At 67.0% G+C, this 95,281-nt stretch carries 90 protein-coding genes; 48 read left to right on the top strand and 42 right to left on the bottom strand.

Features of this window, described 5'->3' with window-relative positions; genetic code table 11:
- Positions 1-167: 167 nt before the first annotated feature.
- Together otsB and kstR are read right to left on the bottom strand one after the other, a co-directional pair.
- Complete coding sequence (gene otsB / locus ACFXKN_RS26600; RefSeq protein WP_378970937.1) at positions 168-2,738, bottom strand: trehalose-phosphatase; 2,571 nt, start codon at positions 2,736-2,738, stop codon at positions 168-170.
- Positions 2,739-3,081: 343 nt separating this feature from the next.
- Positions 3,082-3,696, bottom strand: a complete 615-nt coding sequence (kstR, locus tag ACFXKN_RS26595) for a cholesterol catabolism transcriptional regulator KstR (RefSeq protein WP_379434021.1) — start codon at positions 3,694-3,696, stop codon at positions 3,082-3,084.
- A gap of 147 nt (positions 3,697-3,843) precedes the next feature.
- Here kstR and ACFXKN_RS26590 point away from each other — a divergent pair, with 147 nt between their 5' ends.
- From ACFXKN_RS26590 to ACFXKN_RS26560, 7 genes are all read left to right on the top strand, one after another.
- Entirely contained in the window at positions 3,844-5,970 is a 2,127-nt protein-coding gene (locus ACFXKN_RS26590; RefSeq protein WP_378970910.1) for an acyl-CoA dehydrogenase family protein, read from the top strand.
- A gap of 4 nt (positions 5,971-5,974) precedes the next feature.
- A complete protein-coding gene (locus ACFXKN_RS26585) occupies positions 5,975-7,054 on the top strand; it encodes an acyl-CoA dehydrogenase family protein (RefSeq protein ID WP_378970898.1) in 1,080 nt (359 codons plus the stop codon).
- Complete coding sequence (locus tag ACFXKN_RS26580; RefSeq protein ID WP_378970891.1) at positions 7,039-8,202, top strand: acyl-CoA dehydrogenase family protein; 1,164 nt, start codon at positions 7,039-7,041, stop codon at positions 8,200-8,202. The genes ACFXKN_RS26585 and ACFXKN_RS26580 overlap by 16 nt, the downstream gene beginning before the upstream one ends.
- Positions 8,203-8,216: 14 nt before the next feature.
- Complete coding sequence (locus ACFXKN_RS26575) at positions 8,217-9,170, top strand: bifunctional MaoC family dehydratase N-terminal/OB-fold nucleic acid binding domain-containing protein (RefSeq protein ID WP_378970882.1); 954 nt, start codon at positions 8,217-8,219, stop codon at positions 9,168-9,170.
- 88 nt (positions 9,171-9,258) lie between these two features.
- Complete coding sequence (locus ACFXKN_RS26570) at positions 9,259-9,681, top strand: MaoC family dehydratase (protein WP_378970866.1); 423 nt, start codon at positions 9,259-9,261, stop codon at positions 9,679-9,681.
- Positions 9,678-10,859 (top strand): lipid-transfer protein, encoded by a 1,182-nt coding sequence (locus tag ACFXKN_RS26565; protein WP_378970862.1) that lies wholly within the window; start codon positions 9,678-9,680, stop codon positions 10,857-10,859. Before ACFXKN_RS26570 ends, ACFXKN_RS26565 begins: the two co-directional genes overlap by 4 nt.
- Before the next feature lie 42 nt (positions 10,860-10,901).
- The gene (locus ACFXKN_RS26560; protein ID WP_378970852.1) at positions 10,902-11,339 is read left to right on the top strand and encodes an NUDIX domain-containing protein; all 438 of its coding nucleotides are present in this window, start codon (positions 10,902-10,904) and stop codon (positions 11,337-11,339) included.
- Here the strand turns inward: ACFXKN_RS26560 and ACFXKN_RS26555 are convergent.
- The gene (locus ACFXKN_RS26555; protein WP_378970847.1) at positions 11,312-11,917 is read right to left on the bottom strand and encodes a TetR/AcrR family transcriptional regulator; all 606 of its coding nucleotides are present in this window, start codon (positions 11,915-11,917) and stop codon (positions 11,312-11,314) included. The genes ACFXKN_RS26560 and ACFXKN_RS26555 overlap by 28 nt on opposite strands.
- A gap of 65 nt (positions 11,918-11,982) precedes the next feature.
- On the opposite strand from ACFXKN_RS26555, the gene zapE reads away from it, so the two are divergent.
- From zapE to ACFXKN_RS26525, 6 genes are all read left to right on the top strand, one after another.
- Entirely contained in the window at positions 11,983-13,161 is a 1,179-nt protein-coding gene (gene zapE / locus ACFXKN_RS26550) for a cell division protein ZapE (RefSeq protein ID WP_378970842.1), read from the top strand.
- Positions 13,162-13,307: 146 nt separating this feature from the next.
- On the top strand, positions 13,308-14,246 hold the full coding sequence (locus ACFXKN_RS26545) for a DUF4129 domain-containing protein (protein ID WP_378970833.1): 939 nt from the start codon (positions 13,308-13,310) through the stop codon (positions 14,244-14,246).
- A complete protein-coding gene (locus ACFXKN_RS26540) occupies positions 14,243-14,737 on the top strand; it encodes a hypothetical protein (RefSeq protein ID WP_379434020.1) in 495 nt (164 codons plus the stop codon). Before ACFXKN_RS26545 ends, ACFXKN_RS26540 begins: the two co-directional genes overlap by 4 nt.
- 17 nt (positions 14,738-14,754) lie before the next feature.
- A complete protein-coding gene (locus tag ACFXKN_RS26535) occupies positions 14,755-15,717 on the top strand; it encodes an AAA family ATPase (RefSeq protein ID WP_378970823.1) in 963 nt (320 codons plus the stop codon).
- Positions 15,714-16,988, top strand: a complete 1,275-nt coding sequence (locus ACFXKN_RS26530; protein ID WP_379434019.1) for a DUF58 domain-containing protein — start codon at positions 15,714-15,716, stop codon at positions 16,986-16,988. Before ACFXKN_RS26535 ends, ACFXKN_RS26530 begins: the two co-directional genes overlap by 4 nt.
- On the top strand, positions 16,985-17,440 hold the full coding sequence (locus ACFXKN_RS26525; protein ID WP_379434018.1) for a hypothetical protein: 456 nt from the start codon (positions 16,985-16,987) through the stop codon (positions 17,438-17,440). The genes ACFXKN_RS26530 and ACFXKN_RS26525 overlap by 4 nt, the downstream gene beginning before the upstream one ends.
- On the opposite strand, the gene ACFXKN_RS26520 is transcribed toward ACFXKN_RS26525, so the two are convergent.
- Positions 17,437-18,354: an SDR family NAD(P)-dependent oxidoreductase gene (locus tag ACFXKN_RS26520; protein ID WP_379434017.1), complete on the bottom strand. Its 918-nt coding sequence runs from the start codon at positions 18,352-18,354 to the stop codon at positions 17,437-17,439. The two genes, ACFXKN_RS26525 and ACFXKN_RS26520, sit on opposite strands and share 4 nt — an antisense overlap.
- Positions 18,355-18,457: 103 nt before the next feature.
- Between ACFXKN_RS26520 and ACFXKN_RS26515 the strand changes: the two genes are divergently transcribed.
- Positions 18,458-19,123 (top strand): TetR family transcriptional regulator, encoded by a 666-nt coding sequence (locus tag ACFXKN_RS26515; protein ID WP_378970806.1) that lies wholly within the window; start codon positions 18,458-18,460, stop codon positions 19,121-19,123.
- On the opposite strand, the gene ACFXKN_RS26510 is transcribed toward ACFXKN_RS26515, so the two are convergent.
- A complete protein-coding gene (locus ACFXKN_RS26510; protein WP_378970801.1) occupies positions 19,124-19,471 on the bottom strand; it encodes a winged helix-turn-helix transcriptional regulator in 348 nt (115 codons plus the stop codon).
- A gap of 71 nt (positions 19,472-19,542) precedes the next feature.
- On the opposite strand from ACFXKN_RS26510, the gene ACFXKN_RS26505 reads away from it, so the two are divergent.
- Entirely contained in the window at positions 19,543-20,301 is a 759-nt protein-coding gene (locus ACFXKN_RS26505; RefSeq protein WP_378970796.1) for an SDR family oxidoreductase, read from the top strand.
- Between the two features lie 67 nt (positions 20,302-20,368).
- Here ACFXKN_RS26505 and dmpG read toward each other — a convergent pair whose 3' ends face one another.
- Genes dmpG through ACFXKN_RS26490 form a run of 3 tightly spaced genes read right to left on the bottom strand, consistent with a single transcriptional unit; the run spans position 20,369 to position 23,152 of the window.
- Entirely contained in the window at positions 20,369-21,424 is a 1,056-nt protein-coding gene (gene dmpG, locus ACFXKN_RS26500; RefSeq protein WP_379434016.1) for a 4-hydroxy-2-oxovalerate aldolase, read from the bottom strand.
- Between the two features lie 12 nt (positions 21,425-21,436).
- Complete coding sequence (locus ACFXKN_RS26495; RefSeq protein ID WP_378970781.1) at positions 21,437-22,342, bottom strand: acetaldehyde dehydrogenase (acetylating); 906 nt, start codon at positions 22,340-22,342, stop codon at positions 21,437-21,439.
- 24 nt (positions 22,343-22,366) lie between these two features.
- Positions 22,367-23,152: a 2-keto-4-pentenoate hydratase gene (locus tag ACFXKN_RS26490; RefSeq protein WP_378970776.1), complete on the bottom strand. Its 786-nt coding sequence runs from the start codon at positions 23,150-23,152 to the stop codon at positions 22,367-22,369.
- A 224-nt stretch (positions 23,153-23,376) separates the two neighbouring features.
- Here ACFXKN_RS26490 and kstD point away from each other — a divergent pair, with 224 nt between their 5' ends.
- Complete coding sequence (kstD, locus tag ACFXKN_RS26485; protein ID WP_378970770.1) at positions 23,377-25,071, top strand: 3-oxosteroid 1-dehydrogenase; 1,695 nt, start codon at positions 23,377-23,379, stop codon at positions 25,069-25,071.
- A gap of 153 nt (positions 25,072-25,224) precedes the next feature.
- Positions 25,225-26,085 (top strand): MaoC/PaaZ C-terminal domain-containing protein, encoded by an 861-nt coding sequence (locus ACFXKN_RS26480; protein WP_378970758.1) that lies wholly within the window; start codon positions 25,225-25,227, stop codon positions 26,083-26,085.
- A gap of 24 nt (positions 26,086-26,109) precedes the next feature.
- On the opposite strand, the gene ACFXKN_RS26475 is transcribed toward ACFXKN_RS26480, so the two are convergent.
- From ACFXKN_RS26475 to hsaA, 5 genes are all read right to left on the bottom strand, one after another.
- Positions 26,110-26,532 (bottom strand): YdeI family protein, encoded by a 423-nt coding sequence (locus ACFXKN_RS26475; protein ID WP_378970751.1) that lies wholly within the window; start codon positions 26,530-26,532, stop codon positions 26,110-26,112.
- A gap of 98 nt (positions 26,533-26,630) precedes the next feature.
- Positions 26,631-27,206 carry a 3-hydroxy-9,10-secoandrosta-1,3,5(10)-triene-9,17-dione monooxygenase reductase subunit gene (gene hsaB / locus ACFXKN_RS26470; protein ID WP_378970748.1) on the bottom strand — a complete coding sequence of 192 codons (576 nt, stop codon included), beginning with the start codon at positions 27,204-27,206 and terminating at the stop codon, positions 26,631-26,633.
- 16 nt (positions 27,207-27,222) lie between these two features.
- Positions 27,223-28,128 carry an iron-dependent extradiol dioxygenase HsaC gene (gene hsaC / locus ACFXKN_RS26465; protein ID WP_378970740.1) on the bottom strand — a complete coding sequence of 302 codons (906 nt, stop codon included), beginning with the start codon at positions 28,126-28,128 and terminating at the stop codon, positions 27,223-27,225.
- Complete coding sequence (gene hsaD, locus ACFXKN_RS26460; RefSeq protein WP_379434015.1) at positions 28,125-28,994, bottom strand: 4,5:9,10-diseco-3-hydroxy-5,9,17-trioxoandrosta-1(10),2-diene-4-oate hydrolase; 870 nt, start codon at positions 28,992-28,994, stop codon at positions 28,125-28,127. The genes hsaC and hsaD overlap by 4 nt, the downstream gene beginning before the upstream one ends.
- A 3-nt stretch (positions 28,995-28,997) precedes the next feature.
- Positions 28,998-30,161 (bottom strand): 3-hydroxy-9,10-secoandrosta-1,3,5(10)-triene-9,17-dione monooxygenase oxygenase subunit, encoded by a 1,164-nt coding sequence (hsaA, locus tag ACFXKN_RS26455; protein WP_378970708.1) that lies wholly within the window; start codon positions 30,159-30,161, stop codon positions 28,998-29,000.
- Between the two features lie 195 nt (positions 30,162-30,356).
- Here hsaA and ACFXKN_RS26450 point away from each other — a divergent pair, with 195 nt between their 5' ends.
- Positions 30,357-31,532 (top strand): Rieske 2Fe-2S domain-containing protein, encoded by a 1,176-nt coding sequence (locus ACFXKN_RS26450; RefSeq protein ID WP_379434014.1) that lies wholly within the window; start codon positions 30,357-30,359, stop codon positions 31,530-31,532.
- A 200-nt stretch (positions 31,533-31,732) separates the two neighbouring features.
- Positions 31,733-32,020: a hypothetical protein gene (locus ACFXKN_RS26445; protein WP_379434013.1), complete on the top strand. Its 288-nt coding sequence runs from the start codon at positions 31,733-31,735 to the stop codon at positions 32,018-32,020.
- Here the strand turns inward: ACFXKN_RS26445 and ACFXKN_RS26440 are convergent, their stop codons facing one another.
- The 8 genes from ACFXKN_RS26440 to ACFXKN_RS26405 form a co-directional block, all read right to left on the bottom strand.
- Complete coding sequence (locus ACFXKN_RS26440; RefSeq protein WP_379434012.1) at positions 32,021-32,770, bottom strand: DUF427 domain-containing protein; 750 nt, start codon at positions 32,768-32,770, stop codon at positions 32,021-32,023. It abuts the gene before it with no gap.
- 192 nt (positions 32,771-32,962) lie between these two features.
- Entirely contained in the window at positions 32,963-34,183 is a 1,221-nt protein-coding gene (locus tag ACFXKN_RS26435) for an MFS transporter (RefSeq protein WP_379434011.1), read from the bottom strand.
- Positions 34,184-34,202: 19 nt separating this feature from the next.
- On the bottom strand, positions 34,203-34,655 hold the full coding sequence (locus ACFXKN_RS26430) for a MarR family winged helix-turn-helix transcriptional regulator (protein WP_378970675.1): 453 nt from the start codon (positions 34,653-34,655) through the stop codon (positions 34,203-34,205).
- A gap of 130 nt (positions 34,656-34,785) precedes the next feature.
- On the bottom strand, positions 34,786-35,835 hold the full coding sequence (locus tag ACFXKN_RS26425) for an acyl-CoA dehydrogenase family protein (protein WP_378970667.1): 1,050 nt from the start codon (positions 35,833-35,835) through the stop codon (positions 34,786-34,788).
- A gap of 10 nt (positions 35,836-35,845) precedes the next feature.
- Positions 35,846-36,850 carry an acyl-CoA dehydrogenase family protein gene (locus tag ACFXKN_RS26420; RefSeq protein ID WP_379434010.1) on the bottom strand — a complete coding sequence of 335 codons (1,005 nt, stop codon included), beginning with the start codon at positions 36,848-36,850 and terminating at the stop codon, positions 35,846-35,848.
- Between the two features lie 91 nt (positions 36,851-36,941).
- Positions 36,942-38,084, bottom strand: coding sequence for an acyl-CoA dehydrogenase family protein (locus ACFXKN_RS26415; RefSeq protein ID WP_378970637.1), 1,143 nt, complete (start codon positions 38,082-38,084; stop codon positions 36,942-36,944).
- Positions 38,085-38,960 (bottom strand): enoyl-CoA hydratase, encoded by an 876-nt coding sequence (locus ACFXKN_RS26410; RefSeq protein WP_378970627.1) that lies wholly within the window; start codon positions 38,958-38,960, stop codon positions 38,085-38,087. It lies immediately after the preceding gene.
- Positions 38,957-40,510 carry a FadD3 family acyl-CoA ligase gene (locus tag ACFXKN_RS26405; RefSeq protein WP_378970621.1) on the bottom strand — a complete coding sequence of 518 codons (1,554 nt, stop codon included), beginning with the start codon at positions 40,508-40,510 and terminating at the stop codon, positions 38,957-38,959. Before ACFXKN_RS26405 ends, ACFXKN_RS26410 begins: the two co-directional genes overlap by 4 nt.
- Before the next feature lie 79 nt (positions 40,511-40,589).
- Between ACFXKN_RS26405 and ACFXKN_RS26400 the strand changes: the two genes are divergently transcribed.
- The 6 genes from ACFXKN_RS26400 (at position 40,590) to ACFXKN_RS26375 (ending at position 47,350) form a co-directional block, all read left to right on the top strand.
- Positions 40,590-41,777: an acyl-CoA dehydrogenase family protein gene (locus ACFXKN_RS26400; RefSeq protein WP_378970613.1), complete on the top strand. Its 1,188-nt coding sequence runs from the start codon at positions 40,590-40,592 to the stop codon at positions 41,775-41,777.
- Positions 41,774-42,595, top strand: a complete 822-nt coding sequence (locus ACFXKN_RS26395; protein ID WP_378970602.1) for an SDR family oxidoreductase — start codon at positions 41,774-41,776, stop codon at positions 42,593-42,595. The genes ACFXKN_RS26400 and ACFXKN_RS26395 overlap by 4 nt, the downstream gene beginning before the upstream one ends.
- A 46-nt stretch (positions 42,596-42,641) precedes the next feature.
- A complete protein-coding gene (locus ACFXKN_RS26390) occupies positions 42,642-43,262 on the top strand; it encodes a TetR/AcrR family transcriptional regulator (RefSeq protein ID WP_378970595.1) in 621 nt (206 codons plus the stop codon).
- A gap of 45 nt (positions 43,263-43,307) precedes the next feature.
- A complete protein-coding gene (locus ACFXKN_RS26385) occupies positions 43,308-44,468 on the top strand; it encodes an acetyl-CoA C-acetyltransferase (RefSeq protein ID WP_378970971.1) in 1,161 nt (386 codons plus the stop codon).
- A gap of 287 nt (positions 44,469-44,755) precedes the next feature.
- On the top strand, positions 44,756-45,340 hold the full coding sequence (locus tag ACFXKN_RS26380) for a hypothetical protein (RefSeq protein ID WP_378970591.1): 585 nt from the start codon (positions 44,756-44,758) through the stop codon (positions 45,338-45,340).
- A 48-nt stretch (positions 45,341-45,388) separates the two neighbouring features.
- Positions 45,389-47,350: a molybdopterin-dependent oxidoreductase gene (locus ACFXKN_RS26375; protein WP_378970586.1), complete on the top strand. Its 1,962-nt coding sequence runs from the start codon at positions 45,389-45,391 to the stop codon at positions 47,348-47,350.
- Positions 47,351-47,479: 129 nt separating this feature from the next.
- On the opposite strand, the gene ACFXKN_RS26370 is transcribed toward ACFXKN_RS26375, so the two are convergent.
- From ACFXKN_RS26370 to ACFXKN_RS26355, 4 genes are read right to left on the bottom strand one after another with little or no spacing between them, the layout of a single operon-like run.
- On the bottom strand, positions 47,480-48,565 hold the full coding sequence (locus tag ACFXKN_RS26370; RefSeq protein WP_379434009.1) for an NAD(P)H-dependent flavin oxidoreductase: 1,086 nt from the start codon (positions 48,563-48,565) through the stop codon (positions 47,480-47,482).
- Positions 48,562-49,329, bottom strand: coding sequence for a CoA-transferase subunit beta (locus ACFXKN_RS26365; RefSeq protein ID WP_378970572.1), 768 nt, complete (start codon positions 49,327-49,329; stop codon positions 48,562-48,564). The genes ACFXKN_RS26370 and ACFXKN_RS26365 overlap by 4 nt, the downstream gene beginning before the upstream one ends.
- Entirely contained in the window at positions 49,326-50,216 is an 891-nt protein-coding gene (locus ACFXKN_RS26360; protein ID WP_378970966.1) for a CoA transferase subunit A, read from the bottom strand. Before ACFXKN_RS26360 ends, ACFXKN_RS26365 begins: the two co-directional genes overlap by 4 nt.
- Positions 50,213-50,977, bottom strand: coding sequence for an enoyl-CoA hydratase family protein (locus ACFXKN_RS26355; protein WP_378913807.1), 765 nt, complete (start codon positions 50,975-50,977; stop codon positions 50,213-50,215). The genes ACFXKN_RS26360 and ACFXKN_RS26355 overlap by 4 nt, the downstream gene beginning before the upstream one ends.
- 70 nt (positions 50,978-51,047) lie before the next feature.
- Between ACFXKN_RS26355 and ACFXKN_RS26350 the strand changes: the two genes are divergently transcribed.
- From ACFXKN_RS26350 to ACFXKN_RS26330, 5 genes are all read left to right on the top strand, one after another.
- The gene (locus tag ACFXKN_RS26350) at positions 51,048-51,827 is read left to right on the top strand and encodes an SDR family oxidoreductase (protein ID WP_378970555.1); all 780 of its coding nucleotides are present in this window, start codon (positions 51,048-51,050) and stop codon (positions 51,825-51,827) included.
- A 53-nt stretch (positions 51,828-51,880) separates the two neighbouring features.
- Positions 51,881-52,792 carry an SDR family oxidoreductase gene (locus tag ACFXKN_RS26345; protein WP_378970548.1) on the top strand — a complete coding sequence of 304 codons (912 nt, stop codon included), beginning with the start codon at positions 51,881-51,883 and terminating at the stop codon, positions 52,790-52,792.
- 202 nt (positions 52,793-52,994) lie between these two features.
- The gene (locus ACFXKN_RS26340; RefSeq protein ID WP_378970541.1) at positions 52,995-54,212 is read left to right on the top strand and encodes a hypothetical protein; all 1,218 of its coding nucleotides are present in this window, start codon (positions 52,995-52,997) and stop codon (positions 54,210-54,212) included.
- An 11-nt stretch (positions 54,213-54,223) separates the two neighbouring features.
- Complete coding sequence (locus ACFXKN_RS26335; RefSeq protein WP_378970537.1) at positions 54,224-54,739, top strand: ImmA/IrrE family metallo-endopeptidase; 516 nt, start codon at positions 54,224-54,226, stop codon at positions 54,737-54,739.
- On the top strand, positions 54,736-55,770 hold the full coding sequence (locus ACFXKN_RS26330; protein ID WP_378970524.1) for a hypothetical protein: 1,035 nt from the start codon (positions 54,736-54,738) through the stop codon (positions 55,768-55,770). The genes ACFXKN_RS26335 and ACFXKN_RS26330 overlap by 4 nt, the downstream gene beginning before the upstream one ends.
- A 137-nt stretch (positions 55,771-55,907) precedes the next feature.
- Here ACFXKN_RS26330 and ACFXKN_RS26325 read toward each other — a convergent pair whose 3' ends face one another.
- Entirely contained in the window at positions 55,908-56,324 is a 417-nt protein-coding gene (locus ACFXKN_RS26325) for a helix-turn-helix domain-containing protein (protein WP_019044759.1), read from the bottom strand.
- A 365-nt stretch (positions 56,325-56,689) separates the two neighbouring features.
- Positions 56,690-57,853 carry a steroid 3-ketoacyl-CoA thiolase gene (locus ACFXKN_RS26320; protein WP_378970517.1) on the bottom strand — a complete coding sequence of 388 codons (1,164 nt, stop codon included), beginning with the start codon at positions 57,851-57,853 and terminating at the stop codon, positions 56,690-56,692.
- A 165-nt stretch (positions 57,854-58,018) separates the two neighbouring features.
- Here ACFXKN_RS26320 and ACFXKN_RS26315 point away from each other — a divergent pair, with 165 nt between their 5' ends.
- Positions 58,019-59,278: a cytochrome P450 gene (locus ACFXKN_RS26315; RefSeq protein ID WP_378970961.1), complete on the top strand. Its 1,260-nt coding sequence runs from the start codon at positions 58,019-58,021 to the stop codon at positions 59,276-59,278.
- 60 nt (positions 59,279-59,338) lie between these two features.
- Here ACFXKN_RS26315 and ACFXKN_RS26310 read toward each other — a convergent pair whose 3' ends face one another.
- From ACFXKN_RS26310 to ACFXKN_RS26290, 5 genes are read right to left on the bottom strand one after another with little or no spacing between them, the layout of a single operon-like run.
- A complete protein-coding gene (locus ACFXKN_RS26310) occupies positions 59,339-59,758 on the bottom strand; it encodes a nuclear transport factor 2 family protein (RefSeq protein ID WP_378970510.1) in 420 nt (139 codons plus the stop codon).
- Complete coding sequence (locus ACFXKN_RS26305; RefSeq protein ID WP_378970507.1) at positions 59,755-60,645, bottom strand: TIGR03619 family F420-dependent LLM class oxidoreductase; 891 nt, start codon at positions 60,643-60,645, stop codon at positions 59,755-59,757. Before ACFXKN_RS26305 ends, ACFXKN_RS26310 begins: the two co-directional genes overlap by 4 nt.
- Positions 60,642-61,811, bottom strand: coding sequence for a thiolase domain-containing protein (locus tag ACFXKN_RS26300; RefSeq protein WP_378970501.1), 1,170 nt, complete (start codon positions 61,809-61,811; stop codon positions 60,642-60,644). The genes ACFXKN_RS26305 and ACFXKN_RS26300 overlap by 4 nt, the downstream gene beginning before the upstream one ends.
- Positions 61,808-62,803 (bottom strand): thiolase domain-containing protein, encoded by a 996-nt coding sequence (locus ACFXKN_RS26295; RefSeq protein WP_378970949.1) that lies wholly within the window; start codon positions 62,801-62,803, stop codon positions 61,808-61,810. The genes ACFXKN_RS26300 and ACFXKN_RS26295 overlap by 4 nt, the downstream gene beginning before the upstream one ends.
- A 46-nt stretch (positions 62,804-62,849) precedes the next feature.
- A complete protein-coding gene (locus tag ACFXKN_RS26290; protein ID WP_378970496.1) occupies positions 62,850-63,815 on the bottom strand; it encodes a Zn-ribbon domain-containing OB-fold protein in 966 nt (321 codons plus the stop codon).
- A gap of 60 nt (positions 63,816-63,875) precedes the next feature.
- Here ACFXKN_RS26290 and ACFXKN_RS26285 point away from each other — a divergent pair, with 60 nt between their 5' ends.
- Both ACFXKN_RS26285 and ACFXKN_RS26280 read left to right on the top strand, forming a co-directional pair.
- The gene (locus tag ACFXKN_RS26285; protein WP_379434008.1) at positions 63,876-64,913 is read left to right on the top strand and encodes an LLM class F420-dependent oxidoreductase; all 1,038 of its coding nucleotides are present in this window, start codon (positions 63,876-63,878) and stop codon (positions 64,911-64,913) included.
- A 21-nt stretch (positions 64,914-64,934) separates the two neighbouring features.
- The gene (locus tag ACFXKN_RS26280; RefSeq protein WP_378970485.1) at positions 64,935-66,470 is read left to right on the top strand and encodes an acyl-CoA synthetase; all 1,536 of its coding nucleotides are present in this window, start codon (positions 64,935-64,937) and stop codon (positions 66,468-66,470) included.
- Positions 66,471-66,483: 13 nt separating this feature from the next.
- Here the strand turns inward: ACFXKN_RS26280 and ACFXKN_RS26275 are convergent, their stop codons facing one another.
- Complete coding sequence (locus ACFXKN_RS26275) at positions 66,484-67,482, bottom strand: sigma-70 family RNA polymerase sigma factor (protein ID WP_378970482.1); 999 nt, start codon at positions 67,480-67,482, stop codon at positions 66,484-66,486.
- Between the two features lie 149 nt (positions 67,483-67,631).
- Between ACFXKN_RS26275 and ACFXKN_RS26270 the strand changes: the two genes are divergently transcribed.
- Complete coding sequence (locus tag ACFXKN_RS26270) at positions 67,632-68,048, top strand: VOC family protein (protein WP_378970476.1); 417 nt, start codon at positions 67,632-67,634, stop codon at positions 68,046-68,048.
- 51 nt (positions 68,049-68,099) lie between these two features.
- On the opposite strand, the gene ACFXKN_RS26265 is transcribed toward ACFXKN_RS26270, so the two are convergent.
- Complete coding sequence (locus ACFXKN_RS26265; protein WP_379434007.1) at positions 68,100-68,882, bottom strand: crotonase/enoyl-CoA hydratase family protein; 783 nt, start codon at positions 68,880-68,882, stop codon at positions 68,100-68,102.
- Positions 68,883-68,943: 61 nt separating this feature from the next.
- On the opposite strand from ACFXKN_RS26265, the gene ACFXKN_RS26260 reads away from it, so the two are divergent.
- Complete coding sequence (locus ACFXKN_RS26260; RefSeq protein ID WP_378970468.1) at positions 68,944-70,587, top strand: acyl-CoA synthetase; 1,644 nt, start codon at positions 68,944-68,946, stop codon at positions 70,585-70,587.
- Positions 70,588-70,676: 89 nt separating this feature from the next.
- On the opposite strand, the gene ACFXKN_RS26255 is transcribed toward ACFXKN_RS26260, so the two are convergent.
- A complete protein-coding gene (locus tag ACFXKN_RS26255; RefSeq protein ID WP_378970463.1) occupies positions 70,677-71,855 on the bottom strand; it encodes an FAD-dependent oxidoreductase in 1,179 nt (392 codons plus the stop codon).
- Positions 71,856-71,954: 99 nt separating this feature from the next.
- Here ACFXKN_RS26255 and ACFXKN_RS26250 point away from each other — a divergent pair, with 99 nt between their 5' ends.
- Positions 71,955-72,551 (top strand): TetR family transcriptional regulator, encoded by a 597-nt coding sequence (locus ACFXKN_RS26250; protein ID WP_378970458.1) that lies wholly within the window; start codon positions 71,955-71,957, stop codon positions 72,549-72,551.
- Between the two features lie 123 nt (positions 72,552-72,674).
- On the opposite strand, the gene ACFXKN_RS26245 is transcribed toward ACFXKN_RS26250, so the two are convergent.
- On the bottom strand, positions 72,675-73,772 hold the full coding sequence (locus tag ACFXKN_RS26245) for an acyl-CoA dehydrogenase family protein (protein ID WP_378970453.1): 1,098 nt from the start codon (positions 73,770-73,772) through the stop codon (positions 72,675-72,677).
- A gap of 22 nt (positions 73,773-73,794) precedes the next feature.
- The gene (locus ACFXKN_RS26240) at positions 73,795-74,988 is read right to left on the bottom strand and encodes an acyl-CoA dehydrogenase family protein (protein WP_378970449.1); all 1,194 of its coding nucleotides are present in this window, start codon (positions 74,986-74,988) and stop codon (positions 73,795-73,797) included.
- Between the two features lie 174 nt (positions 74,989-75,162).
- Here ACFXKN_RS26240 and ACFXKN_RS26235 point away from each other — a divergent pair, with 174 nt between their 5' ends.
- The 12 genes from ACFXKN_RS26235 (at position 75,163) to ACFXKN_RS26180 (ending at position 86,642) form a co-directional block, all read left to right on the top strand.
- On the top strand, positions 75,163-75,351 hold the full coding sequence (locus ACFXKN_RS26235; protein WP_378970945.1) for a ferredoxin: 189 nt from the start codon (positions 75,163-75,165) through the stop codon (positions 75,349-75,351).
- A 43-nt stretch (positions 75,352-75,394) separates the two neighbouring features.
- On the top strand, positions 75,395-76,297 hold the full coding sequence (locus ACFXKN_RS26230) for a 3-oxoacyl-ACP reductase (RefSeq protein ID WP_378970441.1): 903 nt from the start codon (positions 75,395-75,397) through the stop codon (positions 76,295-76,297).
- 324 nt (positions 76,298-76,621) lie between these two features.
- Positions 76,622-77,386 (top strand): MlaE family ABC transporter permease, encoded by a 765-nt coding sequence (locus ACFXKN_RS26225; RefSeq protein ID WP_378970434.1) that lies wholly within the window; start codon positions 76,622-76,624, stop codon positions 77,384-77,386.
- 5 nt (positions 77,387-77,391) lie between these two features.
- Positions 77,392-78,243 carry an MlaE family ABC transporter permease gene (locus ACFXKN_RS26220; RefSeq protein WP_378970424.1) on the top strand — a complete coding sequence of 284 codons (852 nt, stop codon included), beginning with the start codon at positions 77,392-77,394 and terminating at the stop codon, positions 78,241-78,243.
- Between the two features lie 4 nt (positions 78,244-78,247).
- Positions 78,248-79,450, top strand: a complete 1,203-nt coding sequence (locus tag ACFXKN_RS26215) for an MCE family protein (RefSeq protein ID WP_378970420.1) — start codon at positions 78,248-78,250, stop codon at positions 79,448-79,450.
- Between the two features lie 14 nt (positions 79,451-79,464).
- Positions 79,465-80,475 carry an MCE family protein gene (locus ACFXKN_RS26210; protein ID WP_378970417.1) on the top strand — a complete coding sequence of 337 codons (1,011 nt, stop codon included), beginning with the start codon at positions 79,465-79,467 and terminating at the stop codon, positions 80,473-80,475.
- Positions 80,468-81,535, top strand: a complete 1,068-nt coding sequence (locus ACFXKN_RS26205) for an MCE family protein (protein WP_379434006.1) — start codon at positions 80,468-80,470, stop codon at positions 81,533-81,535. Before ACFXKN_RS26210 ends, ACFXKN_RS26205 begins: the two co-directional genes overlap by 8 nt.
- Entirely contained in the window at positions 81,532-82,797 is a 1,266-nt protein-coding gene (locus ACFXKN_RS26200) for an MCE family protein (RefSeq protein ID WP_378970409.1), read from the top strand. Before ACFXKN_RS26205 ends, ACFXKN_RS26200 begins: the two co-directional genes overlap by 4 nt.
- Complete coding sequence (locus ACFXKN_RS26195; protein ID WP_379434005.1) at positions 82,794-84,020, top strand: MCE family protein; 1,227 nt, start codon at positions 82,794-82,796, stop codon at positions 84,018-84,020. The genes ACFXKN_RS26200 and ACFXKN_RS26195 overlap by 4 nt, the downstream gene beginning before the upstream one ends.
- The gene (locus tag ACFXKN_RS26190) at positions 84,017-85,420 is read left to right on the top strand and encodes an MCE family protein (RefSeq protein WP_378970400.1); all 1,404 of its coding nucleotides are present in this window, start codon (positions 84,017-84,019) and stop codon (positions 85,418-85,420) included. Before ACFXKN_RS26195 ends, ACFXKN_RS26190 begins: the two co-directional genes overlap by 4 nt.
- Positions 85,417-86,160, top strand: a complete 744-nt coding sequence (locus ACFXKN_RS26185) for a hypothetical protein (RefSeq protein WP_378970395.1) — start codon at positions 85,417-85,419, stop codon at positions 86,158-86,160. The genes ACFXKN_RS26190 and ACFXKN_RS26185 overlap by 4 nt, the downstream gene beginning before the upstream one ends.
- Positions 86,157-86,642, top strand: a complete 486-nt coding sequence (locus ACFXKN_RS26180; protein WP_379434004.1) for a h domain protein — start codon at positions 86,157-86,159, stop codon at positions 86,640-86,642. Before ACFXKN_RS26185 ends, ACFXKN_RS26180 begins: the two co-directional genes overlap by 4 nt.
- 401 nt (positions 86,643-87,043) lie before the next feature.
- Here ACFXKN_RS26180 and ACFXKN_RS26175 read toward each other — a convergent pair whose 3' ends face one another.
- The 5 genes from ACFXKN_RS26175 to ACFXKN_RS26155 form a co-directional block, all read right to left on the bottom strand.
- Positions 87,044-87,967, bottom strand: a complete 924-nt coding sequence (locus ACFXKN_RS26175) for a hypothetical protein (RefSeq protein ID WP_379434003.1) — start codon at positions 87,965-87,967, stop codon at positions 87,044-87,046.
- The gene (locus tag ACFXKN_RS26170) at positions 87,964-88,821 is read right to left on the bottom strand and encodes an aspartyl/asparaginyl beta-hydroxylase domain-containing protein (protein ID WP_379434002.1); all 858 of its coding nucleotides are present in this window, start codon (positions 88,819-88,821) and stop codon (positions 87,964-87,966) included. Before ACFXKN_RS26170 ends, ACFXKN_RS26175 begins: the two co-directional genes overlap by 4 nt.
- 12 nt (positions 88,822-88,833) lie before the next feature.
- Positions 88,834-90,477, bottom strand: coding sequence for a PfaD family polyunsaturated fatty acid/polyketide biosynthesis protein (locus ACFXKN_RS26165; RefSeq protein ID WP_379434001.1), 1,644 nt, complete (start codon positions 90,475-90,477; stop codon positions 88,834-88,836).
- Positions 90,474-92,498, bottom strand: coding sequence for a beta-ketoacyl synthase (locus ACFXKN_RS26160; RefSeq protein ID WP_379434000.1), 2,025 nt, complete (start codon positions 92,496-92,498; stop codon positions 90,474-90,476). Before ACFXKN_RS26160 ends, ACFXKN_RS26165 begins: the two co-directional genes overlap by 4 nt.
- Positions 92,495-95,281 (bottom strand): KR domain-containing protein (locus ACFXKN_RS26155; RefSeq protein ID WP_379433999.1); only part of this gene is annotated, 2,787 nt, incomplete at its 5' end. The genes ACFXKN_RS26160 and ACFXKN_RS26155, both read right to left, overlap by 4 nt.

The following is a 95,281-nucleotide window of genomic DNA, read 5'->3' as shown; positions in this document are numbered from 1 at the left end:
CGGCGACCCGGCCGCGGACCGGCCACTTCGTGGCCGCCGCTCCCCAGGGGTCGCGGGTGCGGGGTTGGGAGTGCGGTCATGGCGGTCTTGGGGTGCGCGGTGGGGTGGTAGTGCCATGGCGGATTTGGGGTGTGCGGTGTGGATGGTGGTGAGTGCTGGTTGGTCGGTTACACGAGGGCGTTGACCGGCTGGCTCAGTAGCTGAGCGCAGCGCAGCAGGCCCAGGTGGCTGTAAGCCTGGGGGTGATTACCGAGGGAACGCTCGGCGACGGGGTCGTATTCCTCGCTGAGCAGGCCGGTGGGGCCCGCCGCCGCTACGAGCTGGGCGAAGAGTGCCTCGGCATCGGAGCGCCTGCCGATCAGCAGGTAGGCCTCCACCAGCCAGGCGGCACACAGGTGGAAGCCACCTTCGCCGCCGGGCAGGCCGTCGTCGTGGTGGTAGCGGTACACCGTCGCACCACTGCGCAGCTCGGCCTCGGTGGCCACCACCGTCGCGGCGAAGCGGGGGTCGGCGGGGTCGATCAGGCCGCTCAGGCCGATGTGCAGGGTGGCCGCGTCCAGATCGGTGCCGTCGTAGGCGGCGGTGTAGGACTGGACCTCGTCGTTCCAGCCCTTCGCCTTCACCTCGTCGGCGATCGTGTCGCGCAGCGTCACCCAGTCGGGGTCGGCGGGGCGATCGAAGCGCTCGGCCAGGGTCAGTGCGCGGTCGATGGTGAGCCAGCCCATCACCTTCGAGTACACGTGGTGGCGCGGATTGCCGCGGATCTCCCAGATGCCGTGGTCGGGTTCGGTCCAGCGCCGCTGCACCGCCGACACCATCGCGGACACCAGTTCCCAGTCGGCGTCCGGCAGGGCCTTGGCCGGGGAGGTGATGCCCTGACGCTCGCGTTCGTGTGACATCGAGGTGATCAGGTCGACGATCGGCCCGAACACGTCGAGTTGCACCTGCATATTGGCCGCGTTGCCCACCCGCACCGGCCGCGACCCGGCATAGCCGGGCAGCGCGTCGATCACGGCTTCGGGCGGCAGGGTCTCGCCGTAGATCGTGTACAGCGGGTGCAGGCGCTCGGGCCCCGGCAGGGTGTCGAGCACCTTGTGTACCCAGCCGAGGAATTCGTCGGCCTCGGTGAGCGAGCCGAGGGTCACCAGCGCCTGCGCGGTCAGCGACGCGTCACGCAGCCAGCAGTAGCGGTAGTCCCAGTTGCGTACGCCGCCGATGTCCTCGGGCAGCGAGGTGGTGGCCGCGGCCAGGATCGACCCGGACGGGCGATGCACCAGACCGCGCAGCGTCAGCGCCGACCGCTTCATCAGATCCGGCTTGAGCGGCGGCAACTGCAACCCGGCCGCCCACTGTGACCAGTACTGCTCGGCGAGCTGTCGGCGTTGCGGCTCCGGCGTCATCGAGGGTGCGAGATCGGCCGTCCCGCATCGCAATTCGAGCACGACCGGCCCGAGCGACGGATCGACCACCGCGCGCGCCTGCTCGTTGGTGCCGTCGGACCGGATCTCCCACACCACACCGGGGGAGCGCAGCACCATCGGATCGTTGGTGCCGCTGACCTGAATCCCGTTGCGCACGGCCTCCATTCGCACCGGCACCTGACCGAACTCCGGCTGCGGCGCGAAGGTGACGACGGCCTTCGCGGTGCCGGTGATCACCCTGGTCAGATCGGTGCGATCGGGGGCGACGTCGTGCGGCAGGTAGTCGGCCACTTGCAAACTGGCCCACCGTGTTTCGACCGTCATCGTGCCGTCTACGTACCGCTGCGACAGCGGCAGGCTCTGGCGTTCGGGTGCCACTGTGAAGTGCCCGGCCGCCGCGCCGCCGAGCAGGTGCGCGAACACCGCCGCCGAATCCGGCTCGGGGTGGCAGAACCAGGTGACCGTCGCGTCAGGGGTGAGCAGTGCGACCGAGCGCGGGCTGGCGAGCATGCTCAGCCGCTCGATCCGCGGTGCGCTCGCCCCGGCCAGCCAGGTGCGCCGCTCCTCGACCAGGAACGCCAGCGCGCGCGCCACGTCTTCGGTGGAGTCCACGTGCAGCTTGGCGATGGTCTCGCCCTCGCCGACCTTGATGCCCACATCGGGTCCCGACAGCACCCGGAACGCCTTCTCGTCGGTGACGTCGTCGCCGAAGAACACTGCGGCGGAAGCGCTTTCCTGATGACGAATGGTGTCGAGCGCGGTGCCCTTGTCGGTCGGGATCACCGCGAGCTCGATCACCGCCTTGCCCTCGGTCACCTGCACGCCCACCCAGCAAGCCGGGCCCTGGCGCACGGAAGTCAGTGCGCGCCTGCCGATTTCAGGGCTGGCGTTACGCACGTGCAGCGCGGCGCTGGCCGGCTTCATCTCGACGGTTACGCCCGGGTTCTCGGCGGCGATCTTGGAGAACGCTGAATTGATCTCCGTCAGTAGCTGTTTGGCGTCATTGTCGATCGCGTGCACGAAGCCGACGTCGAATTCCGAGCCGTGACTTCCGATCAGCTGCACCTCGACCGGCAGGCGCGACAGCGCGGCCAGATCGCGTAGCGCTCTGCCGGAAATCACCGCCGCGGTAGTGTTCGACAACCCCGCCAGCGCGCGTAACGCGCTCACCGATTCCCGTTGGGGAAACGCTTTCGACGGGTCGGACACGATCGGGGCGATTGTCCCGTCGTAGTCCGAGGCAACCAAGAGCCGTGGCACGCGCGCAACCGACGCCAGTGCACGGCGGACATCCAAGGGCAGTTCCTGTGCGCTCACGCATCCAACCTAGTGATGGGAGGAGTTGATCAGGGGGCGCGAAAAACAATACTGCGTCAATTTTGCCGCGCGAGCGGCGCGGCGGGTTGTGCGCACGATCCCCGTTCGTTTGCTCGCGACCTTACGGCAAATTCCGGACCGGCGGCCTGCCGTCGCCCGCCGGATCTGTCGAGCTCACCGGGCGTATGGCGGCCCGGCGAGGCGCGCGGGGCCGGTAGATGCGCTGTTTCGCATATGCGACGTCGGCTATGCATCTTCCTACTGGAAGACGCACAGCCGACGTGTGTCAACAGCTATGGGTGATTTGTGATGATGCGGCAGTACGAATTGCCGGGTTGCTGAGTTATCCGCGATTGCCCAGCAACAGGTCGACGGTGAGCTCGAGCCGTTCCGTTACATCGGTCGCGGAGGCTCGCCGAGTGAGCCAGGCCACCAGGTTCGACAGCCACACATCGGAGATGACGCGGGCGATCGCGAGCTGACGTTCGTCGGGTTCGCCGTCGCTCATCGCGCGGGCGAAGACCCGGTCCATCACCTTGCCGACCCGATCGACCTCCGCGGCGGCCGAGGCGTCGGCGAACATGAACGCGCGCGTCATGGCCTCGGTGAGTAGGGGGTCGCGCTGCATCATCCGGGTGATCTGGGTGAGCAGGGTGTGCATCCGCTCGGAGGGGCCGTCGCCGGGTAGTGGCTTGCGCTTGCCCTCGAACATCTCGAATTCCCTGGCCAGCGCCGAGACGAGTAGGTGCACCTTGGACGGGAAGTAGCGGTACAGGGTGCCGACGGCGACATCGGCGCGTTCGGCGACCGCGCGCATCTGCACGGCGTCGTAGCCGCCCTTGGAGGCCAGCGCGAGGGTGGCGTCGAGGATGCGCTTGCGCCGGTCGCGTTGCGCGCCGGAGCTGAGCTCTTCCTCGGACAGCGTTGTCACGGTGGGCGTTGGTGCAGGCCTGTCCATCGTGGAAACCCTTTCGCTTCGGTGAAATTTCGTCGGCCGCGCCGAGCGAAAAACGTGGAGCGAGTGTAGCGCTCTTGACTTATGCCCGGCCTAGATATTAGAACATGTTCTAGGAGTGGTAACCACGCCGGAAAGGCGGATCTTCTTGTGACCATCGCCACCACTGACGAGCACAAAGCCGTCGCGGCGTCGCTGCGGGGCTGGGCGAGTTCGGTCGCGCCGATTGAAACAATGCGGGCAGGCGGTTCGGGCGCCTGGCGCGACTACTGGCCCGCGCTCGGCGAGTTCGGGCTGTTCGAAGTCGCCCTGTCCGAGGACAATGGCGGGCTCGGCGGCACGGTCGCGGACCTCGCTGTCATGCTCGAGCAGACCGGCGACGACTTGGTCGGCGGTCCGGTACTGGCGACCGCGCTGGCCGGACTGATCACCAAGGGCGCGCTCGCCGAGGGTGCCCCGTGCGCGGTCGCGGTGCCCGGCGACGAGCAGGCGGCGAAGGCGGCTCCCACCGATGCCGGCTGGAGTGTCACCGGCACGTGGGATGTCGTCTACGGCGCCGATGCCGATACGCAGGTCCTGGTGCCCGCCGACACCGTCGACGGCACCCGCTGGCTGCTGATTCCGGCTGCGGCGGTGACGATTACGCTGCTGTCGCAGGGCGACCACACCGTGCCGCTGGCGCGGGTGAGCGCCACCGAGGTGGCGGTTCCCGCTGAGCACGGCTTCGCGCCCACCGCCGATGTCACCGATCTGTTCGTGGCACTCGCGGTGTCGGAACTGGCGGGCGTGGCCGGCTGGTGCTTGCGCACAGCCGTCGAATATGCCCGTGTCCGTGAACAATTCGGCAAACCCATCGGCAGCTTCCAAGCGATCAAGCACCTGTGTGCCTGGATGCTGTGCCGCACCGAACTGATCCGCGCGGTCGCCGCCGACGCCGCTGCCGCAATCGATGAAGGTGGCGACGAACTCCCGATCGCCGCCGCTGTCGCCGCGTCGGTGGCCTTGGACGCCGCGGTCGACAACGCCAAGGACGCCATCCAGGTGCTCGGCGGTATCGGCTTCACCTGGGAGCATGACGCGCACTTCTACCTGCGCCGGGCGAGCTCGCTGCGCCAGCTGCTCGGTGGCTCGGCACGCTGGCGGGCCAGGGTCACCGAGCTCACCAGGGCCGGTCAGCGGCGCACCACCGGTGCCGAGCGGGTCCTCGGCGACGCGACGGGCGACTCCGCGCTGACCGCCGAGATCGCCGCCATCGCCGCGCTCACGCCCGAACAGCAGCAGCGCGCCCTGGTCGAGGGCGGTTTCGTGATGCCGCATTGGCCGAAACCATATGGGCGCGAAGCGGATCCGATGACTTGCCTGCAGATCGGCGAGCAGCTGCGCCAGGCCGATCTGCAGACCCCCGACCTGGCGATCGCGGGCTGGGCGGTGCCGACCCTGCTGCGTTTCGGCACGCCCGAGCAGATCGAGCGCTATGTCTGGCCGTCGCTGCACGGCGAGGTGACCTGGTGCCAGCTGTTCAGCGAACCGGGCGCCGGCTCGGACCTCGCCGCCCTGCGGACCACCGCCGAGAAGGTCGACGGTGGCTGGGTGCTGCGCGGCCAGAAGGTGTGGACGTCGCTGGGAACTATCGCGAACTGGGGCATCTGCCTGGCCCGCACCGATCCCACCGCCGCCAAGCACCGCGGGATCAGCTACTTCCTGGTCGACATGCGCGCCGCGGGCGTGCAGGTGCGCCCGCTGGTCACGATCACCGGTGAGGAACGCTTCAGCGAGGTTTTCCTCGACGACGTGTTCGTGCCCGACGAAGGCCTGGTCGGCGCGCTGAACAACGGCTGGAAGATCGCGCGCACCACCCTGACGGCCGAACGGGTCGCCATGGGCGGCGGTGGTATCGGCGGCGCGCTGGAAGCGCTGCTCGACAGCTTCCCGGCCGGCGGTGGCTGGGGATCTGAACTGCGTGAGGACCGCTTCGGTGCCCTGATCACCTCCTCGGTCGCCGGTTCCCTGCTGGAACAGCGGATCGCGGTGGCGACCATGGCCGGCGTGGACGCGGGCCCGCAGGCCAGCGTCCGCAAGCTCGTCGGCGTCCGGCACCGGCAGGACCTGGCCGAGTTCGAGCTGGAACTCAACGGCCGTGACGGTGCCATGGAGAACATCGCCCTGCAAGAATTCCTGCTCACACGCTGCCTCTCCATCGCGGGTGGTACCGAGCAGATCCTGTTGACCGTGGCCGCCGAGCGGATCCTCGGTCTGCCGCGCGACGCGGACAGTTAGCTCGATGAGAGAGGACGCCGTGGACTTCAACCGCGACGAAAGCGCCGACGCTGTAGCCGAGGTGGTCGTGAGCCTGCTCGAACGTGAGCAGGCCCGCGATATGCAATTGTGGCCGAGCCTGATCGACTCCGGTCTGCTCGCGGTCGCCGTACCCGAGCGGTTCGGTGGCGACGGCATGGGCCTGCTGGAGGTATCGGCGCTGCTCATGGAGCTGGCAACGGATGCTGTCGCGGTGCCCGCGCTGCCGACCTTCGGGTTCGGCGTGCTGCCGCTGCTGTCGCAGCTGTCCGACGAGCTCGCCGAGCGGGTGCTCGCCGAGGTCGGCAAGGGCACCGTGCTCACCGCGGCGCTCAATGAACCGGGCGCGCCGTTCACCACCGCGCCGAGCACCACCGCGGTGCGCGCGGGTGACACGGTGCGGATCACCGGCCGCAAGGTCGGTGTGATCTACGCCGAACAGGCACGCTGGATCCTGGTCCCCACCGATTCCGGTGTGGCCCTTGTCGAGTCGGTGGCACCGGGGATCGAGATCCTGCCGATCGCCGGCTCGGCGGGTATCCCGGAGGCGACGCTCGTGCTCGACGACGTCGAGATCCCGGCCGCCCAGCTGCTGCCCGACGCGCTGCCCACGCTGCACCGCTACGCCCTGGCGAGCGTCGGCGCGGTCGCCGACGGCCTGCTCGCAGGCGCGTTGAAGCTGACCGCCGAACACGTGCGCACCCGCCACCAGTTCGGTCGGCCGCTGGCCGAGTTCCAGGCGGTGGCCCAGCAGATCGCGGATCTGTACGTGGTCTCGCGCACCCTGCATGTCGCCGCCGAGTCGGCGTGCTGGGCACTGGCACAGGATGATTCGTCGCCGGAGCGTCAGCGCCGGATCGACGAGGACCTCGACGTGCTCGCCTACTGGGCGGCGGCCGAAGTGCCGCGCGCGATGCAGAAATGTCATCACCTGCACGGTGGCCTCGGGGCCGACATCACCCACCCGATGCACCGCTACTTCTCACAGGCCAAAGACCTCGTCCGCCTGCTCGGTGGCGCCGGTCTGCGCCTCGACCTTCTGGGGGCAAGATGTTCATCGATCTGACCGCCGAGCAACAGCGACTGCGCGACGAATTGCGTTCCTATTTCGCCGATCTGGTGAGCCCGGCGGAAGCGGCCGCGATGGCCACCGACCGGCACGGCGACGCTTACCGCGAAGTGGTGTGCCGGATGGGCCGTGACGGCTGGCTCGGTGTCGGCTGGCCAAAGGAGTTCGGCGGCCAGGGCTTCGGTCCGATGGAACAGCAGATCTTCTTCAACGAGGCGGTCCGCGCCGATGTGCCGCTGCCGCTGGTGACGCTGCTGACGGTCGGCCCGACTTTGCAGAAGTACGGCACCGATCTGCAGAAGAAGAAGTTCCTGCCCGGAATCCTTTCCGGTGACATCCATTTCGCGATCGGTTACTCCGAACCGGATGCCGGAACCGACCTGGCCTCACTGCGGACGTCCGCCGTGCGCGACAGCAACGGCGACTGGATCATCAACGGGCAGAAGACCTTCACCACCGGCGCGCACGAAGCCGACTATGTGTGGGTGGCCTGCCGGACCGGTTCGGTCGAGTCGCGCCACCGGGGGATCACGATCCTGATCGTGGATACCAAGGATCCCGGCTACTCGTGGACGCCGATCATCACCGCCGACGGCGCCCACCACACCAACGCCACCTACTTCGACGACGTGCGGGTGCCCGCGGAGATGCTGGTCGGCGAGGAGAACAAGGGCTGGCGGTTGATCACCACCCAGCTCAACCACGAGCGGGTCAGTCTCGGTCCGTCGGGCAAGATCGAGCAACTCTACGATCGCCTGCACGACTGGTCGGCTGAGCACGGCTTGCTCGGCGAGCCGGAGGTTCGCCGCGCGCTCGGCCGGGTACGCACCATGGTGCGGCTCAACGAGCTGCTGAACTGGCAGGTCGCCGCCGCCGACAGCACCGCCGCGCAGAACGCGGTGATCGCCGACGCCTCGGCCACCAAGGTCTTCTCCACCGAGTCGTTGCAGGAGGCCGGTCGGCTGGTCGAGGAGATCATCGGCCGCTTCGGTGATCTGGCCGAGCCGGATACGGCGGCGTTGATGGGGTGGCTGGACCGGCGCACCAAACAGAACGTCGTCGTCACCTTCGGCGGCGGCGTGAACGAGATCATGCGCGAACTGGTGGCCACGGCCGGCCTCGAACTGCCGCGCGTCCCCCGATGAGCAAGGAGTCGCGCGTGCCGGAAGGTATTGCCCCCGAAGATGTTCCCGAGGCGCTGGCGAAGCTGTCGGCCGCGGGCGAATCGGCGCCACGGGCCGGACGTGATCCGGTGAACCGGCCGATGATCAACAACTGGGTCGAGGCGATCGGCGACACCAACCCGATCTACGTCGACGAGGCCGCCGCCAAGGCTGCCGGTCATCCGGGCATCGTCGCCCCGCCTGCCATGGCGCAGGTGTGGACGATGAACGGTCTGCGCGGTGTGCGCACCGCCGACGATCCGCTCGGCCTGGCGACGCAGTTGCTCGACGACGCGGGCTACACCTCGGTCGTCGGCACCAACTGCGAGCAGACCTATCACCGTTACCTCCAGCCGGGCGAGGAGGTGACTGTCACCAGCAGGCTCTCGGAATTCAAGGGGCCCAAGCGAACCGGGCTCGGTGACGGCTGGTTCCTGACCTTCGCCACTACCTGGTCGGTCGGCGACGAGGTGGTCACCGAAATGCTGTTCCGCATCCTGAAATTCGCGCCCGCCGCGAAAGACGATGTGGCCGCAGGCGATATCGCCCTCGCGCCCGAGGGTCGGGTCGGACCGGTCATCTCCAAGGACACCGAATTCTTCTGGGCCGGAACCGAAATCGGCGAGCTGCGGATCCAGCGCAGGCCCGACGGCACCCTGCAGCATCCGCCGGTGCCCGCCCTCTGGCAGGACAAGGCCGAGACCACCGACTATGTGGTGTCCGCCGGTACCGGCACGGTGTTCAGCTTCGTCGTGCACCACGCGCCGAAGGTGCCAGGACGCGAGCTGCCCTTCGTTGTCGCGCTGGTCGAACTCGACGAGGGTGTGCGGATGCTCGGTGAGCTGCGCGGCATCGACCCGGCCGAGGTCGCCATCGGCGTACCCGTCCGCGTGGCCTTCGAGAAACTCGGCGACGGAACCGTCCTGCCGTACTGGCAGGCCGTGCGATGACCGGCGCACCCCACGCAGGCGCAACGCGGTCCACCGTCGGCGGTCATGGCATGCCGACGCGCTCTGTCCGTCCGGAAAGGACCTGCTAGTGACAACGACTATCGATCCCGCGGCCATCGCAGTGGGCGCTGTCCTCCCGGAGCTGGTGATCCACGCCGATCCCACCTTCGTGATCAGCACCGCGCTGGCCACCCGGGATTTCCAGGATGTGCATCACGACCGCGACAAGGCGGTCGAGCGTGGCTCCAGCGATATCTTCGTCAATATCCTCACCGACACCGGTCTGGTGCAGCGGTTCGTCACCGACTGGGCGGGTCCGACCGCGCTGGTGAAGTCCATCGCGTTGCGGTTGGGCGTGCCGCTGTATTCCGGTGACACCCTGACTCTTTCGGGCACCGTCACCGAAGTCGCGGGTGCGCGGGTCACCATCGACGTGCGCGGCCGCGACAGCCTCGGTGAGCACATCACCGCCACCGCCGTCATCGGCGTTCCCGAACTGGAGGCGAAATGAGCACCACAGCCGCTGGCCTGTCCGGGCGCGCCGCCATCGTCGGCATCGGCGCCACCGATTTCTCCAAGGATTCCGGCCGCAGTGAACTGCGGCTGGCCGCGGAGGCGGTCAGCGCGGCGCTGGCCGACGCGGGTCTCACTCCCGCCGATGTCGATGGTCTGACCACCTTCACCATGGACACCAACACCCAGGCCGCGGTGGCCAGGGCGGTCGGCATTCCGAGCCTGAAGTTCTTCAGCCACATCGGTTATGGCGGCGGTGCCGCGTGCGCGACCGTGCAGCAGGCCGCCATGGCCGTGGCCACCGGTGTGGCCGATGTCGTGGTCGCCTATCGCGCGTTCAACGAACGTTCCGGCGCCCGATTCGGCCAGTTCTCGCCCGCGCTGGCGGCCGCGCCGACGTCGTCGGGGATCGACGCGGGCTGGGCCTACCCGCAGGGTCTCGGCACGCCCGCCGCGCAGGTCGCGATGGTTGCCCGCCGCTATATGCATGTCACCGGCGCGACCAGCGCCGACTTCGGCGCCGTCGCGGTGGCCGACCGCAAGCACGCCGCGGTGAACCCCAATGCCTTCTTCTACGGCAAGCCGATCACCCTGGAACAGCACCAGGATTCGCGCTGGATCGCCGAACCGCTGCACCTGCTCGACTGCTGCCAGGAGTCCGATGGTGGCGTGGCCATCGTGGTCACCAGTGCCGAACGCGCCCGCGACCTCCCGCAGCGCCCCGCGATCATCGCGGCCGGCGCGCAGGGCAGCGCCGTCGACCAGTACGTGATGACCAGCTACTACCGCGACGCCATGACCGGCCTGCCGGAAATGGGTCTCGTCGGCGACCAGCTGTGGGCGCAGAGTGGCCTGACCGCCGCCGATATGCAGGCCGCGATCCTCTACGACCACTTCACCCCGTTCGTGCTCATGCAGCTCGAGGAACTGGGCTTCTGCCCCCGCGGGGAAGCCAAGAACTTCATCGCCGACGGCGCCATCGAGATCGGCGGCCGCCTTCCGCTCAATACGCACGGCGGTCAGCTCGGTGAGGCCTATATCCACGGCATGAACGGCATCGCCGAAGCGGTCCGCCAGATCCGCGGTACCTCGGTCAACCAGGTAGACGCCCTGGAACGCATCCTGGTTACCGCGGGCACCGGCGTCCCCACCTCCGGGCTGGTGCTGACGTCGTAACACGGTGCCCGTTCGGGCCGCGCCTCTCGTACGCTCGACCAGGTGACTCCCCGCCACCTGGTCGACGTGCACATCCTGCTGATCCGCGGTGACCAGGTCCTGTTGAGCCTGCGCCGCAGCGGCGACGAGTTCGATCACCGCTGGCACCTGCCGTCGGGAAAGCTCGAGGCAGGCGAATCGGTGGCGACGGCCGCGGTCCGGGAAGCCGCGGAGGAGGTCGGGGTCGACCTCGATCCCACCGCGTTGCGTCTGTTTCACGTCGCCCATGTCACCGCCCCCGGCCGTGACTCCCGGCTCGGCCTGTTCTTTCGTGCCGAGGATTGGCGCGGTGAACCTTTCAATCGTGAACCCGATAAATGCTATGCACTGCAGTGGTTTTCGCTGGGTGAATTACCCGCCGACCTGATCGAGTATTCCGCTCTCGGATTGGCGGCGCTGAATTCGGCCGCTCCCTATTCCGAATTCGGTTGGCCCGGCTGATATTGCGGCCACTTGTGGAGAAACTCGGCCAGCGGCCGGGCGAGCTGATCGACGTCGCCCGACGATCCCGCGCGCAGTCCCGCGAACCGATCGAAGACGAGTCCTTCCAGCAGCGCGAGGAAATCGTGGGCCGACTCGCGGGGTTCGGCGGCGCCGAGCGCCTCGAACAGATCGGTGGCGCGCTCCAGCGAGAACAGGCTGCCTGCCAGGCGGGCGTGTAGTTCGGGGTCGGAGAGCACCTCGATGATCAAGGCGTGCCGGGCGATCAGGTCGTGGCGGCGATGGTTGAGTAGCTGATCGAGCCAAGTCGCGATATCGCGTGCGACCTGCGCAGGGTCCAGGGGCTGCCCGCTCGGGAAGTTCGCTTGTGCGGCAAGGAAATCCGCGCGCGACCGGGCAGTGATCCCAGCTGCGACCGCTTCGATCAAGGCCTGTCGCGTGCGGAAGTAGTACGAGGTCGAACCCGGAGGCAACGCCAGCTGAGTGTCCAGCGCGCGGTGGGTGAGCGCGCGGATTCCCCGTGTCGCGATGAGTTCGATGGCGCCCGCCACGATCTGTGCCCGCCGGTCTGTGGACATCGTCACCTCTCCTGGCCGTCGGCGACGCCCGTCCTCTACAACTGTAGAGGATCAAGGAGGCTCGCATGGAACCCGACACCGTGGTGCTCGACCCCGCCCAACAAGCGGCCCTACACGCGCTCGAATCACTGCTCGACGAGGTCCGCCCTCTCGGGCGCCCCGCCGAACACGACGATCGGCGCACGGGTCGTTTCGGCATCCCGCGCAGACGCCCCGCTCAACGCGGCAACCGATGGCCGGGCGCATCTGCCATACCGCGCGGGCGCCCCGCTGCACGCGGCGACCGACATCCAGGTCGACCCGGTGACCTGCGCGCGGGTATCTACCTGCACGGCCGCCCGGGTCGCGGCAAGACGATGGTGATGGACCGCTTCTTCGCCTCGGTCGACACAAACCGCAAGCGCCGCTTCCACTTCCACACCTTCTTCGCGGCCCTGCACTCCGCCACCCACACCCTCGGCTCGATCGAACGCGCCATCGACGAACTCCTCGGCGCCGCCGACCTGGTCTGCTTCGACGAATTCCACGTCAACGACATCGGCGACGCCATGCTCGTCGCTCGCATGCTCGAAGCCCTCTTCGCCGACCACCGCACCCTCGTGGTCACCTCGAACTACCGGCCACGCGACCTCCTGCCCAACCCGTTGTTCCACGATGCCTTCTTGCCCACCATCGAGTTGATCCTCGCCAACCTCGACACCATCACCCTCGATGGACCACTCGACTACCGCACCCGCACGCCACACCGCGACGCCGGCTTCCTCGCGGGTCGCTACGTGCTCACAGGGGGTGTCGGATCGGTGTCACCTCGCGTAGGCTCTGCCGTTGCTCGTCACAGCACGGGTTCGCCCGCTGTGGGGCAGGCTTACTCTCACGACATCGAGCGGTCCGCCGTCGACGTGCCCCTCGGCAACGGCCGAACCATTCGCGCGCACGCCGCCACCGACACCATCACCCTCGACTTCCACGGCATCTGTGCCGCCCCCACGAGCGCCGCCGACTACCTCCGCCTCGCCGAGCGCTTCCGCCACTGGACCATGCGCGAGGTCCCGCCACTTCGCGAGGTCCCGCCCGATTGGTCCATGCGCCTGGTGAACCTCGTCGATGTCCTCTACGACGCCGATCTGCCGTTCACCATCCACGCCGCCGAACCCCCACATGAGTTGACCGCGGGCGTCCCCGCGATTCCCGATCTGGCGCGCACCGCCAGCCGTCTCGGTGAGCTGCCGATAATTGCGTGCTGAAAGGCTCGCATTGCATAGCGGGCCCTTGATCTCGGGGGGACAATAAAGGCAGAGTGGCCGAAAGTGTCGATTCACTCTCGAGCGGACCACTCGCCATGTAACTATGTGGCTGATTTGTGCAGGCTCTGGGGTTTGGTGGTACAGCTGTGATCGGGGTGAATCAGCCCATTACGCGGGCGATTGTCGTGATCGCACTGATCGTCGCCGCGACGATCGCGTTGCAGGGCACCCTGCCCGGCGCCGGGCCGCACTCGACCGGCGCCCCTTCGCCGCTGCTCATCGCCGTGATGCCGGTACTGCTGCTGGTCTCGATCGTCATCCTGGTCGCGGGCGTGATCGCCAGCCAGCATCGGCTGCCGCTGGCGATGCCGGAAGCCGAACGCGACGCCATGCCGCGCATCAAGTGGCGCAGGATGGCGCTGCTGATCCCGATCGCCGTGGCCGGGGTCGCGCTGATCTTCGCCGGTGGTGTCACCGCGCTGTTCCTGCTGCCCGGTGCCCGCCCGATGCAGCCGGCCGCCGAGACGCTGTCCGAGGGCTCCGGCCCCGTGCCGACGACCGACACCCATGCCGCCGATCCCACGACCGGACCTACGGAACTCACCGGCACCGCCCTGGTGATCGCGGCGATCCTGGCCATCGTGCTGATCGTGGTCGCCCTGGTCGGCCTGGTCGTCGTCGCCGTGGCCGCGCGCCGCGAACCGGCCAACGCCGCGGCCATCGAGGACGAACCGAGCGCCAGCGCGGTCGATTCCCTCACGCGCGCTGCCGAAATGGGCCTCGCCGCGATGAACGCCCCCGGTCAGGATCCGCGCACCGCCATCATCGCCTGTTATGTGGCGATGGAGCGCGGCCTGTCCAGCGACCTCGCCGCCCGCCCGCTGGCCTCGGACACCCCGATGGAAGTGCTGGCCCGAGCCTTCGAAAGCGGTGTGCTGCACGATGCTTCGGCCCGTGAGCTGGTCGCGCTTTTCGAGGAGGCGCGGTTCAGCCCGCACTCGATGCTCGAATGGCAGCGCATGCGCGCCGAACAACTGCTGCGCATCGTGCTCACCGATCTGCAACGCAGGCTGGTGACCGCGTGAATCGGACTTCGGTGATTGTCACGGCCGTGCTCGCGGTCGTTGTGATCGAAGTGGTGTTGGTGCGGCTGAACCGTGACTCGGTGCTGCTCGCTGTCACCGTTCCGGTGGCCGCGGCGCTCGCGATGCTGGTCTGGTCGCTGCGCCACCGGGTGATCCGTGAGGAACCGCTCACCGAGTACATCGACAACGGACCGGCGGAGATGCTCGGTCGCTGGCACGCGCGCGCCGAGATGCTCACCGCGCGCGCCGACGGCACCCGTGCCGACTGGGACCGCCACCTGCGGCCGTTGCTCGCCAAGGAATTCGAGGTGTCCACCGGGTTGCGGATTTCCAAGAATCGCCGGGCCACCGAGGCCGCCGGTCAGCTGCAGTTCGGACCTGAACTGTGGCGCTGGGTGGATCCGGCGAACTCCGCGCTGCGCGATCAAACCGGTCGCGCACCGGGTAGAGAGGCGCTGGATGAGATCCTGCGCCGTTTGCAGACGATGTGAGGGGTTAGAGGCCACCGATGACAATGCCGTTGAACGTGACCGTCCAGCGCTCCGATGCCGTACTGCGTGAGCTGGGCCGTGTCGTGGTCGGCAAGCGAGATGAGCTGCAGCTCATCATGATTGCCGTGCTGGCCGGAGGGCATGTACTCATCGAGGACCTGCCCGGCCTCGGAAAGACCTTGATCGCGCGGTCTTTCGCGGCCGCGCTCGGACTCGACTTCACCCGCGTGCAGTTCACGCCGGATTTACTGCCCGCCGACCTGCTGGGTTCCACGATCTATGACATGGCGTCGGGCCGGTTCAATTTCCGTCGCGGCCCGGTGTTCACCAATGTGCTGCTCGCCGACGAGATCAACCGCACGCCCCCCAAGACCCAGGCCGCCCTGCTGGAGGCCATGGCCGAGGGTCAGGTGAGCATCGACGGCGAGACCTTCCTGCTCCCACAGCCTTTCGTTGTGCTGGCCACCGACAACCCGATCGAGTACGAGGGCACCTACCCGCTGCCCGAGGCGCAGCTCGACCGCTTCGCCATCCAACTGCGCCTGGGCTACCTCTCCGAGGCCGACGAGACCCAGATGATCCGGCGCAGGCTCGAACGTGGTTCCACCGCACCGCAGGTGGGCCAGGTCGTCGACGCGCAGGGGCTGATGGAGATGCGGCAGTCGGTCGAATTCGTCACCGTGCACCCCGACGTGGTGAGCTACGTCGTCGCGCTGGCCTCGGCTACCCGTAGTCATCCACAGGTGGAGGTCGGTGCCAGCCCGCGTGCCGAACTCGATCTGGTGCAGATGTCACGGGCCAGGGCCCTGCTGCTCGGTCGCGACTACGTGATCCCCGAAGATGTGAAAGCGCTGGCGGTCGCGGCGATGTCGCACCGCATCACCCTGCGCCCCGAGATGTGGGTCCGCCGCATTCGCGGTGAGGACGTCATCACCGAACTGCTCCGCCGGCTACCGGTGCCCCGCGCCACGAGCACATGAAGCATCGCGACGAATCCAGAACGGTCGAGGTCGACCTCCGGTGGCGGCCCGCCCCGCTGGTGTTCATCCTGGCCGGTTGCGCGGCAGCGGCACTGGTCGTCGCGGTGCTGCTCGGGCAGTGGCAGCTGGTCGTGTTCGCGGCGCCGATGCTCGGGGTGCTGGCCACCGCGCCGTGGCAGCAGGCGCCGACCAGGGTGCAGGTCGACGGCAGTGGCACCGTTCGCTGTTTCGAGAGCGAGGTGATCGGTTGCAGCGCTGTCGCTTTCGTCGACAGTGGGCACGCGCTGCTACGGATGACGGCCCTGCCGATGCCCGGCCTCGAGGTCGAGGTGGAGGAAGCCCACGATTCCGGCGGCGCCCCCGCCGGCCTGCGACTCGGGCTCTCGGCCACCCGCTGGGGACGTTATCCGGTGCAGGTCAAGGTGTCCGCGCTGAGTCCGGCCGGTCTCGCGGTCGCGACAACCGAGCTGCCCGCGGCCAAACTCTATGTTTATCCCATCGCCGATCCGCAGCGAATGCGCCTGCCGCGCACCGAACTGCCCGACCGCATCGGCACCCATCTGACCCTCCGACACGGTCCCGGCGTCGAATACGCCGACATCCGCGCCTATACGCCGGGCGATCAGTTGCGCGCCGTCAACTGGCCGGTGAGTGCGCGGCGCGGCAGGCTCTACGTCACCCAGCGGTTCACCAACCGCTCCGCCGACGTGGTCGTCATGGTCGACACCTCCCAGCAAGCGCCTGGTCCGGCCAGCGCCTCGCTGGAACTCTCGGTGCGCGGCGCGGCCCAGGTGGTGCAGTCGACCCTGCAATCGGGCGACCGCACCGCCGTGGTGTGCCTGGGTGAATCGCCCCGCTGGCTGCGCCCCGATATCGGGCGCAGGCAGTTCTATCGCATCGTCGACACCGTCCTCGGCGTCGGTGACGAACACGTCGAGACCACCGGCACCCTCGCGCCGCACGCGGCCGTCCCGATCGGCGCGATCGTGGTCGCCTTCTCCACCCTGCTCGACACCCAGTTCGCGCTGTCCCTGATCGACCTGCGCAAACGCGGCCACGTGGTCGTCGCGGTCGACGTGCTGCGTGGCACGCCTTTCGAGGACGGCCTCGACCCGACCATGGCCAAGATGTGGCAGCTCGAACGCGCATCGATGTATCGGGATATGGGCACCGTCGGCGTCGACATCATCGCCTGGCCCGAAGACACCCGTCTCGACCAGGCCATGCGCCTGCTCCCCGAACATCGCCGAGCAATACGGGTACGCCGATGACCAGATTCCTTGCCCTGCTGGCAGGCTTGCTCCTGGTCGCGGCGGTCGCGCTGATCAACCCCGTCGCCGGCGTGCCCGCGCTGGTGCTGGTGATCGCGAGCTGGTGGTGGCGCCCGGCCTCGGTCGGTGCGGTCCTGATCGCCATCGCGGCCCTTGCCTTCGCCGATGTCGGCGTCATAGCCGCAGCGGCAACAGGTTTGGTCGCGACTACCTATCTGCTGAACGCCGCCGTCCTGCACGCCCCCGAAGGCGTAGTCCCCACCACCATCCCCTCGGTCGGCGGCGCGGTCCTGTTCACCATCGCCGCCGCCACCGCGGCCTGGGTCCCCGTCCAACTGATCTGGGCCCCGTTGGCCGCCCCCATCCTCATCGTCGCGATCTACGCCCTGCTGGTGAGCGGCCTCGCGGCCAAGGGCCCGACCGTCGACGAGATCCGCACCGACCAGGACTAGCTGTGTACGGCCCGGCTGACGGGAAACGTCACGCCGGTGAGCTCCTCGGAGACGGTCCACAGGCGCTGCTGAACCGTTTGGTCGTGGGAGTCGGGGCTGGAGGTGACCAGCTTCGGATATCCCCGGATCTCCCCGCGGTTGCCCGGTCCGTAGTACTGCCCGCCGACGACGGCAGGGTCGGTGGCGGCGCGCAGAGTGGGCAGGGCGCCCATGTCGGCCCGCTGGGTGAGCAGTGGCGCCAGCCAGGTGACGGGCAGGCGGAGCGCGGTGGGCGTATTGCGGATGAGTTCGGTGTTGGACACGCCGGGGTGGGCGGCGACCGCGACGGTGGTGCCGTGCGATGCGAGCCGGCGCTGCAATTCGTAGGTGAACATCAGGTTGGCGAGTTTGGACTGGCCGTAGGCGCCGATGCGGCCGTACGAGCGCTCCCATTGCAGGTCGTCGAAGTGGATGGCGGCCCGGATGCGGTGGCCGGTGCTGCTGACGGTCACGACGCGGGAGCCGGGGACGGGTAGGAGCCGGTCCAGCAGTAGGCCGGTGAAAGCGAAGTGGCCGAGGTGATTGGTGCCGAACTGCACCTCGAAGCCGTCGGCGGTGGTCTGCCGCGGGGTGTACATAACACCCGCGTTATTGATGAGGAGGTCGATGCGCGGGTGGGCGGCCCGCAGGTCGGCGGCTGCGGACCGGATCGAGTCGAGCGAGGCCAGGTCGAGGGCCTGCACGGTGACGTCGCCGTTGATTCGGGCGGCCGCTTGCCTGCCCTTCTCGATGTCGCGGACGGCCAGCACCACCGTCGCCCCGCGTTCGGCGAGCATTCGGGCGGTCTCGAAACCCAGCCCGGTGTTGGCGCCGGTCACGATCGCCACCCGTCCGTGCTGGTCGGGGATGTGCTGCTCGGTCCAGTTGCCGCTCATGACGTACTCCTTATTAAGAACCATCGGTCTGTTATGAACATCAATGTAAAAGACCGCCGGTCTCCTGTCAAGGGACCGGCGGTCTTTAAGCTAGGGTGAAGGAGTGACATTTCAGCGGGCGCGTAGCGAGGAGCAGCGGGAGATCCGCCGCCGGGCGATCCTGGACACGGCGGCGGCGATGCTCGACGAGATGCCCGTGGCCGAGGTGACCCTCAACGAGCTCAGCCGACGGGTTGGCCTGGCCAAGTCGAACGTCCTGCGGTATTTCGAGTCGCGCGAGGCGGTGCTGCTCGAACTGCTCGACGTCTTCCTGGGGAGCTGGCTCGCCGAGCTTGCGGACGAGCTGGCCGCGGGCGTCGAGGCGCAGGCGGCGCCGGACGTGCGGGCGGGTCAGCTGGCCGAGATCCTCAGCCGGTCGCTGGCGGAACGGGTGGTGCTCTGCGACCTCTTCGGCGCGCAGGGTGGCGTCCTCGAGCACAACGTCTCGGTCGAGGTGGTCAAGCGGCACAAGCGTTCGTCCCTCACGAGGCTCGCGACCATGGCCGATCTCATGCGCCGTCACCTGCCGGAGCTCGGCGACGACGCACAGCTGTTCTGTCTGATGAGCCTGATCTCGGCCGGTGCCCTGTCGGCATACGTGCCGCCGCCACCCAGCGTCCTCGCCGCCTACGCGGACGAGCCCGCCCTCGGTGTGTTCAACATGGAGCTGCGCGACGCCCTGCGGTACTCCGTCACTACGGCGCTCGTGGGTGTGCTGCCGCGCGCCTGACTAGCGCTCGGGCCGCCAGGGGATTCGACCGTTGCCGTCGCCGGTGGGGGTCCACTGTTCGGACCAATCCCACAGGGGCTGGAGGGATTCGGCGAGGAGGGCGCCTTCGGTGGTGAGCTCATAGGCGCCCCGCGGTCCGTTCTTGCTGATCAGCGCTGCGGACTGGAGCTGCTGTAGGCGGTCCGAGAGCACGCTCGACGAGCAGTTGCCCATGCGCCGGCGGATGTCGAGGAAGCCGAGGGGGCCCGGTTCCAGTTCCCAGATGACGCGCAGCATCCAGCGCTGGCCGAGTAGGTCGATCGCGGCCAGGATCGCTTGCGAGGGCTCGTCGCCGGTTGCGCTTCTCATTCAGAAGCACGATAGTTGCTTCTGAATCAGAAGCGTTTTGACCGGTCGGGGATGTGACGAGGAGATCGACGATGGATTCGACAGTTCAGCGAATCGTGCTGGTGACCGGGGCCTCGCGGGGCATCGGGGCGGAGGCCGCCGCGCAGTTCGGGGCGGCGGGGGCGCATGTCGTCGTGAACTTTCGGGAGAAGCGCAAGCGGGCGCAGGACGTCGTGGACGGGATTACCGCGGCGGGCGGTAGTGCCTCGGTGCTCGGTGCCGATGTTTCCGATCCGGCGGCTGTCGAGACGATGGTCGAGGAGGTCGGCCGGACGTTCGGGCGGCTGGATACCTTGGTGCTCAACGCGTCCGGTGGACTCGAGCGGGATGCCGATCCCGGGTACGCACTCCGGCTCAATCGGGATGCGCAGGTGAACCTGGCGACGGCGATGCTGCAGCTGATGTCAGGGGACGGCCGGATCGTGTTCGTTACCAGTCATCAGGCGCACTTCATCCACGAAAACGACAACGTGCCACAGGGTTACACGCCGATAGCGCGGAGCAAGCGGGCCGGCGAGGATGCGTTACGAGCGCTGATTCCCGAATTCCGTGAGCGTGGAGTCGGTTTCACGGTGGTGTCCGGCGACATGATCGACGGGACGATCATCGTCCGCCTGTTGGAACGGCGCGACCCGGGCAGTGTCGAATCCCGCCGTGCGGCAGGCCCGTTGCCCACGGTCGAGGACTTCGCGCGCGTGATCGTTGCGGCCGGCACCGAAGCGGTCGCCGACGGCCACACGTACTTCGTCGGTGGAGACGACTACCTCGCCGCCGGTGCGCGCACGCGGTGACCCAACGATGTGGAACGCCGAACGGCGTGACCCGGGGTTCCGGGTCACGCCGTTCGGCGGGTCCGTCTCAGGCCGAGGCGGTGGCCGAAGCTTCGCGCTGGAGTTCCAGGGCGATATCGATGAGCTGGTCTTCCTGGCCACCGACGAGCTTGCGCTTGCCCGCGCGGACGAGCATTTCGGCGGCGGAGACACCGTAGCGTTCGGCCTGGCGTTCGGCATGGCGCAGGAAGCTGGAGTAGACACCCGCGTAGCCCATCATCAGCGCCTGACGGTCGAGCAGGCATTCCGACGGCATGGCCGGGCGGACCACATCCTCGGCGGCGTCGGTGACGGCGAAGAAGTCGACGCCGGTCTTGATACCGAGCTTGTCGCAGACGCCGATGAAGGCTTCGACCGGCAGGTTGCCCGCGCCCGCGCCGAAGCGGCGAGCCGAGCCGTCGATCTGGGTGGCGCCGGCGCGCACGGCGTAGACCGAGTTCGCCACGGCCAGGCCCAGGTTCTCGTGGCCGTGGAAGCCGACCTGGGCGTCGTCGCCGAGTTCGGTGACCAGGGCCGAGACGCGGTCCGAAACCTGCTCGAGGACGAGCGCGCCCGCGGAATCGACCACGTACACGCACTGGCAGCCCGCGTCGGCCATGATGCGGGCCTGCTTGGCCAGGTTCTCCGGCGTGGTCGAGTGGGCCATCATGAGGAACCCGACGGTCTCGAGGCCGAGATCGCGGGCGTAGCCGAAGTGCTGGATGGAGACGTCGGCTTCGGTGCAGTGGGTGGCGATGCGGCAGATGGACGCGCCGTTGTCCTGGGAGATCTTGATGTCTTCCTTGACGCCGACGCCGGGCAGCATGAGGAAGGCGATCTTGGCCTGCTTGGCGGTTTCCGCGGCAGCCTTGATCAGTTCCTGCTCAGGGGTTTTGGAGAAACCGTAGTTGAACGAGGACCCGGCCAGGCCGTCACCGTGGGTGACCTCGATGACCGGGACACCCGACGCGTCGAGCGCGCCGACGATGTCGCGAACCTCGGTCACGGTGAACTGGTGGCGCTTGTGGTGCGAGCCGTCACGCAGCGAAGTATCGGTGACGCGCACATCGAGTTCGCCCGAGTAGGGCTGCAGGATGTTGTTCATGGTCGAATCTCCTTACACCCGAGCCGAGAGGATTTGATCGGCCAGCACATCGCCGACCTTGGTGGCCGCGGCCGTCATGATGTCGAGGTTGCCCGCGTACGGCGGCAGGAAGTCGCCCGCGCCCTCGACCTCGACGAAGATCGACACCTTCGCCAAGCCGCCGGATACCAGCGACGGGTCGTCGAACTGCGGTTCGTTGAGCAGCCGGTAGCCGGGCACGTACTCCTGAATGGACTTCTCCATCCGGAAGATCGACTCGGAGATCGCGTCGCGATCGGCATCCTCGGGGATGGCGCAGAAGATGGTGTCGCGCATGATCATCGGCGGCTCAGCCGGGTTCAGGATGATGATGGCCTTACCGCGTTCGGCGCCACCGATGGTCTCCACACCCTTGGAGGTGGTCTTGGTGAACTCGTCGATGTTCGCGCGAGTACCCGGACCGGCCGACACCGAGGACACCGACGCCACGATCTCGGCGTAGGACACCGGGACCACCCGCGAGACCGCGTTGACCATCGGAATCGTGGCCTGACCACCGCAGGTGATCATGTTGACGTTCATCGCATCCCGGAGCGTGTCCAGGTTCACCGGCGGAATGACGGCGGGGCCGACGGCGGCCGGGGTCAGGTCGACGGCGCGAATGCCCGCGGCCTCGTACTTCGGGGCGTACGCGCGGTGCACGTAGGCCGAGGTCGCCTCGAACAGCAGGTCCGGCTTCTCGTCGAGGGCGAGCAGCCAGTCCGCGCCCTCAGGGGAGGTTTCGAGGCCGAGGCCGCGAGCGCGCTTGAGGCCCTCGGACTCCGGGTCGATACCGACCATCCAGCGCGGCTCGATCTTGTCCGAGCGCAGCAGCTTGTACAGCAGATCGGTGCTGATGTTGCCGGACCCCACGATCGCGGCGGTGACTTTGCTGGTCACGGTGTACTCCTAGGGAAGTCTGGTTCAGCTGAAACGCAAACGGACGGAACCGAGTCCGGTGAACTCGGCGAGGAAGTCGTCACCGGGGCGAGCGTCGATGGCGCGGGTGCAGGAACCGGGCAGCACGATGTCGCCCTTCTTCAACCGCACCCCGAAGGTCGCGACCTTGCGCGCCAGCCACGCGACGGCGATCACCGGATCGCCGAGCACCGCGTCGCTGCGGCCCTCGGCGATGACCTCGCCGTTGCGGGTGAGCACGGCGTCGATGGCCTTGATGTCGATGTCGCCGGGGGCGACGCGCTCCTTGCCGAGCACCCACCCGGCCGAGGAGGCGTTGTCGGCGATGGTGTCGGTCAGGCCGATCTTCCAGTCGTTGATGCGCGAGTCGATGAGTTCGATCGAGGGCGCGTACGCGACGGTCGCGGCCAGCACGTCGGCCTCGGTGCAGTCCTCGCCGGGCAGGTCGGCGCCGAGCACGAACCCGACCTCGACCTCCACGCGCGGCAGCAGGAACTTCGAGGTGTCGACGGGAATGTCCTCGAAGACTTCCATCTCGGCGAGCAGGTGACCGTAGTCGGGCTCGTCGACGCCCATCATCTCCTGCATCGCCTTCGACGAAAGCCCCACCTTGTGGCCGACGACCTTGGCGCCCGCCTTCAGCCTGCGCTGGATGTTGAGCAGCTGGATCTCGTAGGCATCGACCACATCGATGTCGGGGAACCGGTCGACGAGCGGCGCCACGGCGACCCGGTCGTCTTCGGCGCGGGCGAGTTCGTCGGCGAGTTGAGTTCGTACCGCGTCAGGCAGCACGCGGACCTCCTTGGCAGCACGGCATGGGTCGGACAGGACGTTCCAGACATCAAAACTGTAACTGGTTTCGCCGGGCGACGTGACCTGTTCACCTGACCATACAACGCGACTACAGGTGATTTCTATAACACGTTCCACTTTTTCTAGGGCAAACGACGGGGCGCACTGGAACAAGTTCTACTTTCGGCTGTCAAACTTCGAAGTGCTTCTATAACGTGTTCTATATGAGTGATCGGGAATACGATGTCGTGGTCGTCGGGAGCGGCGCCGCCGGGATGACCGCGGCCCTCGCCGCGGCCCACAAGGGACTGAGCGTTGTGGTGCTGGAGAAGGCCGCGCACTACGGCGGGTCGACGGCCCGATCCGGCGGTGGCGTCTGGATTCCGGGCAACAAGGCGCTGCTCGCCTCCGGCCGGCCCGACGACCGCGAGGACGCGCGTACCTACCTGCACAGCATCATCGGCGATGTGGTGCCCGCCGAGAAGATCGATACCTACCTCGATCGCGGCGCCGAGGCGTTCGACTTCGTCCTCGATCACAGCCCGCTGAAGATGAACTGGGTGCCCGGCTACTCCGACTACTACCCGGAAGCGCCGGGTGGACGCGGTTCCGGACGGTCGTGTGAGCCGAAGCCGTTCAACGCCAAGGTGCTCGGGGCTGAGCTCGTCAACCTGGAACCGCCCTACGCCAAGGCGCCGCTCAATGTCGTGGTCACGCAGGCGGACTTCGTGCGCCTCAACCTGATCCGCCGTCATCCCAAGGGCGCGATGCGGGCGCTGCGCGTCGGCGCGCGCACCTATCTGGCCAAGTTCACCGGTAAGCACCTGCTCGGTATGGGTCAGGCCATCATCGCCGCCATGCGTAAGGGCCTGCTCGACGTCGGCGTGCCGGTGCTGCTCAACACCCCGCTCACCGACCTGGTGGTCACCGACGGCAAGGTCACCGGCGTCAAAGCCACCGTCGACGGCGAGTCGGTCGTCTTCACCGCGCGCTACGGCGTGGTGCTCGGCGCAGGCGGGTTCGAGCACAACGCCGACATGCGCGCCAAGTACCAGCGGCAGCCGATAACCACTGAGTGGACAACCGGTGCCGCGGCCAACACCGGCGATGGCATCGTCGCGGGCATGGCAGCGGGTGCGACGGTCGGGTTCATGGAGGACGCCTGGTGGGGTCCGACGATCTTCAAGGGCGGCAAGCCCTGGTTCGCACTGGCCGAGCGCAACCTGCCCGGCACCATCATGGTCAACGACCGGGGTGAGCGCTTCGGCAACGAGTCGGCGCCCTACGTCGAGGCGGTGCACACCATGTACGGCGGTGAGTACGGTCAGGGCCCTGGCCCCGGCGAGAACATTCCCTCCTGGCTGGTGTTCGACCAGCGCTACCGCAACCGCTACATCTTCGCCGGACTGCAGCCGGGACAGCGCTTCCCGTCGCGCTGGATGGAGAACGACTACATCGTCAAGGCCGACACGATCGCCGAGCTGGCCGAACGCATCGGCGTGCCCGTCGACAAGCTGACCTCGACGATCGAGCGCTTCAACGGCTTCGCCACCGCGGGCAAGGACGAGGACTTCGGCCGGGGCAACAGCCACTACGACCGCTACTACGGCGACCCGACCGTGAAGCCGAATCCGTGCCTGGCCGAACTGTCGCAGGGTCCGTTCTACGCGGCGAAGATGGTGCCCGGCGACCTCGGCACCAAGGGCGGACTTGTCACCGATACGGCCGGACGGGTGCTGCGCGAAGACGATTCCGTGATCGACGGTCTCTACGCCGCGGGCAACTCCAGCTCGCCGGTGATGGGCCACACCTACGCGGGCCCCGGCGCCACCATCGGCCCCGCGATCACCTTCGCCTACCTGGCGGTCCTCGACATCGTCGCCAAGAAGACGACCGATTCGGCGAAGGCGACCGCATGAGCGTCAGCCCGACGATCACCATCGGCTACCTGGCGGTCCTCAACGTCTCGACGACCGCGTCGGTGGACGAGGTCGACGCATGATCGGAGGTGGCGTTCTCGTGCCCACCGAACGAGCCATCCATACTGTTCAGCAGACACGCAGGAGTAACCAATGCCCATTGATCTAGCGACCGCGCTCGGCGCGACTCTGCCTGCGCGCGAGTTCAGTTGGACGACCACCGACGTGCAGCTCTATCACCTGGGCCTCGGCGCCGGCGCGCGTCCGACCGATCCGGCCGAGCTGGCCTACCTCGACGATCGCGAACCCCAGGTGCTGCCGACGTTCGCGGCGGTGGCACCGACCCTCGGCGCGACCGAGCCGCCGAGGGTGAGCTTCCCCGGCATCGAGATCGACCTGGCCAAGGTGGTGCACGGGCACCAGGAAGTCGTGGTGCACAAGCCGATTCCGGCCGCGGGCAAGGCGATGTGGGGCGGCCGGATCGCCGAGATCTGGGACAAGGGCGCCAATGCGGTGATCGTGCAGGAGCACACCGTCACCGGGTCCGACGGTGAACCGCTGTGGACGGTGCGGTCCTCCATCTTCGCCAAGGGCGAAGGCGGCTTCGGCGGCGAGCGCGGCCCGAGCACCCGAGCCGAACTGCCGGATCGCGCGCCCGACGCCGAGCTGCTCACCCCGACGTTGCCGCAGCAGGCCCTCCTGTACCGCCTGTCCGGCGACCTCAACCCGCTGCACTCGGATCCCGAATTCGCCCGTGGCGCAGGCTTTCCCGCCCCGATCCTGCACGGACTGTGCACCTACGGCATGGTCTGCAAGGCCATCACGGACGCTCTCCTGGACAGCGACGCGACCCGAGTCGGCGGTTTCCGGGCCAAGTTCGCCGGCGTCCTCTACCCGGGCGAGACCCTGCGCACCAAGGTATGGCGCGAGGGCGACGAGCTGATCGCGGTCGTCACCGTGGTCGAACGAGACGACGCACCGGTCCTCAGCGACGTCGCCTTGCGTATTGCCTGATCCGGACCACTGATCACCAGGCCATCACGTCACTATCGCCCGAGAGCGAAATACGTGGTGGCCTGGTGCTCTTGATTCCAGCGCGGTGATCGCGTGGGTGATGCGGCCGTCGGCGACGGCCGATTCGATGGCCACGTACCCGGCGGGCCGCATGCGCCCCGCGGTGATCAGGGCTTCGGCCTTGGCGATGTTGATCTGGGACCAGGGGCTGCGCGCTCGACGTGGCGAGTACCGCTGCAGGTAGTGGTGGGTGTCGAGGCTGCGTCGAACGCTGTCGATCCAGCCGTAACAGAGCGCGCCGTCCAGGGTTTCGGTGATCGTCACCGATGGCTCGGGTGCGCCCTTCTTCGCGATCCGCACCCAGACCTCACCAGCGGACGAGTGGTGGGTGGACAGCCACGATTCCCAAGCGTTCGCGTCAGTGCAGATGAGGTAGTCGATGGTCATGTGAACCATCGTCCGCGTCAAAGTGCTCAACGAATGAGCACTTAAAAACAAAAAACGGGCGCGGCCGCACATTGTGTGTGCGGCCGCGCCCGTTTAGCTCAGAGCCAGGTGTCGAGGCTGGTGGTGGTGAGGAAGTGGTCCAGGTCCGCGCGCCAGGGGGCGGGGGTGGTCTTGTCCGGCTCGATGCCGGTGTACTGGCCGCGGTAGAACAGCAGCGGTCGGCCGCCGGTGGCGACCGATTCGGCGAGGGCGTGGACCCGGCCGATCACGATGTAATGGTCGCCGCCGTCGACGACGGAGTCGACGGTGCACTCGATCGTGGCGAGTGAATCGTCGAGCACCGGCACACCGAGTTCGGATGTCCGCCAGCCCACACCGGCGAACTTGTCGGTCTCCCGCGAACCGAAGCGCGCGCAGACCGGCTGCTGTTCCTCGGAGAGGACGTTCACGCAGAACTTACCCGCCGCCTCGATCGCCGCCCACGAGCGCGAGCCCTTGGTGGGGCAGAACAGGACCAGGGGTGGATCGAGGGAGAGTGCGGCGAAGGACTGACAGGCGAAGCCGATCGGCGCGCCGTCTGGGTCGAGTGCCGTGATCACGGTGATGCCCGTGCAGAACTGCCCGAGCACGGTGCGGAACTGCCGGCCGTCGATCGCCGGTGCTTGCTCTGTCATGTCCTTCGCCCCTGCTCTACTGCTTGAATCCGATGGTGAAGTCGTGACCCCACAGGCTGACCGCGGTCGATTCGCGGGCGACCCAGTCGTGGTCGTCGACTTCCAGTCCTTCACAGCCGAATTCGATGTCGAATCCGCCGGGAGTCTTCATGTAGAAGGACAGCATCTTGTCGTTGATGTGCCGACCGAGAGAGGCCGACATCTTGACCTTCTTGCGGTTGGCGCGGTCCAGGCAGAGGCCGACATCGTCGGAGTTCTCCACCTCGAGCATGAGATGCACGATGCCGGTCGGATTCGGCAGCGGCAGGAACGCCAGCGCGTGGTGGCGCGGGTTGCAGCCGTAGAAGCGCAGCCAGGCCGGGTCGCCGTCGGCGGGACGACCCACCATCTGCGGCGGTAGCCGCATGGAGTCCCGGAGCCGGAAGCCGAGCACGTCCTGGTAGAACGCCTGTGCTGCGGCATCGTCGGTGCAGGTGAGAACCACGTGGCCCAGACCCTGCTCCGCGGTGACGAACTTGTGGCCGTAGGGGCTCACGAAGCGGCGGCCCAGGTACTGCGCGCCGTAGAACGCCTCGAGGGTGTTGCCGGACGGATCCTGGAACCGGATCATGCCCTCGACCCGGCGCTCACCGAGCTCTTCCTTGGTGCCTTCAGTGAAGGCGACTCCGGCCTTGTCCAGGGTCTCCCGCAGCTGCTGTAGGCCGGGGGCGTCGGTGACCTCCCAGCCCGAGACCAGCAGTCGGTCCTGCTCGCCGGGGACGATCACCAGACGCGCGGCGAAATCGTCCATACGCAGGTAGAGCGCGTCGGGGTTGAGCCCGGTGCCCTCCATCATGCCGAGCACCTTGAGGCCGTACTCGCGCCAGGCCGCCATATCGGTGGCCTCGATGCGCATGTAGCCGAGGGCGCGAATACTCATCACTTCTCCCCGAGGAAATCGACGGTGAGCCGGTTGAACTCGTCGAACTTCTCCAGCTGTGCCCAGTGCCCACAGCCGCCGAACACATGCAGCTGGACGCGCGGGATCACCTTGGTGGCGACGAGCGCGCCGTCGAGCGGGTTCACCCGATCCTCGCGACCCCAGATCAGCAGCACCGGCTGACGCAGCTTGTACGCGTCACGCCAGAGCATGCCCTTCTCGAAATCGGCACTCGCGAAGGACTTGCCCATCGCCTTCATCGCGGCCAACGACTCAGGGGTATTGGCCAGCGCGAACCGTTCGTCGATCAGCTCGTCGGTCACCAGCGACTGATCGAAGACCATGATCCGCAGGAACTTCTCCAGGTTGTCCCTGGTCGGTTCGTAGGTGAACCGAGAGAGCAGCTTCACGCCCTCGGTGGGGTCGGGCGCGAACAGGTTGGTGCTCAGCCCGCCCGGTCCCATCAGCACGAGTTTGCCCGCGCGGGTGGGGTTGTCCAGGGCGAATCGCACCGAGGCGCCGCCGCCGAGGGAGTTGCCGAGCAGGTGCACCCTGTCCGTGATCTCCAGGTGATCGAGCAACGCGAGCAGCGCGTTCGAGCTGTGCACGAAGTACTGCGGGTGGTCGATCGGCTTGTCGGACTTGCCGTACCCCGGCTGATCAGGCGCGATCACGTGATAGTGCTCGGCCAGTACCGGGATGTTGCGGGCGAAGTTCGACCACGCCGAGGCGCCGGGTCCACCACCGTGCAGCAGCACGATCGTTGTCCCGTTGCCCACACCGGCCTCGTGGTAGTGCAGCTTCAGATCGGGGGTGACCTGCGCGAAGCGTGAGGTCGATTCGTAGGTGAGTTCAGCGGTCTGGGTCATCGGCTACACCATGGCGTCGGTGACGGGCAGCCCGAACTCGTGCGTGCCGTACATGACGTAGGCGCGCTCGGGATCGTTGGCCGCGTGCACCCGCCCGGCATGCGCGTCACGCCAGAAGCGCTGCAGCGGAGTGCCGTTGGCGAGCGCGGTCGCGCCGGAGGACTCGAACAGCTTGTCGATCGAGGCGATCACGCGACCGGTCGAGCGCACCTGGTCACGACGAGCGCGCACGCGCAGATCGAACGGCACCTCCTCGCCTGCCAGCAGCAACGCGTACTCCTCGGCGACATTGCCCGAGAGCTGACGCCACGCGGCGTCGATGTCGCTGGCCGCCTCGGCCACGCGGACCTTGGCGAACGGATCGTCCTTGGCGTTCTCGCCGGCGAAGGCCGCGCGCACGCGCTTGCCCTGGTGCTCGACGTGCGCCTCGTAGGCGCCGTAGCCCATGCCGACGATCGGCGCGGAGATGGTGGTGGGGTGAATGGTGCCCCACGGCATCTTGTACACCGGGTCGGTGTTCTGCTCGAGGCCCGGCGCGCGGCCCTCGCCCATCGCGCGGAAGCTCAGGAACCGGTGCGACGGGACGAAGACGTCCTCGACGACGACGGTGTTGGAGCCGGTGCCACGCAGGCCGACGACATTCCAGACGTCATCGATGCGGTAGTCCGAGCGCGGGATCAGGAAGCTGCCGAAGTCGACCGGCTTGCCGTTCTTGATCACCGGACCGCCGAGAACCGCCCAGGTGGCGTGATCGGAACCCGAGGACCAAGCCCACGAACCGCGCACGATGTAGCCGCCGTCGACGGCCTGTCCCGCACCCATCGGCGCGTACGAGGACGAGATGCGCACATCGGTGTCCTCGCCCCAGACGTCCTGCTGGGCCTGCTGGTCGTACAGCGCGAGGTGCCAGTTGTGCACCCCGATGATGCCGGCGACCCAGCCGGTGGAGCCGCACGCGCTGGCGATCTTGCGCACGGTGTCGTAGAAGACCACCGGGTCGGCGGCATGGCCGCCCCACTGCTTGGGCTGGAGCAGCCGGAAGAAACCGGTCTCCTGCAGCGCCTTCATGGATTCTTCGGGAATGCGGCGCAGGTCTTCGGCCTCCTGCGCGCGCTCACGCAGTGTCGGCAGCAGTGCCTCGACCCGTTCGGTCACTTCTTGCGTCATTTCGGAGCCCGCTCCTGCCCTTGTCGGATCGACAAACCGGTTCTTTTCGTCTCTGAGATTAGAACAGGTTCTCGTTTCTGTCGAGAAGACCGCCCCATCTCGGATATAACAGGAGTCAACAGAGAAGTTCGCTGGACAGCTGGCGTTAAGTGGCTCGGTTTTGTAACGTGTTCTAGTGAACGAGGAGGGTTCGGGATGGCGATCAACCCCAAAGTGAGGGAACTCGACGTCGGTGCACCGCCGACGAGGTTCGCACGCGGCTGGCACTGTGTCGGTCTCGCGGCGACGTTCCGCGACGGCAAGCCGCACGCGGTCGAGGTCTTCGGTACCAAGCTCGTCGTGTGGACCGATACCGACGACGAGATCCGTGTGCTCGACGCCTACTGCAGGCATATGGGCGGCGACCTGACCATGGGAACGGTGAAGGGCGACGACATCGCCTGCCCGTTCCACGATTGGCGCTGGGGCGCGAACGGAAAGTGCACCGCGATTCCGTACGCGCGTCGCGTTCCGCCGCTGGCCCGCACCAGGAAGTGGACCACGCTCGAGCGCAACGGTCAGCTGTACATCTGGCATGACCACGAGGGCAACGAGCCGTCGGACGAGGTGACGATCCCGTACATCGAGGGCCCGTACACCGACGAACAGGGCAACCCCACCGAGACCCACAACAGCGGCTGGACCGACTGGACTTGGGACACGTTGCTGATCGAAGGCGCCAACTGCCGCGAGATCATCGACAACGTCGTGGACATGGCGCACTTCTTCTACATCCACTACGCCTTCCCGACGTACTTCAAGAACGTCTTCGAAGGCCACGTGGCGACGCAGTTCCTGGAGACCAAGGGTCGCCCCGACGTCGGCATGGCGGCCAAGCACGGCGCTGACACGCTGCTCAAGTCGGAGGCGTCCTACTTCGGACCGTCCTACATGATCAATCCGCTGGTGAACATCTACAGCGGGTACGAGATCAAGGTCCAGCTGATCAACTGCCACTACCCGGTCAGCCAGGATTCGTTCGTGCTGCAGTGGGGCCTGTCCGTCGAGAAGCCCAAGGGTCTGCCCGACGAGGCCGCGAAGAAGCTGGCCGACACGATGGCCAAGTTCTTCGGCGACGGTTTCCTGCAGGACGTGGAGATCTGGAAGCACAAGTCCAAGCTCGACAACCCGTTGCTCTGCGAGGAGGACGGCCCGGTCTACCAGCTGCGGCGCTGGTACGACCAGTTCTACGTCGACGTCGCCGACGTCACCGAGAAGATGACCCAGCGCTTCGAATTCGAGGTCGACACGACCAAGGCGAATCAGGCATGGGAGGCCGAGGTGGCGGAGAATCTGCGTCGCAAGGCCGAATCCGAGGAAGCGGGCGTCTGAACATGAGTTCAAGGTCGATGTCTGGCGAACCGCCGAGGTCTGGCGATCCGTCGCAGCGCGCATCGACCCCTCCAAGCGAGCCGCAAAGGTCCGGCGATCCGTCGCGGCTCGCTTCGGCTGAGCCGGGGTCGGGTGAGTCGCCGCAGCGTGCGGCGACCCGCCCGACCTGGGCCAAGGCTCCTGATTTCGCGGATCAGCCCGTGCGGCAGGCCGCGGTGCGGGCGCAGACCGTGGTCGACAAACAGCACTATCTCGATACCGGTCTGACCCCACTGCGGTGCCAGACGTGCTCGGCGCAGGTCTTAGTCCGCAAGGCGAGCGCGCATCAGACCTCGGTGCAGTGGACCGAACGACCTGACGCGCACTGCCCGGTTTTCGCGCAGTTGGCCGAACACGGCGCGCGTCCAGGCCGACCGGAATCGTGTCCGTCACTGGAGAAGTCGATCCAATGGGCCATCGATGAGGGCGTGCTCGAAGTCGGCGAATAGTCAGCCGAACGGTGTGTGCGGGCGATCCTGCCGCACCCCGTCGAGGTAGATGTCGACCTTCTCGTTGTAGAAGCACGCCAGGCCGGCGACCTTCTGGCTCTCCGGCAGCGGCGTGCGATAGATCCAGACGATATCGGCGTGTTCGGTGTCGTCGACTCGCACATTCCAGTAGTCAGCGGTGCCCTTGTACGGGCAGCTGGTGTGGGTGTCCGACGGTTTCAGCAGATCCATCCGGACATCGGTCAGCGGCAGGTAATACCGTGCGGGCAAACCGGTTTCGAACAGAATCCGCGGCGAACGCGAGTCCGCGACGGTGACCCCGTCGATCTCCACCCGCACGTTCCGGGAGCTGCCGAGAATGTCGACGCGCGAATACGGATCGCGCGGATGCACGAAGACCTGCTCGTCCTCCTCGAACCAGTCGAACGCGGCGATATCGAGTCGCACAGCGTCTTTCAGCTCCGACAGCGGCGAGTCGAGATAGCGCAGCGCCGCACCGTCGGCCCGCATGCCCTCGACCGCCACGTCGTAGCCCGTCGCTTCACCGCGGCTGGGGGAGTGCTCGGTGACCCCGTTCGGATCGAGATCGGCGTGCACATCGGTGAGTGGCACGTAGTAGGTCGGGTAGTAGGGGATTTCCCAGACCAGCAGCGGCCGCAACGTGTCGGCCACCAGTTTCCCGCGCAGATAGACCCGCACTCGCTTCTGTCCGGTCTCAACCTTGACAAGTCCACGTCGGTCCTCGGCCATACACCGACGCTACCCGAAGCCCGAACCCCGAACCCCGACCTTTAGGGAGGGGCCGACCGCGCAGCGGCCGGTTCGCGGCCGTCCCGCAGTTGCGGGTTCGAAAGCGCTACGCCGCAGGCGTTAGTCTCGAGCCCGCAACTGCGGGACCGCCAGGGCCGCGAATCGAGCGCGCCAGCGCTCCAAAAATACAGCTCAATCGCCGACGGTGACGGCCTGGGCTTCCTCGATGCTGTGCGGGGCTGGGTCGTGGTCGTCGATGTGGGCGAGTGCGTTGCGGCCGAGGTACAGCACCGCGACCGCGGCGGCGGTGAATGCCGCGCCGAGCCAGAACGGCAGCGACATATTGTGCTCGCCGAGCTTGCCCGCCACCCATGGCGCGGCCGCACCGCCACCGAACCGGACGAAGCTGTACGCCGCCGACGCGGTCGAGCGCTCGACCGGCGCCGAGATCATCACGGCCTCGGTGATCAGCGTGTTGTTCACGCCGAGGAACGCCCCCGCGATCACGACGCCGACGATCAGCACGATCTTGTGCTCGGTGAAGATCCCCATCACGGCCAGATCGATCGCGAACAGGGCCAGCGACAGTGCCATCATCGGCAGCGAACCGAAGCGCGCCTGCAGTTTCGGGGCCAGGAACACCGAGGACACGGCGAGCAGGATGCCCCAGCCGCAGAAGATGAAGCCGATCGCGTAGGTGCCCATGTCCAGCGGGAACGGGGTGAACGCGAGCAGGGTGAAGAAGCCGAAGTTGTAGAGCAGCGCGGTGATGCTGACGGTGAGCAATCCCTTGTGCCGCAATGCTTTGAACGGCGCGGTGATCGAGGTCGGATGCGGTGCCTTCGGTGTTTCCGGCAGCAGCACGACGATCGCGATGAAGGCCACGGCCATCAGCACCGAAACGCCGAAGAACGGTCCACGCCAGCTGATTCCGCCGAGCACGCCGCCCAGCAGCGGACCGGTCGCGATGCCGATCCCGAGCGCGGCCTCGTAGAGGATGATCGCCTTGGCGACCCCGCCGGTGGCCGCACCGACGATGGTGGCCAGTGCTGTGGCGATGAAGAGCGCGTTGCCGAGACCCCAGCCCGCGCGGAAGCCGATGATCTGGCCGATGCTGCCGGACAGGCCGGCCAGCGCGGCGAACACGATGATGATCGCCAGCCCGGACAGTAGTGTCTTCTTCGCGCCGAAGCGGCTCGAGATCATGCCGGTGACCAGCATGGCGACGCCGGTGACGGCCATGTAGCTGGTGAAAAGCAGCGACACCTGCGACGGCGTCGCGTTCAGCTGCTCGCCGATCGGCTTGAGAATGGGATCGACGAGGCCGATGCCCATGAACGCGATAACGCTCGCGAAGGCGACGGCCAGGACAGCTTTGGGCTGGCCGGCCGGGGAGGTGGCCGCGGTGTTCATTGGCGCTCCTGGTTTTGCATCACTGATGACCGCGGGCAACCGCACGAAGGGCTGTCAGCAGGTCGTTCATGTCGGTATCGAGGCGGATCAGCCGATCGAGATCGAAATCGGCGAGTCCGGGTGCCACGGCGGCGGCGAACGCGCGCCTGGCCTCGGTGAGGCGGGACCGGCCGGCCGGGGTGAGCGCGACGAGCACTGCCCGGGAATCGTGCGGGTCCTTGGTGCGGGTGGCGAATCCGTCGGTGACTAGTCGACCGATCAGCGCCGTTGCCGCCGGTTGGGAACATCTGTCGATCCGGGCGAAATCGCTCACTCGCAGACCACCGTGCTCGTCGAGCACGGCAAGGGCCCGCAGGACCGCGCGGGGCAGATCGTCGTTGCTGATCGCCCCGGCCAGCCGGGTCAGCCGACCAGCAGTGACCAGCAGGTCGACCACGATGTCGTCCGCGGATGGCTGCTCTGTCTGCTTCACGAGAGATTAGCTTACATAAGCTAACTATCTAAATCTAGGAGGATCGGCTCAGGAGCCTGGTGAAACGGCGCACAACATGCCGAAAGCCCCCGGCAGCGGGGCTGCTACCAGGGGCTTTCGGTGAATTCGGTCAGGCCGCGACCGGGCGTCGGCCGGTGCCGAACAGCTCGGCGGTGGCGTGCGCCCGCTTGAAATAGAGATGGGCGTCGTGTTCCCAGGTGATGGCGATGCCGCCGTGCAGCTGGATGGTCTCGGCCGCCACTGTGGAGAAGGTCTCGGTGCAGTGCTTGCGTGCCACCCAGGTGTCCTCCGCGGCCGACGGGCTGTCCTCGGCGACCGCCTGGACGGCGGCCTGCGCCGCCGATTCAGCCGACTCGACCAGCACGTACATATCGGCCATCCGGTGCTTGAGCGCCTGGAAGCTGCCGATCGGGCGCCCGAACTGCACGCGCGACGCGGTGTACTCGACCGTCATCTCGAGGCAGCGCCTGGCCGCGCCGACCTGTTCGGCAGCCAGTGCCGCCCAAGCGATCTCGCGCAATCGTCGCCGCAGCGCCACCGGGTCGCCGGTGCCGATCCGGGTGGCGGGGGCATTGGTGAAGGTGATGGTGGCGAGTGTGCGGGTGGGGTCGAGCGCGGGAGTCGCGGTGACGGCGACGCCGGGTGCGCCCGCTGTTGTCTCGAACAGTCCGTCGTCGGTCAGTACCAACAGCAGGTCTGCCTGCGCGCCGTGCAGCACGTAATGGGCAGCGCCACTGAGCGTTCCGTCGGTCACGCTGACTCCGGACGCATCCCAGCCGTCGGCGGCGGCCCAGCACAGGGCCGCCGTGCGTGACCCATCCGCCAGATCGGGCAACAGCCGCGCGCAGGAGGGTTCGTCACCGGCGAGCAGAATCGCCTGCACCCCGAGCACCGCCGACCCGAGCATCGGCACCCCGCTCAGCGTCCGCCCCAATTCGCCGACGACCATGAGTGATTCGACCAGGCCCGCGCCCGCGCCGCCCCACTGTTCCGGCACCGCGAGCGCGGCTACGCCGACCTGCTCGCACAGCATCCGCCACAACTTCGGGTCGTACCCGAGGTCGGTGTCCATGGCCTCGCGCAGCGCGGCGGGTGTGGCGTGTTTGCCGAGCAGGGCGCGCACGGAAGTCCGGAATTCGAGCAGTTCATTCGATGACATGGGTTCCTCCTCAGACCGCTGCGGCGTCGCGCAGTGCGGCGGCGATGCGGGCACGGTGGAAATCGGCTGTGCCCCAAGCGGTCCGCAGCGCGGCGACCTTGGTGAGCCACAGCGACAGGTCGAATTCCGCGGTGTAGCCGATGGCACCGTGCACCTGAAGCCCGGCGCGCGCGGCCCGATGGGCAGCGTCACCGCAGGTCACCAGGGCTGCCGAGACATCGCGGGCCCGGTCGGCCGAATCGAGTGTGAGCGCCGCGCGGTACAGCAGCGGCTCGGCCAGATCGAGGGCGATCAGCACATCGGCGAGTTGCTGTTTCACCGCCTGGAATTCACCGATCGCGCGACCGAACTGCTTGCGCTGCTTCGCATAGGAGGTGGTCTGTTCGAGAATCGAACGGCCCGCACCGAGGAGCTGGGCGGCACAGGCGAGAACACCGGCGTCGAAGGCGTAGTCGATGGCCGCTTCGATCTCAGGCCCCTCGGCGATCAGTTCGCCGGCCGTGACGCGGAACAGCTTGCGGGCGGGGTCGATCGAGGTCACCGAATCCGTCGCCGGAACGCCGAGTGTCAGTCGACCGTCGGCAGCGACGAGGACCGGCTCGGCGATATCGGCGTCGAGGGCGATTCCGCGCTGCGTCTCGAAGGTGATGGTGCCGAGCGACTCGCCGCTCGCGAGCGCGGACAACCACCGTCGCGCGGATGCGTCATCCGGAAGACGTTGCAGCAGTGCCGGAATCACGGCGGCGGACTCGGCCACCGGACCGGGCGCGGCACCGCGGCCCAGTTCGATCAGCGCGACAACGAGATCGACGGTGGTCGCGTCCGCCCCGTCGTATTTCTCGTCGACGATCAGGCCGAAGACGCCCATGTCGGCGACCTGCCGCAGCAGCGCGCGCCCCTTGGTGGTGTCACCGTCCGCCCAGGCACGCACCGCGGTGGGCACCTGTCCGGCATCGAGAATCTTGCGCAGCTCGGCGGCGAAGTCGAGCTGTTCGGTACTGAGCGCGAATCTCATCGCAGACCTCCTGTGTTCGGAAGGGCGATTCGGCCCGAATGATTGCTGGTCCCGTGTCGCGGGCGCACCATGGCGGGTTCGCCGGGCGCGTTCATCGCTTGGTCTCGCGGGGCAGGCCGAGGATGCGCTCGGCGATGATGTTGCGCTGGATCTCGTTGGTGCCCGCGTAGATCGGGCCGGAGAGCGAGAACAGGTAGCCGTCGGTCCAGTTGCTGCGCTGCTCGGCGGACGAGCCGAGCAGCTCCAGTGCCGTCTCGTGCATCGCGATGTCGAGCTCGGACCAGTACACCTTGGTGATCGACGATTCCGCGCCGAGTTGCCCGCCGTCTTGGAGGCGAGTGACAGTGCCGAAGGTGTGCAGGCGGTAGGCCTCGGCACCGAGCCAGGCGTCGACCACCGAGTTCCTGGCCGCGGTGTCGCTCGGGTCGGCCGTCTCCTCCCACAGGTCGATGAGCCGTTGCGCGGTGGCGCTGAACCGGCCCGGGCTGCGCAGTGAGAGGCCGCGCTCGTTCGACGAGGTCGCCATCGCGACCCGCCAGCCCTCGTTCACCCCGCCGATCACATCGTGGTCCGGCACGAAGACGTCATCGAGGAAGATCTCGGCGAAGCCGGGTTCGCCGTCGAGCTGGGGGATCGGCCGCACGCTCACGCCCTCGGCGGTGAGCGGGAACATCACGTAGGTCAGCCCGTGGTGACGTTGCGCGTCGGGGTCGCTGCGGAACAGGCCGAACGACCAATCCGCGAAGGACGCACGCGAGCTCCACGTCTTCTGGCCGTTGAGCAGCCATCCGCCCTCGGTGCGTCGCGCGGTCGAACGCAGGCTCGCGAGGTCGCTGCCCGCCTCAGGCTCCGACCAGGCTTGTGCCCAGATGTCGTCACCACGAGCCATCCGCGGCAGGATCCGCGCCAGCTGTTCGGGGGTGCCGTGCTCGAACAGGGTCGGCGCCAGCAGGAAGATGCCGTTCTGCGCGACCCGGCCCGGTGCGCCCGCGGCGTAGTACTCCTGCTCGAAGAGCACCCATTCGAGGATCGACGCGTCCCGCCCGCCGAACTCGCGTGGCCACGACACCGCGGACAGCCTGGCTTCGGCCAGCTTCGCTTCCCATTCCCGGTGCGCTTCGAAACCCGCCGCGGTGTCCATCGAGGGCAGCGGCTCGGCCGGTACATTGGCGGCGAGGAACTCGCGCACCTCCAGCTGGAATTCCCGGACAGCCGGGTCGATCTCGAGATCCACTTACTTCGTCCCGTTCTGTTCGGTAGAGGTGGCGGTGGCCTTCATCGAGCGGGCGTTCATCCCGCCGAGCGAATCGGCGCCGACCTCGGCGTTGTGCGCGTGCGCGAAATGGTGCAGCCCGAAGACCGAGTCCATGCCACTGCGCATGCCCATCAGATCCTCGGCCTGGTTGACGGCCTTCTTGGTGAGCGCCAGCCCGAATTGCGGCATGGCGGAAATCTTTTCGGCGAGACCGAATACCTCGGTTTCGAGTTCCTCGCGCGGCACGACGCGGTTGACCATGCCCCACTCCTTGGCCTGCGCCGCCCCGAATCGATCGCCGGTGAACAGGAACTCCTTGGCCGCGCGCGGACCCATCACCCACGGATGCGCGAAGTACTCCACACCCGGAATGCCCATCCGGACCACCGGATCGGAGAAGAACGCGTCCTCGGAGCAGACGATCAGGTCGCACACCCAGGCCAGCATCAGCCCGCCCGCGATGCACGCGCCCTGCACCATCGCCACCATCGGCTTGGGGATTTCCCGCCAGCGCCTGCACATGCCGAGATACACCTCGGACTCGCGCGCGAACCGCTGATCACCACCGGGGCGGTCGAGGTGGTCCCACCACAGCGCTGCCTTGTTCTCGTAGTGCACATCGTGGTCGCGGCCCGGTGTACCGATGTCGTGCCCGGCGCTGAAGTGTTTTCCGTTGCCCGCCAGCACGATCACCTTGACCTCGGGATCCTCGACCGCGCGCACGAAGGCGGCGTCGAGGGCATAGGTCATCTTCGAGTTCTGCGCATTGCGGAAATCGGGCCGGTTCATGGTGACGACGGCGACCGATCCGCGCACCTCATAGGTGACGACCTCGGTCTCGGTTTCGGAACTCACGACTTCTCCTCACGTAGCTCACGCTTGAGCACTTTGCCCGCGGCGCTGTAGGGCAGCTGGTCGCGGAACTCGACAAGCCTGGGCACTTTGAAATTCGCCAATGTGCTCGCGGCGAAGGCGATCACCTCGTCGGCGGTGAGTGCCGATCCGGCCTTGCGGACGACAACGGCCTTGCCGACCTCGCCCATTCGCTCGTCGGGCACGCCGATCACCGCCGACTCGGCGACGCCGTCGAGCCTGGCCAGGGTCTGTTCGATCTCGGCGGGATACACGTTGAACCCGCCGGTGATGTACATGTCCTTGAGCCGGTCGGTGATCTTCAGATAGCCGCGCTCGTCGACGATGCCGATATCGCCGGTGTGCAACCAGCCGTCGGCGTCGATGGCCTCGGCGGTGGCCTCGGGGTCGTCGAGGTAGCCGATCATCACGTTGGGACCGCGCAGCAGCACCTCACCGGCCTCGGACAGGCGCAGTTCGAACCCGGCGATCGGCCCGCCGCAGGTGTTGGCGATGGTTTTCGCGTCGTCGGAGGGGCGGCACATGGTGCCGAAACCCGATGATTCGGACAGGCCGTAGGCGGTAATGACCACCTCGAAGGCGAGATCGTCGCGCATCCGCTCGATCAGAACCACCGGCACGGTCGCCGCGCCGGTCACCGCCACCCGCAGCGAGGTCAGGTCACGCTCGGCGCGCTGGGGATGGGAAAGGATGGTCTGGTAGATCGTCGGCGGGCCGGTGAGCACGGTGATCTGCTCGGACTCGATCAGCGCCAGCGCCGCGGGCACGTCGAAGGTGGCCTGCGGCACGATCGTGGCCCCGGTGACCAGGCACGCGAGAATGCCCGCCTTGTAACCGAAGTTGTGGAAGAACGGGGGGATCACCAGGTAGCGGTCGCCGGCGCGCAGGGTCGAGCAGTCCACCCACCCGCGCACCACATCGAGAGCCTGCCGGTGCGCGACGAGCGTGCCCTTGCTGCGGCCGGTGGTGCCGGAGGTGAACAGGATGTCGGCGATGTCGTCGGGGGAGACCTGGTCGGCCCGCTCGTCGCCTGCTGCTTCGGAGACGGTCGCGGCCTGCGCGAGCAACTCCGCCCATGTCACCGTTGTCGGTGCCGCCGCGCTGGGGGATGCCTCGACCGGGATGACGACGACGGTGCCGATACCCAGCGCCGGTGCCGTCGCCGCGAGCTCCGCGGCTCGATCGCGACCGAGGAACGGGCCCGCGACGAACAACGCCTTCGCGTCAACGCGGGTCAGCACGTCGACGGCCTCGGCCGCCACATAGCGGGTGTTCAACGGAACCAGCGCGGCGCCGACGGAATGCGCGGCCAGCGCGGCGATCACCCAGTGGTGGGTGTTCGGCGCCCACATCGCGACCCGGTCGCCGGGGGCGATGCCGCGCGCGATCAGGGCACGCGCGGCGATGCGGACCTGTTCGAGCAGCTCGGCCCAGGTCAGGCGGGTCGCGCCGTCGATCAGGGCAGGCTCGTGCGGATGCGCCGCGGCGATGTGTCGCAGCGCCTGCGGGGTGGTTTGTGCAGGAGGTGTCACGGGGTCCTCACCGTTGGACGGTTCGCTGTTCTTCCGAAGCAGCTAACAAAGCAAGTGCTTGGTAGGTTATCCTATCGGCGTGGGCGTGATCCAGACCTCAGATTCCGATACCGTGACCTCCGACGCGGAGTTTCGCGCGGAAATACGCGATTGGCTCGCCGAAAATCTTTCCGGCGAGTTCGCTGACCTGCGCGGAACCGGTGGACCCGGCCGCGAGCATGAATTCTTCGAAGAGCGACTGGCGTGGGACCGCCACCTCGCGAAGGCGGGCTGGACCTGCCTTGGCTGGCCGGTCGAATACGGCGGCCGGGGTGCGAGTGTGCGCCAGCAGGTGATCTTTCACGAGGAATACGCGAAGGCCGACGCCCCGGCGCGGGTCTCGCACGTGGGTGAGGAACTGCTCGGCCCGACGGTGCTCGCCTTCGGCACCGAGGAGCAGAAGAAGCGCTTCCTCCCCGGTGTCCGCTCGGTCGGCGAGCTGTGGTGCCAGGGCTATTCCGAGCCCGGCGCCGGTTCCGACCTCGCCGCGGTCAGCACCACGGCCCGCCTCGACGGCGACAAGTGGGTGATCAACGGCCAGAAGATCTGGACCTCGCTCGCGCACGTCGCCGACTGGTGCTTCGTGATCGCCCGCACCGAACGCGGCTCGACCCGGCACAAGGGCCTGTCCTACCTGCTGGTTCCGATGAATCAGCCCGGCATCGAAGTGCGCCCGATCGAACAGCTCACCGGCACTTCCGAATTCAACGAAGTGTTCTTCGACAACGCCGTGACCGACGCGAACCTGGTCGTCGGCGAGCCCGGTGACGGCTGGCGAATCGCCATGGGCACCTTGAACTTCGAACGCGGAATCTCCACCCTCGGTCAGCAGATCCGCTTCGCTCGCGAACTCGCCGACATCGAAGACCTGGCCCGCCGCACCGGCGCCGCCGCCGACCCGCTGATCGCCGACCGCCTCGACCGCTCCTGGGTCGGACTCAGGGTGCTGCGCGCGCACGCGCTGCGCACCATGAGCGAGGACCACGACGATTCGGGCGGCGCCTCGGTGTCGAAGTTGTTGTGGGCCAACTGGCATCGCGACCTCGGCGAGCTGGCAATGGCTGTCCAAGGCGCGGCCGGCCTGATCCTGGGCCCCGACGACATGACCGCATGGCAGCGGCTGTACCTGTTCAGCCGCGCCGACACGATCTATGGAGGTTCGAACGAAGTGCAGCGCAACATCATCGCCGAGCGTGTGCTCGGTCTCCCGCGAGAGGCACGCCCGTGAGTGAGCAGACCTATTCGGGCGCGAACAAGTCGCTGTCGATCGCGCCGGCCTCGATCCCCGGACACGGCCTGCTCGCAGGCCGGACGGCCGTGATCACCGCCGCCGCGGGCACCGGCATCGGCTCGGCCACCGCGCGCAGGCTCCTCGAAGAGGGCGCCGACGTGGTGGTCTCGGATTGGCACGAGCGCCGCTTGACCGAGACCGCCGAGCTGCTGGCGAAGGAGTTCCCGGAGCGCCGGGTCGGTGCCGTGGTGTGCGACGTCCGCGACTCCGCGCAGGTGAATCAGCTGCTCGCCGATGCCGCCGCCGAACTCGGCCGGATCGACATCATGGTCAACAACGCGGGCCTCGGCGGTGAGACCCCGGTGGTCGACATGACCGACGAGCAGTGGGACCAGGTGCTCGACATCACCCTCACCGGCACCTTCCGCTGCACCCGTGCGGCGCTCGGCTACTTTCGCGGCGCGGGCCACGGCGGCGTGATCGTCAACAATGCCTCTGTCCTGGGCTGGCGCGCCCAGCACGGCCAGGCGCACTACGCCGCCGCCAAAGCCGGCGTAATGGCGCTGACCAGGTGCAGCGCGGTCGAAGCCGCCGAATTCGGCGTGCGGATCAACGCTGTCGCGCCGAGCATCGCCCGTCATCCGTTCCTGGACAAGGTGAGCTCGACCGAGCTGCTCGACTCGCTCAGCGAGCGCGAAGCCTTCGGTCGCGCCGCCGAGCCATGGGAAGTAGCGGCGACGATCGCCATGCTGGCCAGTGACTACACCTCGTATCTGACCGGCGAGGTTGTCTCGGTGAGTAGTCAGCGCGCATGATCGCCGTGGCGGGTTCTCCGAAACCAAGCAAGTGCTTGGTACTACGATGACGGGTGTGACCGCACCCGACACCGTCAAACGCACCCGCCGCGCCGAACTCCTCGGCCTGGCCGCCGGTCTGTTCGCCGAACGTGGACTGCGTGCTACCACGGTGCGCGACATCGCCGACTCCGCGGGCATCCTCTCGGGCAGCCTCTACCACCACTTCGATTCCAAGGAATCGATGGTCGACGAGATCCTGCGCGGCTTCCTCGACGACCTGTTCGGCCGCTACCGCGAGATCGCGGGCGCGTCCCTGAGCGCACGAGACACCTTGGAGGCCTTGGTCATCGCCTCCTACGAGGCGTTCGACCGGCACCACGCCGCAGTCGCGATCTACCAGGCCGAGGCCAAGAACCTGCGCGACGTAGAACGTTTCGGCTACATCCGTGACTTCAATATCGAGTTCCGCGATCTGTGGCACCGGGTGCTCGCCGCCGGCGTCGCCGATGGCAGCTTCCGCCCCGAACTCGACGTGGAACTCGCGTTCCGCTTCCTGCGCGACACCGTGTGGGTGGCGGTCCGCTGGTACACCCCCGGTGGCCCGATCACCGTGAAAAACCTTGCCCAGCAATATCTCACCATCGTGCTCGACGGGCTCACCCTGCCCGGGAGCACCACGCCATAGGAGTTCCCGATGACCGCACCCGCCGAGCGCCGCCCCTACACCCCGTTGCGGGAGGCCTATGTGATCGACGCGGTGCGTACCGCGGTCGGCAAGCGCAATGGCGCGCTGGCCGGCGTGCATCCGGCCGACCTCGGTGCCGCCGCCCTGCGCGGGCTCATCGAGCGCACCGGGATCGACCCGGCCGTCGTCGACGACGTGATCGTCGGCTGCGTCGACAATGTCGGTCCGCAGGCAGGCAATATCGGCCGCACCATGTGGCTCACCGCGGGATACCCCGAAGAGGTTCCCGGCGTCACCGTCGACCGGCAGTGTGGTTCCAGCCAGCAGGCGGTGAACTTCGGCGCGCAGGCCATCATGAGCGGCACCGCCGAGGTGATCGTCGCGGCGGGCGTGCAGAACATGAGCGCCATCCCGATCTCGGCCGCCATGCTCGCGGGCAAGGAATACGGCTTCGACTCCCCGTTCGTCGGCGCCACCGGCTGGGACGAGCGCTACGGCACCGGCGAGGTCTCGCAGTTCCGCGGCGCCGAGCTGATCGCCGAGAAGTGGGGCATCACCCGCGAGGACATGGAGCAGTGGGCGCTGCGCAGCCACGAACGCGCCCGCGCGGCCATCGCCGAAGGCCGTTTCGAGTCCGAGATCGTGCCGGTCGGCGACTTCAAGGTCGACCAGGGCCCGCGCGAGACCAGCCTCGAGAAGATGGCGACCCTGCAACCGCTCGGCGAGGGCAGCCCGCTCACCGCCGCTGTCGCCAGCCAGATCTCCGACGGCGCCAGCGCGACGCTGCTCGCCTCCGAATGGGCGGTCAAGGAGTACGGCCTCACCCCGCGCGCCCGCATCCACCACGTCAGCGCGCGCGGCGCGGACCCGATCTTCATGCTCAGCGCGCCGATTCCGGCGACCCAGTGGGCGCTCGAGAAGACCGGGCTCACCATCGACGACATCGACGTCATCGAGATCAACGAGGCCTTCGCTCCCGTGGTGCTGGCCTGGATCAAGGAGATCGGCGCCGATCCGGCGAAGGTGAATGTCAACGGTGGCGCGATCGCGCTCGGCCATCCGCTGGGCGCGACCGGCGCCAAGCTGTTCGCCACGCTGCTCAACGAGCTCGAGCGGATCAACGGCCGCTACGGCCTGCTCACCATCTGTGAGGGTGGTGGCACCGCGAACGTGACCATCATCGAGCGTCTCGGCGCAGCGGAGTAACGCGAAGCGGAGCAGCTGACGGCCCGGTGCTGGAGTGTCCAGCACCGGGCCGTCGCGTGTATACGGCGGTTTCCGGGGCTTGCCAGCAATCGATCTGTCATAAAGACTGCAGGGTTGCTAATCCTTGTGCTGGCTAACATGTTGGCGCAGTGGGTAAGCCATGTGTTGAAGTGGTGCCGGATGGGTGTCACTCGCGAAACAGGGAACAGGAATTCCGAATGGGTCACCCACACCAACCCAACCCGTATCAAGGTCGGCCAGGCCAGCCGTATCCGCAGGGTCAGCCGATGCCGGGTCAGCCGTACCAGCAGGGTCAGCCGATGCCAGGTCAGCCGTACCAGCAAGGCCAGCCGATGCCGTATCCGCAGGGCCAGCCGCAGTACGGCGCGCAGGGTGGTTACGGCCAGCCGCCCCGCCCGTCCGGCGGCAACGGCGGCAAGATCGCACTCATCGTCGGCGGCGCGGCTGTGCTGATCGCCGCCGCGGTCGGCGCGTTCTTTATGTTCAGTGATGGCGGTTCGGTCATCGGTGGCGGCTACGACACTCCGCGCGCGGCGGCACAGGCGTGGGTCGACCAGAAGGGTGGTGACATGGACGATTTGGTGTGTGCCGCCGATCGGGACGAGATCGCGAAGTACAAGAACGCCGCCACGCCGACCGGGGCACCCTCGGACACCGGGCTCCCGAAGACGACAACGACCTTGAAGAGCGTTGATGTCTCTTCCGGTAGCAGTTCCGGGACGTTCACCACGGCGATGAGCATGACGATTCTCGGCAAGAAGACCACCTCGACCGCGACCTACAAACTGGTCGACGAAGACGGTGGCTGGAAGGTGTGCGGAATTCTCAACCCGGTCATCAAGACGGAGTGAGATGGCGGGTCGGCCTTCGGGCCGACCCATCCGGCCTACGATGGCCAGGTGAAGGTGCTCGGTGCATGCCCCCTCGACTGCCCCGACGCGTGCTCGTGGGTGGTGACCGTCGAGGACGGGGTCGCCACCGGGCTGCGGGGCAACAAGGAACATCCGGTCACGCGCGGTGCGCTGTGCGTGAAGGTGAACCGCTATCTCGAGCAGGTCGGTGCGCCGGATCGGCTCAGGTATCCGATGCGCCGGGTCGGGCCGAAGGGGTCGGGGCAGTTCGAGCGGATCAGCTGGGACACCGCGCTCGACGAGATCGCCACGCGGGTCACCGGCATCATCGACGAATTCGGTGGTGAGGCGGTCTGGCCGTTCCACGGCACCGGCAGTCTCGGCTATCTCCAAGGGCTGGAAGGCTTTCCGGGGCGCAGGATGTTCAACCTGCTCGGCGCGTCGCACCACGCGCCGACCATCTGCTCGGTCGCCGGCGGCACCGGCCTGAGCTACACCCTCGGCACCTCCGGCGGCATGGACCCCGAGGACTTCGCGAAGTCGAAGCTGATCCTGCTGTGGGGTACCAATCCGCTCAGTTCCGGCCACCACCTGTGGAAGTTCATCCAGGACAGCGGCGCCTACCTGGTCTCCATCGACCCCGTGCGCACCAAGACCGCCGAGCGCTGCGACGAACACCTCACCCCGCTGCCGGGCACCGATGCGGCGCTGGCGCTCGGGCTGCTGCACGTGGTGGTCTCGCTGGGCGCCCAGGACACCGAGTTCATCGCCGAGCACACCGAGGGCTGGCCCGAATTCCGGGACCGTATCGAGGAATTCACGCCGGAACGGGTCGCCGCGATCACGGGGTTGCGGCAGGAGCAGATCGTCGCGCTCGGTGAGCGGATCGCTCGCACCAGGCCGACTGCCATCCGCGCGTCGCAAGGTATGCAACGGCACGCGGGCGGTGGCATGGCGCTGCGAGTGCTCGGCTGCCTGCCCGGCGTCACCGGCGACTGGGCGATACCCGGTGGGGGACTGCACTATTCGACGAGCGGGCACTTCCGTCTCGACGATGCCGCACTGCGTCGCGACGACCTGCTGCCGCGACCGGTCCGCACCCTCTCGATGACCAGGCTCGGTGAAGCCCTGCTCGAAACCGACGATCCGCCGGTCAAGGCGCTGTTCGTGATCGGGGCCAACCCGGTCGGTTCGAATCCCGATCAGCGTCGCGTGATCGAGGGCCTGTCCCGCGAAGACCTGTTCACCGTGGTCCTCGAGCACTTCGGGACCGACACCGTCGACTACGCCGACATCGTGCTGCCCGCCACGATGCAGCCCGAACACCTCGACGTGATCGCCGGTTACGGGCACCTCTATCTGATCTGGAACGAACCGGCCGTCGAACCGCCCGGCGAATGCCTGTCCACCACCGAGACTTTCCGTCGGCTCTCGCAGCGGTTCGGCCTCACCGAGCCCGCGCTCTACGACTCCGACGAAGAGCTGGCCAGGCAGCTACTGAAAGGCCACGACCTCGAACGCTTGCGCGCCGACGGGTTCCTGAAGGTGCAGGCAGGCCCGGTTCCCGCGGGCAAACTCCAGTTCGTTTCCGCCAGAGCGGAACTGGCCGGACACGACCCTCTACCGTCCTACACCCCACCGGCCGACCCCGGCGACGGCTTGGTGTTGATCTCCGCCGCCTCGCACTACTTCCTGAACACCAGCTTCGGCTCCAACCCCGAATTGCGGCGCCGGGCCGGCGGAGCCGACATCACACTGCATCCCGACGACGCCGCCGCCCGCGGAATCGCCGACGGCGCCGCGGTGGTCGTGTCCAACGCCCGCGGTTCCTTCGAGGCCGTCGCCGAGGTATCGGACCGGGTGCGCCCCGGCGTCGCGGGCACGACCAAGGGGCGCTGGGCCAAGTTCACCGGCGGTGCCACCGTGAATGCCACCATCGCCGAGCGAGATTCGGACTACGGCGGCGGCGCGGTCTTCCATGACAACCGGGTCACCGTCACACCGCGATGACCTGCGGATAAAACGAAAAGCGCCGGACCCGGCGCGACGTGTCGGCGTCGCACCTGGTCCGGCGCTCCGGTCACCCAGCGAGCTCGACGGTGCTCCAGTCCGTCGAGTCGGGGGTGAGTCCGGTTGGTGTCAGCGAGCTTCGGCAGCGGGCTCGGTGGTCAACGCGCTGATGGCTTCGATCCGGGCGACCGCGTCGGTGACGATCTGGTCGATCAGCTCGGCAACGGTCGGCAGGCTGTCGATGATGCCGGTGACCTGGCCCGCGGGCAGCACGCCCGCGTCGGTGCGACCCTCGACGAGACCGGCCTTGGTCAGCATGGCCGAGTTGGCCTTCATCACCACCTGCGACCAGCTCATGTCGTTGGTCTTGCGCATGATGAGACCGTCGCGCATCAGCGTCGACCACTTCATGCCGGTCATGCTCTTGAACTTCGCCGCGTTGCCCACCGCGGCGGACAGTCCGCGCCAGCCGCCGGAGTGCTCGAGCTTGTCGACCAATTCGGTGTTCAGCATCCGGTGCGGCATGCCGTCGACCTTCACCGACACGACGGTGTCCCCGAGGCCGCGCGCCAAGTACTCCTGCTTCACGGCCTCGGGGACGGTGCTTTCCTGGGTGAGCAGGAAGCGGGTGCCCATCGCGACACCGGCCGCGCCGTAGGACAGTGCGGCGGCCAGGCCTCGACCGTCGAAGAAGCCGCCCGCCGCGATCACCGGGATGTCGACCGCGTCGAGCACCGACGGCAGCAGCAGCGTGGTGGCGACCGGACCGGTGTGCCCACCGCCCTCGCCGCCCTGCACGATCACCGCGTCGGCGCCCCAGGACGCCACCTTGACCGCGTGCTTGGCCGCGCCGATCGACGGAACCACTACGACGCCTGCGTCTTTGAGCTTGGCGATGAGGTCCTTCTTCGGCGCGAGCGCGAAGGAGGCGACCTTGACGTGCTCGCGAATGAGCAGGTCGATGCGCTCAGTGGCATCGGTGGCGTCGGCGCGGATGTTCACGCCGAAGGGCTTGTCGGTGAGCGACTTGGTCTTGGCGACCGCCGCCTCCAGCTCCTCGAAAGTCATTGTCGCCGAGGCGAGAATGCCGAGTCCGCCCGCGTTGGCGGTGGCCGCGACCAGCCGAGGACCGGCGACCCAGCCCATGCCGGTCTGCACGACCGGGTGCTCGATGCCGACCAGTTCGGTCAGCGGAGTCCGCAAACGCGCGCTCACGCCGCCACTTCCTTCTCCCGGAAACCCTTGGGATCGAGCACGGTCCGGATGATCCGCAACTCTTCGTCGGTGGGCAGCCTGGTCTCGCCCGCTTCGCCCAATTCGGCGATCTCGAAGGAGGTGTTCTCGGCGACCTCGTCGGCGCTCACACCCGGGTGCAGCGACAGCGCGCGCAGGGTGTGGTCGGGGCCGTTGAAGTCGAACACGCCCAGGTTGGTCACCACGCGGTGCAGGTGGTGGAAGCGGTACGCCGGATTCTCGGGATCGATGCGGTCGTAGCCGATTCCGGAGATGATGTCGACCTTGTCGACGAACACCCGGTTGTTGTGCCGTGGCACGAAGTAGCTGGTCGCGTGGTTGATGGTGTTGCCGGGCGCGCCACGCACACCGAACATCTGCCGCGACGGCTGCTGGAGCGGGCCGAAGGCCGACAGGTTCTGGTTGCCGAACCGGTCGATCTGGTTGGCGCCCATCACCACGTGGCGACGACCCGAGGCGACCACATCGAAGACCCGGGAGAACGGAATCCAGCCCTCCACAGGTGCTTTCGCGCCGATCGCCGGTACCTCGGCGAAGAACAGCGCCTCACCGTCGGACAGCAGGAGATCGGGCTCGAAGGTGAGCCGGGCCAGCCGCGCGCCGATGGTGGTGATCGTCGACATGGGGCTCGCCATGATCTCGCCCGCCCCACGGAAGATCTCCGCCGCCGCGATGACACAGACCTCGGCGCGGGTGACGGTTCCGCTCTGCACTGCGGCGTTCATAGCTTCTGCTCCTCGGCGAAAGTGGCGACGGCGGACTGGTATTCGTCCTCGGAGACGTCGAGATAGCGAGCCTTGAACTCGGCCCACGACTCCGGCGTCTTCGCGGCGGCCACATAGTGCTTCTGAAACTTCTCGTCGCGCCCGTAGCCGCCCGCGAAGGTGAAGTGCGCGCCGCCCGGCGACTCGACCACGCCGTCGACCAGCATGCGGTTGAGGATGATCGCCTGTTGCGGAACGGCTTTCACCAGCTCCTCGGTTTCGACGATGCGATCCACCGAGACGTAGCGGCGCTCCGCGGCCAGGCAGTACAGATCGTCGAAATACGGATCGACGCCCGTGTATGCCGCATTGCCGTGCTTGTCGGCCAGATCAAGATGCACGAACGACGCGTCGAGGTTGAGCGCGGGCATCGCGACCAGTGTTTCGATGCGGCCGTCGGCGGCGGGGTACGGCGACGGGATGGTCTTCAGCTCGCCCTCCCAGAAGTCGAGCACCGCCGACCCGAGCCCGGCCCGAATCGGCAGGAACGGCAGCCGCGCCGCGGCCGCTTGCAGCCCGCACTTCACCATCCCCTCGTCCATCTCGCGCACGGTGATCGCGCCCTCGGTGCGCGCCTTCGCGAACCACGGGTCGTAGAACGGCGCCGAATCCAGCGACACGAAACCGTAGTACGCCTTGCGGACCTTGCCCGCCGAGCACAGCAGGCCCAGATCCGGACCGCCGTAGGTGACCACGGTCAGATCGGTGACATCGGAGCGCAGCAGCGCGCGCACCAGCGCCATCGGCTTGCGTCGCGAACCCCAGCCACCGATCCCGATGGTCATGCCGCTGCGCAGCTCACCGACCACCTCGTCGAGGGTCATTCTCTTGTCGCGCATGGCTTTCAGCTCTCCTTCTTCTGCGCGGCGAGATCGTCGTCGAAGCGCGCTCTGATCTCGTCGGCGACACCGGCGAGGTTGAGCTCCATCGTGAAGCCCTGTTCGTAGCGGTAGGACCGATGCACGTCCTGCACGTCGATGCCGTTGAGCGCGCGCTTGGCGGCACGGATCACGCGGCCGTCCTTGTTCGCGATGTTCTTCGCGACCTCCATCGCGGCGGCGTCGAGTTCGGCGCGCGGCACCACCTTGTACACCGAACCGAAGTGGTGCAGCTGCTGGGCGGTGAGCTTGCCCGCGGTGTAGAACATGGTGCGCATCAGGTGCTGTGGCACCAGCCGCGCCAGGTGCGTGGCGGCGCCGAGCGCGCCACGGTCCACTTCGGGCAGCCCGAAGGTGGCGTCGTCGGAGGCGACGATGACGTCGGAATTACCGACCAGGCCGATGCCGCCGCCGAGGCAGAAGCCGTTCACGGCGGTGACCACGGGCACCTCGCAGTCGTAGACCGCGGCGAAGGCCTCGAAGCAGCCGTGGTTGGCGCGGATCAGCGCGGTATGGCCGACGTCGGCGTTCATCTCCTTGATGTCGACGCCCGCGTTGAACCCGCGGCCTTCCGCGCGCAGCACGACCACCCGGGTCTCCTGGTTGCGGCCCGCTGCCCTGACGGCTTCGGCCAGTGCGAACCAGCCGTCCGAGGGTAGGGCGTTGACCGGCGGGTAGTCGACTGTGACGACCTCTACCCCGTCGGCTTCGGTGTGACGGTTAATCCCCATCGCGATGTCTCCTCGTGCACGCCTCGGCGAACCCGAGACAAAGCAAGCAATTGCTTGGTAGGTTAACACGGTGGCTGTAGAAATCGACCTTTCCGAGCAGATCGTTCTGGTGACAGGTGGTGTGCGCGGCGTCGGCGCCGGTGTCAGCCGGGCCTTCCTCGCCGCGGGCGCGACCGTGCTGACCTGCGCGCGCAGACCGGCCGACGAGCCGATAACGGTGGCCGATCGCAGCACCGAACACCTCACCTGCGATGTGCGCGATGTCGACGCGGTGGCGGCGATGTTCGCCGAGATCGTCTCCAGACACGGCCGGATCGACCATGTGGTGAACAACGCCGGTGGCGCGCCGTTCGCGATGGCCGACGCCGCGAGCCCTAAATTCCACGCCAAGATCGTGGAGCTGAATCTGCTCGCGCCCCTGCTGATCTCCCAGCAGGCCAACGCGTTGATGCAGAAGCAGGACGCGGGCGGCTCGATCGTGATGATCACCAGTGTGAGCGGGCACCGGCCCTCGCCGGGCACCGCCGCCTACGGCGCGGCCAAGGCGGGCCTGGACAACCTCGCGTCGTCGCTGGCCGTCGAATGGGCCCCGAAAGTCCGGCTCAACTCCGTCGTCGTCGGCCCGGTGGAAACCGAACTCAGCCACCTGCACTACGGCGACGCCGACGGAGTGGCCGCGGTAGCGAAAACCGTCCCGCTCGGCCGCCTCGCCAGCCCATCCGACGTCGGTAACGCCGCTCTCTTCCTGTCCTCACCCCTGGCCGCGCATATCAGCGGCGCGACCTTGCTCGTCCACGGCGGCGGCGAACGCCCGGCCTTCCTCGACGCCGCCAACGCGAACAACCAGTGACCTTCCCGCCCGACCCCGCGGCGCCAGCTGCCGATAACCACAGGAGTTTTGAGATGGACAACCAGTTGATCTGCGCCGGACGCACGGTGATCGTGACCGGCGCCGGCCGGGGGATCGGCCGCGCGCACGCGCTCGCCTTCGCCGCCGCGGGTGCCCGCGTGGTGGTCAACGATGTCGGCACGGCGCTCGATGGTGCCGCCACGACCGAGACCCCCGCGCAGCAGGTTGTCGACGAGATCGTCGCGGCCGGTGGCGAGGCCGTCGCCAACTACGACGATGTCGCCGATTGGGAAGGCGCTCGCCGCCTGATCCGGCAGGCCGTCGAGACCTTCGGCGGGCTCGATGTGCTGGTCAACAATGCCGGTTTCGTGCGCGACCGCATGCTGGTCAACCTCGGCGAGGACGAGTGGGACGCCGTGGTCCGCGTGCATCTCAAGGGCCACTTCGCCACCATGCGGCACGCGGCCGAGTACTGGCGGTCCGAGTCGAAGGCGGGCCGCCCGGTGGACGCCCGAGTGATCAACACCAGCTCCGGTGCCGGTCTGCAGGGCAGCGTCGGCCAGGGCAATTACGGTGCGGCCAAGGCGGGTATCGCCGGTCTCACGCTGACCGCGTCGGCCGAGTTCGGGCGCTACGGCGTCACTGTGAACGCCATCGCGCCCGCCGCCCGCACCCGGATGACCGAGACGGTCTTCGCCGACACGATGGCAGCCCCCGGCGCGGGCTTCGACGCGATGGCGCCGGAGAACATCTCGCCGCTGGTCGTGTGGCTCGGCAGCACCGAATCCGCCGGGGTGACCGGTCGGATGTTCGAGGTAGAGGGCGGAAAGGTCGCGCTGGCGCAGGGCTGGCTGCATGGCGCTCCGGTCGATCGTGGCGCCCGCTGGAACCCCGCCGAGCTGGGTCCGGTCGTCAAGGAACTGATCGAGAAGAGCACCCCGCCGGAGCCGGTTTACGGTGCATAGCTAACTCTCCGGGCGCAGGCTGGGGAAACCGCCCCGGCCTGCGCTTTTTCCATGTCACAGACGTTCAGGGGGCTGGACGACTCTAGTGCTCTTCTGCGGGCCCAGCGCGGCGGGTTTACTATGGGCTACTGTTCGTCGATCCCGGAATGTGTCGCGACCGGGGGTAATTCTGCGCTGAAAAACTAAGGGGATGATCTAGCGCATGGCCATTGGTCGCATGTTGCGCGTGTTTGCCGCTGCGAGTGTGCTGGCCGGCTGTGCGCTATTAGGGCCGGCCGTCGCTATGGCCGCCCCGGAGAAACCATCCACACCTGCCGCGCAGGCACCCGGCAGCGGAAGCAGCGGGCAGGGCAACGGAAGTGGTGGTCAGAGCACCCCGGCCCCCGAGATGGGTGAGCTGAGCCTGCCCGGTCAGGGCAATGGTCAAAGCCAGAACCAGGAGACCGGCCCGGGTAACCCGCAGTCGGGTGCCGCGGTCGCCGACGAAAGCGAATGGACCCCGCTCACCATCCCCGGCCAATCGGGCGATGACGTCGCTAGGAAGGAAGTCGCCGGCCCCCTCTCCGGTTCAGCCGCCGCCGGCTCTGCCGCGGCAGGCGCGGGCTCGGCAGCCGCCGGCGTGGTCCTCGGTACGGGCTCGGCCGGCCTCGGCGTGCTGCTCGGCACCGGATCGGCCGGTCTGGGCGTAGTCCTCGGCACCGGCTCCGCGGGCGCGGCCGCCATCCTCGGCACCGGTTCGGCCGGCGCGGCTGCGGTTCTCGGCACCGGTTCGGCGGGTGCCGCCGCGGTTCTCGGCACGGGTTCGGCGGGTGCCGCGGCGGTTCTCGGTACCGGCTCGGCAGCGGTCGGTTCGGCCGCGACGGGCACCGGTTCGGCCGCGCTCGGCGCGGGCTCGGCGGTGCTCGGAACAGGTTCTGCCGCAGTCGGTTCCGCCGCCACCGGTTCCGCGGCGGTAGGTTCCGCCGGCGCGGGTTCGGCCGCAGTGGGTTCGGCCGCGGTCGGTTCGGCGGCAGTGGGTTCGGCCTCGCCGCTGCTGTTGCTCCTGATCCCGATCCCCTCGCCCCCGGCCGTACCGGCCCTGCCGTCGATCGCGATCCCGCCCGCGCCCGCGATCCCCGGTCTTCCGAATATCGCTGTGGCAGTTCCTGTTCCGGCAGCAGCACCGCCCGCGGTCGAGGCCCCGGCCGCACCACCGCCCGCCGCGGCCGCACCGGCACCGGCGGCCAAGCCGAACCACGAGGTCAAGCCGACCAGTGACAACAGTGGCCTGCCCGAACCCGAACTCCTGTCGGTGATCGGCGGCCTGATCGCGCTGACGCTGGCCGGAACCGGTTCGGGCGCAGTGAGTTTCCAAGGTGCCGCGGCAGCCCAAGCGCGGGTGAACGCGGCGCGTGCCGAGTTCTTCGGACCGAGGTCGTGAGGGGATCTTCGATGAGTAAGAGCACGACCCAGAGCACATCCCGGTCCTATCGCCGCGTCGCCGCCGCCGTCGACGCGGTGTGCGCGGTGGCCGCCGACTTCGACGCCACCAGTCTCGACGAGGTTGTCTACGCCATCTCGCTGGAGCGCAATCGCGAAATCGAGATCACCAGTGCGAATCTCGGCCCCGGCGTCTGCGGTCAGCGCCGGTTCTACCCCGAACGCGACATCATCGTGCTCGCCGACGCCCTACCGAGTCGCGATCACACCCTCGCGCACGAGCTCGGCCACATCGTCTTCGACCACGAGGGCGCGCCCGCGGTGGAGACGACCCTGGAAGTCAGCGACGACCTGATCGCCTACATGCTCAGCCAGCGCGCCCACGCGCAGATCGTCGACGACGGCTCCGACGATCTCGCCGAATGGGAGGCCGAGACCTTCGCGGCCATGCTCATGACTCGACTGCGCGTATTCAGCAACCGGGGCGCAGGCGTCTCGGTCCTTCGATTCGATGAGGCACTCGGATGACACTCTGGTTGACAGCCCTGCTGGTCTGGGTTGCCGCGGGTGCGCGAGTGGGTCGCGTGCTGGTGAAGCCCGCGACGACCGCCCGCGTGGCCATCGTCGTCGCGGTCGCCGCCGTGGCACTCGCGGTCACCGTCGCCATTCCCGAGATGGCTGTTGCCATCGACAATCTGATGAAGGGCGGCGTGCACAGCGGCTGGCTGTCCACCGGCCTCGTCATCTCCGCCTGGATCCTGTTCACCACAGCCACTTCGGTGGTGGCCTCGGCCGCGTGGCCGGTGGTCTCGCGGCGCAACCTGCGCCAGGTCGCGATGGTCGTGTACGGCATCGGCGCGGCGGCGATCGCGATCACCCTGGCTTGGTCGTTCACCTTCGGCTGGATCGTGGTCGCGCTCGGCGCGGTGTTCATCGTGACCACCGGTCTGCGCAACCTGGACTGGACCATCCTCGGTCGCGGCATCGCCATCTACATCACGGGCACCGCGCTGGTGGCGGTGCTCGCCGTGGCCAATGTGGGCCGCGCCTTCCAGCACGCCGCGCCGACGCCGCCCAACGAACCGCTGTGGGGATGGGTCGCATGGGAGATCGCCGCGCTGCTGATCGCGCTGGGCGCGGTGTCGATCGTGATCGAGCTGTGGTGGCGGGCCAAGGTCCTGCTGCGCCGGATCCAGCCACTGCACAAGTTGATGGTGGGGCGCTTCCCCGAGGTGGTCGCGCCCGAACAGAACGCCACCTCGGCGCAGCTGAAGGCTTCCGATCACATGGCTCAGGTGATGGACGCGCTGTATCTGCTCTCGGGCAGCGGCATCGTCATCCCGGCGGCCGGTGAGCCGCCGGACTCGGTGCCGCAGCGGGCCGCGGTGGTGGCCGAGTGGGCGCGAAATCCGTTGGGGGACTTGTTCGTCGACGCGCGCTGGATCGCGCCGCCGCCCGGACTGAGCCCGCGGGGCTGGGTGCTCGCGCTCGCGAATCAGTACGAGAACGCGGTGACGGCCGCGAAGACGGCACCGCAGAACGCCGCTACCTCGAGCTGACCGGCGACGGTCACCACGCAGAAAACGGGCCTGAGCTGGTGGTTTCCACCGTCTCAGGCCCGTTGTCTGCGTATCCGATGTTTTACGGCCGTACCCAGGACACCATCAGGTGCGTCAGGCCGGCCGATGCGTGGATCCTATTCCGTTCCGTCCGGAGGAATTTCGGGCAAGCCTTCGCTGGCCCGCAGCTTCTCCGCCATCGAGGTGAGTAGATTCTGTGATTCTTCGGACAGGTCGAATGCCCTACTCGACAGTCGACGAAGTCCGTAACCCTGCAGCTGCGCGAGCAGCTCCAGGTCGTGATCGATCTTGGCCGCGTAGATATCGTTGAAGAAGTAGTCAGGCTTGACCTTGAAGAACTTCGCCAGGGCGGCCACCGTCTCATCGGACGGATTCGTTCGTTGTCCCGACCGCAACTGCGAGAGATACGGCTTCGAGATCGGATGCCCGGAGGCAGTCAGCGCAGCCGCAACCTCTGCGTTGGTGTGCGGCTTGCGCCCCGGGGGATGCACGGTTTCGAACAGCTTGTTCAGCCGCGCCGCGAAATCAGCCATTGTGAGCCGCCCAATTCCCTTCACTGTACTAACAGTCGTTATCTCGGATACGTATCATTGATATTAGCGGCTCAGTAACTGAAAACCTACGCCTGATTGGGGATTTCTCTACGATTTCCGACGCTCACCTGCGTGCAGGGGCGGCGGTGGCCGCGTTTGCGGGTCACGCCAACGACTCTTGTGGAGCGCGAGGGTACCCGGGTTCGTGCCCGTCGCAGGGTTCTTCCGCTCAGACCCTAAGGTAGCCCGAAGATAGCTGACATCTCATCATCCCCCTGCCCCCCGTGATTTTGTGGCGTACGACACGTTCCGGGCGCCCTGGGATGAATCTTCAACCTAGGCGCCCGGTTTCGGTGTGGTCCAGTCTACAGGCGTTCGATGATGGTGCCGGTCGCGAGTGCGCCGCCGGCGCACATCAGCACCATGGCAGTGCCCTGACCTGTGCGTTCGAGTTCGTGTAGCGCGGTTGTGATCAAACGGGAGCCGGTAGAACCGACGGGATGCCCGATTGCGATCGCACCGCCGTTGACATTTACACGTTCCATGTCAGGTTGATGTACGGCAGCCCACGAAAGTGCGACCGACGCGAATGCTTCGTTGATCTCGAATAGATCGATATCGCCAATCGTCATTCCGGAGCGCTCGAGCAGTCGGGTGCACGCCTGTACCGGACCGTCGAGATGGAACTCCGGTTCGGAGCCGACGAGTACCTGGGTGTGAATCCGGGCGCGCGGGCGCAAACCCTTTCGGCGCGCGACGGTTTCGTCCATCAGCAGCACCGCGGCGGCGCCGTCGGAGATCTGCGACGAGGTGCCCGCGGTGTGGATGCCGTCGGCGACGACCGGTTTCAGCGCGGCCAGTCCTTCGATGGTGGTCGCGCGCAGACCCTGGTCGCGGCGGACCTCCAGCTTCTCCCCGGTGACCGCGCCCTCGCTGTCGAGTACCGGCGCCGAGACCGGAAGCACCTCGCGGTCGTAGCGGCCCTCGGCCCACGCCTTGGCGGCCAATTGCTGTGAGCGCAAGCCGAATTCGTCGATATCGGACCGGGTGATCCCGCGCCTGCGGGCGATGCGCTCGGCGGCACCGAACTGATCGGGCAGGTCGATCGACCACGACGCGGGCCGTCGGGTGCCCGCCTCGGTGCCGACATTGGCACCGAGCGGCACCCGGCTCATCGCCTCGACGCCGCACGCGACGCCGACGTCGATCGCGCCGGTGGCGATGAGGCCCGCGATGAGGTGGTTGGCCTGCTGGGCCGAACCGCACTGGGCGTCGATCGTGGTCGCGCCGGTCTGCCATGGCAGACCCGCGTGCAGCCAGGCGACGCGGGTGACGTTGTTGGACTGCTCGCCCGCCTGGGTGACGCAGCCGCCGATCACCTGCTCGACCTCGGCCGGGTCGAGTCCCGCCCGGTCGAGTAGTCCGCGCTGGGCCAGGCCGAGCAGTTCGGCGGCGTGCAAGCCCGCAAGCTGCCCTCGGCGCTTGCCGATCGGGGTACGCACGGCTTCGACGATCACGGGTGTGCCCATCTGAATCTCCCTCATAACTGCAACAGGTTCTGATCTTGAGTTCAGGGTAAAACCGCGTGGTTCTTCCGTCGCGGCAACCCCTATGCTTGAATGATTGTAGAACGTGTTTCAGTTTGTCGAAGGAGACATCTGGTGGTAAATCCGAGCACCGAACACGCCGGCCCCGTGACGGGTGCCCGGCTGAACCTTCCGGACGGGTTCGACGTTACCGACCCCGACATCTACGCCGAGCGTGTTCCGGTGGAGGAGTTCGCCGAATTGCGGCGGTCGGCCCCGATCTGGTGGAACGAGCAGCCGCCCGAGACTGGCGGGTTCCACGACGACGGCTTCTGGGTGGTGAGCAAGCACGCCGACGTCAAAGAGGTGTCGCGCCGCAGCGATGTGTTCTCCACCTTCGAAAACACCGCTATCCCGCGGTTCAACGACGACATCCAGCGCGAGCAGATCGAACTGCAGCGCTTCGTCCTGCTGAACAAGGACGCGCCCGAGCACACGAAGCTGCGCAAGCTCATCTCCAAGGGCTTCACACCCCGCGCGGTCAACGGCCTGCGGGCTGAGCTGTCGGCCCGTGCTGCCGACATCGTGCGACGGGCGGCCGAGTCCGGCTCCGGGGACTTCGTCACCCAGGTGGCCGTCGAGCTGCCGCTGCAGGCGATCGCCGAACTGATCGGCGTGCCGCAGGAAGACCGGATGAAGGTCTTCGAATGGTCCAACAGCATGACCGGCTACGACGATCCCGACAACGTCGATATCGATCCGGTGGCCGCGTCGGTGGGGTTGCTCGGCTACTCCTACCAGATGGCGGAGGCCAGAAAGGCGTGTCCGGCCGATGATCTGGTAACCACACTGGTCGAGGCCGACGTCGACGGTGAGTCGCTGACCCCCGAGGAATTCGGCTTCTTCGTCATCCTGCTCGCGGTCGCGGGCAACGAGACCACCCGCAACGCGATCAGCCACGGGATGATGGCGTTCATGGAGAACCCCGACCAGTGGGAGCTGTACAAGAAGGAGCGTCCGGCCACCGCAGTGGACGAGATTATCCGCTGGGCGAGCCCGATCACCTCCTTCCAGCGCACCGCGCTCGAGGACACCGAGCTGGCTGGGGTGCAGATCAAGAAGGGGCAGCGGCTGGTGATGCTGTACGCTTCGGCGAACTTCGATGAAGAGGTTTTCGAGCAGGCGGACAAGTTCGACATCACCCGCAAGGACAATCAGCACCTGTCCTTCGGTGGCACCGGCGCCCACTTCTGTGTCGGGGCCAATCTGGCTCGGCTCGAGATCGATCTGATCTTCAACGCGATCGCCGACCATCTGCCCGATATCACGCGAATCGGTGATGCCAAGCGCCTGCGCTCGGGTTGGCTCAATGGGATCAAGGAGCTGCCGGTCGATTACCAGACCGCCGGTTGCCCTGTCGCGCACTGAGTCGCTGACAACGAGAACAGCCCGGGACCGAATGGTCCCGGGCTGTTCTCGCGTTTACCGCTATACGGGGCGCGTGGTAGAGACCGCGCGGTCCACTTCCCAGAAGGCGCGCAAGGCGGCGATCTTTCCCTCGGCGTCGACCTTGTAGGTGAACACACCCTCGGCGTCGATGATGTGGCCGGCCATGGTGGTGCGGATCAGGCCGGTGAAGGCGATTTCATTGCCGCAGGCGAAGGAGTCCTCGAAGCGGAATTCGATCGATTCGGTGAGTGCGATGGCCTTGTCCCAGAAGCCGCCGATGGCCTCGTGGCCGCGGTGGCCCACGCCTTCGGGATCGAAACCCGAAGGGCCGACGGGATCTTCGACGATGCCGTCCTCGGCGAACAGGGCCACCCAGGCGGCGCGGTCCTTGGCCCGGACCGCGGCCTGGGATGCCAGGCCCGCGGCGCGGGCGGAGTTCTCGACTGCGATGTCGGTCATGGCGCTACCTTCGCGATGATGGGGTCGGTGATGTACTTCTCGGCGAAGCGGCGCAGGGAGTCCTGCTTGGCCGCCAGCTCGCCGTCGAACCCGATACCGTCGGCCAGCCAGGGCACCACGATGGTGTCGGTGGCGCCCGCGTCGGCCAGATCCTGATAGCCGTCGCGACCGAACTTGTCGATGCAGACGGTCTGGATCTCGAACGGCTCCTCGGACCGGCCGTATTCCGCGCGGAGGTCGCGCAGCGTACCGATGGTGGTGACGAGGTCGTCGAACTTCATCATCGCCGAGGTCCAGCCGTCACCGATGCGGGCGGCCCGGCGCAACGCCGGCCCGGTGTGCCCACCGATGTAGAACGGCACCCGCTCGCTCGGCGCCGGACTCATCTGCAGCTGGTCGAAATCGAAGAAGTCGCCGTGGAATTCGACCATGCCGCCGTCGAGGACGAGCCGGATGACCTCGATCATCTCATCGACCCGTGCGCCACGGCGGGCGTAGGGAACCCCGCACCATTCGAATTCCTCAGGTGCCCAGCCGATGCCGAGGCCCAGGCCGAACCGGTTGCCCGACATATTGGCGATCGAGCCGACCTGGCGGGCCAGCAGCAGCGGATTGCGCGAGCCGAGCTTGAGGACGTTGGTGTAGAACCGCAGCTTCGTGGTCACCGCGGCCATCGTCGCGGCGGCGATCAGCGGGTCGACCCACGGCGTTTCCGGACCCCAGAAGCGGCTCCCGTCGGGGGTGTAGGGGTAGTCGGCGGCCTGCGACTTCATGTAGAACAGCGAGTCTGGCAGCCCGATGGAGGTGAACCCGCATTCTTCGGCCGTCTTGGCCAGCTCGGTGAGCTGTTCCAGTGGGCTCAATGCGATACCGAGAGTGAATTTCATGCCGGACGCTCGCTTCCTACTACCCACATCGAAAAGTATTGGGACCCGCCGCCGTACGCGTGACCGAGCGCCTTGCGCGCGTTCGGCACCTGGTAGGCGCCCGCCCGGCCCATCACCTGCTTGGCGGCTTCAGCGAAGCGGATCAGGCCTGAGGCGCCGATCGGGTTGGACGAGAGAACGCCACCCGATGGGTTCACCGGGATGCGCCCGCCGATTTCCGTCTCACCCTTGTCGGTGAGTTTCCAGCCATCGCCTTCGGCCGCGAAGCCGAGATTCTCCAGCCACATCGGCTCGAACCAGGAGAACGGCACATAGATCTCGGCGACGTCGATCTCGTCCAGAGGGTCGGTGATCCCGGCCGACTCCCACAGGGCCGCGGCCGCGACCCGGCCCGCCTGCGGATTCACCTGGTCGCGACCGGAGAAGGTGGTCGGCTCGGTGCGCATCGCGGTGCCGTGTACCCAGGCCACCTTCTTGCCCTCGGCTTCGACCACCGCGGCGGCCTCGGCATCGCCGATCACCACAGCGCACGCGCCGTCCGACGACGGGCAGGTCTCGTCGAAACGGATCGGGTCCCACAGCATCTGGGAGGCCAGCACCGACTCGATGGTGATGTCGGGCTGATGCAGGTGCGCGAGCGGGTTCTTCGCGCCGTTGCGCCGATCCTTCACCGCCACCATCGCGCCGATGTGCAGTGGCGCGTTCGAGCGACGGATGTAGGAGCGCACGTGTGGAGCGAAATAGCCGCCCGCGCCCGCGCCGACCGGCATGGTGAACGGCACCGGAATCGACAACGCCCACATGGCATTCGACTCCGACTGCTTCTCCCAGGCGACGGCCAGGACACGCTTGTGCACCCCGCCCTGCACCAGGTTGGCGGCGACGACGCCGGTCGAGCCGCCGACCGAGCCCGCGGTGTGCACGCGGATCAACGGCTTGCCCGCCGCGCCGAGCGCCTCGGCCATGTACAGCTCGGGCATCATGACGCCCTCGAAGTAGTCGGGGGCCTTGCCGACGACGACAGCGTCGATGTCGGCGATGGTCAGACCCGCGTCATCGAGTGCGCGATCGATGGCCTCACGGCACATGCCCGCCATGGACACGTCTGTACGTTTTGTCACGTGATGGGTTTGGCCGGTGCCGAGCACCGCTGCGGGGAAGCTCACTTGACCTCCATGACGGCGACCAGATTCTGTTGCAGCGCAGGGCCGCTGGTCGCATGAGCGAGGGTCCGGTTCGCGGTGCCGGACATGATGGCTTGGGCGGCGCTGCCGATTCGTTCGAGACCCGCCGCGAACATCGGGTTGGCGGCCAGGGCGCCACCGGAGGGGTTGATGCGGGTGTCCGCGGACAGCCCGATCGCTTCCGCGAGGATCAACTGCTGGTGACTGAACGGCGCGTGCAGCTCGGCGACGTCGAAGCTGGTATTGCCGCCGGTCGCCACCGCGGCCGCCTTGGTGGTGGAGGGGGAGCGCGTCAGGTCGCGACTGCCCAGTGCCTGGGCGTCGATGTTGTGCGCGATTCCGGTGATCCACGCGGGTCGCTCGCAGAGCTCCCGCGCGCGATCGCCGACCGCGAGCACGATCGCGGCCGCACCGTCGGTGATCGGCGCGATGTCGTGGGCGCGCAGTGGGTCGGCCACATAGGGTGCGCCGAGGTCACCGCCCGCGACCGCCGCCATGTCCTGCTCGGTCCACCGGCCGGAATCCAGACCGGCACGCGCCTGCAAACCCGCGATCGAGACCGCGTCGGGCCACAGCGGCCCGACCAGATAGGGGTCGAGCTGCATGGTCAGCACCTGACGCAGCGTGCCTGCCGACGACTTGCCGAAGCCGTACACGAGTGCGGTCTGCGCCTGTCCGGAACGCAGCTTCACCCACGCTTCGTAGAGGGCCCATGCGGCGTCCATCTCCACGTGCGATTCGTTGATCGGTGGGACGGCGCCGATCGCATCGATCGCCGAGATGAACGAGAACGCGCGTCCGGCAAGGAAATCGGAGGACCCCGAGCACCAGAAGTCGATATCGGACTTGGTGATGCCGAGCTCGGCGTAGAGCTGCTGGAAGCACGGCACGAGCATCTCGACGCCATTGGTGGTGCCGTGGGTTTCGGGTACGTGTGGTGCGTGGGCGAAGCCCACCACCGCGATCTCGGGCAGGCTCGCGTCGCTGCCGGAGGATGCTGATGTGGTCAACGTCGCCTCTCTAGAGGTGGTGCTGGTAGGACTCGTAGGGAGCGTCTGGCTCCCCGGTGGGCTGGAAGTGGTCGATATTGGCCATGGTGTGGCCCCACTCCTCGCGGGGCTTCCACACCGCCTCGACCTGCATGCCCATGCGCACCTCGTCGGCCGCGCAGCCGAGGATCAGGTGCAGGAACGGGATGTCGGCGCCGTCGAGCAGGATGTAGGCGGCCACATACGGCGGCTTGATCCGCTGGCCGAGGAACGGCACGTTGACGATGCAGAAGGTGGTCACCGTGCCCTTGGCGGGCAGCTCGACCAGGTCGTCGGTGGGTCTGCCGTCGGTCGGGTTGGCGCCGCGCGGCGGGAAGTACACTCGCCCGCCTGCTTCGGAACGGCCGCCGATGAGCTTGCCCTCGGCCAGCCCGCGCAGGTAGACGCTCTCCTGGGGGGAGGCGGTGTGCTTGTAGTCGAGCTCGACGGGTGTGGTCAGCATGGTGACCGGTTCTTCTTCGGAAGGGTTCGCGGTGCTGGTGTTCTCGCCGGGTTCGAAGCAGGCGATGTCCTGGATGCGGCCGGTGCGCTCGTCTGCCCAGCGGGCACTGACCCGCATTCCGGTGCTGAGTCGGCCGGGTTCGGTCACGTCGAGCGCGTGCAGCAGGGCGGTGTCGGCACCGTCGAGCTGGATCAGCGCCCAGGCGAACGGGCGATCGAACGGCTGGCCGGGTAGCGGCTCCGACACCCAGGTCCAGGACTTAACGGTGCCGGTCGCGGCGACCTCGACGAGCTCGTCCAGCGCCTCGCTGGTGAGCGGATCGTATTCTGGTGGCGGCACGAGCACACGGCCGTCACTGCCGCGAGCGCCGAGTATTCGGCCCTCGCGCAGTCCGGTCAGAAACGCACCGATGATGGGTCCGACGGACCTGGTGTAGTCGAATCGCACCCTGAGGGGTGCACTCAATACTTCCACTGCGGTATTCCCCTGGGTCACGATATCGAGTAGAACAGGTTCTTATTCTGCTCGCAAGGATTCGCGGAAAGGGCGCCGATCATGAAATTCGGATTGCAACTCGGATACTGGGGCGCGCAGCCCCCCGCCGGCGCCGGTGAGCTGGTGATCGCGGCCGAGGAAGCCGGCTTCGACGCGGTGTTCGCGGCGGAGTCCTGGGGGTCGGATGCCTTCGCGCCGCTGGCCTGGTGGGGCTCGTCGACGTCACGGGTGCGGCTGGGTACCTCGGTCGCGCAGATGTCGGCGCGCACACCCGCCGCCACCGCGATGCACGCGCTCACGCTGGACCATCTCAGCGGCGGACGGGCCATTCTCGGTCTCGGCGTCTCGGGCCCGCAGGTGGTCGAGGGTTGGTACGGGCAGCCGTTCGCCCAGCCGTTGCGGCGCACCCGCGAGTACGTCGACATCGTGCGCAAGGTGCTCGCGCGCGAGGCGCCGGTGACCTCGGACAGCGCGCACTACGGGCTGCCCTACGGCGGTCCCGGCGCGACCGGACTCGGCAAACCGCTCAAGCCGATCGTGCATCCGCTGCGCGCTGATCTGCCGATCTGGCTGGGTGCGGAGGGTCCGAAGAACATCGCGCAGACCGCCGAGATCGCCGACGGCTGGCTCGCGATCTACTACGCGCCCCGGCTGGCGGGCATGTACAACGAGTGGCTCGACGAGGGTTTCGCCCGACCCGGTGCCCGTCGTTCGCGCGCGGACTTCGAGATCGCCGCGAGCGCGCAGGTGGTGATCACCGACGATCCTGCGGCGGAGATCGAGCGGATGCGCTGGGTGAGCGCGCTCTACATCGGCGGTATGGGCGCGCCCGAGTTGAACTTCCATGCCCAGGTGTACAAGCGGATGGGCTATGGCGCGGAGGTGGACGAGATCTCCGCGCTGTTCCGGGCCGGGCGCAAGGCAGAGGCCGCCGCGGCGGTGCCCGACGAGTTGATCACCGATACCGCGATCTTCGGCGACGAGGCGCATGTGCGATCCCGGTTGAAGGAGTGGGAAGACGCGGGCGTGACGATGATGCTGATCTCGGTATCGAATGTCGAACAAATGAGTCTTCTCCAACCCCTTGTTGCTTTGTAGAACGCGTTCTAAATTCGAAGGGTGAACAGCCAGCAGACAACGCAAGTCCTCGGACTGTGGAATATCGCCGCGACAGATCCCGAGCGGATCGCCGTCGTCGATCCGGACGGCAGGGAGATCACCTATCGAGAATTGGCGACTCTGGCCAACCGCTACGCCAACGGACTACGCGGCATCGGATTGCGCACCGGCGACGTCGTGGTCAGCATGCTGCACAACGGCGTCGAGGCGATCGCCGCGTATTTCGCCGCCTACCAAGCGGGTCTGTACATCGTCGCGGTGAACTGGCATCTGACCGCGCCCGAGATCGCCTACATCCTCGGTGACAGTGATGCCGCGGCCTTCCTGGCCAGCGAACGGTTCGCGGCTACCGCCGCCGAGGCCGCCGACCTTGCCGAACTGCCGGAGGACGCCCGGTTCGCCGTGGGGACAGTGCCCGGCTTCCGGCCGGTGTCGTGGCTCGGCGCCGCCGACACCGGCAGGCCGTCGGAGCGTTCGCTCGGTGCGCCGATGCTCTATACCTCGGGAACCACGGGGCGGCCCAAGGGCGTTCGCCGTCCGCTCACCGGTGCTGATCCGGATACCGTTCCCGCGCCGAACAGGGCGTTCTTCAGCCTGTTCGAGCTGGGGCCCTACGACGACCACGTGCACATCTGCGGCTCGCCGCTCTATCACACGGCCGTGCTGAACTTCTCGACCATCTCGATCCAGCTGGGGCACAAGCTAGTTCTGATGGATCGATGGGACGCGCAGGACATGCTCGCGCTGATCGAGCGGCACAAGGTGACGCACAGCCACATGGTGCCCACTCAGTTCCATCGCCTGCTGGCCCTGCCCGACGACGTGCGCGCCCGCTACGACGTCTCCTCGCTGCGCAGCATGGTGCACGGTGCGGCACCGTGCCCGCCGCAGACCAAACGGCAGATGCTCGAGTGGTGGGGGCCGGTCGTCACCGAGTACTATGCGGCCACCGAGGGCGGCGGCGCCGTGATCAACGGAACCGAGTGGCTGGCCAAGCCAGGCTCAGTGGGCAAGGCCTGGCCGTGGTCGGTGATCAAGGTGCTCGACGAGACCGACGGCTCCGAACTGCCCGCGGGCAAAGAGGGCATGGTCTACATGCGGATGGGCACATCGAGCTTCGAGTACCACCATGCCAAGGAGAAGACCGACGAGTCGCGCGTCGGTGACCTGTTCACCGTCGGCGACATCGGCTACCTCGACGAAGACGGCTACCTGTTCCTCTGCGACCGGCGCTCCGACCTGATCCTGTCCGGTGGCGTGAACATCTACCCGGCCGAGATCGAGGGCGTGCTGATGAGCCACCCCAAAGTCGCCGATGTGGCGGTTCTCGGTGTGCCGGACCCGGATTGGGGCCAGCAGGTGAAGGCGTTCGTGCAGCCGGTGGCCGACACCGAGGGCGACGACGCACTCACCGCCGACATCCTGGAATTCGCCGCCGGTCAGCTCGCCAAGTACAAGCTGCCCCGCACGGTGGAATACCGTGCGGAGCTGCCCCGCGATCCCAACGGAAAGCTGTACAAGCGCCGCCTGCTGTGAGAACCGTTCCCGCTCAGACGGGCTCGCGCCACTCCGGCTCGAGCCCGAAGAGCGGGAACAGGCGCCCGGTGTCGAGGAAGAAGTTGAGGCCGGCGATGGTGTCGCCCTCGAGTTCGAGCACCGTGATCGACCACGGCACCCAGACGCCGGGCTCCTCGCTCGGCTTGTAATGGCCGAAGGCGGGCGAACCGTTGGCGCCGACCAGCGGAATCATCCGCGAATTGCGGCACGCGCTGCCCGTGCTGAGCATGAACGCGGCCACGTTCTCCGGGCCCGAGATCCAGAGATCGAACGGCGGCATCGACAGCGCCACATCGGCTTTGAGCAGGGTGGTGAGCGCGTCCATATCGTAGGCCTCGAACGCCTTCACGAAATCGTCGATCAGTTTGCGTTGATCGGGATCGGTCTCGTCGAAACTGTCGGCCACGGTGGGCTGCACCTTCGACATGGTGGCCCTGGCCCGCTGTAGCGCGCTGTTCACCGACGCGGGCGACATCATCAGCGCCTCCGCGGTCTCACCCGCGGAGAAGCGCAGCACCTCGCGCATGATCAGGATCGCGCGCTGGGTGGCGGGCAGGTGCTGGCAGGCCGCGACGAAGGCAAGGCGCAGCGTGTCTCTGGTGGAGGCGTGGTCGGCCGGATCGGCGCCGAAGGCGAGCGCGTTCGGGATCGGCTCGATCCACACGTAATCGGGCTGTGGCATGGGCAGCGGTGAATCCGGGCGGCCCGGCCCGTTGAGATCCATCGGTCTGGCCCGGCTCTGCGGACGATCCAGCATGTCGAGACAGATATTGGTGGCGATCTTGTAGAGCCACGAGCGCAGACTCGCGCGGCCCTCGAAGGAATCGTAGGAGCGCCAGGCGCGGGTGAAGGTTTCCTGCACCGCGTCCTCGGCCTCGAACGAGGAGCCGAGCATGCGGTAGGCATACGCGCACAACTCGCGCCGATGCGTCTCGAATTCGGCGAGTACAGCGGGATCGGGGCCGGTGGTGGCGGTTGTGGCGTCGCTCATAGTTTCACGATGCCACAGGGGTCTGACAGCCGACAGGGGCGAAAACGAACTATCGGGATTTCGCGAACTTTGCGTGGATGCGATGAATCCGCGCCGACCGCCACGTCTACATGTTCGAGACCGCAACGACGCCCCGAAAGGCTGATCCCATGAGCAACAAGATGATCTTCATCAACCTCCCCGTCGCCGACCTCGACCGGTCCAAAGGTTTCTACGAGGCGCTCGGCTGGAAGGTCAACGATGATTTCACCGATCAGAACGCGGCCTGCATCGTCGTCGACGACAACATCTGCCTGATGCTGCTGACCAAGGACTTCTTCACCACGTTCAGCAAGCGCCCGATCGCTGATACGAGTGGTGCCATCGGCGCTGCTTACGCGTTGTCGCTGGGCAGTGCGGCGGAGGTCGACGTGCTCACCGCCGCGGCGGTGGCAGCGGGCGGCACCGAAGAGACCAACGACGACAAGAAGGCCCAGGAGGCCCAGGTCGGCATGCACGGCCGCACCTTCATCGACCCGGACGGGCACCAGTGGGAGCCGTTCTTCATGGACTACCCGGGGGCGTAATCCCCTGTGCCAACAGGGCGCCCGGCGCAGAGCCCGGCGCCCTGAGGCGTGTCAGGAGCCGGTGAAGTTCGGCTTGCGCTTCTCGGCGAAGGCTCGCGGACCTTCCTTGGCATCGGCTGATCTGAACACCTCGATGCCGATCTTGGCCTCGATGGGGAACGCCTCGTTCTCCGGCATCGCCTCGGTTTCGCGCAGGGTGCGCAGCATCGCCTGGACGGCGAGCGGGCCGTTGTCGGCGATCTGGCCGGCCAGCGCCATGGCCTTGTCGAGGGCGGTGCCGTCGGGGACCACGTGTCCGATCAGGCCGATCTCCTTGGCCTCGGCGGCGGTGATGTGCCGACCGGTCAGCAGCAGATCAGCGGCCACCGTGTACGGGATCTGCCGGGCCAGCCGCACCGCGGAACCACCCAGCGGGAACAGGCCCCAGCGGGCCTCGGAGACGCCGAACTTGGCGCTTTCCCCGGCTACGCGCAGGTCGGTGCCCTGCAGGATCTCGGTGCCACCGGCGATGGCCGGGCCCTCTACCGCCGCGATCAGCGGCTTGCTCAGCCGCCGCCCCTTCAGCAGCGCGGGGAGGTAGGCCGGGTCCCAGCCGCCGCTGGAGGCGGTGTCCCCTGGATGCTGCGAGCTCATCGCCTTCAGGTCCATCCCCGCGCAGAAGGCCCCGCCCGCGCCGGTCAGGATCGCCACGCGGATGTCGGGATCGCTGTCCACCTGGTCCCAGGCGTCGCGCATGATCGCCATCATCTCGCCGGACAGGGCGTTGCGCGCCTCGGGCCGATTCATAGTGACGATGAGGACATGGTCGCGCTTCTCGACCAGGCAGTGGGCCATTTCGATATCTCCTGACGATCTAGTCTTGCCAGAAACAGTAACACGTTCTATTTTTGTCCTTGTGAGCTACAACATAGCCGATCTCGTCGAACATGCTGTCGACTTGATGCCCGACCGGATCGTGCTGGTCGGCGAGCATCGTGAGTCGACCTACGCCGAACTGGAGGAGCGGGCCAACAAGCTGGCCCACTACCTGCAGGAACAGGGTGTGCGTCCCGGCGACAAAGTCGGAATCTATTCCAGGAACACCGTCGAGGCCGTCGAAGCGATGGTGGCCGTCTTCAAGGCGCGGGCGGTGATGATCAATGTCAATTTCCGCTATGTCGAGAACGAGCTGCTGCACATCTTCGACAACTCCGACATGGTGGCGCTGATCCACGAGCGTCGCTACACCGACAAGGTGGCGGCGGTGCGGGATAAGGTGCCCGGCCTGAAGACGGTGATCGTCGTCGAGGACGGCACCGAGGACCCCATCGGCGCCGACAGCGTGGAATACGAAGCCGCGCTGGCAGGCTCGTCGGGCGAGCGGGACTTCGAGGAACGCTCGGCCGACGACATCTACATGCTCTACACCGGCGGCACCACCGGCCTGCCCAAGGGCGTTATGTGGCGGCACGAGGACATCTGGCGAGTCCTCGGCGCCGGCATCAACTTCGTCACCGGTGAGTACACCAAGGACGAATGGGAGCTGGCCAAGATCGGCGCGGCCAACCCGCCGATGGTGCGCTACCCGATCCCGCCGATGATCCACGGCGGCGCGCAGTGGGCCACCTTCCACAGCCTGTTCGGCGGTGGCAAGGCCGTGATGATTCCAGAGTTCAGCGCGCACGGTGTGTGGCAGGCCGTCGACAAGCACGGCATCAACCTGATCTTCATCACCGGTGACGCGATGGCGCGGCCCATGCTCGACGCCCTCGCCGAGGGGAACCCGGAAACCGGTGCGCCCTACGACCTTTCGACCTTGTATGTGCTGGCCAGCAGTGCGGCGCTGTTCTCGCCCGCGCTCAAGGACGAGTTCCTCGAAGTGCTGCCCAACCGGATGATCTCGGACTCCATCGGCTCCTCGGAGACCGGGTTCGGCGGACTCTCCCTGGTCGCCAAGGGTGCCACCCACACCGGTGGCCCCCGGGTGAAGATCGACGCGGCCACCCAGGTGCTCGACGAAGAAGGCAATCCGGTCCAAGCGGGTTCCGGTGTCGTCGGCCTGCTGGCGCGCAGCGGACACATCCCGCTGGGCTACTACAAGGACGAGGTCAAGTCGGCCGCGACGTTCAAGGAGTTCAACGGGGTTCGTTTCGCGATTCCCGGCGATTACGCGCGCGTCGAGGAGGACGGCTCGGTCACCATGCTCGGCCGCGGTTCGGTGAGCATCAACAGCGGCGGGGAGAAGATCTTCCCTGAAGAGGTCGAGGCCGCGCTCAAGGCCCACCCTGAGATCTTCGACGCGCTGGTAGTCGGCGTCGAGGACGAACGCTGGGGACAGCGGGTCTGCGCGGTCGTGCAGTGCCGTAGCGAAAACCGCCCCACCCTGGCCGATCTGAAGCCGGTGCTCGGCAAGGAGATCGCGTCCTACAAGCAGCCACGCAGCCTGTGGTTCGTCGACGAGATCAAGCGCTCGCCCGCGGGCAAGCCGGACTACCGCTGGGCCAAGTCGCAGACCGACGAGCGGCCTGCGGATGAGCATGCGCAGGCAGGCTCGGCGTAGTACCGACCCGATCCGAAAAGCCCGCCCGGCAGCGTCGCCGGGCGGGCTTTCGTCGTGCTCGGGATCGGTTGCGGGGAACCGAATCCGGGTTAGCGGTTGCCGAGTTCTGACAGTTGGTAGGCCAGCTTGCCTCGGATCGCGGGGATTCGGGTGAGTAGGCGCAAGGCGGTGTTGCGTGCGGTGCGGACCGGGGCGGACTGGAGGGTGGCCATCTTGGTCATGCGGTCGGTGAAGGCGACGACGTCGAGGGCGATCGGCCTGCGGATGGTTTCGTAAGTATCGAGGATCGAATCCGGTTCGCCTGCGGTTACTTTCACGAGAAGGGCACCGAGTAGCGCCGCGTCCTGGATGCCGGTGTTCATGCCCTGGCCGCCTGCCGGGCTGTGTACGTGGGCGGCGTCGCCCGCGAGGAAGGCGCGGCCTGCGCGGTAGTGGTCGGCCACGCGGTGGTGCACCCGGAATCGGGAGCTCCACAGGACCTCGTCCACGCGGATCTCGCCCGCCGGGCCGCGGGCGTTCAGCAGGGTCCCGATGTCGTCGAGGGTGGGGTTTTCCGGGGCTTCGTCCACGGTGGCGACGACGCGGTAGCGGTTGTTCGCCTCGTCCGGGAGGGGCGCGACCACGGTGACGCCTTCGGGGGAGAGGTGTAGCGAGACCTCGGTGCGCGGGGTCGGCCAGTTCATGCGAACGTCGGCGAGGATGAACGACGCGGGGTAGGTGTCGCCGCTGAATCCGATGCCCGCCTGCTCACGCACGATGCTGTGCATCCCGTCGGCGCCGATGACATAGTCGGCGTCGATCGTGCCGCGCTGATCGTTCTCGTCCGCGTATTCGACAGTGACGCTGCCATTTTCGTCGGTGACACGGGTGACGGTGAGTGGCCGATGCACCGTGCCGCCCAGCTTGTGCAGCCGATCGAGCAGCACCTGCTCGGTGACGTCCTGCGGCACCATCAGCGTGTACGGGAACGCGGTGGGCAGATCGCCGAACTCGATGGTGGCCAACGTCTTCGCACCGTCGTGGAGCTTGAACGTCGGGACCTTGATCCCACGTTCGACGAGTTCGCTCGCGATACCGAGCCCGTCGAGCACTTCGAGCGTCCTGGCATGCACCACCGCGGCCCGAGAAGTGTTGGCGCCCTCGCCGAGTCGATCGATGAGGACATGGTCGACGCCGGCTTCGGCGAGCACGATCGCGGCGGTGAGCCCGGCGGGACCCGCGCCGACGATGACGACGGAGGTGGCTTCTGGCAGTGAGGTGGCGGTCATTTCGACTCCTGGTCAACGCTTGTTTGCCAACGCTTGTAGGCATAACGATAAGCCTGCCCGTCATGGGAAGTCAACAGTTGTTGGCCTACAATTGTTGACATGCCTGACCAGGAGAATCCCGCTCGCCGCTCCGACGCGACGAAGGCCGCCATCCTCGATGCCGCCCGCGCCCGTTTCGCCGCCGACGGCTACGCCAAGGCCACCATCCGCGCGATCGCCGCCGACGCCGAGATCGACCCCTCGATGGTGATGCGCTACTTCGGTAGCAAGGACGGCCTCTTCGCCGCCGCCGCCCAGATCGACCTGGACCTCCCCGACCTGCGTACCGCGGACCCGAACACCATGGGCGAGTTGCTGATCCGCCGCTTCCTCGAGATCTGGGAGGGCAGTGACAACACCGCCCTGCTGATCCTGCTCCGCTCCTCGATCACCGATGAGTCGGTCGCGGCCCGCTTCCGCGAGATCTTCGCCGACCAGGTCCTACCCGCCGTCCTCCGCTTCGGCACCCCCGCCGACGCCCCCCGCCGCGCCGCGCTCATCGTCACCCAACTCCTGGGTTTGGCCCTGTGCCGCTACGTCTTGCGGCTGCCCCCGGTAGTCGCGCTGACCCCGGATCAGATCGTTCGGGATATCGCCCCCACGCTCCAGCGCTATCTGACCTCGGAGTCGGCATTCGACGAGGCGGCCTCGGCCTGAGCGAGGAGTTGAATCGGTGGGCTGTTCGCTGTTCACGTCTGACACCGCAGCGGTCATAGCGGCACCGTACCAACGCAGTTGGGCCCGTACGGATTGTCCGTACGGGCCCAACTGGTGGAAGTTCTAGTTAGCGAGTTCCGCGCCGAGGGCGAGGAGGTGGGGGGTTGCTCCGCCGAGGGCGAATTCGTGGTGCTTGGCGGCGGTGAAGTAGTTGTGGGTGATGTGGTCGCGGTCGATGCCGAGGCCGCCGTGGACGTGGACGACGGTGTGGGCGACCTTGTGGCCTGCCTCGGCTGCCCAGAACTTGGCGATGTGGATGGCCTCGGCGGCGGGCAGGTCCTCCGAGAGGCGCCAGGCGCCCTGGGTGACGGTGAGGCGCAGGCCGCCGATGTCGATGTAGGCGTCGGACAGGCGCTGGGCGACCGACTGGAACGAGCCGATCGGCTTGCCGAACTGTTCGCGGGTGCGGGTGTGCTCGGCGGTCAGCTCGAGCGCGCGCTCCAAGGTGCCCAGCTGCAGGGCCGACAGGCCGAGCCAGGCATGTTCGCGCAGCCAGGTGAGGATGTCGGCACCGGCCTCGATGGTGCCGAGCAGCTCGGCCGGAGTGGCCGCGAGCTCGACGACGAACTCGGGGCTCAGGTCGACGACCTGCTGGGCGGTACGGGTGACCGAAGCGTGCTCCGGATCGATCACGAAGACGCCGACACCGGTGGAGGTGATGGCGGGCACCAGGATTCGTTCGGCCCGGTCGGCGTAGGCGACGGTGGTCGCGGTGCCGGTCAGCGCCCATGCGGCACCGGCGGCCTCGGCGACGATGCCGGGTGCGCCGGTGGTGGCGCGCAGTTCCTCGGCGAGTGCGGCGGTCAGCAGTATCTCGCCCGTGCCTGCCCGCGCGGCCAGCTGCTGCTGGTCGGCATCGCCGAACTTCGCCAGCGCGCCCGCGCCGAGGACGATCGACCACAGGTAGGGCACCGCGGCGACCACGCGGCCGAGTTCACGCAGGATCGCGGTCTGCTCGAGCATGCCGAAATCGCTGCCGCCCAGGGCTTCCGGCAGCGCGGCGGCCAGCACGCCGGTCTCGGCGAGCGAGCGCCAGAGCTGCTCGTCGAAGCGGGCAGCGGTGTCGAGCTCACGCAGTCGATCGGCGGTGACGAGCTTGGCGCAGATCTCGCCGGTCAGCCGGGCGAGATCGGTCTGGGCTTCGGTGGGAGTGAAATCCATGGGGAGATACCGGCTTTCGGGATCAGCGGGCGGAAGCGGGCTGGCGCAGGGCGGTCATGGCGATGATGTCGCGCTGCACCTCGTTGGTGCCGCCGCCGAAGGTGAGGATGAGCGCGGCACGGTGCATCCGCTCGAGCCGGCCGAGCATGTGCGCGCCGGGGGAGTCCTGGCGCAGGTAGGCGTGCGGGCCGACGACTTCCATCAGCAGGCGGTAGGTCTCGGTGGCGAGTTCGGTGCCGTAGACCTTGCACGCGGACGCGTCCCACGGCTTCGGCGCCGCTTCGCCGCCGAGATCGGCGCGACTGGCGATCTCCCAGTTCAGCAGCTGGAGATATTCGACCTTGGCGTACACGCGAGCCAAGTTGAGCCGCACCCATTCCTGGTCGATCACCCGCATGCCGCCGGGCAGGGTGGTTTCCTTGGCCCACTCGATAGTTTGCGCGACCGCGAGACTCAGTGGACCCGCCGAGGTGAGGGCGACGCGCTCGTGATTGAGCTGGTTGGTGATCAGCGACCAGCCGCCGTTCTCGGGACCGACCATCGACGAGGCGGGCACCCGCACGTCCTGGTAGTAGGTGGCGCTGGTGTCGGGCCCGGCCATCGTGTGCACCGGCGTCCAGGAGAACCCTTCGGCGTCGGTCGGCACGATCAGCATTGTGATGCCCTTGTGCTTCTTGGCCGTCGGATCGGTACGTACGGCCAACCAGATGTAGTCGGCGTAGGCGATGAGGCTGGTCCACATCTTCTGGCCGTTGATGACGAAGTCGTCACCGTCGCGCACCGCGGCGGTCCGCAGCGCGGCCAGGTCGGTACCGGCGCCCGGCTCGGAGTAGCCGATGGCGAAGTGGAGTTCACCGGCGGCGATCTTGGGTAGGAAGAACTTCTTCTGCTCCTCGGTGCCGTACTGCATGATGGTCGGCGCGACCGAGTTGAGCGTGAGGAACGGGACGGGCGCGCCCGCGATGGCGGCCTCTTCGACGAAGATCAGCTGATCCATCGTGGTGCGGTCCTGGCCGCCGTACTCCTTGGGCCAGCTCAGGGTGAGCCAGCCGTCGCGGCCCATCTCGCGCACGACCTCGCGGTAGACATTGCCCGAGCCGTATTCGCCAGTGGTCATGCTCAGCGCCGCGCGACGTTCCGGAGTCATCAGCTTCGCGAAATATTCGCGCAGCTCGGCGCGCAATTCTTCTTGCTCCGGCGTGTACGCGACGCGCATGCTTCTACCTCGATGTCGAGCTGAAAGGGCGGGTGGCGGGGCGCAGGGAATGAGCCCCGCCGAAACCGATCATTGCACATTAACTGGAACATGTTCCAGTATTGAGGGTGATTCGGCGCCGCGGACCAGGCTGTTCGGGTTAGTGTCGCCATGACCATCTGGAAGGAAGTTCTCATGAAGATCATCGTCGATTTCGACCGGTGCGAAGCGAACGGCGTCTGTGTCGGAATCGCCCCTGACATGTTCGAACTCGATGACGACGATCAGTTGACCGTCATCGAGGGTGATGTCGCCCCCGATCGCCTCGCTGACGCCGAGGAATCCGTGTCGCAGTGCCCCAAGGCCGCGCTGAGGCTGGCGTGATCCGCTCTTGTCGGATGGTGGAACACGTTCTAGAGTCGGCGCAATGAGTGTGACGCAGATTTCATTGGAGGGCCGGGTCGCCATCGTGACCGGCGCGGGCGCCGGGCTCGGCAGGGCTGAAGCTCTCGCGCTGGCGGCGGCCGGTGCGGCGGTGGTCGTCAACGACCTCACCGAGGACGCGGCGGCTGAGACCATCGCCGCGATCCGCGAGCTCGGCGGCAAGGCGGAATTCGTCGGCGGCTCCATCGCCGAACGCGCCACCGCCGACGCGCTCATCACCACCGCGCAGGAATCCCTCGGCGGCCTCGACATCGTCGTCAACAACGCGGGCATCACCCGCGACCGCATGCTGTTCAACATGTCCGACGAGGACTGGGACGCGGTGCTCGCGGTGCACCTGCGCGGACACTTCCTGCTCACCCGCAACGCGGCCGCCTACTGGCGCGCGGCGTCCAAGGCGGCGGGCGCCCCGGTCTACGGCCGACTGGTCAACACCTCCTCGGAGGCCGGCCTGCTCGGACCGGAGGGTCAGGCGAACTACGGTGCGGCCAAGGCGGGCATCACCGCCCTCACGCTGACCGCGTCGCGCGTGCTGTCCAGGTACGGCGTGCGCGCCAACGCCATCTGCCCTCGGGCCAGGACCGCGATGACCGAAGCGGTCTTCGCGGACGCGCCAGACGGCACCGTCGACCCGCTGGCTCCTGAGCACGTGGCCAAGCTCGTCGCCTACCTTGCCTCGCCCGCGGCCGACGCGGTGAACGGTCAGGTATTCGTCGTCTACGGCCCGATGGTGGCGCTGATGGCGGCACCGACCGTCGAACAGCGCTTCGACGCCGCCGGCGCCGAATGGTCCGAGGCCGACCTCGCCGCCACCCTCGGTGGCTACTTCGCAGACCGCCCCGCCGACCACACCTTCTCGGCGCGTGACCTCCGCGATCTGGGCTGAGAAGGCCCGTCTGCGGTTTGCCTGATGTTGGCCCGCCGCGCACTCCGCCGGTTTTGTCTTGCCTGTCGTGTTGATCACCAGTCCAGGACTTGGTAGACATGACCGTCGGGGTGTGTGACGCCTCACAGCAGGTCAGCCTATTTGAATAAGAATCCGTTTCAGTTTTGACGGCGATTTACGAGAAAAGTCCTGTTCCGAGTCTATGAAAATGGAAGACATGAACAGGAACATGTTCTAGTCTTTGGGCAGTCTTCAGATCGGGGTGGCAGTGCAGTACGGGTACGCGGACATTGCGGTCCGCCCGTCGATTGAGGAGGAATCGGTATGAACAACCTCCTTGCTGTCCCCTTGCGGGCGGTCGGCGGCTTCTTCGAACTCGGCGCGGAGGTGGCACGTGCCACCGTCCGCAAGCCGTTCCAATGGCGCGAATTCATCGACCAGGCCTGGTTCGTGGCTCGCGTCTCGATCGTGCCGACCGTGCTGGTCGCCATCCCGTTCACGGTGCTGGTGGTCTTCACTCTCAACATCCTGTTGCGCGAGATCGGCGCCGCCGACCTCAGTGGTGCGGCCGCCGCGTTCGGCGCCGTCACCCAGGTCGGGCCGATCGTCACGGTGCTGATCGTGGCGGGCGCGGGCGCCACCGCGATCTGTGCCGACCTGGGCGCACGCACGATTCGCGAAGAGATCGACGCGATGAAGGTGCTCGGCATCGACCCGATCAGCCGACTGGTCGTGCCGCGCGTGTTCGCCTCGATGTTCGTGGCGCTGATGCTCAACAGCCTGGTGTGCACCATCGGCATCGCCGGCGGTTTCGTGTTCTCGGTCTTCCTCCAAGGAGTGAACCCCGGCGCGTTCGTCAACGGCATTCCGCTGCTGACAAATTTTCCCGAGCTGATCCTCTCCGAGATCAAGGCAGGGTTGTTCGGCCTGATCGCCGGAATGGTCGCCTGTTATCTCGGGCTCCAGGTCAAAGGCGGACCCAAGAGCGTCGGTGACGCGGTGAACCAAACCGTGGTTTTCGCATTCATGGCGCTGTTCGTGGTGAATGTCGTTGTCACCGCGATCGGCCTGAAATTCACGGTGCGGTGACCACGATGGCATTCATAGTTCGCAGCAAGTTTCCGCGCACGGTCCGCCGTTTCGACCGGATGTCGAAATCGATGGATTCCCTGGGCGATCAGGCCATCTTCTTCATCAAGGCGCTCGGCTCGGTGCCGCGTGCGCTGGTGCACTACCGCACCGAAACCATCCGGCTCATCGCCGAGATCAGCATGGGCAGTGGCGCCTTGGCCGTGTTGGGCGGGACTGTGGTGATCGTCGGCTTCCTGACCTTCATGTCAGGCAGCGTCATCGCGGTGCAGGGCTTCAACTCGCTCGGCGATATCGGTATCGAGGCCCTGACCGGCTTCTTCGCCGCCCTTATCAATGTGCGCATCGCGGCACCGGTGATCTCCGGTATCGGCCTGGCCGCCACTATCGGCGCCGGCGCGACCGCGCAGTTGGGTGCGATGCGCGTGGCCGAGGAGATCGACGCCCTGGAATCGATGGCGATCCGGCCGATACCGTTCCTGGTCGGCACCAGAGTGTTGGCGGGCATGATCGCGATCGTGCCGCTCTACGCACTCGCAGTGATCGCCTCGTTCATCGCCAGCCGGCTCACGACCGTCGTGATCTTCGGACAGTCGGCCGGTGTCTACGACCACTACTTCTCGACCTTCCTCATCCCGAGCGACATCCTGTGGTCGTTCGGACAGGCGATCGTGATGGCAATTGCCGTGATGCTGATCCACACCTACTACGGGTTCCATGCCTCGGGTGGTCCGGTCGGGGTCGGCATCGCGGTCGGTAACGCGGTGCGCTCGTCGCTGATCGCGGTCGTCACAGTGACGCTGCTGATCTCACTAGCCATCTACGGCACCTCCGGCAACTTCCACCTCTCGGGATAGCGTGATGGACACTTCACGATTCGTTGCCGCATTGCAGGGCGGGCTCGGGCGCAAGCTCGCCGCGCTCACGATGGTCGGCTTGCTCGTAGGGCTCGTGGCTTTCGCGTTCGCCCTGTTTCAAGGCGCGTTCACCAACACCGTGCAGGTGCTGGTCGACACGCCCCGCGTCGGCCTCGTGCTCGACCCCGATGCCAAGGTGAAGGTACGCGGCGTCGAGATCGGTCGGGTCGCCGAGATCGACATGCGCGACGACGGCGCACAGATACTGCTCGAGGTCGACCCCGATCAGTTGAAGCTGGTGCCGTCGAACGCGGGTGTCGACATTCGTTCGACCACGGTGTTCGGCGCCAAGTATGTGAATTTCGTTGTCCCCGAACAGCCTGCGTCGAACTCGCTGAAGCCGGGCGCCACAGTCGCAGCCAGTGCGGTGACGGTCGAGTTCAACACGCTGTTTCAGCACCTGTCCGATGTGCTCGCCCAGGTGGAACCGGAGAAGCTCAATGCCACCCTCGCCGCGCTCGGCACCGCACTGCAGGGCCGCGGCGACAAGCTGGGTGAACTGCTGGTGAGCTCGGACCGCTACCTGCGTGAGCTCAATCCGTATCTGCCCACGCTGCAACAGGATCTGGACAAGACGGCCCAGGTGTCCGACATCTATGCCGATGCTTCCGGCGCGCTGTTGCGCACCGTGGACAACGCCACGGTCACCGCGAAGACGCTGTCGGAGATGCAAGCGCAGCTCGACGATGTGCTGGTGAACGTGATCGGCCTTTCCGACACCACGGGTTCGGTGTTGCGGGAGAACGAAGCCAACCTTGTCACCGCGCTCGACCTGCTGCGGCCGACGACCAGCCTGCTGTTCGAATACGCGCCGGCGTTGAGCTGCATCATCGATGGAATCGGCCCACTCATGCCGTTGGCCGATGAAGTATTCGGCGGCGTGGTACCGGGTGTCGGCATGCATGCCTCGTTCATGCCTGGCCAAAAGCCCTACAGCTACCCCGAGGATCTGCCCAAGGTGAACGCCACCGGTGGACCGCACTGTGAGGGCGTGGTGGACCGGGTGCCGGACAGCCACTCGAACTATGTGGTGACCGATACCAGCCAGGGTGCGCCGTTCACGCCGCGTACCGCGCCGCCCGAATTGAACAGCGCGCCAAAGGTTTTCCAGCTCTTGCTGGAGGGACTGCCGGGAGTGACACGGTGAAAAACACTGCGACGATGATCAAGCTCGCGATCTTCACCGTGGTGATGACGCTGGTGTTCGCCGGTCTGGCGATCGTGCTCAGTCAGGCACGATTCTCCAGCGAGAACGGCTACAAGGCGGTGTTCACCAGCTCCTCGGGCATGCTGCCCGGGTCGAAGGTGCGCATCGCGGGCGTGCCGGTGGGATCGGTGACCTCGGTGAAGGTCGGTGACGACGATCTCGCACACGTCGAGTTCGACGTGGACACCAAGTACTCCGTGCTGTCGAGCACCCGCCTGGCGATCAAGTACGAGAACCTGGTCGGTGACCGGTATCTGGAGCTGAAGGAAGGTCCGGGCTCTGCCCGCGAGCTGCCCGACGGCGCCACCATCGGCAAGGAGCAGACCACGCCCGCGCTGGACCTGGACCTGCTGCTCGGCGGGTTCAAGCCGCTGCTGCGTGGCCTGGACCCAGGTCAGGTCAACGACCTGACCTCGGCGCTGCTGCAGATCTTCCAGGGCCAGGGCGGCACGCTGGTCTCGCTGCTCAACAGCGGTGGCAGCTTCACCAAGACCCTCGCCGACCGCGATGCCCTGATCGGCAGCGTGATCGACAACCTGAACACCGTGCTCGGCACCATCGACGATCGCGACGAACAGTTCGCCACCACGATCGAAGAATTGCAGCGCATGGTCAGCGGATTGGCCGCCGAACGCGACCCGATCGGCGCCGCATTGCCCCGAATCGCCGGTGCGACAAAGGAACTCAACGACCTGCTGACCACCGCCCGCCCCGACCTGCGCAACACCATCGAGCAGACCGGCCGGCTGGCCACCAACCTCGACAACGGCTCCGACGACCTCCAATGGGTGCTCGAGAAGCTGCCGGAGACCTACAAACAACTCATCCGCGTCGGCTCTTACGGCTCGTTCCTGCAGCTGTACATCTGCGGCACCACCATGCTGGTCGACGGCCCGGACGGTCAGACTATGGAAGTGAAGTTGCCGGCTCGACAGGCGACCGGAAGGTGTGCGCCCAATGAGTGAGAAGAAGTCATCGGCGGTCACCATCGGCATCGTCGGCATTGTGCTGGTGGTGACGATCTCGCTCGCCACGCTGCAATTCACCAAGTTGCCGTTCATCCGCTCCGGCGCGACCTACACGGCATTCTTCGTCGACGCGGGCGGGTTGGTGCCGGGCGACCCGGTGCATGTGGCCGGCGTGCGTTCCGGTGAAGTCGGCGAGGTGTCGCTCGATGGTCCCAAGGTGCTGGTGAAGTTCACCCTCGACGAGTCGATTGTGCTCGGCCAGAAGACATCCGCCGCGATCAAGACCAACACGGTGCTCGGTCGCAAGTCCCTGGATGTGGTGCCGACCGGACAGGGCGCGCTGCGTACCTCCGACACCATCCCACTCGACCGGACCACGTCGCCGTACTCGCTCAACGAGGCGCTCAGTGATCTCGGCGCGACCGTCCGCGATCTCGATCTGGATCAGGTCGACAAAACCCTCGACACGCTCTCGACCGCCTTCGCGGACACACCGGGCCCGCTGCGCAACGCCCTCGACGGCGTCACCGCACTCTCGCGCAGCATCAATACGCGCGACCAGGCGCTCACCGATCTGCTCGGCCGGGCGCAGAACGTCACCAAGATCCTGGCCGACCGTAGTTCGCAGCTCAACGCGCTGCTGCTCGACGGCAACAACCTGCTCGGCGAACTCGACAACCGTCGCGCCGCCATCAACCAGCTCATCGTCTACGTCGACTCGGTAGCCAAGCAGCTCTCCGGGCTGGTCTCCGACAACGAGGCGCAGATGAAACCGACACTGGACCGGCTCAATTCGGTGCTCGGCCTGTTGCAGCGCAACAAGCAGAACCTGACGCAAGCGCTCGAGAACATCGGCCCCTACGCCTCGGCGCTGGGCGAGCAGGTCGGCAGCGGTCCGTGGTTCAACGCCTACGTGGTGAACGCGACGAGCACCGGGCTGCGCCCGCTGGTCGACGCGCTGGTCTGGCCTGAGCATCTGCCGCAGGACGTGATCGACATCTTCACCAAACCGGATCTGCCGGCCATCATCCCGTCCGAGGAGGATCCGCCGCGATGAGCATCGCATCGAAAGTTCGTGGCGTGCCACGTTGGACGCTCGCGGTCGCTGTGGTGGTGATCGTCGCGCTGGTCGCGGTCGGGGTCTACTTCAGCCTCGGCATCGGGAAGACCAAGATCAACGCCGCCTTCGTGTCGACCACCGGCCTGTACGAGGGTGACGAGGTGCGGATGCTGGGGGTGACGATCGGCAAGATCGACGCGATCGAGCCCGGCGAAGGCCGGGTGCAGGTGCGGATGTCCGTCGACCGCGGCATCGACCTGCCCGCGGACGCACGCGCCGTGCTGATCGCGCCCTCGCTGGTGTCGGCCCGGTTCATCCAGCTGGCGCCCGCCTACGACGGTGGCCCGAAGCTGGCCGACGGTGCGCAGATTCCGATCGAGCGCACCGCGGTGCCCGTGGAGTGGGACGACATCAAGGCCGAATTGACCAATCTCGCAACGGCTCTCGGGCCGGTCGGGGACGACGAGCAGGGTTCCTTCGGGCGCTTCGTCGACACCGCCGCGAACAACCTCGACGGCAACGGCCAGAAGTTCCGTGACACCCTGCGTGAACTGTCGGCGACGCTGAATACCTTGTCCGACGGGCGAACCGACCTTTTCGGCACCATCCGCAACCTGCAGAAGTTCGTCGAGGTGCTCTCGGCGAGCAACGAGCAGATCGTGCAGTTCGGCGGCCGCCTGGCCTCGGTGGCCTCGGTACTCGCCGGTGCGTCGGAGGAACTCGGTGCGGGCCTGGACAGCCTGGATGTGGCGCTCGCCGACGTGAAGCGCTTCCTCGAGGGCAGTGGTGCCGAGCTCACCGACGGTGTCGAGCGGCTCGCCGATGTCACCCAGACGCTGGTCGACAAGCGGCCGGAGATCGAACGGCTGCTGCATTCCGCGCCGACCGCGCTGGTGAACTTCTACCAGATCTACCAGCCGGCCCAGGGCGCGCTCAGCGGCGCTGTGACACTGAATAATACGGCGGACCCGTTGAGTTTCCTCTGCGGTTCGATCCGGGCGATCGAGGACAGCGACTCGGACCGGTCGGCGGATCTGTGCGCGGAATTCCTGGCCCCGGTGATCAGCTCGCTGGCGATGAACTACGCGCCGATCATGCTCAACCCGGTCACCGGCACGACTGCCCTGCCAGGGCAGCTGACGTACAGCCCGCCGAGTGTGGAGGCGCAGGTGGATCGCAGTCTGGTGCCCGAGGCGACGGCTCCGATCGCTGTGCCGAACGGTCTCGCCGGACTTGCGGTTCCAGGAGGACAACGATGAGGCCCCAACGAATGTTCGCCGGGCTGGCGGTGGGCGTCGCGGTGACACTCGGCGTGACCGGCTGTCAGTGGGACGGACTGAACTCCCTACCCATGCCCGGCTCCGAGGGCACCGCCCCCGGCTCGTACACCGTGCGGATCCAGATGCCCAATGTCACCACGCTGACCCGGAATTCGCCGGTGCGGGTGGACGATGTCGAGGTCGGCAATGTCACCGGAATCGATGTCGAGGGCTGGCACGCGCTGGTCACGGTGTCGCTGAATCCCGAGGTGAAACTCCCCGCCAACGCGATCGCCAAGATCGGCCAGACCAGTCTCCTCGGCAGCAATCACGTCGAGCTGTCCGCGCCTACCAACACACCCGCCGAGGGTCAACTGAGAAACAACGACGTGATCCCGCTGGAGCGGGCCGGCGCTTACCCGACCACCGAGCAGGTGCTGTCCTCGCTGTCGGTCGTGCTCAACGGCGGCGGCATCGCACAGCTCGAGACCATCACCAGGGAGATGAACGCGGCCCTCAACGGCCGCGAGGCCGAGATCGCCGATCTGCTGCCGCAGCTCGACCAGCTCGTCACCGGCCTGGACAAGCAGACCGGCAGCATCATCGCCGCGATGGAGGGCCTCGACCGGCTCGCGGGCAACCTCGCCGACCAGAAGGACGTGCTGGCCCGTGCGATCGATGAGATCCATCCGGCACTGACGGCGCTCGCCGACCGCACCGCCAACATCACCAGGGCGGTCACCGCGCTGGGCGAGCTCAGCGATGTCACCGAGCGGATCATCCAGACCAGCGGCGACGACCTGAAGGCGAACCTGGCCAGCCTCGGCCCGGTGCTGGAAACCCTGGCGAACACCGGCACCAACCTCATCGCGTCGTTGGGCATGCTGCCGACGTTCCCGTTCCCGATGCGCAACATCGGCAAAGCGATCAAGGGCGACTACCTCAACCTCTTCATCACCTTCGACCTGACCGGTAGGCGACTGGACACCAACTGGCTCACCGGCACTCCGCTCGGGGGTCGCTTCGGTGGTGTCGAGGGGGTGCTCGGTACGTTCGCGCCTTCTTCCGCGACCGACGCCGGCGACCCGACCAAGGTCCCGGAGGCGCCCGCGCCCAGTGCGGCACCGACGCCGACTCTGCCCGGACTACCGTCGATCCCCGGCCTGCCGGCCATTCCCGGAATCACCGTGCCGCTGCCCGGCCAGGAAGGAGCGGGTCGATGAAGCTCACCAGGTTCGTCCACATTCAGCTCGCGATCTTCGCAGTCCTCACCGTGATCGGTCTCGTCGTGATGGGCGGGACGTACATCCAGATACCCGCGATGTTCGGTATCGGCCGCTACGGTGTGACGGTCCAGCTCGCCGCCACCGGCGGGCTGTATCCGACCGCGAATGTCTCCTACCGCGGCACCAACATCGGCAAGGTGGAGGCGGTCCGCCTCACCGCGGCCGGAGTCGAGGCCGATCTGTCGATCGACAGCGATTACAAGGTGCCCTCGGACTTGATCGCCTGGGTCCGCAGTGTTTCGGCGATCGGTGAGCAGTACGTCGACCTGGTGCCCGAGGTCGACGCAGGCTCCGGCGATCTGCACGACGGCTCGGTGATCCCGGTGGAGCGCACCAAGCTGCCCCAGGATGTCGGTTCGATGCTCGACCAGGCCGACAAACTGCTGGCGACGGTCGCCGACACTCGCCTGCGCCAGGTGATCGACGAGGCGTTCCTGGCCTTCAACGGCGCAGGCCCTGATCTGCAGCGGTTCATCGACTCGGCGTCGCTGCTGGTGCAGCAGGCCGAGACCGATGTGGAACCGACCAAGAAACTGCTCGATCAGATCGGTCCGCTGCTGGACACCCAGATCGAGTCCGATGCCAATATCCGGTCCTGGACAGCAGATCTCGCGACCGTCACCGATCAGCTCCGCGAACACGATCCGTCGTTGCGAAACCTGTTGAACAACAGTCCTTCCGCGATGCAGAAGGTGAACGAGCAGTTCCAGAGTCTGCGTCCCACGCTGCCGCTGCTGGCGAGCAATCTGGTGGGTCTCGGCCAGGTCGGGGTGACGTATCACGCTGGTATCGAACAGCTTCTGGTTGTTTTCCCGCCGATGATCGCGGCCTTCAGGACCATCTTGCGCGGACCCACCAGGTACGGCGCGATGGTCAACTTCATGACCGTGCTCAACGACCCGCCCGCGTGCACCACCGGCTTCCTGCCCCCCGACCAGCGGCGTTCGCCGAGCGACTTCACCCCGATCGACACCCCCCCGGGGCTGTACTGCAAGGTGGCTCAGGATTCTCCGATCGAAGTGCGCGGTATCCGCAACTCGCCGTGCATGGAGTATCCCGGCGTCCGGGCGCCTACTCCCGAACTGTGCCGAACCGGGTACGTGCCGGAAGGCACCAACCCAGCGTTCGGTGCGCCGCAGCCGGTCGCTCCGGCTTCGGCACCGACCGGCGCGTCGACCGACGGGGTCACCCCTGCCGTCGCGCGCTCCTATGATCCGTCCACGGGCAGCTATCTTGGCCCAGACGGACGCATGTACCGCCAAGGCAATATCGACTCCGATGGTTCGGGCACCGTCCCGGCCAGCTGGCAGGCGATGTTGGAGGAGCAGCAGAGATGAGTGAGAGCAACAACGGCCGTCCGCGTCGGCGGGCAGGCAGGTCGGCGGGTCCGCCGGTGGAAGATGTGCAGGTCGTCGACGTGACTGTCGACGGGGATGCGGTTGAATCGGCCGAGGTGGTCGATGCCGAGGTGGCTTCGGACGCGGATGCCACGGTGGTCGTCGAGCTGACGAAGTCCGCGGTGGTGGACGAGGTAGTGGACGAGGACGCCGACGATGATTCGGCCGAACTCGACGAAGAAGACGCGAAGCTGACGAAGCTCGGACAGATCATCGGGCTCGCCGCCGCCGCGGTGCTGGTGCTGGGGCTGGTCGTCGGTGCCACGTTCACCGCACTCGCGGCACGGTCGGGGAGTCAGGACGAGGATCTGCGCGCGCAGTACACCCAGACCGCGCGTCAGGCGGTCATCAACCTGACCACCATTCGCGCCGACTCCGCCAAGGAGGACATCGAACGGATCCTGTCGGTGGCCTCGGGGGAGTTCAAGTCCGAGTTCGACGGTCGCGTCGATCCGTTCATGGATGTGGTGAAGCAGGCGAAGGTGGTCTCCACCGGCGAGGTCGTCGAGTCGGGGATCGAGTCCGTCGACGAGAATTCGGCGAAGGTGCTGGTCGCCGCCAAGCAGACGGTGAGTAATACCGGTTCGGCCGAACCGCAGCAGCGGCAATACCGATTCCGGATCACGGTGGCGAAGGGCGATACCGAGATGACCGTGTCGAAAGTGGAGTTCGTGGGATGAGCAAGCGAATCAAGATCGTCTTCGGCGCCCTCGCGGCCACCGGTTTGATCGCGGCCATTGTCCTTGGCGTCAGCGGGTACCAGCTGTGGCAGCAGGACAAGACCGACCAGGCGCGCACCGATGCGATGAGTACCGCGGGCCGGACGGTGAGCGCGATGTTCACCTATGAACCCGCCACTGTCGACACCGAATTGCCCAGGGCCGCCGACAATCTCACCGAACAGTTCCGCGCCGAGTACCTGAAGCTGATCGAGCAGGCCATCGCGCCGGGCGCCAAGGAGAAGCAGCTCACCGTCAAGGCCACCACCCAGGCCGAGGGCGTGGTCTCGGCGGATCCGGAGAAGGCAGTCGTGCTGCTGTACCTGAACCAGCTGACCACCAGCAAGGATTCGCCCGAGGGCGCCACCTCGGGCAGCCGGGTGCGGGTATCGCTGGACAAGGCCGACAACCGCTGGCTGGTCTCTCAGGTCACACCGGTCTGATCAGCACCGCGCCGGGTCGCCTGGTTCGAGTCACTTCCACTGCCCGACGGCGGCCCAGAGAATCTCAACCGCGTCAACAAGTTCCGGGTCTTGGACTGTGATGTCAACGCCCGTAGCGGTGCGGGTTGTCGGCTTGCCCGCACAAGAGAACATCACGCCACTTGGTGACCAGCGGATCTCCCACCGCCACGGGATCCGCGCCAGCCTCTCTGCGCCGGTACGGTGAGCGGATTGTGGGAGTACTGCCAGCCCGGATTGGCCCGTGCCCGGGAATGGGTGTGGTAGAACAGCCGCTCCGGGCCGGTGCAGTACACCATCGCCCACCCCGTGCCCGGACTCCGCAGCCACCTACGACTCCACGCGCCGGTTGGGCATCTTCCGGACCGCAGATCTGGTCCCCGCTAGGATCTCAGCGCCTTGAACTCGAGCTCAGACTGACCGACTGGCGGCTGCGCCAGGTGGTCTTGCAGCTCCAGGTATTCGAGGAAGGCGTCGATCGGCTTGCGCAGGGCCTCGACCGCTTCCGGAGCGGCACGTTCGGCCAAGGCGAGCGCGCGGCCGATATTGTGGCCGAGCGACTCGATTGTCGGGACGGCGGGACCGGAGATCACAGCGTCCAGGTCGGCGAGGCAGGTTTTGCCGATGGGGGTCGATCCAACCTCTGCGTGGAGCCTGTGCCAGCTGTCATCGCAAGAATCCGGGGCAAGCGCTGTCTTGATGAGGTTCTTGACGGCCGCGTTGAACATGTGATTTTCGCGGTAGGCACTGAATCGTTGGCGGCGGGTAACCCGTTTGTGGACCAAGAACCCGAGCACCATGATCTCGATGATCAACTCGCGGCACGTCCGTGCCTGGGCTGCGGTGCGTGCGATGAAGGCCATGACCACCTGGCTCGATAGCGAGACATCGGCGTCAGCCCTCGTGAACACTGTGCGCGCTGAAACGGCGCTCTCGGCAAGACGACTCTCCGGTACCACTCGGACGTCGAGCTGCCGCAGACGTTCCTGGCAGGCCACCAAATAGACGTAGCCGAGCCCGCCCACATCGTCGCCACTGGCGTCGCGCCAGCCCGGCATGATCGCGTGCAGCTCCGCCATCATCAACGCGTCCAGCACAGATATGAAGTCGGTGTAGTCATCGTCCACGACACTTACCATGAGATCGACGTTGGATAGGCGATCTGCGGTGCCGGTGGCCAGCGATCCACTCACCAGCAGGCGCGTTACCGCGGGGCTTGCCGTGAAAACGCCGATCGCATCCTCGAGCAGCTGGAACTGTTCAGGCCGGTTCATCGCTACCAGTTCGTCCAACAGCAGGTTCGTCATCGTGTCCCCTCCGCAGGCTCGCTACCGAGCAGAACAGTCTTGTTGTCGATCCACCGCTGTGCGTCGGCCTCACGGCCGAGCGAGGTGTAGACGGCGGCGATCAGCTCGTACAGCCGACCTTCCGGGACCGTGCGTTCATAGAACATCCGCAGCAGGTGCTGTTCGCCCGCTCGGTCGTACCCGAGCGTGATCAGCTTGCGGCTCTGCTCCACTCGGTCTTCCAACTCGGTGGGTTCGGCCGCCGGTAGCAGCGCCACGTCGTCTGGCGCGAGATACTCCCTGTCAACTGTCCGAGCAAGGGTGTCATCGGAATAGCAGTCCATGATCAGGTGCAGCCGGCCCGGACCCAAAAGGTTGCACGCGCCATGGACGTTCGTCGGTGCCAGCCTCCACAGCCTGCCAGCGGCCATGTGGATTCTGGCACCGCCGGTAACCAACGCTGCGGAGGAGTTGGTGACCAGCGGCAAATGCAGCCGATGCCGCTCGATATCCGCTAGGTCGGCGTAGTCACGATGTTCCCACAGAAACGAATTCGGCTCCAACCAAGCCAGCCGAACCCACATGTAGCGCAGCCCGAGCGAGTCGAGAAATTGCCTGGTGATCGGCATCCGGCGCAGTAGTGTGGTCGGTACCGGATCGCAGTCGCCGATCTTGACGTCACCCGGGTCTCCGCTGCCGTTGAGCAACGATTGTGTTCGCCATCCGCCGGATTGGTATTTGCCGTACTCGACTACCCAGTTGGCAGGCACTGTCAGTGCCTCGTGCCTCAGACGTTCCAGCACGTCGGTACCAATGGTGTCGAGACAGGCGATCTGGCTCTGTAGGCTGCCCTGGTTGACTGTCGTCGTTGCCATCTGAAATGCTCCTTACTGGTGAAAAATTGCACTTTCAGCACCGCGCCGAACATCCGCTTCGAGGCCGTTGCGGGTTCGGGAATGGTCACCTCCCGCTGACCGGGGCGTGTACCGGACACACTCGGCCGGGAGTCGCACACCGGCGGTACGCAATTGCGCGACCCGGGTGAGGTAGGCAGCGCCCATCATGAGCTCGTCCGCGATATCGGCCACCGACCGGTTTTCCGGCACGGCGAGGTAGGTGCCCGCGGCCCAGCTGTTGAAGCCGCCCATGGCAGGCCCGCACCAGATCTGATAGTCGGCGACGCGGTCGGCCTCGCCGTGAATGCTCCATCCCGACGACCTGCCCAGATACCAGCGGAACATCAGCGCCATGCGTGCCTTGGGGTTGCGGTCGGCGGAGATCAGCTGAGCCGGGTCACGTTCGGTGAAGTAGCTGACGCACTCCCGCCACACCGTCGCGAGTGAACACCGGAATATATTCTTCTCGAGTTCTCTGCACACCTTCTCCGGCAACGACTCGATCCCGTCATAGGCTCGGTACAGGTCGTAGAGCCGGTGTGCCCGGGCGGCGAACATCGTGCCACGCCGCAATACCTGGACCTGTACTCCAAGCTCGAACATGTCCGAGGAAGGCGCCATGGTGCAGTCTGCGAACTCTGCGGTGGCGAGCAGTCTTTTGGTGGCGACACACTGATTCGCTTCGCGGGTAGCCTGATTGACCGAGCCGGTGACAATATACGCCGCGCCCAGTGCGAACGCTGCCGCCGCTGCATCGGGAGTACCGATGCCGCCCGCCGCGCCGATGCGGACGGCGGCCGCGCTGGGCACGGTCAGTGCAATCCGGTCCCGTGCGGCGACCAACTCGGGCAGTAGCACCAGCAACGGCCTGCGATCGGTATGACCACCCGAATCCGCCTCCACTGTGATGTCATCGGCCATCGGCACCTGCCCGGCAAGCTCAGCCTGCTCCGTGGTGATCTGCCCGCTCTCGACCAGCTCGCGCAGCAACCGCACCGGGGCGGGGCGCAGGAACAGTTCTGCGACCTCGACTCGGGAAACCTTGGCTATCACCCGATTCCGGCAATCGATGCCGCCCTGTCCGTTCGGCACCAGCCCGGATGCACGGTAGCGCACCACCTCCGCCGTGAGATCCATGAAGGCTGAGGCTTCCAGGCAACGGACACCATGCCGCAGACAGGCATCCACGATCGCACGCTCCAGCGCGGGTTCGGACGGACTGTGAATCAGGTTGCAGGCGAAGGACTTGTCGCCCAGGCGCTCGGTGATCTCCGTCAGTGCAGCGTCGACTGCCGCCGGGGGTACACCCGCCGCGCCATAGCTGGCCAGGTACCCGGCCTCGGCCATGGCGATCACGAGTGCGGGCGAGGCGATGCCATTTGCCATCGCACCGGCCACATAGGCCGATCGAACGCCATGCGCTGCCCGGAATGCGCTGTCGCCCAGCTGCTCTGGGGGCAGCGGCGGCACTGCCGTGAGCACTTGCCCACCGCTGCCGATGGCCCAGTCGTCGGTGGTGGCGGCGATCCTGCCATCATCGGTCCGGACGATCCAGCACGGGCGGTCCAGTTCGAGCAGCCGCGCGGCGATATCCGCAGGCGTCTCGGCCAGGACCGGACTGCGTAAGGTTGTCATGAGCGCGCCTTTCGGTCGACGAGTTCGACTGCCAGATCGACTAGTTCGTAGATGCGCAGTCCGGGTTTCCAGAGCGAGCCGTCGACGACAACGGTGACCCCGTGCGGAGCACGCCGCACCGACTTGATGTGCGCCTCGAGCTCCACGCTGCCGTCGGAGGGCAAGAACTGACCGCGGTAACGCCAACTGAACGCTAGGTCCCCGGGAATCCGGAATACGGGATCGCCCATACCTTCGGCGAAGCCGACGTCGAGCATCCACTCCTGGACGGCATGGATCACCGATTCGACGCCGAGCGAGCCCGGAATCACCGGATCGCGATAGAAGTGCCGGGCGAAGAACCAGTCGGATTCATCGATGACACGCAGCGAACGCAGATAGCCCGCGCCATAATTGCCGCCGCTGTCGACGACCTCGACCTGGTCGATGAGTGCCAGCTTGCGGCGCGAGCACGCCGGGGCCGTCGAATCCGCGCGCCGGGCAGCTACATCGATTACTCGCGGCTGGACGCCCGGTTGCGCGGCCAACCAGGTGGGCACGAAGTGCCCGGCGTCCAGGCCGGTTTGGTTACCCAGAGCCTCATCGCTGAAGTAGCCGAACATGGTCTCGCCTCGATAGAACGGCGCACCGTCCACGCTCAGCGTGTACTCGAAAGTCTGGAGCGAAGAACCGGGCAGGATCGTCGTCGAGAGCAACCGCGAGGTCTGTTCGAGGGTGGCATCGCGCAGATCGACCTGGCGGAGCACCGTCGCTGTGCCGCCGAGGTTTCGCACGCTCAAGGTCGCGCCGGATTGGGTCAGGGTCGGTCCTGCGTAGTACCCCATGAGCAGCGCGGCCTGCAGCGAAGTCTCCATGTAGACGAAGTGCGGCATGGACTCGTTCGCCGTATCGGCGTAGTACCAGGAGTCGGCCGGTGAATCGTATTCGGTGGTGTACGTGGCGCTGTCGAGATTGCCACGCGCACCGTCGAAGTCGCGCACCCGATCCACCAGCAGCAGGCCGCCGGTCGGGACCCTGGTCGCGCGCATCCCGGTGTATTCGGCGAACTCCTGGCCCATGGCGATGCCCTGATCGCCCCGTGCCAGGTGCGCCATATGGAACTCGTTGAGCAGCACGGCCCCTGTCGCAACGCCTGGGCCGAGGTCGACGCCGTCAGGTTCGGTGACCGCCACGGTCACGCCGACCGGATCTATCTCTGGTCCGAACGACGCCGTCGCTACCAGGTGCGGTCGGGGCACCAGACCGAGAGCTTCGACCACGAGTTCGACTGTGCCGGTGGTACTCCCGGTTGATGATCCGGTGACATCTCCGGTCAGCGTGCTTCCCGAGATGCACAGCGGCATCCCGGTGTAGAGCGCGAACACCTCGGCCGCCTGGAGCGCGGCCGCTCGCACATCGCCATCGAAATATGCTCTGACAAAGCCGTTTCCGTGGCCGCCGTACAGTTCGACTCGGCTCACGGCGGAAAGCACCAGGGTAGTGGTGGCCGCGAGCCGAGCCGTCGGCTCCACGCCGGCCCGGTGGTAGCCGCCACCGAATACCGCGGCGACCTCACCATGTATTAGCCGTTCGAGCGCCACCCGGTCCAGTCGCACCCGATCGGTCCGGGCCAGCGCCTTGAACGAACCTTCCGGCGCAACCCTCACCGTGGCGGTTGGCGCCGCCGCCGTGGTGTCCGCCAACACCGGATCGTCCGATCCCGTCCGCCGTAGTGCCTGCCGCAGTATGCCCCGCTGCAACGCGACCTGCGCGGTCAGGGCAGACCGGTGCGCCGCGACGACACCTGCCCGAATCTCCGTGATCGGATCGACCGCCGATGCCTCCGCTGTCGACACCGAGCTGACCACATCGGCAGTACGATCCGTCGGACGGGCTGGGGCCGTGGCAGACCCCGCACTGACCATCGGAGCCACAGCGGCCGACCGGGGCACAGACGCGATGCCGGTCACCGAGGCAGCGGGTGGGCCCCCCGGTGCGGCCATGGGGTCGAAGGGAATACCGTCGAATTCGAGCACTGTCATGCCAGCCACTCCTTCGTGGAGGCGCGGAACTTGTCCGTCATATCGGGTGTCGTCAGCACAGTGACGTCCGAGAATCGCTGTAGCACTGAGCCATTGAGCGTCAGTGCGGTCGCATCGATCGTGGCTTCCATCTGCGCGACCCGCGGATTGTCGACGACCACAAGAAATGGGTCATCCGCGGGCAGCGGTGCGTGGTAATCGATCGAGCCGACGCTGAGCGGCAGGCATGCGGTACCGAGCAGGCGATGGCCCAGCACCGCGGGCGCCTGCAGGATCAGGTCTGCGAGCACCGGATCGTGCAGGCGCCCAGCGTACGCGCCGTTCGCCACCCACTCGGTCGGCAGTGCACACTCCAGCACGAGTGCGTCATCGCTCTGCGCGCGAATCGCCCGCAGTCCTTGTAGTGCGGGACCGTGGAACAGGACCGCGTCGCGGTAGATCGGTGCGGCACTGGCACCGGGGCCCGCCGGAACATGTTGATGTGGAGCGGAATCAGGTCCGTCGGCAAGCAATAGTACTGCTCGGAAGCGGGGCAGGGAGTCACCGAAGACGGTCGCGCGGACCGCCGCGCGGCCGTTCACCGGCGCGATCGGTATCAGCTCGATATCGAGCGCCGCCATCGGCTGGTCGAAGACCACCCCTCGCAGCACCTGGAATTCCCTCGCGCCCACCACGATCAGGCCAGCCGCGGTGCGCTCGATGAGGTGGACCATCGCGCCGAGCCCGAAGGTGGCAGGTAGCACGATATGCTCGCCGATGCGATGTGCCGCAAGGACCGGCTCTTCGGTGAGACCGAGAATACCGCGCCGTGCCCGCAGCGGTGTGACCACCGGATCGCCGGTGGACAGTGCCTTAGCTGCACCGACCAAGAGCACCGGCTCCTCGCGGCGAGCCGTCGTGAACTGAGCGGTGAAGGCGGCCGCACCGGCGGCAGGCGCCAGCAGTGGAATGCCACGAGCGCTGAAGTGCTCGCGCAATGTGGGAGTTACCATCCCGCCGTCCCACGCGCCCCAGTCGATAGCGGTGACATGTCGATCGGGGTTTCGGCGACCCCAGCTCACCGCGAAACGGCTCAATGCCTCGTTGGCCGCCGCGTAGTCGGCTTGACCGGCGTTGCCGAACAGCCCGGCCACCGAGGTGAAGAGCACAAGGTGACGCGGATCCCCGATGGCGGCCAGCACCGCGCCGAGCCCGGCGAGCTTGGGGCGCAGCACCCGTTCGATGGATTCGGCTGTCTTGTCAGGGATGAGCGAATCCGCGAGCACACCCGCTCCGTGTACGACACCGGTGATGGTGTGGCGCCACGGTGCCAGTGCTTCGGTGAGCGCCACGGTGTCGGTGACATCCACGGTGAGGTATTGCACCCGATCGCCGAGTCCGGCAAGGGTCGCTCGGATTTCGCGTGCTGCGCGCACCTCCGCGCATGCCCGGTCGATATCCTTCGGCGTGACACCGCTGCCCGCCAGCGCGTGAACCGCAGTCGGCTTCAGGTCGGGGTCGGCAACCTTCTGCGCCCACTTCGGGTCGGGAACCAGGGCGGTCCGGCCAAGTAGCAGGAATCGGCACTCGGCCACTCGGGCCAATTCCAGTACACAGGTGGCGGTAACGCCTCGCGCGCCGCCGGTCACCAGCACAACATCGGATGCGGTCAGTAGCAATTGCTGGAATTCGTCTCCAGCGCGGATGATTTCGGTCTTCTGAGCCGGACCGTGAAGTCCCGGAACAGGAGCGCGCCGCACACCAGTGTCATCGATGCCGACCTCAGGCGTGTCCCGTGCCGTATCGCACAGCTCCTCGAGCACATGGGTCGCCATCCGATGCGGAGATACGGACGGATCGATGTCCAGTGCCCGGCAGAACAGCGAAGGTTGTTCCGCCACCAAGCTTTTGACCACACCACCGAGCCCGCCGAGCAGCGCGGCCACCGGTTCGGCATCGCCACGCATACCCAGATGACCATCCAGACGGGTGACGATCGAGAATCCTGCCCGCCCGCTCGCGCGCCGCAGGCAGGGCACCACCTGCCCGGCCACCAGGATGGCATCGGACAGAATGCGTTGCGCCTGTTCCCATTCGGTGGCCACACCGGCGACCATCACACAGATGTCGACCGGCTCGGTCCCGGGGATCTCGCCCGGATTCTGTGCCCGGATCACGGTCCAGCCGCCTGCCCGGAGCTCTGCGTCGAGGGCCTCGCAATCGGCATCCGCGGACTCGTCCAGGCCGACCAGCACAGCGACGCCTGCCGCGGAATAGAGATCCACGGCCAGATCCGGCGCGGGAAGCTCGACGAGTTCGACGACATGCCGCGGCGTTTCGGCCGCGGCCTCAGCTTTTGGGTCGACACCACCCCCGGCCAGCTCGCCGACGATGTGATCGAGTGATCGTAGCGTTCCGAGTTTCTCCGGTCCGAGCACCGGTAGGTGCGGGAAGCGCTCTTGCAGGGCGCCGATGATTTGTACGCGTTTGATCGAGTCCACGCCGAGATCGGCTTCCAGGTCCATGGCCGGATCGACCATTTCCACCGGGTAGCCGGTTTTGTTCGCGACCACCTCACGCAAGGCCCGTCGCAGTGCATCGCCGGAGGGCGCATCCGCGGCGTCGATCGCACCGTTCCCGGCGCCAACGGGGTTCGCGTTGTCCGCGGGCGCTGGCTGAGCGGCTGCCAGCTCTGTGACGATCTGGTCCAGTGATCGTAGCGTTCCGAGTTTCTCCGGTCCGAGCACCGGTAGGTGCGGGAAGCGCTCTTGCAGGGCGCCGATGATTTGTACGCGTTTGATCGA

Origin of the sequence: Nocardia sp. NPDC059195 (assembly GCF_042754695.1) — a bacterium.
Classification (GTDB): domain Bacteria; phylum Actinomycetota; class Actinomycetes; order Mycobacteriales; family Mycobacteriaceae; genus Nocardia.
Note: the sequence above shows the minus strand (reverse complement) of the source record. Positions and strands in the feature narration are given on the sequence as shown.

What these genes read in the sequence shown, in the direction of transcription:
- ACFXKN_RS26505 (WP_378970796.1), top strand. Translation starts at nt 19,543, where the DNA reads ATGGATTCGACAGTTCAGCGAATCGTGCTGGTGACCGGGGCCTCGCGG.
- ACFXKN_RS26585 (WP_378970898.1), top strand. Translation starts at nt 5,975, where the DNA reads ATGAGAGAGGACGCCGTGGACTTCAACCGCGACGAAAGCGCCGACGCT.
- ACFXKN_RS26215 (WP_378970420.1), top strand. Translation starts at nt 78,248, where the DNA reads ATGGACACTTCACGATTCGTTGCCGCATTGCAGGGCGGGCTCGGGCGC.
- ACFXKN_RS26235 (WP_378970945.1), top strand. Translation starts at nt 75,163, where the DNA reads ATGAAGATCATCGTCGATTTCGACCGGTGCGAAGCGAACGGCGTCTGT.
- kstD (WP_378970770.1), top strand. Translation starts at nt 23,377, where the DNA reads ATGAGTGATCGGGAATACGATGTCGTGGTCGTCGGGAGCGGCGCCGCC.
- kstR (WP_379434021.1), bottom strand. Translation starts at nt 3,696, where the DNA reads ATGGACAGGCCTGCACCAACGCCCACCGTGACAACGCTGTCCGAGGAA.
- ACFXKN_RS26355 (WP_378913807.1), bottom strand. Translation starts at nt 50,977, where the DNA reads ATGGGGATTAACCGTCACACCGAAGCCGACGGGGTAGAGGTCGTCACA.
- ACFXKN_RS26450 (WP_379434014.1), top strand. Translation starts at nt 30,357, where the DNA reads ATGGCGATCAACCCCAAAGTGAGGGAACTCGACGTCGGTGCACCGCCG.
- ACFXKN_RS26170 (WP_379434002.1), bottom strand. Translation starts at nt 88,821, where the DNA reads ATGGCAACGACGACAGTCAACCAGGGCAGCCTACAGAGCCAGATCGCC.
- ACFXKN_RS26180 (WP_379434004.1), top strand. Translation starts at nt 86,157, where the DNA reads ATGAGCAAGCGAATCAAGATCGTCTTCGGCGCCCTCGCGGCCACCGGT.
- ACFXKN_RS26580 (WP_378970891.1), top strand. Translation starts at nt 7,039, where the DNA reads ATGTTCATCGATCTGACCGCCGAGCAACAGCGACTGCGCGACGAATTG.
- ACFXKN_RS26530 (WP_379434019.1), top strand. Translation starts at nt 15,714, where the DNA reads ATGAAGCATCGCGACGAATCCAGAACGGTCGAGGTCGACCTCCGGTGG.
- ACFXKN_RS26325 (WP_019044759.1), bottom strand. Translation starts at nt 56,324, where the DNA reads ATGGCTGATTTCGCGGCGCGGCTGAACAAGCTGTTCGAAACCGTGCAT.
- ACFXKN_RS26220 (WP_378970424.1), top strand. Translation starts at nt 77,392, where the DNA reads ATGGCATTCATAGTTCGCAGCAAGTTTCCGCGCACGGTCCGCCGTTTC.
- ACFXKN_RS26175 (WP_379434003.1), bottom strand. Translation starts at nt 87,967, where the DNA reads ATGACGAACCTGCTGTTGGACGAACTGGTAGCGATGAACCGGCCTGAA.
- ACFXKN_RS26305 (WP_378970507.1), bottom strand. Translation starts at nt 60,645, where the DNA reads ATGAAATTCACTCTCGGTATCGCATTGAGCCCACTGGAACAGCTCACC.
- ACFXKN_RS26330 (WP_378970524.1), top strand. Translation starts at nt 54,736, where the DNA reads ATGACACTCTGGTTGACAGCCCTGCTGGTCTGGGTTGCCGCGGGTGCG.
- ACFXKN_RS26265 (WP_379434007.1), bottom strand. Translation starts at nt 68,882, where the DNA reads ATGGCCCACTGCCTGGTCGAGAAGCGCGACCATGTCCTCATCGTCACT.
- hsaD (WP_379434015.1), bottom strand. Translation starts at nt 28,994, where the DNA reads ATGACCCAGACCGCTGAACTCACCTACGAATCGACCTCACGCTTCGCG.
- ACFXKN_RS26310 (WP_378970510.1), bottom strand. Translation starts at nt 59,758, where the DNA reads ATGACCGACATCGCAGTCGAGAACTCCGCCCGCGCCGCGGGCCTGGCA.
- ACFXKN_RS26525 (WP_379434018.1), top strand. Translation starts at nt 16,985, where the DNA reads ATGACCAGATTCCTTGCCCTGCTGGCAGGCTTGCTCCTGGTCGCGGCG.
- ACFXKN_RS26230 (WP_378970441.1), top strand. Translation starts at nt 75,395, where the DNA reads ATGAGTGTGACGCAGATTTCATTGGAGGGCCGGGTCGCCATCGTGACC.
- ACFXKN_RS26440 (WP_379434012.1), bottom strand. Translation starts at nt 32,770, where the DNA reads ATGGCCGAGGACCGACGTGGACTTGTCAAGGTTGAGACCGGACAGAAG.
- ACFXKN_RS26480 (WP_378970758.1), top strand. Translation starts at nt 25,225, where the DNA reads ATGCCCATTGATCTAGCGACCGCGCTCGGCGCGACTCTGCCTGCGCGC.
- dmpG (WP_379434016.1), bottom strand. Translation starts at nt 21,424, where the DNA reads ATGAACAACATCCTGCAGCCCTACTCGGGCGAACTCGATGTGCGCGTC.
- ACFXKN_RS26255 (WP_378970463.1), bottom strand. Translation starts at nt 71,855, where the DNA reads ATGACCGCCACCTCACTGCCAGAAGCCACCTCCGTCGTCATCGTCGGC.
- ACFXKN_RS26200 (WP_378970409.1), top strand. Translation starts at nt 81,532, where the DNA reads ATGAGCATCGCATCGAAAGTTCGTGGCGTGCCACGTTGGACGCTCGCG.
- ACFXKN_RS26390 (WP_378970595.1), top strand. Translation starts at nt 42,642, where the DNA reads ATGACGGGTGTGACCGCACCCGACACCGTCAAACGCACCCGCCGCGCC.
- ACFXKN_RS26190 (WP_378970400.1), top strand. Translation starts at nt 84,017, where the DNA reads ATGAAGCTCACCAGGTTCGTCCACATTCAGCTCGCGATCTTCGCAGTC.
- ACFXKN_RS26435 (WP_379434011.1), bottom strand. Translation starts at nt 34,183, where the DNA reads ATGAACACCGCGGCCACCTCCCCGGCCGGCCAGCCCAAAGCTGTCCTG.
- ACFXKN_RS26225 (WP_378970434.1), top strand. Translation starts at nt 76,622, where the DNA reads ATGAACAACCTCCTTGCTGTCCCCTTGCGGGCGGTCGGCGGCTTCTTC.
- ACFXKN_RS26185 (WP_378970395.1), top strand. Translation starts at nt 85,417, where the DNA reads ATGAGTGAGAGCAACAACGGCCGTCCGCGTCGGCGGGCAGGCAGGTCG.
- ACFXKN_RS26535 (WP_378970823.1), top strand. Translation starts at nt 14,755, where the DNA reads ATGACAATGCCGTTGAACGTGACCGTCCAGCGCTCCGATGCCGTACTG.
- ACFXKN_RS26425 (WP_378970667.1), bottom strand. Translation starts at nt 35,835, where the DNA reads ATGTCATCGAATGAACTGCTCGAATTCCGGACTTCCGTGCGCGCCCTG.
- ACFXKN_RS26195 (WP_379434005.1), top strand. Translation starts at nt 82,794, where the DNA reads ATGAGGCCCCAACGAATGTTCGCCGGGCTGGCGGTGGGCGTCGCGGTG.
- ACFXKN_RS26380 (WP_378970591.1), top strand. Translation starts at nt 44,756, where the DNA reads ATGCCGGGTCAGCCGTACCAGCAGGGTCAGCCGATGCCAGGTCAGCCG.
- ACFXKN_RS26270 (WP_378970476.1), top strand. Translation starts at nt 67,632, where the DNA reads ATGAGCAACAAGATGATCTTCATCAACCTCCCCGTCGCCGACCTCGAC.
- ACFXKN_RS26345 (WP_378970548.1), top strand. Translation starts at nt 51,881, where the DNA reads ATGGACAACCAGTTGATCTGCGCCGGACGCACGGTGATCGTGACCGGC.
- ACFXKN_RS26520 (WP_379434017.1), bottom strand. Translation starts at nt 18,354, where the DNA reads ATGAGCGGCAACTGGACCGAGCAGCACATCCCCGACCAGCACGGACGG.
- hsaB (WP_378970748.1), bottom strand. Translation starts at nt 27,206, where the DNA reads ATGACAGAGCAAGCACCGGCGATCGACGGCCGGCAGTTCCGCACCGTG.
- ACFXKN_RS26475 (WP_378970751.1), bottom strand. Translation starts at nt 26,532, where the DNA reads ATGACCATCGACTACCTCATCTGCACTGACGCGAACGCTTGGGAATCG.
- hsaA (WP_378970708.1), bottom strand. Translation starts at nt 30,161, where the DNA reads ATGACGCAAGAAGTGACCGAACGGGTCGAGGCACTGCTGCCGACACTG.
- ACFXKN_RS26240 (WP_378970449.1), bottom strand. Translation starts at nt 74,988, where the DNA reads ATGCGCGTCGCGTACACGCCGGAGCAAGAAGAATTGCGCGCCGAGCTG.
- ACFXKN_RS26285 (WP_379434008.1), top strand. Translation starts at nt 63,876, where the DNA reads ATGAAATTCGGATTGCAACTCGGATACTGGGGCGCGCAGCCCCCCGCC.
- ACFXKN_RS26555 (WP_378970847.1), bottom strand. Translation starts at nt 11,917, where the DNA reads ATGTCCACAGACCGGCGGGCACAGATCGTGGCGGGCGCCATCGAACTC.
- ACFXKN_RS26420 (WP_379434010.1), bottom strand. Translation starts at nt 36,850, where the DNA reads ATGAGATTCGCGCTCAGTACCGAACAGCTCGACTTCGCCGCCGAGCTG.
- ACFXKN_RS26250 (WP_378970458.1), top strand. Translation starts at nt 71,955, where the DNA reads ATGCCTGACCAGGAGAATCCCGCTCGCCGCTCCGACGCGACGAAGGCC.
- ACFXKN_RS26165 (WP_379434001.1), bottom strand. Translation starts at nt 90,477, where the DNA reads ATGACAACCTTACGCAGTCCGGTCCTGGCCGAGACGCCTGCGGATATC.
- ACFXKN_RS26335 (WP_378970537.1), top strand. Translation starts at nt 54,224, where the DNA reads ATGAGTAAGAGCACGACCCAGAGCACATCCCGGTCCTATCGCCGCGTC.
- ACFXKN_RS26245 (WP_378970453.1), bottom strand. Translation starts at nt 73,772, where the DNA reads ATGGATTTCACTCCCACCGAAGCCCAGACCGATCTCGCCCGGCTGACC.
- ACFXKN_RS26320 (WP_378970517.1), bottom strand. Translation starts at nt 57,853, where the DNA reads ATGGGCACACCCGTGATCGTCGAAGCCGTGCGTACCCCGATCGGCAAG.
- ACFXKN_RS26340 (WP_378970541.1), top strand. Translation starts at nt 52,995, where the DNA reads ATGGCCATTGGTCGCATGTTGCGCGTGTTTGCCGCTGCGAGTGTGCTG.
- ACFXKN_RS26205 (WP_379434006.1), top strand. Translation starts at nt 80,468, where the DNA reads ATGAGTGAGAAGAAGTCATCGGCGGTCACCATCGGCATCGTCGGCATT.
- ACFXKN_RS26160 (WP_379434000.1), bottom strand. Translation starts at nt 92,498, where the DNA reads ATGACAGTGCTCGAATTCGACGGTATTCCCTTCGACCCCATGGCCGCA.
- ACFXKN_RS26275 (WP_378970482.1), bottom strand. Translation starts at nt 67,482, where the DNA reads ATGAGCGACGCCACAACCGCCACCACCGGCCCCGATCCCGCTGTACTC.
- ACFXKN_RS26565 (WP_378970862.1), top strand. Translation starts at nt 9,678, where the DNA reads ATGAGCACCACAGCCGCTGGCCTGTCCGGGCGCGCCGCCATCGTCGGC.
- zapE (WP_378970842.1), top strand. Translation starts at nt 11,983, where the DNA reads ATGGAACCCGACACCGTGGTGCTCGACCCCGCCCAACAAGCGGCCCTA.
- ACFXKN_RS26510 (WP_378970801.1), bottom strand. Translation starts at nt 19,471, where the DNA reads ATGAGAAGCGCAACCGGCGACGAGCCCTCGCAAGCGATCCTGGCCGCG.
- ACFXKN_RS26365 (WP_378970572.1), bottom strand. Translation starts at nt 49,329, where the DNA reads ATGAACGCCGCAGTGCAGAGCGGAACCGTCACCCGCGCCGAGGTCTGT.
- ACFXKN_RS26210 (WP_378970417.1), top strand. Translation starts at nt 79,465, where the DNA reads ATGATCAAGCTCGCGATCTTCACCGTGGTGATGACGCTGGTGTTCGCC.